The 115343-nt window shown below is 70.3% G+C and carries 100 protein-coding genes, 3 tRNA genes and 1 pseudogene (2 of these 104 only partly in view); 56 read left to right on the top strand and 48 right to left on the bottom strand.

What is annotated here, in order from left to right; translation table 11 throughout:
* The 5 genes from ACSU53_RS15770 to ACSU53_RS15750 all read left to right on the top strand — a co-directional run.
* Positions 1 to 830, top strand: partial view of an SDR family oxidoreductase gene (locus ACSU53_RS15770; RefSeq protein ID WP_437028300.1) — the end only. 928 nt of this gene lie to the left of the window's left edge; only the last 830 of its 1758 coding nucleotides appear in the window; its start codon lies beyond the left edge, outside the window; it ends in the stop codon at positions 828 to 830.
* A gap of 313 nt (positions 831 to 1143) precedes the next feature.
* The gene (locus ACSU53_RS15765) at positions 1144 to 1704 is read left to right on the top strand and encodes an RNA 2'-phosphotransferase (protein WP_437028298.1); all 561 of its coding nucleotides are present in this window, start codon (positions 1144 to 1146) and stop codon (positions 1702 to 1704) included.
* The gene (locus ACSU53_RS15760) at positions 1701 to 2159 is read left to right on the top strand and encodes a hypothetical protein (protein ID WP_437028296.1); all 459 of its coding nucleotides are present in this window, start codon (positions 1701 to 1703) and stop codon (positions 2157 to 2159) included. Before ACSU53_RS15765 ends, ACSU53_RS15760 begins: the two co-directional genes overlap by 4 nt.
* Before the next feature lie 119 nt (positions 2160 to 2278).
* On the top strand, positions 2279 to 3181 hold the full coding sequence (locus ACSU53_RS15755; protein ID WP_437028294.1) for an LLM class flavin-dependent oxidoreductase: 903 nt from the start codon (positions 2279 to 2281) through the stop codon (positions 3179 to 3181).
* A gap of 266 nt (positions 3182 to 3447) precedes the next feature.
* Complete coding sequence (locus ACSU53_RS15750) at positions 3448 to 4341, top strand: HAD-IIB family hydrolase (protein ID WP_437028292.1); 894 nt, start codon at positions 3448 to 3450, stop codon at positions 4339 to 4341.
* A 127-nt stretch (positions 4342 to 4468) separates the two neighbouring features.
* On the opposite strand, the gene ACSU53_RS15745 is transcribed toward ACSU53_RS15750, so the two are convergent.
* Positions 4469 to 5542, bottom strand: a complete 1074-nt coding sequence (locus ACSU53_RS15745) for a peptidoglycan DD-metalloendopeptidase family protein (RefSeq protein ID WP_437028290.1) — start codon at positions 5540 to 5542, stop codon at positions 4469 to 4471.
* A gap of 336 nt (positions 5543 to 5878) precedes the next feature.
* Here ACSU53_RS15745 and ACSU53_RS15740 point away from each other — a divergent pair, with 336 nt between their 5' ends.
* Positions 5879 to 6577: a hypothetical protein gene (locus ACSU53_RS15740; protein ID WP_437028289.1), complete on the top strand. Its 699-nt coding sequence runs from the start codon at positions 5879 to 5881 to the stop codon at positions 6575 to 6577.
* A 364-nt stretch (positions 6578 to 6941) separates the two neighbouring features.
* Here ACSU53_RS15740 and cydD read toward each other — a convergent pair whose 3' ends face one another.
* The 4 genes from cydD to hisC all read right to left on the bottom strand — a co-directional run bounded on the left by cydD (position 6942) and on the right by hisC (position 14407).
* Entirely contained in the window at positions 6942 to 10490 is a 3549-nt protein-coding gene (cydD, locus tag ACSU53_RS15735; protein ID WP_437028288.1) for a thiol reductant ABC exporter subunit CydD, read from the bottom strand.
* Between the two features lie 12 nt (positions 10491 to 10502).
* Positions 10503 to 11507 (bottom strand): cytochrome d ubiquinol oxidase subunit II, encoded by a 1005-nt coding sequence (gene cydB / locus ACSU53_RS15730; protein WP_437028286.1) that lies wholly within the window; start codon positions 11505 to 11507, stop codon positions 10503 to 10505.
* A gap of 21 nt (positions 11508 to 11528) precedes the next feature.
* Positions 11529 to 13034 (bottom strand): cytochrome ubiquinol oxidase subunit I, encoded by a 1506-nt coding sequence (locus tag ACSU53_RS15725; protein ID WP_437028284.1) that lies wholly within the window; start codon positions 13032 to 13034, stop codon positions 11529 to 11531.
* A gap of 293 nt (positions 13035 to 13327) precedes the next feature.
* Complete coding sequence (gene hisC / locus ACSU53_RS15720) at positions 13328 to 14407, bottom strand: histidinol-phosphate transaminase (RefSeq protein ID WP_437028282.1); 1080 nt, start codon at positions 14405 to 14407, stop codon at positions 13328 to 13330.
* A gap of 467 nt (positions 14408 to 14874) precedes the next feature.
* Between hisC and ACSU53_RS15715 the strand changes: the two genes are divergently transcribed.
* The 3 genes from ACSU53_RS15715 to ACSU53_RS15705 all read left to right on the top strand — a co-directional run bounded on the left by ACSU53_RS15715 (position 14875) and on the right by ACSU53_RS15705 (position 18493).
* Positions 14875 to 15987, top strand: coding sequence for a LacI family DNA-binding transcriptional regulator (locus ACSU53_RS15715; protein WP_437028280.1), 1113 nt, complete (start codon positions 14875 to 14877; stop codon positions 15985 to 15987).
* 367 nt (positions 15988 to 16354) lie between these two features.
* Positions 16355 to 17446 carry a metallophosphoesterase gene (locus ACSU53_RS15710; protein ID WP_437033222.1) on the top strand — a complete coding sequence of 364 codons (1092 nt, stop codon included), beginning with the start codon at positions 16355 to 16357 and terminating at the stop codon, positions 17444 to 17446.
* A gap of 183 nt (positions 17447 to 17629) precedes the next feature.
* Positions 17630 to 18493: a hypothetical protein gene (locus ACSU53_RS15705; RefSeq protein WP_437028278.1), complete on the top strand. Its 864-nt coding sequence runs from the start codon at positions 17630 to 17632 to the stop codon at positions 18491 to 18493.
* A 359-nt stretch (positions 18494 to 18852) separates the two neighbouring features.
* On the opposite strand, the gene ACSU53_RS15700 is transcribed toward ACSU53_RS15705, so the two are convergent.
* The gene (locus ACSU53_RS15700) at positions 18853 to 20379 is read right to left on the bottom strand and encodes a VWA domain-containing protein (RefSeq protein ID WP_437028276.1); all 1527 of its coding nucleotides are present in this window, start codon (positions 20377 to 20379) and stop codon (positions 18853 to 18855) included.
* Positions 20380 to 20747: 368 nt separating this feature from the next.
* A complete protein-coding gene (gene thiC / locus ACSU53_RS15695) occupies positions 20748 to 22568 on the bottom strand; it encodes a phosphomethylpyrimidine synthase ThiC (protein WP_437028274.1) in 1821 nt (606 codons plus the stop codon).
* A 253-nt stretch (positions 22569 to 22821) separates the two neighbouring features.
* On the opposite strand from thiC, the gene ACSU53_RS15690 reads away from it, so the two are divergent.
* Entirely contained in the window at positions 22822 to 24309 is a 1488-nt protein-coding gene (locus tag ACSU53_RS15690; RefSeq protein ID WP_437028272.1) for a YibE/F family protein, read from the top strand.
* A 293-nt stretch (positions 24310 to 24602) separates the two neighbouring features.
* Here ACSU53_RS15690 and ACSU53_RS15685 read toward each other — a convergent pair whose 3' ends face one another.
* From ACSU53_RS15685 to ACSU53_RS15670, 4 genes are all read right to left on the bottom strand, one after another.
* A complete protein-coding gene (locus ACSU53_RS15685) occupies positions 24603 to 25037 on the bottom strand; it encodes an SsgA family sporulation/cell division regulator (RefSeq protein ID WP_437028270.1) in 435 nt (144 codons plus the stop codon).
* A 101-nt stretch (positions 25038 to 25138) separates the two neighbouring features.
* Complete coding sequence (locus ACSU53_RS15680; protein WP_437033221.1) at positions 25139 to 25864, bottom strand: IclR family transcriptional regulator; 726 nt, start codon at positions 25862 to 25864, stop codon at positions 25139 to 25141.
* Between the two features lie 305 nt (positions 25865 to 26169).
* Positions 26170 to 26382, bottom strand: a complete 213-nt coding sequence (locus ACSU53_RS15675; RefSeq protein ID WP_437028268.1) for a DUF5326 family protein — start codon at positions 26380 to 26382, stop codon at positions 26170 to 26172.
* A gap of 147 nt (positions 26383 to 26529) precedes the next feature.
* The gene (locus ACSU53_RS15670; protein WP_437028266.1) at positions 26530 to 26847 is read right to left on the bottom strand and encodes a cupin domain-containing protein; all 318 of its coding nucleotides are present in this window, start codon (positions 26845 to 26847) and stop codon (positions 26530 to 26532) included.
* Positions 26848 to 26906: 59 nt separating this feature from the next.
* On the opposite strand from ACSU53_RS15670, the gene ACSU53_RS15665 reads away from it, so the two are divergent.
* From ACSU53_RS15665 to ACSU53_RS15645, 5 genes are all read left to right on the top strand, one after another.
* Entirely contained in the window at positions 26907 to 27284 is a 378-nt protein-coding gene (locus ACSU53_RS15665) for a phage holin family protein (RefSeq protein ID WP_437028264.1), read from the top strand.
* Positions 27285 to 27288: 4 nt separating this feature from the next.
* Entirely contained in the window at positions 27289 to 27780 is a 492-nt protein-coding gene (locus ACSU53_RS15660; protein ID WP_437028262.1) for a low molecular weight protein-tyrosine-phosphatase, read from the top strand.
* Positions 27777 to 28937, top strand: coding sequence for a cystathionine gamma-lyase (locus ACSU53_RS15655; protein ID WP_437028260.1), 1161 nt, complete (start codon positions 27777 to 27779; stop codon positions 28935 to 28937). The genes ACSU53_RS15660 and ACSU53_RS15655 overlap by 4 nt, the downstream gene beginning before the upstream one ends.
* A gap of 226 nt (positions 28938 to 29163) precedes the next feature.
* Positions 29164 to 30069 carry a LysR family transcriptional regulator gene (locus ACSU53_RS15650; protein WP_437028258.1) on the top strand — a complete coding sequence of 302 codons (906 nt, stop codon included), beginning with the start codon at positions 29164 to 29166 and terminating at the stop codon, positions 30067 to 30069.
* An 86-nt stretch (positions 30070 to 30155) separates the two neighbouring features.
* Positions 30156 to 30638 carry an NUDIX domain-containing protein gene (locus ACSU53_RS15645; RefSeq protein ID WP_437028256.1) on the top strand — a complete coding sequence of 161 codons (483 nt, stop codon included), beginning with the start codon at positions 30156 to 30158 and terminating at the stop codon, positions 30636 to 30638.
* Positions 30639 to 30647: 9 nt separating this feature from the next.
* Here the strand turns inward: ACSU53_RS15645 and ACSU53_RS15640 are convergent, their stop codons facing one another.
* The gene (locus ACSU53_RS15640) at positions 30648 to 31277 is read right to left on the bottom strand and encodes an HAD family hydrolase (RefSeq protein WP_437028254.1); all 630 of its coding nucleotides are present in this window, start codon (positions 31275 to 31277) and stop codon (positions 30648 to 30650) included.
* A gap of 140 nt (positions 31278 to 31417) precedes the next feature.
* Between ACSU53_RS15640 and ACSU53_RS15635 the strand changes: the two genes are divergently transcribed.
* Positions 31418 to 32284 carry a GNAT family N-acetyltransferase gene (locus tag ACSU53_RS15635; RefSeq protein ID WP_437028252.1) on the top strand — a complete coding sequence of 289 codons (867 nt, stop codon included), beginning with the start codon at positions 31418 to 31420 and terminating at the stop codon, positions 32282 to 32284.
* Between the two features lie 89 nt (positions 32285 to 32373).
* On the opposite strand, the gene ACSU53_RS15630 is transcribed toward ACSU53_RS15635, so the two are convergent.
* Together ACSU53_RS15630 and ACSU53_RS15625 are read right to left on the bottom strand one after the other, a co-directional pair.
* The gene (locus ACSU53_RS15630) at positions 32374 to 32796 is read right to left on the bottom strand and encodes a GlcG/HbpS family heme-binding protein (RefSeq protein ID WP_437028251.1); all 423 of its coding nucleotides are present in this window, start codon (positions 32794 to 32796) and stop codon (positions 32374 to 32376) included.
* Between the two features lie 115 nt (positions 32797 to 32911).
* Positions 32912 to 34120 carry an MFS transporter gene (locus ACSU53_RS15625; protein WP_437028249.1) on the bottom strand — a complete coding sequence of 403 codons (1209 nt, stop codon included), beginning with the start codon at positions 34118 to 34120 and terminating at the stop codon, positions 32912 to 32914.
* A gap of 139 nt (positions 34121 to 34259) precedes the next feature.
* Here ACSU53_RS15625 and ACSU53_RS15620 point away from each other — a divergent pair, with 139 nt between their 5' ends.
* Both ACSU53_RS15620 and ACSU53_RS15615 read left to right on the top strand, forming a co-directional pair.
* On the top strand, positions 34260 to 34724 hold the full coding sequence (locus tag ACSU53_RS15620; RefSeq protein WP_437028247.1) for a MarR family winged helix-turn-helix transcriptional regulator: 465 nt from the start codon (positions 34260 to 34262) through the stop codon (positions 34722 to 34724).
* 49 nt (positions 34725 to 34773) lie between these two features.
* Entirely contained in the window at positions 34774 to 35226 is a 453-nt protein-coding gene (locus ACSU53_RS15615; RefSeq protein ID WP_437028245.1) for an N-acetyltransferase family protein, read from the top strand.
* A gap of 78 nt (positions 35227 to 35304) precedes the next feature.
* Here ACSU53_RS15615 and ACSU53_RS15610 read toward each other — a convergent pair whose 3' ends face one another.
* The 4 genes from ACSU53_RS15610 to ACSU53_RS15595 form a co-directional block, all read right to left on the bottom strand.
* Positions 35305 to 36690 (bottom strand): serine hydrolase domain-containing protein, encoded by a 1386-nt coding sequence (locus ACSU53_RS15610; RefSeq protein WP_437028243.1) that lies wholly within the window; start codon positions 36688 to 36690, stop codon positions 35305 to 35307.
* A gap of 162 nt (positions 36691 to 36852) precedes the next feature.
* A complete protein-coding gene (locus tag ACSU53_RS15605; protein WP_437028241.1) occupies positions 36853 to 37449 on the bottom strand; it encodes a hypothetical protein in 597 nt (198 codons plus the stop codon).
* A gap of 198 nt (positions 37450 to 37647) precedes the next feature.
* The gene (locus tag ACSU53_RS15600) at positions 37648 to 37959 is read right to left on the bottom strand and encodes a hypothetical protein (RefSeq protein ID WP_437033219.1); all 312 of its coding nucleotides are present in this window, start codon (positions 37957 to 37959) and stop codon (positions 37648 to 37650) included.
* Between the two features lie 57 nt (positions 37960 to 38016).
* Positions 38017 to 38352 carry a hypothetical protein gene (locus ACSU53_RS15595; RefSeq protein ID WP_437028240.1) on the bottom strand — a complete coding sequence of 112 codons (336 nt, stop codon included), beginning with the start codon at positions 38350 to 38352 and terminating at the stop codon, positions 38017 to 38019.
* Between the two features lie 223 nt (positions 38353 to 38575).
* Here ACSU53_RS15595 and ACSU53_RS15590 point away from each other — a divergent pair.
* Positions 38576 to 39047 (top strand): annotated as a pseudogene (locus tag ACSU53_RS15590) (hypothetical protein); the annotation flags it as partial.
* Positions 39048 to 39109: 62 nt separating this feature from the next.
* Here the strand turns inward: ACSU53_RS15590 and dnaB are convergent.
* Positions 39110 to 40588 (bottom strand): replicative DNA helicase, encoded by a 1479-nt coding sequence (gene dnaB / locus ACSU53_RS15585; protein ID WP_437028238.1) that lies wholly within the window; start codon positions 40586 to 40588, stop codon positions 39110 to 39112.
* Between the two features lie 458 nt (positions 40589 to 41046).
* On the opposite strand from dnaB, the gene ACSU53_RS15580 reads away from it, so the two are divergent.
* On the top strand, positions 41047 to 42384 hold the full coding sequence (locus ACSU53_RS15580; protein WP_437028236.1) for an MATE family efflux transporter: 1338 nt from the start codon (positions 41047 to 41049) through the stop codon (positions 42382 to 42384).
* A 128-nt stretch (positions 42385 to 42512) separates the two neighbouring features.
* Here the strand turns inward: ACSU53_RS15580 and rplI are convergent, their stop codons facing one another.
* From rplI to rpsF, 4 genes are all read right to left on the bottom strand, one after another.
* Positions 42513 to 42959: a 50S ribosomal protein L9 gene (rplI, locus tag ACSU53_RS15575; protein ID WP_164334484.1), complete on the bottom strand. Its 447-nt coding sequence runs from the start codon at positions 42957 to 42959 to the stop codon at positions 42513 to 42515.
* A gap of 18 nt (positions 42960 to 42977) precedes the next feature.
* Entirely contained in the window at positions 42978 to 43214 is a 237-nt protein-coding gene (gene rpsR, locus ACSU53_RS15570; RefSeq protein WP_003949403.1) for a 30S ribosomal protein S18, read from the bottom strand.
* Between the two features lie 42 nt (positions 43215 to 43256).
* Complete coding sequence (locus ACSU53_RS15565; RefSeq protein ID WP_437028234.1) at positions 43257 to 43838, bottom strand: single-stranded DNA-binding protein; 582 nt, start codon at positions 43836 to 43838, stop codon at positions 43257 to 43259.
* Positions 43839 to 43912: 74 nt separating this feature from the next.
* Entirely contained in the window at positions 43913 to 44203 is a 291-nt protein-coding gene (rpsF, locus tag ACSU53_RS15560) for a 30S ribosomal protein S6 (protein WP_030420069.1), read from the bottom strand.
* Positions 44204 to 44517: 314 nt separating this feature from the next.
* Here rpsF and ACSU53_RS15555 point away from each other — a divergent pair, with 314 nt between their 5' ends.
* The 3 genes from ACSU53_RS15555 (at position 44518) to ACSU53_RS15545 (ending at position 47232) form a co-directional block, all read left to right on the top strand.
* Complete coding sequence (locus tag ACSU53_RS15555; RefSeq protein WP_437028232.1) at positions 44518 to 44832, top strand: hypothetical protein; 315 nt, start codon at positions 44518 to 44520, stop codon at positions 44830 to 44832.
* 164 nt (positions 44833 to 44996) lie between these two features.
* A complete protein-coding gene (locus tag ACSU53_RS15550) occupies positions 44997 to 46118 on the top strand; it encodes a lipid II:glycine glycyltransferase FemX (protein WP_362093968.1) in 1122 nt (373 codons plus the stop codon).
* Positions 46119 to 46200: 82 nt separating this feature from the next.
* Positions 46201 to 47232 (top strand): alanine racemase, encoded by a 1032-nt coding sequence (locus tag ACSU53_RS15545; RefSeq protein ID WP_437028229.1) that lies wholly within the window; start codon positions 46201 to 46203, stop codon positions 47230 to 47232.
* A gap of 160 nt (positions 47233 to 47392) precedes the next feature.
* On the opposite strand, the gene ACSU53_RS15540 is transcribed toward ACSU53_RS15545, so the two are convergent.
* On the bottom strand, positions 47393 to 48904 hold the full coding sequence (locus ACSU53_RS15540) for a glycosyltransferase family 87 protein (RefSeq protein WP_437028227.1): 1512 nt from the start codon (positions 48902 to 48904) through the stop codon (positions 47393 to 47395).
* A 96-nt stretch (positions 48905 to 49000) separates the two neighbouring features.
* Positions 49001 to 51685, bottom strand: a complete 2685-nt coding sequence (locus ACSU53_RS15535) for a transglycosylase domain-containing protein (protein ID WP_437028226.1) — start codon at positions 51683 to 51685, stop codon at positions 49001 to 49003.
* A gap of 394 nt (positions 51686 to 52079) precedes the next feature.
* On the opposite strand from ACSU53_RS15535, the gene ACSU53_RS15530 reads away from it, so the two are divergent.
* The 4 genes from ACSU53_RS15530 (at position 52080) to ACSU53_RS15515 (ending at position 55858) form a co-directional block, all read left to right on the top strand.
* Positions 52080 to 52763, top strand: a complete 684-nt coding sequence (locus tag ACSU53_RS15530) for a helix-turn-helix transcriptional regulator (RefSeq protein WP_437028224.1) — start codon at positions 52080 to 52082, stop codon at positions 52761 to 52763.
* Between the two features lie 44 nt (positions 52764 to 52807).
* Positions 52808 to 53890, top strand: a complete 1083-nt coding sequence (locus ACSU53_RS15525; protein ID WP_437028222.1) for an inositol-3-phosphate synthase — start codon at positions 52808 to 52810, stop codon at positions 53888 to 53890.
* 77 nt (positions 53891 to 53967) lie between these two features.
* Positions 53968 to 55230: an MFS transporter gene (locus ACSU53_RS15520; RefSeq protein ID WP_437028221.1), complete on the top strand. Its 1263-nt coding sequence runs from the start codon at positions 53968 to 53970 to the stop codon at positions 55228 to 55230.
* 130 nt (positions 55231 to 55360) lie between these two features.
* A complete protein-coding gene (locus tag ACSU53_RS15515) occupies positions 55361 to 55858 on the top strand; it encodes an LppU/SCO3897 family protein (protein ID WP_437028220.1) in 498 nt (165 codons plus the stop codon).
* A 114-nt stretch (positions 55859 to 55972) separates the two neighbouring features.
* On the opposite strand, the gene ACSU53_RS15510 is transcribed toward ACSU53_RS15515, so the two are convergent.
* Complete coding sequence (locus tag ACSU53_RS15510) at positions 55973 to 57415, bottom strand: CCA tRNA nucleotidyltransferase (protein ID WP_437028218.1); 1443 nt, start codon at positions 57413 to 57415, stop codon at positions 55973 to 55975.
* A gap of 257 nt (positions 57416 to 57672) precedes the next feature.
* Here ACSU53_RS15510 and ACSU53_RS15505 point away from each other — a divergent pair, with 257 nt between their 5' ends.
* The 7 genes from ACSU53_RS15505 (at position 57673) to trxA (ending at position 67508) form a co-directional block, all read left to right on the top strand.
* Entirely contained in the window at positions 57673 to 60057 is a 2385-nt protein-coding gene (locus ACSU53_RS15505; RefSeq protein WP_437028216.1) for a DUF6049 family protein, read from the top strand.
* Between the two features lie 44 nt (positions 60058 to 60101).
* On the top strand, positions 60102 to 62420 hold the full coding sequence (gene murJ, locus ACSU53_RS15500; RefSeq protein ID WP_437028214.1) for a murein biosynthesis integral membrane protein MurJ: 2319 nt from the start codon (positions 60102 to 60104) through the stop codon (positions 62418 to 62420).
* Between the two features lie 140 nt (positions 62421 to 62560).
* The gene (locus ACSU53_RS15495; protein WP_437028212.1) at positions 62561 to 64282 is read left to right on the top strand and encodes a protein kinase family protein; all 1722 of its coding nucleotides are present in this window, start codon (positions 62561 to 62563) and stop codon (positions 64280 to 64282) included.
* Between the two features lie 25 nt (positions 64283 to 64307).
* Positions 64308 to 65033: an RNA polymerase sigma factor SigM gene (sigM, locus tag ACSU53_RS15490; RefSeq protein ID WP_437028210.1), complete on the top strand. Its 726-nt coding sequence runs from the start codon at positions 64308 to 64310 to the stop codon at positions 65031 to 65033.
* Positions 65030 to 65965, top strand: coding sequence for an anti-sigma factor family protein (locus tag ACSU53_RS15485; protein ID WP_437028209.1), 936 nt, complete (start codon positions 65030 to 65032; stop codon positions 65963 to 65965). The genes sigM and ACSU53_RS15485 overlap by 4 nt, the downstream gene beginning before the upstream one ends.
* Positions 65966 to 66161: 196 nt before the next feature.
* On the top strand, positions 66162 to 67133 hold the full coding sequence (trxB, locus tag ACSU53_RS15480; RefSeq protein WP_437028207.1) for a thioredoxin-disulfide reductase: 972 nt from the start codon (positions 66162 to 66164) through the stop codon (positions 67131 to 67133).
* A 42-nt stretch (positions 67134 to 67175) separates the two neighbouring features.
* Positions 67176 to 67508 carry a thioredoxin gene (trxA, locus tag ACSU53_RS15475; protein WP_437028205.1) on the top strand — a complete coding sequence of 111 codons (333 nt, stop codon included), beginning with the start codon at positions 67176 to 67178 and terminating at the stop codon, positions 67506 to 67508.
* Positions 67509 to 67612: 104 nt separating this feature from the next.
* Here the strand turns inward: trxA and ACSU53_RS15470 are convergent, their stop codons facing one another.
* The 9 genes from ACSU53_RS15470 to rpmH form a co-directional block, all read right to left on the bottom strand.
* Positions 67613 to 68230, bottom strand: coding sequence for a GNAT family N-acetyltransferase (locus ACSU53_RS15470; RefSeq protein ID WP_437028203.1), 618 nt, complete (start codon positions 68228 to 68230; stop codon positions 67613 to 67615).
* A 313-nt stretch (positions 68231 to 68543) separates the two neighbouring features.
* A complete protein-coding gene (locus ACSU53_RS15465; RefSeq protein ID WP_437028201.1) occupies positions 68544 to 69644 on the bottom strand; it encodes a ParB/RepB/Spo0J family partition protein in 1101 nt (366 codons plus the stop codon).
* On the bottom strand, positions 69641 to 70717 hold the full coding sequence (locus ACSU53_RS15460) for a ParA family protein (RefSeq protein WP_437033217.1): 1077 nt from the start codon (positions 70715 to 70717) through the stop codon (positions 69641 to 69643). Before ACSU53_RS15460 ends, ACSU53_RS15465 begins: the two co-directional genes overlap by 4 nt.
* Before the next feature lie 312 nt (positions 70718 to 71029).
* Positions 71030 to 71749: a 16S rRNA (guanine(527)-N(7))-methyltransferase RsmG gene (gene rsmG, locus ACSU53_RS15455; RefSeq protein ID WP_437028200.1), complete on the bottom strand. Its 720-nt coding sequence runs from the start codon at positions 71747 to 71749 to the stop codon at positions 71030 to 71032.
* Between the two features lie 121 nt (positions 71750 to 71870).
* Positions 71871 to 72383 (bottom strand): protein jag, encoded by a 513-nt coding sequence (locus ACSU53_RS15450; RefSeq protein WP_437028198.1) that lies wholly within the window; start codon positions 72381 to 72383, stop codon positions 71871 to 71873.
* Between the two features lie 14 nt (positions 72384 to 72397).
* Positions 72398 to 73672, bottom strand: coding sequence for a membrane protein insertase YidC (gene yidC / locus ACSU53_RS15445; RefSeq protein ID WP_437028196.1), 1275 nt, complete (start codon positions 73670 to 73672; stop codon positions 72398 to 72400).
* A gap of 3 nt (positions 73673 to 73675) precedes the next feature.
* Positions 73676 to 74050, bottom strand: a complete 375-nt coding sequence (yidD, locus tag ACSU53_RS15440; protein WP_437028194.1) for a membrane protein insertion efficiency factor YidD — start codon at positions 74048 to 74050, stop codon at positions 73676 to 73678.
* Positions 74047 to 74418 (bottom strand): ribonuclease P protein component, encoded by a 372-nt coding sequence (rnpA, locus tag ACSU53_RS15435; protein ID WP_437028192.1) that lies wholly within the window; start codon positions 74416 to 74418, stop codon positions 74047 to 74049. The genes yidD and rnpA overlap by 4 nt, the downstream gene beginning before the upstream one ends.
* 21 nt (positions 74419 to 74439) lie before the next feature.
* The gene (gene rpmH, locus ACSU53_RS15430) at positions 74440 to 74577 is read right to left on the bottom strand and encodes a 50S ribosomal protein L34 (RefSeq protein WP_003956500.1); all 138 of its coding nucleotides are present in this window, start codon (positions 74575 to 74577) and stop codon (positions 74440 to 74442) included.
* Positions 74578 to 74952: 375 nt separating this feature from the next.
* Between rpmH and dnaA the strand changes: the two genes are divergently transcribed.
* From dnaA to ACSU53_RS15380, 10 genes are all read left to right on the top strand, one after another.
* The gene (dnaA, locus tag ACSU53_RS15425; protein ID WP_437028190.1) at positions 74953 to 76914 is read left to right on the top strand and encodes a chromosomal replication initiator protein DnaA; all 1962 of its coding nucleotides are present in this window, start codon (positions 74953 to 74955) and stop codon (positions 76912 to 76914) included.
* Between the two features lie 1305 nt (positions 76915 to 78219).
* Positions 78220 to 79350: a DNA polymerase III subunit beta gene (dnaN, locus tag ACSU53_RS15420; protein ID WP_437028189.1), complete on the top strand. Its 1131-nt coding sequence runs from the start codon at positions 78220 to 78222 to the stop codon at positions 79348 to 79350.
* Between the two features lie 239 nt (positions 79351 to 79589).
* Positions 79590 to 80465: a phosphogluconate dehydrogenase (NAD(+)-dependent, decarboxylating) gene (gene gnd, locus ACSU53_RS15415; RefSeq protein ID WP_437028187.1), complete on the top strand. Its 876-nt coding sequence runs from the start codon at positions 79590 to 79592 to the stop codon at positions 80463 to 80465.
* 99 nt (positions 80466 to 80564) lie between these two features.
* Positions 80565 to 81686 carry a DNA replication/repair protein RecF gene (gene recF / locus ACSU53_RS15410; protein ID WP_437028185.1) on the top strand — a complete coding sequence of 374 codons (1122 nt, stop codon included), beginning with the start codon at positions 80565 to 80567 and terminating at the stop codon, positions 81684 to 81686.
* Positions 81683 to 82228 (top strand): DUF721 domain-containing protein, encoded by a 546-nt coding sequence (locus tag ACSU53_RS15405; RefSeq protein WP_437028183.1) that lies wholly within the window; start codon positions 81683 to 81685, stop codon positions 82226 to 82228. Before recF ends, ACSU53_RS15405 begins: the two co-directional genes overlap by 4 nt.
* 449 nt (positions 82229 to 82677) lie before the next feature.
* A complete protein-coding gene (gene gyrB / locus ACSU53_RS15400) occupies positions 82678 to 84711 on the top strand; it encodes a DNA topoisomerase (ATP-hydrolyzing) subunit B (RefSeq protein WP_437033215.1) in 2034 nt (677 codons plus the stop codon).
* Between the two features lie 42 nt (positions 84712 to 84753).
* Positions 84754 to 87345 (top strand): DNA gyrase subunit A, encoded by a 2592-nt coding sequence (gene gyrA / locus ACSU53_RS15395; protein ID WP_437028181.1) that lies wholly within the window; start codon positions 84754 to 84756, stop codon positions 87343 to 87345.
* A gap of 18 nt (positions 87346 to 87363) precedes the next feature.
* The gene (locus ACSU53_RS15390; RefSeq protein ID WP_437028179.1) at positions 87364 to 88077 is read left to right on the top strand and encodes a DUF3566 domain-containing protein; all 714 of its coding nucleotides are present in this window, start codon (positions 87364 to 87366) and stop codon (positions 88075 to 88077) included.
* A gap of 120 nt (positions 88078 to 88197) precedes the next feature.
* A tRNA-Ile gene (locus tag ACSU53_RS15385) sits at positions 88198 to 88274 on the top strand.
* Between the two features lie 844 nt (positions 88275 to 89118).
* On the top strand, positions 89119 to 90363 hold the full coding sequence (locus ACSU53_RS15380) for a hypothetical protein (protein WP_437028178.1): 1245 nt from the start codon (positions 89119 to 89121) through the stop codon (positions 90361 to 90363).
* A gap of 471 nt (positions 90364 to 90834) precedes the next feature.
* On the opposite strand, the gene ACSU53_RS15375 is transcribed toward ACSU53_RS15380, so the two are convergent.
* Positions 90835 to 91221, bottom strand: coding sequence for a DUF6344 domain-containing protein (locus tag ACSU53_RS15375; protein WP_437028176.1), 387 nt, complete (start codon positions 91219 to 91221; stop codon positions 90835 to 90837).
* 339 nt (positions 91222 to 91560) lie between these two features.
* On the opposite strand from ACSU53_RS15375, the gene ACSU53_RS15370 reads away from it, so the two are divergent.
* The gene (locus ACSU53_RS15370) at positions 91561 to 91689 is read left to right on the top strand and encodes a DLW-39 family protein (RefSeq protein ID WP_003999697.1); all 129 of its coding nucleotides are present in this window, start codon (positions 91561 to 91563) and stop codon (positions 91687 to 91689) included.
* Between the two features lie 140 nt (positions 91690 to 91829).
* A complete protein-coding gene (locus ACSU53_RS15365; protein WP_437028174.1) occupies positions 91830 to 93167 on the top strand; it encodes a hypothetical protein in 1338 nt (445 codons plus the stop codon).
* Between the two features lie 198 nt (positions 93168 to 93365).
* Here ACSU53_RS15365 and ACSU53_RS15360 read toward each other — a convergent pair whose 3' ends face one another.
* On the bottom strand, positions 93366 to 95384 hold the full coding sequence (locus ACSU53_RS15360; protein WP_437028172.1) for a protein kinase domain-containing protein: 2019 nt from the start codon (positions 95382 to 95384) through the stop codon (positions 93366 to 93368).
* A 60-nt stretch (positions 95385 to 95444) separates the two neighbouring features.
* A complete protein-coding gene (locus tag ACSU53_RS15355) occupies positions 95445 to 95993 on the bottom strand; it encodes a helix-turn-helix domain-containing protein (RefSeq protein ID WP_437028170.1) in 549 nt (182 codons plus the stop codon).
* A gap of 181 nt (positions 95994 to 96174) precedes the next feature.
* Between ACSU53_RS15355 and ACSU53_RS15350 the strand changes: the two genes are divergently transcribed.
* Positions 96175 to 96247 (top strand) — tRNA-Ala (locus ACSU53_RS15350).
* A gap of 124 nt (positions 96248 to 96371) precedes the next feature.
* On the opposite strand, the gene ACSU53_RS15345 is transcribed toward ACSU53_RS15350, so the two are convergent.
* Positions 96372 to 97070, bottom strand: a complete 699-nt coding sequence (locus ACSU53_RS15345; RefSeq protein ID WP_437028168.1) for a DUF5324 family protein — start codon at positions 97068 to 97070, stop codon at positions 96372 to 96374.
* 327 nt (positions 97071 to 97397) lie between these two features.
* Here ACSU53_RS15345 and ACSU53_RS15340 point away from each other — a divergent pair, with 327 nt between their 5' ends.
* Positions 97398 to 97925 carry a peptidylprolyl isomerase gene (locus ACSU53_RS15340; protein ID WP_437028166.1) on the top strand — a complete coding sequence of 176 codons (528 nt, stop codon included), beginning with the start codon at positions 97398 to 97400 and terminating at the stop codon, positions 97923 to 97925.
* Between the two features lie 110 nt (positions 97926 to 98035).
* Positions 98036 to 98929, top strand: coding sequence for a rhomboid family intramembrane serine protease (locus tag ACSU53_RS15335; protein ID WP_437028164.1), 894 nt, complete (start codon positions 98036 to 98038; stop codon positions 98927 to 98929).
* A 497-nt stretch (positions 98930 to 99426) separates the two neighbouring features.
* Here ACSU53_RS15335 and crgA read toward each other — a convergent pair whose 3' ends face one another.
* Complete coding sequence (gene crgA / locus ACSU53_RS15330) at positions 99427 to 99681, bottom strand: cell division protein CrgA (RefSeq protein WP_437028162.1); 255 nt, start codon at positions 99679 to 99681, stop codon at positions 99427 to 99429.
* A gap of 141 nt (positions 99682 to 99822) precedes the next feature.
* Between crgA and ACSU53_RS15325 the strand changes: the two genes are divergently transcribed.
* The 5 genes from ACSU53_RS15325 (at position 99823) to ACSU53_RS15305 (ending at position 104514) form a co-directional block, all read left to right on the top strand.
* Complete coding sequence (locus tag ACSU53_RS15325; protein ID WP_437028160.1) at positions 99823 to 100602, top strand: DUF881 domain-containing protein; 780 nt, start codon at positions 99823 to 99825, stop codon at positions 100600 to 100602.
* Positions 100603 to 101317: 715 nt separating this feature from the next.
* A complete protein-coding gene (locus ACSU53_RS15320; protein ID WP_176726179.1) occupies positions 101318 to 101479 on the top strand; it encodes a hypothetical protein in 162 nt (53 codons plus the stop codon).
* Positions 101476 to 102117: an aminodeoxychorismate/anthranilate synthase component II gene (locus ACSU53_RS15315; RefSeq protein ID WP_437028158.1), complete on the top strand. Its 642-nt coding sequence runs from the start codon at positions 101476 to 101478 to the stop codon at positions 102115 to 102117. Before ACSU53_RS15320 ends, ACSU53_RS15315 begins: the two co-directional genes overlap by 4 nt.
* A 299-nt stretch (positions 102118 to 102416) precedes the next feature.
* Entirely contained in the window at positions 102417 to 103736 is a 1320-nt protein-coding gene (locus ACSU53_RS15310; protein ID WP_437033213.1) for a class E sortase, read from the top strand.
* A gap of 13 nt (positions 103737 to 103749) precedes the next feature.
* Complete coding sequence (locus tag ACSU53_RS15305) at positions 103750 to 104514, top strand: class E sortase (protein ID WP_437028156.1); 765 nt, start codon at positions 103750 to 103752, stop codon at positions 104512 to 104514.
* A 440-nt stretch (positions 104515 to 104954) separates the two neighbouring features.
* Here the strand turns inward: ACSU53_RS15305 and pknB are convergent, their stop codons facing one another.
* The 6 genes from pknB to ACSU53_RS15275 all read right to left on the bottom strand — a co-directional run bounded on the left by pknB (position 104955) and on the right by ACSU53_RS15275 (position 113142).
* A complete protein-coding gene (gene pknB, locus ACSU53_RS15300) occupies positions 104955 to 106970 on the bottom strand; it encodes a Stk1 family PASTA domain-containing Ser/Thr kinase (RefSeq protein WP_437028154.1) in 2016 nt (671 codons plus the stop codon).
* Between the two features lie 169 nt (positions 106971 to 107139).
* Entirely contained in the window at positions 107140 to 108618 is a 1479-nt protein-coding gene (locus ACSU53_RS15295) for a peptidoglycan D,D-transpeptidase FtsI family protein (RefSeq protein WP_437028152.1), read from the bottom strand.
* Positions 108615 to 110051 carry an FtsW/RodA/SpoVE family cell cycle protein gene (locus ACSU53_RS15290; RefSeq protein ID WP_437028151.1) on the bottom strand — a complete coding sequence of 479 codons (1437 nt, stop codon included), beginning with the start codon at positions 110049 to 110051 and terminating at the stop codon, positions 108615 to 108617. Before ACSU53_RS15290 ends, ACSU53_RS15295 begins: the two co-directional genes overlap by 4 nt.
* Positions 110052 to 110078: 27 nt before the next feature.
* Positions 110079 to 111620, bottom strand: a complete 1542-nt coding sequence (locus ACSU53_RS15285; protein WP_437028149.1) for a Stp1/IreP family PP2C-type Ser/Thr phosphatase — start codon at positions 111618 to 111620, stop codon at positions 110079 to 110081.
* A 141-nt stretch (positions 111621 to 111761) separates the two neighbouring features.
* A complete protein-coding gene (locus tag ACSU53_RS15280; RefSeq protein ID WP_192233207.1) occupies positions 111762 to 112277 on the bottom strand; it encodes an FHA domain-containing protein FhaB/FipA in 516 nt (171 codons plus the stop codon).
* 10 nt (positions 112278 to 112287) lie between these two features.
* Positions 112288 to 113142: an FhaA domain-containing protein gene (locus tag ACSU53_RS15275; RefSeq protein WP_437028147.1), complete on the bottom strand. Its 855-nt coding sequence runs from the start codon at positions 113140 to 113142 to the stop codon at positions 112288 to 112290.
* Positions 113143 to 113759: 617 nt separating this feature from the next.
* On the opposite strand from ACSU53_RS15275, the gene ACSU53_RS15270 reads away from it, so the two are divergent.
* Positions 113760 to 113846 (top strand) — tRNA-Leu (locus tag ACSU53_RS15270).
* A 228-nt stretch (positions 113847 to 114074) separates the two neighbouring features.
* Positions 114075 to 114479: a pyridoxamine 5'-phosphate oxidase family protein gene (locus ACSU53_RS15265; protein ID WP_437028146.1), complete on the top strand. Its 405-nt coding sequence runs from the start codon at positions 114075 to 114077 to the stop codon at positions 114477 to 114479.
* Between the two features lie 207 nt (positions 114480 to 114686).
* Here ACSU53_RS15265 and ACSU53_RS15260 read toward each other — a convergent pair whose 3' ends face one another.
* Both ACSU53_RS15260 and ACSU53_RS15255 read right to left on the bottom strand, forming a co-directional pair.
* Entirely contained in the window at positions 114687 to 114833 is a 147-nt protein-coding gene (locus ACSU53_RS15260; protein WP_437028145.1) for a hypothetical protein, read from the bottom strand.
* Positions 114834 to 114969: 136 nt separating this feature from the next.
* Positions 114970 to 115343 carry the end of a helix-turn-helix transcriptional regulator gene (locus tag ACSU53_RS15255; protein ID WP_437028143.1) on the bottom strand. It continues 601 nt past the right edge of the window, so only the last 374 of its 975 coding nucleotides appear in the window; the start codon falls outside the window, past its right edge; the stop codon is at positions 114970 to 114972.

The following is a 115343-nucleotide window of genomic DNA, read 5'->3' as shown; positions in this document are numbered from 1 at the left end:
CGTACGCCGACCGGTTCGGCGGACGGCTCGTGCTCGTCACCGGGGCCGGCAGCGGCATCGGCCGGGCGACCGCCCTCGCGTTCGCGGCGGCGGGCTCCCGGGTGATCGCGGCCGACCGGGACGCGGAGGCCGCGCAGCGCACCGCCCGGGACGCCCGGCGTGGCGGTGCGCCCCGGGCCTGGGCCGAGACGGTGGACGTCTCCGACGAAGGAGCCATGGAGAAGTTCGCCGAGCGGGTGCGGACCGAGTACGGCGTGGTGGACGTCCTGGTCAACAACGCCGGTGTCGGTCTCGGCGGCTCCTTCCTCGACACCACGCCGGAGGACTGGAGAAGGGTCCTCGACGTCAACCTGTGGGGCGTCATCCACGGCTGCCGCCTCTTCGGCCGGCAGATGGCGGACCGCGGTCAGGGGGGCCACATCGTCAACGTGGCCTCGGCGGCGGCGTTCGTGCCGTCCCGGTCGCTGCCCGCCTACAGCACCTCCAAGGCGGCCGTGCTGATGCTGAGCTCCTGTCTGCGTGCGGAGCTGGCGGAACGGGACATCGGCGTGACGGCGATCTGCCCGGGCTTCGTCAACACCGCCATCACCTCCACCGCGCGGTTCGCGGGCGTGACGGCTCAGGAGGAGCAACGGCTGCAACAGCGCGCGTCCACGCTCTACGGCCGGCGCAACTACCCGCCGGAGAAGGTCGCCCGGGCGATCCTGCGGGCGGTGGTGCGCGACGAGGCCGTGGTGCCGGTGACCCCCGAGGCCCGGGGCGGGTACGCGCTGTCGCGGTGGATGCCGGGCGCGCTGCGGCGGATCGCCCGGGTGAAGCCTCGGATGTGACGGGCGTGACGGACGGCGGCGGGGACCGGACCGGACCGGGCCGGGCTGCGCCGCGGGAGCACCCGGAGCCGCCCCCGGGCGTGTCACCCGGTCGGCGTCGCGGGAGCGCGGCTCGGCACGGCTCCGGGACACGGGCAAGCCCGGTTCCGGGATGCCTGCCCCTGGGAGGACGGGTCGTCCGTCCCGGTGACACCGACCGTGGCTGTCCACAGGATTTTCACTTTTCCTTGTGGATAACTGCCCCGAGCTGTGGATCAAACCTTGATTCCGCCATCCTTCGCGTGATCCTCGTTACGTCCGGCACTCTGGACCCATGCATCCTCAGCGGGCCGTGACGGTGTCGACATACCTCTCCCGGCATCTGTGCCATCGGCCGGAGCAGATCGGGCTCACCCTCGACGCGGGCGGCTGGGTCGAGATCGACACCCTGATCGCCGCAGCCGCCGCCCACGGTTTCACGCTCACCCACGACGAGCTCGCCCACGTCGTCGCCGCGAACGACAAGCGCCGCTTCGCCGTCGAGGGCACCCGGATCCGTGCCAGCCAGGGGCACAGCGTCGAGGTCGACCTGGGGCTGGCCCCGTCCGTCCCGCCGCGGTACCTCTACCACGGCACGGTCGCCCGCTTCCTGGACGCGATCCGCGCCGAGGGCCTGCGGCCCATGACCCGGCACGACGTCCACCTCTCCGCCGACCGGGAGACGGCGGCCCGGGTCGGAGCCCGCCGCGGCCGCCCGGTCGTGCTCACGGTGGACGCCCGCACCCTGCACGACGCCGGCCACGTCTTCCGGCTGAGCGCGAACGGTGTGTGGCTGACCGCCTCGGTCCCTCCCCGCCACCTGCGGCTTCCCCCGGACACCGGGGACAGGACATGATCGGTTCCATGGACCAGCTGCCCACGACAGAAGCCGCGGTGACCGCCCTGCGCGCGCTCGCGGAGACGTACGAGCGCGAGATCGAGGTCTCCCACGACATCGGCGCCGACCAGACCTCGCGTCGCAGCGCCGCAGGGGTCGGAGTCGTCACCGACCCGGACGGCTCCCTCCCGCACGAGGCCCACGTCGAGTTCGGGGGACACCCGCGGGTACGGGTGCGGCTGTACCCGGAGGACGACGCCCTGATCGACATCGACGGCGTCAAGTGCCCCGACGTGCCCCGGGAAGACGTTCCGGCCTTCCTGCGCTCCGTCTTCGAGGACCGGGCGTACGTCAAGGCGCGGCGTTTCCCGCCGGGCTACTTCCTGATCGTGCCGATGCCCGGGGACCGGACGCACAAGGAGTTCATCCCCCAACTCCTCCTGACTCCCTGGCTCAGTGCGCGGGTGCGCTGACGCCCGGCGGCGACAGCCATGCGGCACCCTCGCACCCATGGAACGGCGCCCGTACGGCTCGCTTTCACGGGCCGTGACGGTTTCACGTGAAACACCGGACGCCCCATAGGCTCGGCGGCATGAGTCTGCGTCTGAGTACCGTGATCCTCCCCCACCGCCGCTGGCACGAGGGGGGCCGCGCGGCCTGGGAGCGCGCCGAAGAGCTCGGCTTCCACACCGGGTACACCTATGACCACCTCTCCTGGCGCACCTTCCGGGACGGCCCCTGGTTCGGCGCCGTGCCGACGCTGACCGCCGCCGCGGCCGTCACCGGCCGGATGCGGCTGGGCACCCTGGTGACGTCACCGAACTTCCGGCACCCGGTCACCCTCGCCAAGGAGCTCATCTCCCTCGACGACATCTCCGGCGGGCGGGTCACGCTCGGTATCGGAGCGGGCGGAACCGGGTTCGACGCCACGGCGCTGGGCCAGGAACCGTGGACCCCTCGCGAGCGGGCCGACCGGTTCGCCGAGTTCGTCCTGCTGCTCGACCGGCTGCTGACCGAGGACTCCGTGTCCTACGAGGGCGACTTCTACGCGGCGCACGAGGCACGGAACATCCCTGGCTGTGTGCAGCGGCCCCGGCTGCCCTTCGCCGTGGCCGCCACCGGCCCGCGCGGGCTGCGCCTCGCCGCACGGCACGGGCAGGCGTGGGTGACCACGGGCGACCCGAGGCTGTTCGAGAACGGCACCCCCGAGCAGTCGGTCCAGGCCCTTCGCGATCAGACGGAGAGGCTGGCGGACGCCTGCGCCGAGCTGGGACGGAACCCGGAGGAGCTCGACAGGGTCCTGCTCACCGGGTTCACCCCCGACCGCGGCCGGCCCCTCCGGTCGCTCGACGCGTTCGTCGACTTCGCGGGCCGTCACGCGGAGCTGGGGTTCACCGAGATCGTGGTCCACTGGCCCATCCCGGACTCGGACTTCGCGGCCGACGAGAAGGTCTTCGAGCAGATCGCCATGGAGGCACCGGCACAACTGCGCTGACCCGTGAGGCCGGGTGGACCGGGCCCGCCCGCTGCCAAGGGGGCCAGGCGGACCGGGCCCGCCCGCTGGCACGGGGGGCCGGGCGCGACGGCGACGACAAGGAGTCGCAGGGCCCCGGGCCAGCTGTCCGCTTGCGCCTCCCCGGGCAGCGCGGTGGCGGTGACGACCTCCACATCCGGGCCGGACACAGGCGTCCCTCACGGCATCGGCGCAGGTGGGACGGCCGTCACTCAGATGTGCGGAGTGCCGCACGCCCGTGCGGGCATATGCGGGACAATGGACGCGTGACCTCAGCGACCCGCCGGCCCGAGACTCCGGCCTCCCCCCTCACCCCACCCCGGCTCATCGCCACCGACCTCGACGGCACTCTGCTGCGCGACGACAAGTCGGTGTCCCCCCGTACGGTTGCCGCGCTGGCCGCCGCCGAGGAGGCCGGTATCGAGGTCTTCTTCGTCACGGGCCGTCCCGCCCGCTGGATGGACGTGGTCAGTGACCACGTCCACGGCCACGGCCTCGCCATCTGCGGCAACGGCGCGGCGGTCGTCGACCTGCACGGCGGTCCGGGCGCCCACCGCTTCGTCAAGGTGCGCGAACTCGCGCGGGAGAACGCGCTGGACGCCGTGCGGCGGCTGCGCGATGCGGCTCCGGGCACGATGTACGCGGTCGAGCAGACCTACGGCTTCCACCAGGAGCCCGCGTACCCGAAGTTGCACATGGAGGTCCCGGACACCCTGGCTCCCGCGGAGGAGTTGCTGGCGCCGGACGCCCACACCGCCGACGAGCCGGTCCTCAAGATCCTCGCCCACCACCCCTCGCTCGACCCGGACGCCTTCCTCGCCCTGGCCCGGCTGGCGATCGCCGACCGCGCCAACGTCACACGCTCCAGCCCCAGCGCCCTGCTCGAGATCAGCGGCCCCGAGGTGTCCAAGGCCAGCACGCTGGCCCTGTGCTGCGCCGAGCGCGGCATCTCGCACGAGGAGGTCGTCGCCTTCGGCGACATGCCCAACGACGTGGAGATGCTCACCTGGGCCGGGCGTTCCTACGCGATGGGCAACGCCCACCCGGACGCCCTCGCCGCCGCGTCGGGACGCACCGTCGCCAACAACGACGACGGAGTGGCCGTGGTCATCGAGCGGATCCTGGAGGAGCACTACACGTAGGGCGGCTGGGCACCGGCGGGACGGGCGGGAGGAGCGGAACGCTCCACGGGACACCACGGCCGTCCTCCGGTTCCCGCCCGGCCCCCGGCCCATCCGGTGTCCGGCGTCCACCGGGGTCCGATCCGGCTCACAGCGGCACGTCCCGACGGGCCAGCCACGACACCGGGTCCACCGACGAGCCCATCTCGGGCGTGACCCGCACCTCGAAGTGCAGGTGCGGGCCGGTGGAGTTGCCACTCGTGCCCGACTGGCCGATCCACTGGCCGGTCCGCACCCGCTCGCCCTGGTCGACCGCGGCGGCGGCGAGGTGGGCGTACTGGGTGAAGTAGCCGCCCGCGTGCTCGACCACGACCTCGATGCCGAAGGCCCCGTGGCAGGACACCTTCACCACCTTGCCCTCGCCCACGGACCGCACCGGTGTGCCGATCGGCACCGCGAAGTCCTGACCGGTGTGCCGGTTCGCCCACCGCGCCCCGCCGGCGCCGTAGGAGGCGGACAGCTCGTACGCCTCCACCGGCGCCACCCAGGGACGGTCGAACCGCGTCTCCGGCTGGTCCAGCCGGACCGCACCGCGGCAGGCGCCCGCCGCGACCGAGGCATCGGCCTGTCCCTGGAGTCGCCGGCGAGCCGCCTCCAGCTTCCGCTCGATGCCGTTCCTCACCTCGGAGAGCTGCCTGTTCCGCCGCTCCAGCCGCTGCCACGCCGCCGCGGCCTCCGCCTCGTCCCGGGACAGCCGCTTCTCCGCCCGCCGGCTCTTCTCGATCGCGTTGTCGAGGGCCAGGTCGGCCTTCCACAGCGCCCGCTGACCCCGCATCACGTCCTCGGGGTCCTCGGCGAGGAGCATGTGCGCGGTGAGCGGCAGCCCGCCCCCGCTGCGGTACTGCGACCGCGCGATCCGGCCCAGGTCCTCGTTCAGCTCGTCGACCGTGCGCCGTTCCCGGTCGAGCAGCTTCTCCAGCCGTTGCGCCTCCGCCCGCTGCTTCTCCGCCGCGCGCCGCCCCTCCTCGTACGTCCGGGTCGCCGCGGCGGCCTCCTCGTACAGCCGCACCACCTCCGCGCCCAGACCGGACCCGGCGCCGTGACCGGGCGCATGCCCGCCGGCGTCGCCACCACCACCGCCGTCGGCGGGACGGGCGGCCAGCACGGCCAACGCGCACAACGACACGGCGGCGAACAGCGGGTGACGGCGGATGAGGCGCATGACAGCCACCCTGTGCCCGCCCCGCCACCCCGTCCTGTTCACCGCGTACGCCCGGGGGAACGGGGCGCCCCGGATGGCCCAGTGGGCGGCCCGCGACGGCGAGTTGACACGCCCTCACCGCATCACCGGAGGGGCCCGACGGTGCGGTGACCTGCTGGTGCCGCACTTCACGGCCGGCCTGGATCGGCTGTCGGTTACTGAAGACCTCGGACGGCCACTACGCAGCTCAGTCGGCCACTCGGCTCGCACCCTCAGGATGTCGAGCGTGAGACGGGGCAGGACTGATACTCTGCGATCTTCGCCGGTCGCCCGGACGGAGTCCCCCGGCAGGTCTTCATGTCGTGCTCCGAGCAGCTCATGACAGCTCTCGACGCCCTGGACCGCACCTTCGCCTCAGAACAGCCTTTCCTCGTCACAGGGTGCACCCACTGCTATGCCGAGCAGGACCTTGCCGAACTCTCCGGGCCGCTGCACCTCATACCCGACGACCTGGTGTCCTCGGTCGCCGCAGAGGTACCCAGTCATTGGGACGACTTCCCTCGTCTCTACCGCCGCCTCGTCCCGCGCATCATCCGCACCCTCGTCACCGGCCGGCTCCACGTCGATGAGGAGCTCATCGCCTCCCGTCTGGTCCAGGCGGGCTGGACCACCTGGGACGCGCCGTTGACCGAGGCTCTTCGCGACGTCTGGTCCGCCTGGTGGCGGAGCACTCTGCACACCCACCCCAGCGCGGTGCCCGCCAGGGAAGCCCTCAGCCTCATCACGGTCGCCACCAACAGCCTGCGTCCCTGGCTGGACGTATGGACCGCGGCCCCTACCCCGGCTGCCGATACGCACCTGGCAGACCTCGTTGACGACGTGATGTTCGAGTTCGAGATCACCGACCTGCGCATGGGCTTCTACGGTGAGTACCACGCCACTGCCGAGCTGCTGGGCTGGCTTCTCACCGATGTACGCGACCGCGTCACCGACGCCCGTCTCGACGACCCCTTCCTCCTGGAACACCTCCGGACATCTGCTCGGTCCCCCACCTGAACCGGGTCCGCCATCAGTACCTTTGAGGGGGTGCCGGTCGGAGTCGCGGCCGCGTGGGCGGGGTGTGACGAAGTCCTCCCGGCCCCCCGTGGCCACGAACGGTGCGTCCGCGCATGGAGTGCGTGGTCAGCGCCGTTGTGGAGACGCCTCTGGGCGCTCTGCCTGTCGCTGCCGGATCTCTGCGCCGACTGGAGGTGGCTGGGACGGTCGACCGGTTCTGCCCAGGCCGGGACATCGCCCACCTGACACATGGACAGGTCATCGAGACGCTGGCGGCCGGCCTACCCGCGAAGTACGGAGCTGGGTCCTGTCGTCACATTCCCGTCGTCCGCCCGCAGGGCGGACGGGAATGTGACGACAGGGCCTAGTGGGCACCGACCAGCAGGTCCGTCTCCTGCTCCCGGCGCACCATCGCCCGCAGCGGCCCGTCCGTCCCGGCCAGCTCCGCGTACGTCCCGCGTTGCGCCACGCGCCCCTCGTCCAGCACGATCACCTCGTCCACCGCCTCCAGTCCGGCCAGCCGGTGGGTGATGAGCAGGGTGGTGCGCCCCTCGGTCGCGGCCAGCAGATCGGCGGTGAGCGCGTCGGCGGTCGCCAGGTCGAGGTGCTCGGCCGGCTCGTCCAGCACCAGGACGGGGAAGTCGGCGAGCAACGCCCGGGCCAGAGCCAGACGCTGGCGCTGCCCGCCGGACAGCCGCGCACCGTGCTCGCCGACGAGGGTGTCGAGTCCGTCGGGCAGGCTCCGCGTCCACTCCAGCAGCCTGGCCCTCCGGAGGGCGTCGTACAGTTCCTCCTCGGTCGCGTCCCGCTTCGCCAGCAGCAGGTTCTCCCGCAGCGAGCTGTCGAAGAGGTGCGCGTCCTGCGCGCACAGCCCCACCAGGCGCCGTACGGCGTCCCCGTCCAGCGCGAAGGCGTCCACCCCGGCCAGCGTGTACCGGCCCGCCCGCGGGTCCAGGAACCGCAGCAGCACCTGGGCGAGGGTCGTCTTGCCGGAACCGGAAGCGCCGACGACGGCGATCCTGCGCCCCTGTTCCAGCGTCAGGTCGAGGCCGGTGAGGGCGTCCCGTTCCTGCTCCGTGTACCGGGCGGACAGCCCGCCGAGGACGAGCGGGAACGGTGAGGCGGGTGCCTGCCGCGGCCGCTCCGGCTCACGGACCGGCACCGGGGCGTCCAGCACGCCGAGAACGCGCTCGGCGCTCGTGCGCACCCGCTGCCGGTGCTGGACGGCGAGCGGCATCCCGAGGACGGCCTCGAACGCGGCGAGCGGCGTGAGCACGACGACGGCCAGGGCCACCCCCTCCAGCCGGCTGGCAGCCACCGCCTGGACGCCGACCACAGCGGCGGCGGCGACGGTCAGGCCCTGGATCAGCGCCGTGAGCCCGTCCCCCAGGGCGGTGGCCGTCGCGGCCCGTGAGGCGATCCGGGTGAGCGTGCCGTCGGCCCGCCGGGCGGCGGCGGTCCGCTCGGGCAGGGCACCGGCCACGGCGAGTTCCGCGGTCCCGGTGAGCAGATCGGTCACCCGGGTCGCGAGCACGCCCCGCGCGGGCGCCAGCCGCAGCTCGGCACGGCGGGCGACGGCCCCGGTGAGCAGGGGCACGCCGGCGCCCGCCGCCAGCAGGCCCGCTGCCAGGACGGCTCCGGCCTCGGGCAGCAGCCAGGCCGTGAAGCCGACGGACAGGGCGGACACCAGGACGGCCGCACCGGTCGGCAGCAGCCACCGCAGCCAGTAGTCCTGCAGCGCGTCCACATCGGCGACCAGCCGGGACAGGAGGTCCCCGCGCCGCACCCGGCGCAGCCCGGCCGGGGCCAGCCGTTCCAGCCGCCGGTACACGGCGACCCGGGTGTCGGCCAGCATGCGCAGCACGGCGTCGTGCGACACGAGCCGCTCGGCGTAGCGGAACACGGCCCGCCCGATGCCGAAGGCGCGGGTCGCCGTCACCGCCACCATCAGGTACAACACCGGCGGCTGCTCGGAGGCACGGGAGATGAGCCATCCGGACGTTGCCATGAGGCCGACCGCGCTGCCCAACGCCAGGCTGCCCAGCAGCAGTGCCAGGGCGAGGCGTCCGCGCCGGGCGCCGGACAGGTCACGGACCCTCCCGAGTACCCCGTCGGCAGGGGCTCCGGACGGGGCGGCCCGCTCCTCGGTCGTCTCCTCGGCCGGCGCCCCGGTGGCCGGCCCGGGCTCGACCGCGGCCGGGGTCGTGACGACGCCGGAGGGTTCCCGTGCGAGTACCCCGGGGCTCCGGTCCGCCGACGTGGGCCCGGCGGGCGCGGTCTCCGCGGGTTCCGCCAGCCGCACCACGCGGTCCGCGACGGAGAGCAGCGCCGGGCGGTGCACCACCAGCAGCACGGTCCGCCCGGCCGCCAACCGCCGTACCGCCGCCACCACCTCGGCCTCGGTGGCCCCGTCCAGGGCGGCCGTCGGCTCGTCCAGCAGCAGCACGGGCCGGTCCGCGAGGAACGCCCGCGCCAACGCCAACCGCTGCCGCTGTCCGGCGGACAGGCCGGCCCCGTCCTCGCCCAGCGGGGTGGCCGTGCCCTCGGGGAGGGCGTCCACGAACTCCAGGGCCCCGGCGTCCCGCAGGGCACGCCGCACGGCGTCGTCGTCCGCGTCCGGACGGGCCAGCCGGACGTTGTCGGCGACCGTCCCGGCGAACAGGTGCGGCCGTTGCGGCACCCAGGCGATCCGGCTGTGCCAGTCGGCACGGTCGAGCCCCACGAGGTCCGCTCCCCCGAGCAGGACGCGCCCCCCGCTGGGACGGACGAAGCCGAGCAGCACGTTCAGCAGCGTCGACTTGCCCGAGCCGCTGGGGCCGACCAGGGCGACGGTCTCCCCGGGACGGACGGTGAAGGACACGTCGGTGACGGCGGGCGCGGAACGCCCGGGGTAGTGGACCGACACGTTCTCGAAGGTGAGGTCACCGGCCGGGGCGGGCGTCGTCCCGGAGTCCGGAACGGCCGTTTCCAGCACCTCGAAGATCTCCTCCGCCGCGGCGAGCCCTTCGGCGGCGGCGTGGTACTGGGCCCCGACCTGCCGGAGCGGCAGGTACGCCTCCGGAGCGAGGATCAGGATGACCAGCCCGACGTACAGATCCCCCTCGCCGTGCACGAGCCGCATCCCGATGGTCACGGCGACCAGGGCCACCGAGAGCGTGGCGAGCAGTTCGAGCGCGAAGGAGGAGATGAAGGCGATCCGCAGCGTCCGCATGGTCGCCCGGCGGTAGTCGGCGGTGATCCGCCGGATCGACTCGGCCTGCGCCTTGGCCCGGCCGAACACCTTGAGCGTCGGGAGTCCCGCGACCACGTCGAGGAAGTGCCCGGACAGCCGTGACAGCAACTGCCACTGACGGTCCATCCGGGACTGCGTCGCCCAGCCGATCAGCACCATGAAGAGGGGGATGAGCGGCAGGGTGCCGACGATGATCGCCGCCGAGACCCAGTCCTCGGTGACGATCCGCGCCAGCACCGCCACCGGGACGACGACCGCGAGCCCCAGCTGCGGCAGGTAGCGGGAGAAGTAGTCGTCCAGGGCGTCGACGCCCCGGGTGGCCAGTGCCACCAGCGACCCGGTCCGCTGCCCGCCCAGCCAGGACGGGCCGAGGGCGGTCGCCCGCTCCAGCAGGCGTCCCCTCAGCTCCGACTTGACCGCGGCGCTCGCCCGGTGCGCGGCCAGTTCGGTGAGCCAGCCGACCAGCGCCCGGCCCACCCCGACCGCGGCCAGGAGCAGCAGGGGAGTGGCGAGGCCCGCCACGTCCAGACCGTCCTCGAAGGCGCCCACCACCACCTCGGCGATGAGCATGGCCTGGCCGATGACGAGCCCCGCGCCGACGGCCCCCAGGGCGACGACCGCCAGCAGGAAGAACCGGGTGGCGCGGGCGTACCGGAGCAGTCGCGGGTCGATCGGTTTCACGTGAAACACACCTCAGTGCACGGGATCGGCGATGTGCTGGGTGCCGATCCGCTTGCGGAACACCCAGTACGTCCAGCCCTGGTAGAGGACGACCACCGGCGTGGCGATGACCGCGAGCCAGGTCATGATCTTCAGGGTGTAGGGGCTGGACGAGGCGTTGGTGACGGTCAGGCTCCAGTCCGGGTCCAGGGTGGACGGCATGACGTTCGGGAAGAGCGTCAGGAAGAGCATCGCCACGGCCGCCACGATCGTGACGCCGGACAGCGTGAACGACCAGCCCTCGCGGCCGGCCCGGTTGGCCGCCAGGGCGGCGAGCAGCGAGGCGACCGCCACGACCAGGGCGACCAGGCTCGCGCCGTCCCCGCTGCGCACCTGGGTCCACAGCAGGAAGCCCAGCGCCAGGGCGGCCGTGACCAGTCCCACGCGCTCCGCCAGGCGGCGGGCCCGTTCCCGGATGTCGCCCAGGGTCTTCAGCGCCGCGAACACCGCGCCGTGGAAGGTGAACAGCGACAGGGTGACCAGCCCGCCCAGCAGGGCGTACGGGTTGAGCAGTTCCCAGACGTGCCCGACGTACTCGAACTCGGCGTCGATCCTCACGCCCCGCACGATGTTGCCGAACGCCACGCCCCACAGGAAGGCCGGGAGGAGCGAGGTCCAGAAGATCGCGGTCTCCCAGTTGCGCTGCCACGCCTCCTCCGGCCGCTTGGCCCGGTACTCGAAGGCGACGCCTCGGACGATGAGGCAGACGAGGATCATCAGCAGCGGCAGGTAGAAGCCGGAGAACAGCGTGGCGTACCACTCGGGGAAGGCGGCGAAGGTCGCGCCGCCGGCCGTGAGCAGCCACACCTCGTTACCGTCCCAGACCGGGCCGATGGTGTTGATCAGCACCCGCTTCTCGGCCCGGTCACGGGCGAGCAGCCGGGTGAGGATACCGATGCCGAAGTCGAAGCCCTCCAGGAAGAAGTAGCCGATCCACAGGACGGCGATGAGGACGAACCAGACGTTGTGCAGTTCCATGGCGGTGGTGCCTCCCTCGGCCTAGTACGAGAAGGCCATCGGCTTGTCGGCGTCCCGGAGGTCGCCGCCGAGCTTCTTGGGCGGATTGAGGTCGGACTCGGTGAGCTCCGGCGGTCCCGCCTTGACGTACTTGGCGAGCAGCCTGACCTCGATGACGGCCAGGGCGGCGTAGAGGGCGGTGAAGACCGACATCGAGATGATGACCTCGGTCTGCGACACCCCGGGGGAGACCGCGTGCCGGGTCTGCATCAGGCCGTAGACCACCCAGGGCTGACGGCCCATTTCCGTGAAGATCCATCCCCAGGCGTTGGCGATCAGCGGGAAGGCCATCGTCCACATGGCGAGGCGCCAGTAGAGCCGGGTCAGCCGGTCTCCGAGCGGCTTCTTGTAGAGCACCAGGTGCGGCACCTCGTCCTCCCCGGTGCGCAGGCCGGCCGGCAGCATGAACCGCTTCCGGGTGAGCCACAGACCCAGCAGGCCGAGCGAGAAGGACGCCATGCCGAAGCCGATCATCCAGCGGAAGCTCCAGTAGGCCACCGGGATGATGGGCCGGTAGTCGCCGGGGCCGAACTCCTCCTGGAGCGCCTCGTTGGTGTCGTTGATGCCCGGCACCTCGGAGTCGAAGTCGCCGTGCGCGAGGAAGGACAGCAGGCCGGGGATCTCCAACGCGACCTTGTTGTGGCCCTCGTCGACGTCCCCGTAGGCGAAGACGGAGAAGGGAGCGGGGCCCTCGGTCTCCCAGAGCGCCTCGGCCGCGGCCATCTTCATCGGCTGCTGCTCGTACATGACCTTGCCGAGGGTGTCGCCGCTGACCGCGGTGAGCAGGCCGCCGACGGCCATGGTGACGAGGCCGAGCCGGAGCGAGGTGCGCATCACCGTGATGTGCTTCTTGCGCATCAGGTGGAAGGCGGCAATGCCGACCACGAAGGCACCGCCCGTCAGGAACGCCGCCGCGAAGCTGTGGAAGACCTGGTTGAGCGTGGTGTTCTGGGTGAGCACCAGCCAGAAGTCGGTGAGCTCGGCGCGGCCCTTCTCCTCGTTGATCCGGTAGCCGACCGGGTGCTGCATCCAGGAGTTCGCCGCCAGGATGAACCAGGCGGAGAGCAGCGTGCCGATCGAGACCATCCAGATGCAGGCGAGGTGGATCTTCTTGGGCAGCTTGTCCCAGCCGAAGATCCACAGCCCGATGAAGGTGGACTCGAAGAAGAAGGCGATCAGCGCCTCGAAGGCGAGCGGGGCGCCGAAGACGTCACCGACGAACCGTGAGTAGTCGGACCAGTTCATGCCGAACTGGAACTCCTGCACGATGCCGGTGACCACGCCCATCGCGATGTTGATCAGGAAGAGCTTCCCCCAGAACTTGGTCGCCCTGAGGTACTTCTCCTTCTCCGTGCGCACCCAGGCGGTCTGCAGCCCGGCGGTGAGGGCGGCCAGCGAGATCGTCAGGGGGACGAAGAGGAAGTGGTAGACGGTGGTGATGCCGAACTGCCATCGCGCCAGGGTCTCCGGCGCCAGAGCCAGATCCACGTCGTGCTCCTTACTTCGCCGTGGTCATTACGGCCGCTTGCTCCCGTTCGTCCCGGAACATCTCAGGACAACAGGCATACGCTTGTGAACGCGTTCACATTCACAAGCAATTATGACGTACTGCTTTTCGCATCCGGAAGGGGGGTCCCCTGTGATGTCAACCCCTCCGCGTCACCGGGGGGCCGCGGGCCGCACCGAAGGCCGTCCGCGCGGGACCGGACCGGCTTCCCGCACACACGAGGGCGGCCGGCGGGATCACCCGCCGGCCGCCCGGACACCGTGTCGTCGTGGGGTCAGGCCTCCTTGCGGAAGGCCTCCGCCGTCTTGAGGAAGATGTCGTTCGCCTCGGCCTCCCCGACCGTCACGCGCACGCCCTCGCCCGGGAACGGCCGGATCACGACACCCGCCTGCTCGCACGCCTGCGCGAACGCGACCGTGCGCTCCCCCAGCCGCAGCCAGACGAAGTTGGCCTGCGTCTCGGGCACCGTCCAGCCCTGCTCGCGCAGCCCGTCGACCACGCGGGTGCGCTCGCACACCAGCGACCCGACCCGGCCGATGAGCTCGTCCTCGGCCTTCAGCGAGGCGATCGCCGCCTCCTGCGCGATCTGGCTCACCCCGAACGGCACCGCCGTCTTGCGCAGCGCCGCGGCCACCGGCTCGTGGGCGATCGCGAAGCCGACGCGCAGCCCGGCCAGCCCGTAGGCCTTGGAGAAGGTCCGCAGGACGCAGACGTTGGGCCGGTCACGGTAGATCTCGCAGCCGTCGGGCACCTCGGGATCGCGGATGAACTCGCGGTACGCCTCGTCCAGCACCACCAGGACGTCCTTCGGCACCCGGTCCAGGAAGCGCTCCAGCTCGGCCCGCCGCACCACGGTGCCGGTGGGGTTGTTGGGGTTGCAGACGAAGATCAGGCGGGTGCGGTCGGTGATCGCGTCGGCCATGGCGTCCAGGTCGTGCACGTCACCCGGCGTCAGCGGCACCTGGACGGACGTGGCCCCGCTGATCTGCGTGATGATCGGGTAGGCCTCGAAGGACCGCCAGGCGTAGATCACCTCGTCACCGGGGCCCGAGGTGGCCTGCAGCAGCTGCTGGGCGACACCCACCGAACCGGTCCCGGTGGCCAGGTGCGAGGCCGGCACCGCGAACCGCTCGGAGAGCTCCGCCATCAGGCCCGTGCACGCCATGTCCGGGTAGCGGTTGAAGGACGAGGCCGCGGCCGCCACCGTCTCCATCACACCCGGCAGCGGGGGGTAGGGGTTCTCGTTGGAGGACAGCTTGTACGCCGCGGGCCCGCCCTCGGCGGCCGGCCTGCCCGGCTTGTAGGTGGGGATCCCCTCCAGCTCGGCGCGCAGCTTGGGGCTCGTCTCGCTCACCGCAGTCCTCCTCGCGAAGACCGGCGGCCCATGACCGCCGCCGACATCCAATACTGCTCACCTTATGAGGATTCCCCTCCGCTGCGTAGAGCGGCGGCGAGGCGGATGACCGCGTCCCGTCCGGCGCCGCGACCGCCTTGGAGCCCCGGGCGCCGAGGGCCAACGGGGCAAGATCACCCGAAGGCAGACGAAGCGCGCGCGGACAGGGGGCGCGCCTCACATATATCTATGCGCCGGTGGTTCACGCCGTGGCGCGCATCCCTCGTGCAGGTGAGTTGAGACCTCTTCGCAACATCGCACCCTTGGCAGGTGCGTGCGCGCCGACACGTCAGTTCCGTGAATTGGACGCTTCAACTACCTTGTTTTCCCAGGAGGTTGCGCGTTGATGATCATGCAGAAACGTGCCTGTCAACGCGTGCATATGCGTCCGCCCTACCCCACCGCATGAGCCCTACTATCGGCTCGCCATGACAGCAGCAGGGAAGCACCAGGTGAGCCGCGCGGAAACCTCACGTCGAGGCAGCCGGCCGGGTCGAGCGGGCATCAGGGACGTGGCCGCCGCCGCCGGAGTCTCCATCACGACCGTCTCCGACGCCCTGAACGGAAAGGGCAGGCTCCCGGACGCCACCCGGCGTCATGTACGCGAGGTCGCCGACAGACTGGGCTACCGCCCCTCGGCCGCCGCCCGCACGCTCCGCACGGGCAAGTCGGGACTCATCGGCCTGACCGTGACCACGTACGGGGATGAACCTTTCACCTTCACGGAGTTCGCGTACTTCGCGGAGATGGCGCGCGCCGCCACCTCCGCCGCGCTCGACCGCGGGTACGCCCTCGTGATCCTCCCGGCCACCTCCCGGCACGACGTGTGGTCCAACGTCGCCCTGGACGGCACGGTGGTGATCGACCCGTCCGATCACGACCCGGTCGTCAGCGAACTCGTCCGGCAGGGCTTACCGGTGGTCTCCGACGGCCGCCCGGCCGGCTCCCTGCCGGTCACCGCCTGGGTCGACAACGACCACGAGGCCGCCGTCCTCGGCATCCTGGACCACCTCGCCGACGCCGGCGCCCGCCGCATCGGGCTGCTGACCGGGACCACCACCGACACCTACACCCACCTGTCCACCACCGCCTACCTGCGCTGGTGCGAGCGGGTGGGACAGGATCCGGTCTACGAGTCCTACCCGGCACACGATCCGTGCGCGGGCGCCGTCGCCGCCGACCGGCTCCTCGCCCGCCCCGACCGGCCGGACGCCGTCTACGGCCTGTTCGACCCCAACGGCACCGACCTGCTGGCCGCCGCCCGCCGCTACGGCCTGCGCGTCCCGGAGGACCTGCTCCTGGTCTGCTGCAGCGAGTCCGCCGTCTACGCCAACACCGAGCCGCCGATCACCACCCTCTCCCTCAAGCCGCGCCGGATCGGCACGGCCGTGGTGCAGCTGCTCATCGACGCGATCGAGGGCGTCGCCTCCGACCAGCCGGTGGAGCAGGTGATACCGACGGAACTGATCGTGCGCACCTCCTCGCAACGCCGGCCCCCGCGCACGACGGTCAGCCCGCCCAGGTCGCCCGAGGGGGCATGACGCCCCTGCCGCGCCACGGGGGCGGCAGGGACCGGGGGAAGCCAGGGGGCAGGGGCGGCGGGCGCGCCCCGGTGGCGGCCCCTCAGGAGGGTGAACGGCGGGTCGTTCCACGCCACCCCTCCGGGGGAACCGGGCCGCCCGCCCGAGGAACGGCGGGCCCTTCCCGCAGCCCGCTCTCCGGCGGTGAGCGGCCCCAGGGCAGCGGAATCGGGCGCAATCCGGACGAAAGCACCGGCGGGACGGAGCCTTGCCCTGATTCACCACCCCTGGGTCATCACATGGCGGGATTCGCATTCCTATGATGGGCCCACGACACCGCGGACCGCTGCGACCAGGCAGTCCGATGCGGTGCAGACGCGGCGCGATGGTGGTGGAGGGGTCGATGACTCAGGGGGCCGGTCAGGGACCCGAGGTGCAGCGCACGGCGACGTTGCGCGACTTCCGGGTGCCCGCGTACGTCCACGAGACCGGCCCGTACGTCCACAGCACGCATCCCGGCGACATCGCCCCGCCCGCCGCGGAACCCCATCCCGACGGATACACCCCCACCCAGCGGGACCTCCCCGTCATCAATCGGGGGGACACTGTCCAGGTGACCGTCGAACCCGAGTCCGTCCCCGCCCCGCAGTCCGTCACCGGCCCCGGACCGCTGTACGTGGTCGGGGACGTCCACGGCTACCTCGACGAGCTGGTGGCCGCCCTCCAGGAACAGGGCCTGATCGACGCCGCGGGCCAGTGGTGCGCCGGCACCGCCCGCCTGTGGTTCCTCGGCGACTTCACCGACCGCGGCCCGGACGGCATCGGCGTCATCGACCTCGTGATGCGGCTGTCCGCCGAGGCCGCGGCCGCCGGCGGCTACTGCAAGGCCTTGCTGGGCAACCACGAGCTGCTGCTGCTCGGCGCCAAGCGGTTCGGCGACACCCCCGTCAACTCCGGCGCCGGCACCGCCACCTTCCAGGCCGCCTGGCTCCTCAACGGCGGCCAGAAGACCGACATGGACCGCCTGCAGGACCACCACCTGCAGTGGATGTCCCGCCTGGACGCGGTCGAACAGGTCGACGGCCACCTGCTGCTGCACTCCGACACCACCGCCTACCTCGACTACGGCCGCTCCATCGAAGAGGTCAACGACACCGTCCGCGAGACGATCACCCGCAACGACGCGGACGAGGTCTGGGACCTGTTCCGCAAGTTCACCAAGCGCTTCTCCTTCCGGGACGAGGGCGGTGCCGACGCGGTGCGCTCCCTGCTGGATACGTACGGGGGCACCCGGGTGGTTCACGGGCACAGCCCGATTCCGTATCTCCTGGGCGAAGTCGGCTCCGAGGACGGCGAGGACGACCGCGGACCCGTCATCGAGGGACCGCACGTCTACGCCGACGGACTCGCCATCGCGATGGACGGCGGCGTGACGATGGCCGGAAAGCTGCTGGTCCGGCAACTGCCGCTGCACATCTGAGGCTTCACCGGCCCGCCCGGCGCCGGTGACGGCGCCCGGCGGACCCGTGCCAATTTCGGTAAACCCCCTGTCACCGCGCGCCGTCACCGCTCTACCATCGGCTTATCCGTAGCAGGCTCCCCTCCGTTTCTGCCCGACGGCTCGTCAGCATGCCGAGCCCCAAGCCCTACGGAGCATCGGGGGATGCACATGAACAGCGTTCCGCAGTACCTGATGAGCGAGGACCGCCAGGAGTACGAGCGGGTTCTCGATGAGGCGCTGCGCACCGCACCACACCGTCCCGAACTGAGCGCTGTCGGACAGCGGCTCAACACCGAACAGCTGCGCACCATGGCGCTGAACGCCACCGCGATCGTCGCGGCGGCCGCGGCGACCGAGTACCAGCACTACGTCAAGGTCCGTGAGGAACTGCGCCACCCGCCGGGCCGGTCCGCCCCGGCCGCCCGCGACGCTGGCTCCGAGGAGTCCGGCGGCGCGATGGGACTCGCCGCCACCATGGGCGAGGTCGCGGAGACCGCCGGTGCGGGCGTCGTCGCCGTGGTCGCGGTCCTGGCCCCCGTCCTGGCCGGCACCGCGGCCGTGATCTTCCTGCTCGTCGGTTACGTCCTTCGGGCCGTCGATCCGGACGCCGCCTTCGCCCGGACCATGCTCACCACCGGCTGGGTGTTCGGCGCGGTGACGGCGGTCGCCATCCTCGTCGCTGCGGCGGGTCTGCTGCTCACGGCGCTGCGCAACAAGCCCTCGGCACTCGGCGGTGCGTACGCGGAAGCCGACGACGAGCTGGCCCGGGCCAGGGAGGCATGGCGGGAAGCCCTGCTGGAACGGGGCATCGTGCCGTTCCTGCGCGACGCCCTGGCCGACCCGGGCACCGCCGCCCTGCACCATTCGGCCCCCGGCGCACCGGCCGGGCGCATGCCGCAGCTCGGCTACGACCGGCCGGGGTTCACCAGCCCCGGCGAGGGACCGGCCCGCCGGTCACGGCCGAGCTACTCGAGCCCGGACTACAGCAGCCCGGACTTCGGCGGCCCGGAGCACCAGCCGGAGTAGACCGGCCGGAGCAGACCCGCCGGAGTAGAGCGGCCGGAGCGGCCGTCGGCTCCGCTCGGTGAGCGGACCGAGTCCAGGCGGAGGCCGCCGAAGCGGCGACCGAGTGCGCGCCGGAACGCCCTCCGCGGCGCCGGCGGCGCGGCTCGACGTGCCCTGCCCACCTGCCGGGCGGGCGGACCCGGTGCGCCGGGCGGGCCCGGGCGCCTCGGCCCGTCCTACCGCGCCACGGGTGCACGCGCGGGTCGGTGCGCCGGTGCGCACCCTGCGGCGCCGTGCCGGGTACCGTGCGCGGCCGTCCGGTGGTGCGGGCGGGCGGCTTCGGGGGCCGCCGGGGTGGTGCCCGCGGCCGTCGGGGACGGTCACAGGATGCCCGCCCGGCCCGCGGCCGTGATCCACGACGGGAACTCGGACAGCAGACGGTCGTACAGCTCCGCGTCCGGCACCGTGCTGATGTCGTCGACGGCGAAGAACCCGACGTTGTCGACGCGTCGGCCGGGCAGGGTGTCGAACCGTTCCAGCACGCCGTAGTCGGCTCTGCCGAGCCCCACGAACTGCCAGAAGATCGGCTCCTCCACCGCCTCGCGGAGCTCCCGCTCGATCTCCGCGTTGCGGTAGACACCGCCGTCGGAGAAGAACAGCACCAGGGTGGGCGCCGACGCCGGATGGTCCCGGACGAAGGAGCGCACCTCGGCGATGACCTTCTGTTCCTCGTTCTGGATCCCGACCTCGCGCATGTCGACCTGGCTCGGGTCCAGTCCCTTCTTCCGGCTCCGCCTCCGGAAGAGGCTCATCTCCCCCACCCGCACGTGGAGCCGCAGCCACTCGGGCAGGTCACCCAGCCTCAGGTCGGGCAGCCGGGCCGGACGGGAGGCGAACGTCCAGGCCTGCATCTCGCCGTCGTCGTCCAGTTGCGCCGCCACCGCGGCCATGCGCTCCACGACGTCGGCCACGGTGCCCTTGGAGTACAGGAAGGACATCGACCCGGAGGCGTCCAGGACGAGCACCACGCGGGCGGTGACCCCGGCCGCCCCGTGCTTGCGCAGGCTGACCGCCACCTGCTCCTTGCGCAGCGACAGCCGCTTGCGCATGTCCACCGGCAGCCGCTCCTCCCCCTTGGTGAGCCGGGGAGCCGCCGCCGGGCCGGACGCAGCCGCCGGTGCGGGGGCCGGTGCCGGCGCGGGCGAGTGAGGGGCCGGTGCGGGCGCGGGCGCGTGGGGGGCCGGAGGGCGGGGCGGAGGCGGCGCGGTCGGCGGGACCGGAGCCGAGGGGGACGGCGCCTGCGCGGCCGGTGCCGGGGGAGCGGCGGGCGGCACCTGCGGGGGTGCCGCGGCGGGCGCGGGCGCGGCCGGAGGAGTGTCGTCCACCGAGATGCCGAAGTCGGTGGCGAGCCCGGCCAGTCCGGAGGCGTATCCCTGCCCCACGGCACGGAACTTCCAGGCCCCCTGCCGCCGGTACAGCTCACCGCCGATGAAGGCCGTCTCCGTCCCGGCCGTCATGTCGAAGCGGGCCAGTTCGGCTCCGGTCCCGGCGTCCAGCAGCCGCAGCACCAGCCCCGGCACCTGGCCGAAGGTGCCCCCGTCCGCCGACGCGCACAGCACGATGCGGTCGATGGCGGGTTCCAGCGAGCGGAGGTCGACCTCCAGCGTGTCGGTCGTGCCCGCGGTGGAGGGCTGCTTGCCGCGGTGCGTCACGGCGTTGGACGAGTGGCGCGGCTGGTTGTAGAAGACGAAGTCGCCGTCGTCCCGAACCCGCCCGGCCTCGGTGAGCAGCAGGGCCGAGGCGTCGACGTCGGGTACCCCGGAGCCGGCCCCCCAGGCCAGTTCGACGCGCACCACGGGGGCATCGACCGGGAGGTTGGAACCCTTGCTCATCGGTGTCGCAGTCATGCGGCCAGTCTGCCTCCCCACCTGGCCGAAACCCACCGGCCCGCTACCGCGAGCCCCCCCCCGGTCCTGCCGACCGGCCGGCCGGGGCCCGCCGGGTCCTCCCTGCGCGCGGCTCCGTCACCGGACGTGCGAGGTCGTTCTCCCCGAACGGAACGCCGGATCGATGAGCGCACGGGAACCGCTCTCCCGGACGACGGCGCCCGTACGTCACGGGTGGTTCTCACCGGAGTGACAGTCACCGACGGCACCTCCCGGTCGTTGATCGCCGCGGACGCCGTCGGCTGCCCCCGCCCGCTGCCCGGCCCCACGGCAGGTACGGGGTGGCGCACGGCGCTGCCCGCCTCGGAGGGCAGCGCCGTGCGCGGACGTCAGTCCGCGATCGGCAGGTACACCCGGTTACCGCCGGCCGCGAACTCCTTCGACTTCTGGAGCATGCCCTCGGCGATCTCCTCGGCGGAGGCACCGTCGGCCGGCGTGCCGCCGAACCGTTCGGTGATGTCGTGGCTGATCTTCATCGAGCAGAACTTCGGCCCGCACATCGAGCAGAAGTGCGCCGTCTTGGCCGGCTCCGCCGGGAGGGTCTCGTCGTGGAACTCCCGCGCGGTGTCCGGGTCGAGGGCCAGGTTGAACTGGTCCTCCCACCGGAACTCGAAGCGGGCGTCGGACAGGGCGTCGTCCCACTCCTGTGCTCCCGGGTGCCCCTTGGCGAGGTCGGCGGCATGCGCGGCGATCTTGTACGTGATGACGCCGGTCTTGACGTCGTCACGATTCGGCAGACCCAGGTGTTCCTTCGGGGTGACGTAGCAGAGCATCGCCGTGCCCCACCAGGCGATCATCGCGGCGCCGATGCCGGAGGTGATGTGGTCGTAGGCCGGTGCGACGTCCGTCGTCAGCGGGCCGAGCGTATAGAACGGAGCTTCATCGCAGATCTCCTGCTGCAGGTCGATGTTCTCCTTGATCTTGTGCATCGGGACGTGTCCCGGGCCCTCGATCATCGTCTGTACGTCGAAACGCTTCGCGATCCGGTTGAGTTCCCCGAGCGTGCGCAACTCCGCGAACTGGGCCTCGTCGTTGGCGTCCGCGATGGACCCGGGACGCAGGCCGTCACCCAGCGAGTAGGTGACGTCGTAGGCCGCGAGGATCTCGCAGAGCTCCTCGAAGTTCTCGTAGAGGAACGACTCCTTGTGGTGCGCCAGGCACCACGCGGCCATGATCGAACCGCCCCGCGAGACGATGCCGGTCTTGCGGCGGGCGGTCAGCGGCACGTACGCCAGCCGCACGCCCGCATGGACCGTCATGTAGTCCACGCCCTGTTCGGCCTGCTCGATGACCGTGTCCTTGTAGATGTCCCAGGTCAGCTCCTCGGCACGGCCGTCGACCTTCTCCAGGGCCTGGTAGAGCGGGACGGTCCCGATCGGCACGGGCGAGTTGCGCAGCACCCATTCCCGTGTGGTGTGGATGTTGCGGCCGGTGGAGAGGTCCATCACCGTGTCGGCGCCCCAGCGCGTCGCCCAGGTCATCTTCTCCACCTCCTCCTCGATGGAGGAGGTGACCGCCGAGTTGCCGATGTTGGCGTTCACCTTGACCAGGAACCGCTTGCCGATGATCATCGGCTCGGTCTCCGGGTGGTTGACGTTGGCGGGCAGCACGGCCCGGCCCGCCGCGATCTCCTCGCGCACCACCTCGGGCGCGACGTTCTCCCGGATCGCGACGAACTCCATCTCCGGCGTGATCTCACCACGCCGTGCGTGGGCGAGCTGCGTGACCGGCCGGCCCGGACGCCCCCTGCGCGGCTGGCGTGGCCTGCCGGGGAAGACCGCGTCGAGGTTGCGCAGGCCGCCCCGGGGCGAGGTGTGCCTGATGCCGTCGTCCTCGGGGCGCACCGGGCGCCCCGCGTACTCCTCGGTGTCGCCGCGGGCGACGATCCAGTGCTCCCGCAGCGGTGCCAGTCCCCTGCGCACATCCGTGACGACGTGCGGATCGGTGTACGGGCCCGAGGTGTCGTACAGGGTGACCGACTGCCCATGGGTGAGATGCACCTGCCGGACCGGCACCCGCAGATCGGGGCGGGTGCCTTCGACGTACGCCTTGTGCCAGCCGATGGACGGCGGCGTCTCCCCGTTCTCGTTCACCGACGCATCCGTCGGGTTCTGCGTGGAGGCAGGCGTGCGTGCGTCCTTGTTGGTCATGAGACCTACTCCCTACGCCGGCATTACCCGGTAACAGGTTCGGCGGTCGACGCAGCGGCTTCCGTCGGTCGGCGTTTCGTGTGCAACATCACTCGGACTCGGTGATGTTTCATGTGAAACGTCGCTGGAACGGAGGTCAGCGCCCTCTCAGCCCGGTGCTCCGAGCTCCCGCGTGTACAAAGTTGCCCCCACGCTAGCCTCCGTCCTGGCGCGGTGACCAGAGGGCCCTCCCCGTTCTTGCGATGATCGGGCGGTGACCTCGACGCACCATCCTCCGTACCCCCCGCCCGAACCACCCCGCGGATCCGGCGCCGGAAACGGCGGTGTCCCCGGCCAAGGGCCCGGAACCGGCAGCGAGCCGGGCCACGGGCATCCGGGGCGGGGCGGTGGCCACTCCCACGGACACGGCCATAGCCACAGTCACAGCCACGGTCCGGCGGCTCCCGTCTCGCGGCACCTGCGCAAGGTCATCGCGGCGATCCTCATCCCGTTCGCCGTCGCCGTGCTGGCCGGCCTGGTGGTGCTGTGGCCGGGCGGTGCCCCCGGCCACGAGCGCACCGGTGTCGGCTTCGACCGGCAGACCCAGCAGGCAACGGTCACCGAGGTGGTCGAGGTCAGCTGCAAGTCGGTCAACGCCTCCGGGGGCGTGCCCACCGGCGACACGTCCACGGCGGAAGGCTCGTCGGCCCAGCAACAGGCGGACGGCACCTGCAAGAAGGCCACGATCCGCGTCGACTCCGGCAAGGACAAGGGCCGTACATTCACCGAGATCGTGCAGCCCGACCAGTCCCGCCAGCTGAGCCGGGACCAGGAAGTCGTCGTCGCCTACGAGCCGTCCGCGCCGAAGGACCTGCAGTACTCGGTCACCGACGTGAACCGGCGCGTCCCCCTGGCACTGCTGGCCGGCATCTTCGCACTCGCCGTCGTGGCCGTGGGACGTCTGCGCGGGGTCATGGCGCTGGTCGCCCTGGCCATGAGCTTCGTGGTGCTCAACTTCTTCATCCTGCCCGCGGTCCTGCAGGGTTCGAACCCCCTGGCCGTCGCCGTGGTCGGGGCGAGCGCCATCATGCTGATCGCCCTGTACCTCTGCCACGGACTGTCCGCCCGCACCTCGGTCGCCGTGCTGGGCACTCTGATCTCCCTGCTCCTGATCGGCGTCCTCGGCTCGGCGTTCATCGGCTGGGCGGCGCTGACCGGGAACACGGACGACAACACCGGCCTGATCCACGGGCTGTACCCCGGGATCGACATGAGCGGCCTGCTGCTGGCCGGAGTGATCATCGGCTCGCTGGGCGTGCTGGACGACGTCACGGTCACGCAGACGTCCGCGGTGTGGGAGTTGCACGAGGCCAATCCGCTGATGAGCCGGCGCGCGCTGTACCGCGCGGGGATCAGGATCGGCCGTGACCACATCGCCTCGGTGGTCAACACGCTCGTCCTCGCCTACGCGGGTGCCGCGCTGCCGTTGCTGCTGCTGTTCTCCGTCGCGCAGAGCGGCGTCGGGACGGTCGCCAACAGCGAACTGGTGGCGGAGGAGATCGTGCGGACCCTCATCGGGTCGATCGGGCTGGTCGCCTCCGTGCCGGTCACCACGGCGCTGGCCGCCCTGGTCGTCTCGGCCGACCGCCCGACGGACGGGAGCCGGGCGAAGGCAGCCGCATCGGACCGGGACGGCGGAACGGTGCCGGAAGCCCGGTCGGCCTCCCCGCGCGGGGGCCGTGGCAGGCGGCGCAAGCGCTGACCCTCGCCGCCTCCGGGGCGGGACGGTCCGGCCGCCCGCAGCGGAACGCCCCGTGCCGGCGGGCTCGTCGGCGCGGGGGCGCCTCACTGCGTGATGAGCCCCCGCGTCGGGCCGGCTGTTCGGCGCTGGGGCCCTCGCGGTCCGCGGCTGCGCACCGGCGCTGCGTCGCGGAACCTCCGGTCCTCCGGTCCTGGTGGCACGAAGCGACCTCCGCGGGGTGCGGCGGAGCGTTTCTGCGCATCGTGGCGGAACGCTCCGGAGGTTCCGCCCACCCGGGACGGCACTCACGAACGTCAGCCGGCGCTCTGCTCCGCCAGGATCCGGTCCAGTGCGTCGTCCAGGTGGGCGTCGAAGTCTGCGAGCGCGCCTTCCTGGCCCAGCGGGACCAACTTGTCCGTACGGTCCAGAAAGGCCACCAGCGGTGCCGTGGACGAACGGAACAGCGCCTGGTCGCTGCCGACCTGGAGCCGGATCATCACCTCACCCAGGGCATCGGGGTCCACGGGAGCAACCCGTACGTCCCCCTCGCCGCACGGGCGCCCCACCCCGTCGACCAGCAGCTCCCGCCCGAACGCCCAGGTCACCGGGGCATCACCCGGAAGGTGGAACGTCAGCCGCACGGCATAGGGATCACAGGTGTCGTAACGGAGTTCCACCGGGATGCGGAAGGACAGCTCCTCCGACACGAGAAAGCTCATCATGACCTCTGCCTGCACGGATTCGCGCATCGCCTACCCCGTCACTTGCCGTCGACTGGCCGGGAATGGACCCACCTGACACCTGATGAAATCTTGCTGAACGTACACAGCAGATCACAAGGAGTAAGTTTTCAGATACTGATAGAGAGTGCGAGCGACCCGACGAGACGCGTGCCTTCGGCCTGCAGACGCTGCGCCACGGGAACCAGACGATCGGCCTGGTGTGCGGGGAGCGAGATGGCGATCGCCGCGGCCGTACTGCCGACGGCCACCGGGATCGCCGCACAGACCGTCCCCACGGCATACTCCTGGCGCTCCGTCACCACATCCGTGCGACAGGAACGTTCGAGGCGCCGGAGCAGACTGTGCCCGTCGCGCACCGTGTACGGCGTGACCGGCCGGACCGGATGGCGGGCGAGGTGGTCACGGCGGTCCTCCTCGCCGAGCTGGGAGAGCAGGCACTGCCCGATGGCGTGGGCGTGACCGGTCTCGCGGAACGCCGCCCACTCCTCGACCGCGGGGTTCCCCGGGGTGTCCGAGACGCACAGGACGTCGATCTCGCCCTCGCGGTACACCGCGTAGTACACGGGCGTGCCGAGGGCGTCCCGCCAGCGGGCGAGCGCGTCGATGAACGTGGTGCGACGTTTCTGCCGCGCCCCGCTGCTGCTCAGCCGCTCGGCCGCCTCCCCGAGGAAGAACAGCCCCTTGTCCCGGCGCAGATAGCCCTCGTGGACCAGGGTCCGCAGCAGGTGGTACGTCGTGGGCAGGGCGAGCCCGGCCTCCCGGGCCAGTTGCTTGGCCGGCGCCCCGTACGCATGGCCCGCCACACACTCCAGCAGACGCAGCGCACGCTGCACCGAGCCGATGAGTGTCGCGGTCGGCAGGGCCGTGGCGGACTCCGGCGCGCCGGGCTGCGAGGGGACGGAGGCCACGTGGGCAGGGGCGGTGTCGGCCGGGGCCAAGGATCACTCCCGAGGGCGAGGGGGGCGGCCCGTGCGGGGAACACGGGTGGGCGTGCGGGCCGCTCGCGGGGAAGCGCCGCCCCACGCCGCGTTGTCGGACTCTAACCGTCCGTCACCGTCCGTGCCCCGTCCGCCGGCGAAGTTCCCCCGCCCGAGGGAACCGGTGACGGGTGTGAACGCCGTCCCGGCTCCCCGTGCGCTCACCAGTCGCTGCGCGAGGAGGACCCGGCCATGAACTTCCGTACGAGGTAGATGAGTCCGCCGACAAGGGCGACGAACACCAGCAGCTTGAACAGGAGGCTGATCACGAAGCCGACCACACTCGCTATCAGGCCGCCGAACACGACCAGGGCGATGACCGGCACCGCGATCCACTTCACCCACCACGGCAGTCCCGTGAAGATCTCTCGCATGGCCCTCGTCCTTACCTCTCCGCCCGTCGGACACGGGTCGTGTCGATGATGTCCTGCACTCGATGCTAGGGCGGCCGGGGGTCCCACGGGGGCCGCGGATCCCTTGTCCTCCCCTGAGCGGTCCCCTAGGGAACCCCGAGACGCGGCTCAGCTCTCGGGCGGAGAGAAGACGACCAGAACCCGCAGGTCCTCGCTGATGTGGTGGAACTTGTGCGGTACGCCCGCCGGTACGTACACCACGCTGCCCCGCGCCACCTCTGTGGTCTCCGTGCCCACGGTGATCGACGCACGGCCACTGACGACGAAGTAGACCTCGTCCTGCCGGTGCGGCTGCTGCGGGTCCTGAACCCCGGCGTCGAGCGCGTAGAGGCCGACCGACATGTTCCGCTCCCGCAGGAACTGCAGGTACGCACCGTCGTTGGCGGCCCGCTCGGCCTCCAGTTCGTCCAGCCGGAATGCCTTCATGGCGATGCCCGCCCCCACCTCACTGCCCAGGTCCGATCGTGTCTGCCACGATCAGACACATGATGAATTTCCTAGTCAAGACGATCGCCAACGCGGGCGCCCTCGCCGTCGCGGTGTGGCTGGTCGGTGACATCACCCTCACCGGGGACAGCACGGGCAAGCAGGCCGGCACCCTGATCCTCGTCGCGTTGATCTTCGGTGTGGTGAACGTCCTGGTCAAGCCGGTCGTGCAACTCCTCAGCCTGCCCCTGCTCATTCTGACGCTCGGCCTGTTCACCCTCGTGGTGAACGCGCTGATGCTGCTGCTGACCTCCTGGCTCGCCGAGGTGTTCGACCTCAGCTTCCACGTCGAGGGATTCTGGACCGCCGTGCTCGGCGGACTGATCATCTCCGTCGTCTCGTGGGCGCTCAACCTCGTCCTGCCCGACGGGGACTGAACACATGACCTACCGCGTCTGCTTCGTCTGCACCGGCAACATCTGCCGTTCCCCGATGGCCGAGTCCGTCTTCCGCGCGCGCGTGACGGAGGCCGGGCTCGACGGCCTGGTCGAGGTCGACAGCGCCGGCACGGGCGGCTGGCACGAAGGGGACGGCGCCGACTCCCGGGCGGTGTCCGTCCTCCGGGAGAACGGTTACGACTGCGACCACACGGCCCGGCAGTTCGATCCGTCCTGGTTCCCCGCTCTCGATCTCGTCGTCGCGCTCGACACCGGCCACCTGCGGGCCCTGCGGCGGCTCGCCCCCACCGAGCGGGACGCGGCCAAGGTGCGTCTGCTGCGGTCGTACGATCCCGGCGCGGCGGACGATCCCGACGTGCCCGACCCCTACTACGGCGAGAGGGACGGGTTCGAGGAGTGTCTGACCATGGTGGAGGCGGCGAGCGACGGACTGCTCGCCGCGGTGCGCGCACAGGTGGAAGGGCGGGCGGCATGACCGGTCCCACGACGCACGGTCACCACTCGGCGCCCGGCCCCGGGGACGGCACCCGTGCGGTGCGGGCCGGACTCCCCGAACCGGTCAAGCACGAGCCGACGCTGCCCGGGCCGGTGTTCGCGGCCCACTTCCACCTGCCCGGGGACCCCACCGGCCCGTACACCTACGGCCGGGACGAAAACCCGACCTGGGCCCTGCTGGAACGGGCCATCGGCGAGCTGGAGGCGCCGGGGCAGGACGGCGTCGAGACGCTGGTGTTCGCCTCCGGCATGGCGGCGATCTCCGCGGTGCTCTTCTCCCAGCTCGGCTCCGGAGACGTGGCCGTGCTGCCGGACGACGGCTACCAGGCGCTGCCGCTGGCACGCGCCCAGCTAGAGGCCTACGGCATCGAGGTGCGCACCGCGCCGACGGGCGGCGACGCCCAGCTCGACGTCCTCGACGGGGCCAGGCTGCTGTGGATCGAGACACCGTCCAACCCCGGCCTCGACGTGTGCGACATCCGGCGGCTCGTCACGCAGGCCCATGCCCGCGGCGCGCTGGTCGCCGTCGACAACACACTGGCGACGCCCCTCGGTCAGCGCCCCCTGGAACTCGGCGCCGACTTCACGGTGGCCAGCGGCACCAAGCAGCTCACCGGACACGGTGACATCCTCCTCGGCTACGTCGCCGGGAGGGACGAGCGGGCCATGGCGGCCGTGCGGCGCTGGCGGAAGATCACCGGCGCGATCCCGGGCCCCATGGAGGCATGGCTGGCCCACCGTTCCCTCGCCACGCTGCACCTGCGCGTGGAACGGCAGAACGCGACCGCGCTCACCCTCGCCGGCGCGCTGCGGGAACGATCCGAGGTGACCGATCTGCGCTACCCCGGACTCGTCGACGATCCCGCGCACGCGGTCGCCTCACGGCAGATGCGCGGGTACGGGTGCGTGGTGTCCTTCACGCTGCCGACGCGGGCCCGCGCGGAACGCTTCCTGGACGCCCTGCGCCTGGTGGACGACGCGACCAGCTTCGGCGGCGTGCGCTCCACGGCCGAGCGACGGGGGCGGTGGGGCGGCGACGCCGTGCCGGAGGGCTTCATCCGCTTCTCCGTCGGCGCCGAGGACGCCGAGGACCTCGTGGCGGACGTCCTGCACGCCCTGGACGCGTCGGCGGGCTGATCCCGTGGGCCGGCGGCGCTTCCGCCGGCGCGGCGGCGGACGGTCCGAGCCTCCCCCCTCGTGGCTCGGACCGTCCTCGGTTCCGCGCGCGAAGAACCGCGCGACCAAGGCTAGTTGACTCACTGTCAGTGTCCAATCACAGGAACGACAGCGACCTATCGACATATTTATAGTTGGGACGCCGCCGGGGGCGTGAGCCGGTGACGACATGGGGAGAGTGCCTGCCGTGGATCTGGCCTTGCTGCGGACGTTCGTCACCGTGCACCGGGCCGGTTCCTTCACCCGCGCCGCCGCGCTGCTCGGTCTCTCCCAGCCGGCCGTCACCGCACAGATCCGGACCCTGGAGCGCCAGGTCGGACGCCCCCTGTTCCTGCGGCAGGCCCGTGGTGTGACACCCACGCCCATCGGTGACGAACTCGCCCACAAGGCCGCACCACACCTCGACGCCCTGGTGGAGATCACCGAGACCGGTCTGGAGGAGTCCTCCTCGTCGCGCACCCTGCACCTGGCCGGCCCCGCGGAGTTCGTCGCCGAGCGGGTTCTTCCCGCCCTCACCGGCCTGACCACGGAGGACGGCCGGAGCCTGCATCTGCGCGCCTCCTTCGGCACCGCGGAGGAAGCCCTGGAAGGTCTGGCCGCGGGCCATCACGATCTGGCCATCAGCACGGTGCGGCCCCGCGGGGCCCTGCTGTCCGCGACCGCGCTCTGCGACGAGGAACACGTCCTGGTCGCCGCGCCGCGCTGGGCCGAGCGCATCGGCGACGGCATGCTTCGCCGCACCGGAACCTCCGTCCTGGAGCGGGTACCGGTGATCGAGGTGCACGAGTCGCTGCCGTTCGTCGCCCGCTACTGGGCCTCCGTCTTCGACTCCCGTCCGCCCTCACCGGGTTCCATCGTCGTCCCCGATCTGCGCGCGGTTCTGGCCTGCACCGTCGCCGGCGCGGGGCTGGCGGTGCTCCCCCGCTATCTGTGCGCCGCGGCACTGGAGCGGGGTGCGGTGCGGGCCCTGTACGAGCCGGCGGTCCCGCCCCTGCGCACCTATTTCATGGTGGTTCGTACGGGAACCCTGGCCTTGCCGCATGTGGCGCGAGCACACGACTGGTTGCAGCAGGCCGCCACCGACTGGTGCTGACCGGCGCGAGCGGAGCGCGGACCGGGCGGCGCGCCTACGTCGACCGGCGATGTTTCACGTGGAACCAACCGGGCCACATTTCCACCATGACCGTCCGACCCGTGGTCAAGCGCACCGCGCGTGCCGTTCTGCTGGACGACGACCATCTGATCCTGATCAAGCGCACGAAGCCCGGCGTCGATCCGTACTGGGTGACGCCCGGCGGCGGGGTCGAGCCGGGCGATTCGACCGTGGTCGATGCTCTGCACCGGGAGGTCCACGAGGAACTCGGCGCGAAGATTTCGGACGTCGTGCCGTGCTTCGTGGACACCGTGGAGCACATCGGGGAGGACGGCGGCGCCACCGGCGTGAAGGTGCAGCACTTCTTCGTCTGCCGTCTGGAGTCCATGGATCCCTCCCTGCGGCACGGCCCGGAGGTGGAGGAGCCCGCCGGCGAGTACGAGATCGTCCGCGTGCCGTTCACGCGGGTCGGGATCGCCTCCGTCCACCTCGTGCCGCTCTCCCTGCGGCACTACCTGGACGGCAACATCGAAGGGGTGCGTGCCCTGCACGCGCCCGACCTCGGCTGACCGGGAGGATCAGGCGGCACGCACCAGCTCGTAGGCCTCCCACAGGTCCCGTCCGGTGTAGGAGTGGGTTGCCAGCCCGTCCACGTGGTGGTCCGCGTTCACCGCGACGGACACGGGCACCGCACCGAACAGGTCGAGGTCCGACCGCGAATCGCCGTAGGCCACACAGTCGGCCCGCGTCACACCGAACTCGGCGCACAGCCGGTCGGCGATCCTGACCTTGGCCGCGGCGCTGAGAACACCCGACGGGTCGACCGGCTCGGTGAACGGCACGGCCGGGAAGACCGAGCCGTGCGCGGCATGGGCTCCCCAGTCCCGGAGCCGCTCCACGAAGAAGGACGGTGACAGCGAGATCACCGCGCAGTAGTCGCCCCGCCGCGTGATCTCCGCCCAGACCTCACGGATGCGAGTCAGCCAGGGTGCCGCTTCGAAGGCCGCCGTCACATGCGCCTCGGTGAGTCCGGCCCAGAGCGCGTGCACCTGAGTCGCGTACTCCGGGGGCCCGATCCGGCCCAAGGAGATCGCACGGTCCAGCGCCACGGTCTCGGCCTCCAGACCGAGCTGGCGGGAGATCTCCACGGGCGCCGTGGTGCCGTGCAGCAGCGTGCCGTCCAGGTCGAACAGGTGCAGCCGAGTCATGGGGGACGAGGGTAGCGGGCTCGTTCCACGTGAAACGTCCCCGACCGACGGTGGAGATCTCAGCCGCGGCCTGTCCGAAAGCCCGCCGGTCCCGCTTAACGAGTGGACGGCTGCGGCCGAGGTCGGCCAGGGTGACCTCCGTGCCGACGTCTTCCTGTGCCTCACTGCCGATTCGCCGTCTGACGCCCCGCGATCTCACCGCATGCGCCGACCTGTCCGAGAACCGCGGCTGGCCGCGGGAGGAGCACAAGTGGGCACTCTTGCTCTCGGCCGGTCAGGGGTACGGCATCGACGACCCCGACGGCGGACTGGCCGCCGCCTGCGTCGTCACCGAGTACGGCCACGGGCCGCGCCCCGAGCTGGGGGCCATCGGCATGGTCCTGGTCGCCGTGCGGCACGCCCGCCAAGGGATCGGCCGCCGGTTGATGCGCCACGTCCTCTCCCTCATGGAGACCACTCCGCTGACCCTGCACGCGACCCCCCACGGCCGTCCGCTGTACGAGGAACTCGGCTTCAAACACGTCGGCAGGGCGGAGATGCTGCGCGGGCGGTTCCGTCCGGACGAGGACGAGTCCGGAATCGCCACCCGGCCCGCGACGGCCGACGCTCTGCCCGCCATTCTGCGACTGGACGAAGAGGTGTTCGGCGTGGACCGCACACCCCTCCTCACCCGCCTCCCCGCCTTCGCCGATCAGGTGCGCGTCGCCGAGGACGAGGGACAGCTCACGGGCTACGCGGCCGCGTGGCCCAACATGGACACCCATGTCGTGGGTCCGCTGATCGCCCGGGACACACCGACCGCGCAGGCGCTCGTCCAGTCCCTCGCCGAGGGGACCGACCGTCCGCTGCGCACGGACATCGATGTACGCCACACGACGTTCCTGGACTGGGCCAGGAAGCGCGGTCTGGCCTCGGTCGCCTTCAACGCCGTCATGACGTACGGCGTGACGGACCTGCCGGGCGACTGGAGCCGCCGGTTCGCTCCGCTGACGGTCGCTGCGGGCTGAGGACTGCCGGTCAGCGGCCCGCTGCTGCGGGCCCCGGCATGGTTCCGGGGCCCACAGAGGTCAGAGGTGCTGGAGCCACAACCTGGACGTCACCCGAGCGTGTCCACCGCGGCCGTCGCGAAGGCGTGGTCCTGCTCGGGGGCGCCGCCCCCGACACCGATCGCGCCGACCAGACGCCCGTCGCGGTGCACGGGCACGCCTCCGGCGATGAACAGGAGGGGTCGGTCGAGCGCGGTGGGCAGGGTGTGGAACGGGGCGCCGGGCTGCACGGCCGGGACGAGGTCGGCGGTGGGGGCGTTCAGTTGCAGGGCCGTGAACGCCTTGCGGGTGCTGGTTTCACCCGAGATCAGCACGGCGCGGTCGTCCCGGCGGAAGGCGAGCAGATGGCCTCCGGCGTCCAGCACGGTGATGCTCACCGGGACACCGTGGGTGTCGGCGGCACGGCGTGCGGCGGCGAGCAGGGCTTCGGCGTCGGACGTGGTCAGCGGGGCCACGGCAGTGGTGGTGCTCATGCGGGATGCTCCTCGAAGCAGGGTGGGTTCCGTGTCGGTGGGGTGGTGCCGGTGCCGGGTGGTGGGTCCGACCGGTCGGGGTAGGGCGGTCTCGCGCGGCCGTTCGTCCGGGACGTCAGCGGCGCGCGGTGACCGGCTGCTCGGTGGGCACCGCCGGACCGACGGCGGCGGGGACGGCCTGGTCACGGCGTTCCAGGGCGGCCGAGAGGACGGCCAGGACGAGGGCGCCGGCAGCGAGCAGGGCGCCGACCCAGTTGGGGGCGGTGTAGCCGAGACCGGCCGCGATCACCGCGCCGCCGAGCCAGGCCGCGAGGGCGTTGCCGAGGTTGAAGGCACCGATGTTCACGGCCGAGGCCAGGGTGGGAGCACCCTGAGCCTGGTCGAGCACCCGCTTCTGCAGGGGCGGCACCGTCGCGAAACCGAGGGCGCCGATCAGGGTGATCGCCACGGCGGACGCGACCTTGTGGTGGGCGGTCACGGCGAACAGGGCCAGCACGACGGCCAGGGCTCCCAGGGACACGTAGAGCATGGGCATCAGGGCACGGTCGGCGAACCTGCCGCCGATGAGGTTGCCGCCCACCATGCCGAGGCCGAAAAGAACCAGGAGCCAGGTGACGGAGCCGTCGGCGAAGCCCGCGACGTGGGTCATCATCGGCGCGACGTAGGTGACGGCCGCGAAGACACCGCCGAAGCCCAGCACGGTCATCGCCATCGCCAGCAGGACCTGGACGTTCTTGAACGCGGCCAGTTCGTGGCGCAAGCGGACGCCCTCGGGCTTGCTCACCTCGGGCACGAGCACGGCGACACCCGCCAGACCGATGACGCCCAGGGCCGCCACGATGCCGAACGTGACCCGCCAGCCGACGGACTGACCGACGAGGGTGCCCAGAGGGACGCCGACCACGTTGGCCACGGTCAGTCCGGTGAACATCAGGGCGATGGCGCCGGCCTTCCTGTCGGGGGCGACCAGGTCGGCCGCGACCACGGAGCCGATACCGAAGAAGGCACCGTGGGCCAGGGATGCGACGACCCGGCCGGCCAGCATGACGCCGAAGGCGGGAGCCAGGGCCGAGAGAAGGTTCCCGACGACGAACAGGCCCATCAGCAGCATCAGCATCCGCTTGCGGGACACCTTGGTGCCGAGCACGGTCATCAGCGGGGCACCGAGCACGACACCCAGTGCGTAACCGGTCACGAGCAGACCGGCTGTGGGGATCGGGACCCCGAAGTCACCGGCGACCTCGGGCAGCAGCCCCATGATCACGAACTCCGTCGTCCCGATCCCGAAAGCTCCGATCGCCAGAGCGAGCAGGGCGAGAGGCATGGAGGACCTTCCAAACGATTGCAGCAGCGCTTTACCGTCGAGGACAATACTTGCAGGCGCGGTTTAATTACAAGCGCGGGATATTGCGTCGGTGCTCTACGCTGGGAAGGAGCAGCTCCTGGACGGAGGACACCGCCCCATGACAGCCACGGACCCCAGCCTCACCGCTCTCGCCGAGGGCTGGTGGGCCCTCTCCCTGCTGCACGGGAGAATCGAGCCGCACGTCGAGCGAGCTCTCCAGGCGGGACACGGCCTCAGCGTGCGTGAGTACTCCCTGCTCAACGTGCTCAGCCGCCAGCACGACGGCGAGGGTGGACATCTGCAGATGAAGCAGGTGGCGGACGCCGTCGTGCTCAGCCAGAGCGCCACCACCCGCCTGGTGACCCGGCTGGAGGACCGCGGCCTGCTCGAGCGCTATCTGTGTCCCACCGACCGGCGCGGCATCTACACCAACGTCACGCAGGCCGGCCTGGCCCTCCTCGAAGAGGCGCGTCCGACCCATGACAAGGCCCTTCGCCAAGCTCTCGACGAGGCGGCGGAGAACCCGGACCTGGCACCCCTGGTCCGCGCGGTGGAGACGCTGAAGGCCCCCGTCCCGGCCTGACCGACCCCGGCAGGACCACGCCCGGTTACCGCCCGCATAGGGTGCGGGCATGGCAGATCTTGAGATACGCCCCGCGGTCGCCGACGACCTCCCCGCGATCGTCGGCATGCTCGCCGACGACCCGTTGGGCGCCCAACGCGAATCGCCGGACGACCTCGGGCCGTACCTGACCGCCCTCGAACGGCTCCGCTCCGATCCGCATCAGCACCTGGTGGTGGCGGTGCGCGGCGACCGGGTCGTCGGCACCCTTCAGCTCACCGTGATCCCGGGGCTCTCCCGACGCGGCGCCACTCGGTCCGTCATCGAGGGGGTCCGCGTCCATGCCGACGAACGCGGCAGCGGACTGGGCACCCAACTCATCGAGTGGGCGATCGACGAGTCCCGTCGGCAGGGGTGCCAACTGGTCCAGCTCACCTCGGACAACACACGCACCGACGCCCACCGTTTCTACGAGCGGCTGGGCTTCACGGCGTCCCACGTCGGCTTCAAGCTGTCGCTGTAACAGGAGGCACGTGACCGGGCGGGACGTGGGGACGTTTCACGTGAAACGCCCAGCCGCTGCGAGCACAGTCGTCGCGGGCTACTCGACCCCGCGCCACCCTTCGGGGTCCACCCCGCCGGGCACGGGTGCAGCGATGTCGTAGGGCCTGCGGGTGAACACGAAGGACCCCAGGTCCAGGTGGCCCACCGCCCCGTCGGACCGACGCACGGGCTTCAGAACCTCTCCGGCGTAGTAACCCTCCAGCCCCGTCCAGGTACCGTCGCCGTTCGGCCGGAAGCGCGAGCGCCGGCCGGTACCGGACAGGGGCTCCAGCGAGAGAAGCCCGTCGGCCGACAGGCGCAGGGCACAGGACTGTGTGCCCCAGTACCACGGGCCCACCAGCTCCAGCAGCTCCGGATCGGCCTGTCGCAGGGGCTTCCACGCCGCCGGGACACGGGGCGCCGCCTCGGCGATGATCCGCACCAGGTCGGCGGCGAGGGAGAACACCGGAAGGCCGGAGGTGCAGTTGGCCAGCACCACCACGGACACGTCGTCCTCCACACCGACCGAGAGACAGGCGAGGAAGCCCGGCAGCGAACCCGTGTGCCCGACCAGAGCACGGCCGTTGTCATGCCGCAGCTCCAGACCGAGGCCGTACGCGTACCCTCCGGCCACGTCGGCCGCCTCGGCCGGGGCCGCCGGGGCCCTCATCTCGCTCACGGACGCGGCACTCAGCACCCGCTCGTCCCCCTCGACGAGGAAGGCCGCGAAGCGCGCCAAGTCCCCTGACGTGGACCACAACTGACCCGCCGGTGCCATGCGTCCGAGATCCACGGCGGGTTCGGGGAGCAGCACGTCGGCCCAGGGGTGTACCGCCCAGCCGTGCGCATGCGGGGCTTGAGGCCGCACACCGGTCCGTTCCAGTCCCAGCGGCTCGAGCACCTCCTGTCGCAGCACCTCCTCCCACGGTGCGCCCCGCAACCGTTCCACCAGGGCGCCCAGCAGGGCGTATCCGGGGTTGGAGTAGTGGAACCGCCGCCCGGCCGGGTGCACGGCGGGACGCTCCCCCAGCACATCGGCCAGCTCCGGCCGCAAGGACCCGGGAGTCCGCTCCCACCAGGGCCCCGGCGTCTCGGCGGCCAGGCCCCCGGCGTGCGCGAGCAGCTCGGCCACGGTCACCTTTCCCACGCCGGTACCGGGCAGATGCTTCTCCAACGGGTCCTGCAGATCGAGCAGGCCCTCGTCCCGCAACCGGAGCGTCAGCACGGCGGTGAAGGTCTTGGTGATCGAGCCGATCCGGTACTGCGTGTCCGCCCCCGGCACCGTCTCCTCCGAGGAGGCCCGCGCCCCGGTCCACACGGTCCGGCCGCCCCGGACCGCTGTCGCCACCACCGACGGGGCCCGCCCCTCCGCCTGGGCGACGGCGATCCGGTGCAGCAGCGCCCTGCGGGTACCCGGCAGCAGTTCTTCCTGAGGTGTCGTCATGACCCCAGTTCAGCAGGTGCGCAGGTGTACCCGTACCGACCGGCAACCTCCTGACCCGGCGTCACGTCCTCAATGATCCGACAGGCCGCACCGTCCGGCCCCGTATCCCGGTGGAGTACGCCACTACGGACGAAGCCCCGCGCACCCGCAGCTGGTCATCCGTCATCCGGCGGACACGGTGGCCTCAGGAGGGCGCGCCTCCAGGACGACAGCGGTACCGGCCACGGTGCGGTCCTCGTGCATGTTGATCCGCCGGCCGGGCTGGACGTGCGTCCAGTGGGAGGGGGTGAGGGGCACCAGGCGAACCGTGGCCCGCCCGCCGGGCGGCAGCACGGGCAGGTGCTCGACCCAGAGCGCAGCGACGCTGACCGCGCGTCCGCCGCTGGGTGAGAGATGCCCGATGTCCCACATGGGCCGCAGAACGCCGGCGCCCGGAATGGGCGTCGTACGTCGCACCCCGCCCCCGGAGCGCAACGTCAGATCCGCCCTGATCACACCGTGACGAAACTCGGAGCATCGCCAATGGCACCAGGACGCACTCCGCTTCAGCAGGAGCCGATCAGCCGCTTCGGCCAGCGCCTCCCAGAAGCTCAGAGGCAGTGATCGAACGTCCCCGAGCTCCTGCAACAGGCCCAGGGCGATCTCCCACTCGTCGTGCACCAGGTGGTCCCAGACGTCCCGCACCGTGAGGTCGTTCGCCGTGGCGGCCTCTTCGGGAACCAGCAGGGAAGCCGACTCCAGCAACTCGATGACGTCCACACCCTCAGTGTCGCCCCACGGGAGTACTGCCCGGTCGGCGGTATCGGACCCTGCAGGTAGCGTGCGAAGCGGGTGGGGCCGGTTCCGAGGCCGCCAGCACCGCGGAACGGCACCTCCCTGGTCTGCTCGGGGGTGGTTTCGGCCCAACCGGCGTCCAGGCACCGTCGAGGGCCACGAGCGCAGCCTGCCAGCCCGGCCTCATCCCCCAGCGCCATGGACACCGTCGAGCTGGCGGCGGGCAGGACCCCAGACTTCCTCGAACTCCTCGAAGGTGAGTTGTTCGGGATCGGGACCTTCCCAGTCCGAGACGGGCAGCTCGGCGGTGATCCCGAATCTGCTGTCGTCATCACCGAGGCGACCTGCGTCGCGGGCCCGCTGCCACTCAGCGAGGGAAGCAGCTGCGATCGGGATCAGCTCAGGCCCTTCGAGTTCGACCTGCCGGATCACCCAACCTTCAGCATCGACCTCGAAGTAGAACCAGATTTCTTCCTCGTCCCAGTAGCAGCGCATCCATGTGGTCACCAGGCCATGGTGCCGGGCCAGCTGCGCCCTCTACTCCGCCCTACCTCATGGCTGGGCGATGAATCCCGCGGATCGGTCGAGCTGGAAAGGAGAACCGACCCGGGTTGGTTCCCATCCTTGATCCCGTGCCTCTCGAATGCTGGCAGCAACGTGAGCCGGACGAATGGGCTCCGTCTCGACGCCCACCCAGTTGCTGGGATGGGCCTGGCCGCTGGTGACGATCAAGGTCGTGCCCGGCTGACTGCCGCTGGCTGCTTCAACCGCATAGGTCAGTGGTGTCCAGCAGAGTCCCTGCATGTAGGAGGGCTTCCTGCGGATCCGCCAGCGGTACTCGATCCCGTCAACGGTTATGTGTCGGGAACCCTTCTTGTTCAGCGCCATCTTCGCCTCCTGCGCCGTTGGACTTTCATGTGCCGCCGCGGTCGCGAAAGCAAGTTGCACGTGAATGTACCGGCCGTTATCGCCTACAAGCAGCTTCGGGACTATGGATGGGTTGATCCGCCCATAAGTTGGTGTCAGTGCCGAGCGATCCGGCGCATCGCACCCACCCCGGGTGTACTCACCACGATCCGAGAGCACCGTGAAGAACAGCCCCTTGTGGCGAGTGGTGGACAACGAGAGCGGTACCCAGTCCATCGTCAGCACGCCCTGCGAGGCGGTCGCGTTCGTCAACAGCCGGTTCGACACCGATGACGACGACGCACCCTTCAGCATCACCGAGGTCGGCCCTCTTCTTCCGGAGCCACTCGAGATCATCACCGCATGGGCTGCCGAGAAGGACGGCGAGCGAACCGACGGGCGTACTGCCCCGATCACCATCAGGCCGGTTGTGACGGCCAACGCCAGCGAGTGCGACGACATCGTGCTCTGGGGCGACGTGTACGTCTCGTGGAATCACGACATGTACACCATCGAGGAGCCGGACAGCTACGAGTACAGCGAGGCTTACAGCGCAACCGAGTTGTGCGCGATCCCTCGACGAGTACGCCGACGACTAAGAGTACGCGCTTGAAGGGCCTGAAGGGCCGGACAGCCACAGGTGGCCGAAACCGGAAGAGTTGATCACCATAAGTGCCATTCATGCGCAGTCGAGTCAGAGACCATGAAGCGAATCCGAGACCCTACACACGGTCTGGCATCACGTCTGTGCCATGTCCACGAAGCGCGAGTAGTGGCCCTGGAAGGCGACCGTGATGGTGGCGGTGGGGCCGTTCCTGTGCTTGGCCACGATCAGGTCGGCCTCGCCGGCGCGGGGGGACTCCTTCTCGTAGGCGTCCTCGCGGTGCAGCAGGATGACCATGTCCGCGTCCTGCTCGATGGAGCCGGACTCACGCAGGTCGGAGACCATGGGCTTCTTGTCGGTGCGCTGTTCGGGACCACGGTTGAGCTGCGAGAGTGCGATGACCGGGATCTCCAGTTCCTTGGCGAGCAGCTTGAGGTTCCGGGACATGTCCGAGACCTCCTGCTGACGGCTCTCGGCGCGTTTGGAGCCGCCGGACTGCATCAGCTGGAGATAGTCGATCACGACCAGCTTCAGGTCATTGCGTTGTTTGAGCCGACGGCACTTGGCGCGGATCTCCATCATCGACAGGTTGGGGGAGTCATCGATGTAGAGCGGTGCCGCGGACACGTCCGGCATCCGGCGTGCCAGCCGGGTCCAGTCCTCGTCGGTCATCGTGCCGGACCGCATGTGGTGCAGGGCGACCCTGGCCTCGGCGGACAGCAGGCGCATCGCGATCTCGTTGCGCCCCATCTCGAGCGAGAAGACGACACTCGGCAGGTTGTGCTTGATCGATGCCGCGCGCGCGAAGTCCAGCGCGAGGGTGGACTTACCCATGGCGGGGCGGGCGGCGATGACGATCATCTGGCCGGGATGCAGGCCGTTGGTGAGCGAGTCGAAGTCCGTGAACCCGGTGGGGACACCCGTCATCTCCCCGCTGCGCGACCCGATGGCCTCGATCTCGTCGAGGGCACCCTCCATGATGTCGCCCAGGGGCAGGTAGTCCTCGCTGGTGCGCTGTTCGGTGACCGCGTAGATCTCGGCCTGGGCGCGGTTGACGATCTCGTCGACGTCGTCGTCGGCCGCGTATCCCATCTGGGTGATGCGCGTGCCGGCCTCGACCAGGCGGCGGAGCACCGCGCGCTCGTGCACGATCTCCGCGTAGTAGGCCGCGTTCGCGGCGGTCGGCACCGTCTGGACGAGCGTGTGCAGGTACGAGGCACCGCCGACCTTGTTGATCTCACCGCGCTTGGTCAGTTCGGCGGCGATGGTGATGGGGTCGGCCGGCTCTCCCTTGGCGTAGACGTCGAGGATCGCCGTGTAGATGGTCTCGTGCGCCGGCTTGTAGAAGTCGTGGCCCTTGAGGAGTTCCACCACGTCGGCAATGGCGTCCTTGGACAGCAGCATGCCGCCGAGCACCGACTGCTCGGCCTCGAGGTCCTGGGGCGGCACGCGCTCGAACGCCGGGCCGCCGGCGTCCCACCCCTCGGTGTCCCGGCCGCGGTCGTGGCGCTCGTCGCGGCTGCGGCCGACCTCGTCCCGGCGGCGGGAGGCGGGCAGACGATCGCTGGGGCCGCTGTCGGCCCACGGATCGTCCAAGGGCTCGGAAATGCTCACCGAGCCACCTCCTCCCGTCCGCGAGCGGACCTCGCCGTGCCCCTCTTTCTACGGCACGGCACTGACAAATAAGAGGCCCAACTCCGGTAGTCGCGCGCCGGATATGTGGTGATTGTGGAATCGGCGGAAGGAGCGGGACGCCGGACCACCGTAGGCCCGTAGGCACCGTCAGCCAATCTGGTTATCCACAGGCCATGTGGACGACGGGCCCAATGCTGTGGAGAACTCCACCAAACCTGTGCACGACACCGTGGACAGCGCTGTGAACAAGCTCGGACCGCACCTGGAGAAGGTGGCTTTACCTGCGGGTTTACCGTCCACCGGCTGTGCAGAAGAAAAACTTCCCCAGTCGGCCCAAGATCACGTCGGGCGGTGTACGCAACCACACACTCTGCGGGATCACGTAAGGGCTGCAAGGGCTTTGCATCTCTTACCTGTGGACGATTAGATTGGTGCACATGACACAGGCCCCCGCGAGCGCTCCCGCCAGTCGGCGTCGGCACGACCGAGAGATCGTCCTGCTGGCCGTGCCGGCGTTCGGTGCACTCGTCGCCGAGCCTCTCTTCGTCATGGCCGACAGTGCCATCGTCGGTCATCTGGGCACAGCGCAACTGGCGGGCCTGGGGGTCGCCTCGGCCCTGCTGATGACCGCCGTCAGCGTCTTCGTCTTCCTGGCCTACGCCACGACGGCCGCGGTGGCCCGCCGCGTCGGGGCAGGAGACCTTCCGGCAGCCATCCGGCAGGGCATGGACGGTATCTGGCTCGCCCTGCTGCTAGGTGCGGGCGTCATCGCCGTCGTCCTGCCCACGGCACCCGCCCTCATCGATGTGTTCGGTGCCTCCAGCACAGCAGCCCCCTATGCCGTCACGTATCTGCGGATCTCCGCCCTCGGTATTCCGGCCATGCTGGTGGTCCTGGCGGCCACCGGTGTCCTGCGTGGTCTCCAGGACACCAAAACCCCTCTCTACGTGGCCACGGGGGGCTTCCTCGCCAACGGCGTCCTGAACGTCGTCCTCGTCTACGGAGCCGGCTTCGGCATCGCGGGCTCCGCCTGGGGCACCGTCATCGCCCAATGCGGCATGGCGGCGGTGTATCTCCTCGTCGTCCTGCGGGGAGCCCGTCAGCACGGCGCCTCCCTGCGTCCGGATCCGGCCGGCATCAAGGCCTCGGCACAAGCCGGTGCGCCCTTGCTGGTGCGTACGCTCTCCCTGCGGGCCATTCTCATGATCACCACGGCCATCGCCGCCCGGCTCGGGGATGCCGACATGGCGGCTCACCAGATCATCCTCTCGCTGTGGAGCCTGCTCGCCTTCGCTCTCGACGCCATCGCCATCGCAGGGCAGGCCATCATCGGCCGCTACCTCGGCGCCGGCGACGCCCAGGGAGCCCGGGAGGCGTGCCGCCGCATGGTCGAGTGGGGCGTCGCCGTCGGTGTGGTTCTCGGCGCGCTCGTCGTGATCTCGCGGCCCCTCTTCCTGCCGCTGTTCACCAGCGATTCCACGGTCACGGACGCCGCACTGCCCGCCCTGGTGATCGTGGCCGTGTCACAGCCGATCTCGGGGATCGTCTTCGTCCTGGACGGAATCCTGATGGGAGCGGGCGACGGCCCGTACCTGGCCTGGGCCATGCTGGCAACGCTTGCGGTGTTCACCCCCGCGGCCCTTCTGGTGCCCGTGGTCGGCGGAGGACTGACCGCGCTGTGGGCCACGATGACGCTGATGATGAGCGTGCGTCTGCTCACCCTCGCCGTCCGCACCCGTTCCGGCCGTTGGATCGTCACCGGAGCAACCCGCTGACCGGCGCCTGTTTCACGTGAAACGGGCCGGCTCTGCAAGGGGGACGACCCGGTGCGTTCACCATGCACAGGAGAAGGGCCGCACCCCGGAGGGTGCGGCCCCTGCTCACTGCTTCAGCAAGCGCGTCGTTACGCCGCGACGACCTCGATGTTGACCTTGGCGTCAACCTCGGGGTGCAGACGCACGGACGTCTCGTGAGCGCCCAGCGTCTTGATCGGCGCGCCCAGCTCGATGCGGCGCTTGTCCACCTCGGGACCACCGGCGGCCTTGATCGCGGAGGCGATGTCGGCCGGGGTGACGGAACCGAAGAGGCGGCCGGCGTCGCCGGAGCGGACAGCCAGACGGACCTTGACGCCTTCGAGCTGGGCCTTCACCTGGTTGGCCTGCTCGATGGTCTGGATCTCGTGGATCTTGCGAGCACGACGGATCTGCTCGACGTCCTTCTCGCCACCCTTGGTCCAGCGGATCGCGAGCTTCCGCGGCACCAGGTAGTTGCGAGCGTAGCCGTCCTTGACGTCGACGACGTCGCCCGCGGCACCGAGGCCGGAGACCTCGTGGGTGAGGATGATCTTCATGAGTCGGTCACCCTTCCCTTATCGCGCGGTGGAGGTGTAGGGCAGCAGCGCCATCTCACGGCTGTTCTTGACGGCCGTGGCGACGTCACGCTGGTGCTGCGTGCAGTTGCCGGTCACGCGGCGGGCACGGATCTTGCCGCGGTCGGAAATGAACTTCCGCAGCATGTTCGTGTCCTTGTAGTCCACGTACGTGACCTTGTCCTTGCAGAACGCGCAGACCTTCTTCTTAGGCTTGCGCACAGGCGGCTTCGCCATGGTGTTTCTCCTGTGTGATCAAGAAGTGTGGTGCGGCCCCGCCTAGAAGGGGGGCTCGTCCGAGTAGCCGCCACCGCCGCCGGAGCCACCGCCCCAGCCGCCGCCACCGCCGCCGCCCTGCTGGCCACCGGCGGGAGCACCGGTCGCCCACGGGTCGTCGGCGGGAGCACCGCCGCCCTGCTGGCCGCCGCCGGGGCCACCGCCCCAGCCGCCGCCACCCTGGCCGCCACCGCCGCCGTATCCGCCCTGACCGCCTCGGCCGGTGGTCTTGGTGACCTTGGCCGTGGCATTGCGCAGGCTGGCGCCGACCTCGTCGACGTCCAGTTCGTAGACCGTGCGCTTGACGCCCTCACGGTCCTCGTAGGACCGCTGCTTCAGCCGGCCCTGCACGATCACGCGCATGCCTCGCTGAAGCGACTCGGCGACGTTCTCCGCCGCCTGACGCCAGACCGAGCAGGTCAGGAACAGGCTCTCGCCGTCCTTCCACTCATTGGTCTGACGGTCGAAGGTGCGGGGGGTCGACGCGACACGGAACTTCGCGACGGCCGCACCGGACGGGGTGAAGCGCAGCTCGGGGTCATCGACAAGGTTGCCGACGACCGTGATGACGGTCTCGCCTGCCATGGGGGAACCTCTCGGCGGGTGTGCTGCTGGCTGCTTGTGCTGCTACTCGAATCCCGGAACAGCTGAGCGGAAGCTCAGTGGTTCTCGGGACGGAGGACCTTGGTCCGGAGGACCGACTCGTTCAGGTTCATCTGGCGGTCGAGCTCCTTGACGACCGCAGGCTCGGCCTGCAGGTCGATGACCGAGTAGATGCCCTCGGGCTTCTTCTTGATCTCGTACGAGAGACGACGACGGCCCCAGGTGTCGACCTTCTCGACCTTTCCGCCGCCGTCACGGACGACAGAAAGGAAGTTCTCGATCAGCGGGGAGACAGAGCGCTCCTCGAGATCGGGGTCGAGGATGACCATCACCTCGTAGTGACGCATGTGGAACCCACCTCCTTTGGACTCAGCGGCCACGGTCGTTCCGTGGCAGGAGGGTCGTGATGCGTTGCGCAACGATGCCTGTCAGTAAAACAGCCGCCACTGACAACGGACGTCGGGCGGCGGCCCCGGGCCGGCGGCGGAGGACCGTGGTCCGTTCCGCGCCGTCCTGCTTCTGTCCGGACAGACACCGGTGCAGACGCTACAGGGTACCCGGACAGTGGCTTCCGGTTGAAATCAGGCCGGGACCCCCGTCAGTCTGTACACATCGGGTGTGTATGGCGCTACGATGCGCCGCCTTTCGCAGGAGGTGCCCCATGGCACAGGCAATGCGACCCAACACCGCCGGAGGGCTTTTCGCCACGGACGGAAAACCCCACCCAGTCCAGGACACCCTGCTCGTGGTGACCCTGGTGCTGGGTATCACGTCCTTCGTCACGGCGATGTTCCACCATCTGCACCTGCTCAGCTCCTGGACCGGCCTGGTGGGCATCCTCACCGGCGCGTACGGCCAGTGGATCTCCGAGACGACGCGACAGCGCTTCGGTCTCATCCTCGGGCTCGGCGCCTCGGCGCTCGGCTTCTTCCTGGGCATGGCACACGGTGGCCTGTTCGGCGGCGTCTTCGACTGACGCCCGGCACCCCCATCCCCATACGGCGGTCCGCCCCGGTCGGTCATCGGCGGGGGCGGTCCGCCCGTGCGCCCCACCGGGCCGCTCCCCGGGCGCAGTAGGCTTCGCGCGAGAGCCGGAGCCCCTGACCCCATGGGGACACACCAGCCCGAGGAGCGCCCCGAATGAGCCTGACCCTGAGGACCATCAGTCGAGAGCAGCATCTGGCATACATCCAGAGCCTGCCGTCGGCGAGTCACATGCAGGTCCCGGCCTGGGCGGACGTCAAGGCGGAATGGCGCGCGGAGAACCTCGGCTGGTTCGACGAACGGACCGGGGAGATGGTCGGGGCCGGCCTGGTCCTGTACCGCCAGCTGCCGAAGATCAAGCGCTACCTCGCCTACCTGCCCGAGGGACCGGTCATCAACTGGTTCTCGCCGAATCTGCAGGAATGGATCGAGCCGATGCTGGCGCATCTGAAGCAGCAGGGCGCCTTCTCGGTGAAGATGGGTCCGCCGGTGGTCATCCGGCGCTGGGAGGCGCCGACGATCAAGAAGGGCATCCAGGACCCGGACGTGAAGCGTCTGCGCGACCTGGAGGCCGACTTCATCGAGCCCCGTGCCTTCGAGGTCGCCGACAAGCTGCGCCGCATGGGCTGGCAGCAGGGCGAGGACGGGGGCGCCGGCTTCGGTGACGTCCAGCCCCGCTACGTCTACCAGGTGCCCCTGGCGAACCGGTCGCTCGAAGAGGTCCACAAGAACTTCAACCAGCTGTGGCGCCGCAACATCAAGAAGGCCGAGAAGGCGGGTGTCGAGGTCGTCCAGGGCGGTTACGAGGACCTGGCCGAGTGGCAGCGCCTGTACGAGATCACGGCCGTGCGCGACCACTTCCGGCCCCGCCCGCTGTCGTACTTCCAGCGCATGTGGACGGCCCTCAACTCCGAGGACCCCAACCGCATGCGGCTGTACTTCGCCCGCCACAACGGCGTGAACCTGTCCGCCGCCACCATGCTCATCGTCGGCGGGCACGTCTGGTACTCCTACGGGGCCTCCGACAACATCGGGCGCGAGGTCCGGCCCTCGAACGCGATGCAGTGGCGGATGCTGCGCGATGCCTACGCCCTCGGCGCCACGGTCTACGACCTGCGCGGCATCTCCGACTCGCTGGACGAGACGGACCACCTCTTCGGGCTGATCCAGTTCAAGGTCGGCACCGGCGGCCAGGCCGCCGAGTACCTCGGCGAATGGGACTTCCCCCTCAACAAGCTGCTCCACAAGGCGCTCGACATGTACATGTCGCGCCGCTGACGTCTCGGCCGTCCCTCCGACGGCATCGCTTCCTTCCACACCTCTGATACACCGCAGCCACGAGAAAGGTTCCGGTCCGGCCATGGCGCTCACCCTCTACGTCGACACCGCGCGCTGGCGGGCGCACCACAAGCACGTGCAGGAGCAGTTCCCCGGGCTCGTCCCGGTCTGCAAGGGCAACGGCTACGGCTTCGGCCACGAGCGGCTGGCCGAGGAGGCCACCCGGCTGGGCTCCGACGTCCTCGCCGTCGGCACCACGTACGAGGCCGCCCGGATCAAGGACTGGTTCGGCGGCGACCTGCTGGTGCTGACCCCGTACCGGCGGGGCGAGGAGCCGGTTCCGCTCCCCGACCGCGTCATCCGCTCGGTGTCGTCGGTCGACGGCGTCTACGGCCTGGTCGGCGCCCGCGTGGTCATCGAGGTGATGTCCTCGATGAAGCGGCACGGCGTCAGCGAGCAGGACCTGCCCCAGCTGCACTCCGCCATAGAGAACGTCCGCCTGGAGGGCTTCGCCATCCACCTGCCGCTCGACCGCACCGACGGCTCGGACGCCGTCGAGGAGGTCATCGGCTGGATGGACCGGCTGCGCGCCGCGCGCCTGCCCCTGCACACGATGTTCGTCAGCCACCTCAAGGCCGACGAACTGGTCCGGCTGCAGCAGCAGTTCCCGCAGACCCGGTTCCGCGCCCGGATCGGCACGCGGCTGTGGCTCGGGGACCACGAGGCCACCGAGTACCGCGGAGCGGTCCTGGACGTCACGCGCGTGACCAAGGGGGAGCGGTTCGGTTACCGCCAGCAGAAGGCGGCCTCCGACGGCTTCCTGGTCGTCGTGGCGGGCGGAACGTCGCACGGGGTGGGACTCGAGGCCCCCAAGGCCCTGCACGGCGTCATGCCGCGGGCCAAGGGCGTCGCCCGCGCGGGTCTCGCCACGGTCAACCGGAACCTCTCCCCCTTCGTCTGGGGCGGCAAGCAGCGGTGGTTCGCCGAGCCTCCGCACATGCAGGTGTCGATCCTCTTCGTGCCCGCGGACGCACCGGAGCCGAAGGTCGGCGAGGAACTGGTGGCCCATCTGCGCCACACCACCACGCAGTTCGACCGTCTCCTCGACCGCTGAGCGGTCCACCGGAGCCGAGCGGCCTGCTGTGCCGTCCGACCAGGTTCACATCGCCGCACAGCGCTTCCGGGGCCGTACACGGGACTTTCTCCGTGTACGGCCTCGTCGTCCGTCCTGAGGCGCACAGGACGGCGGCCGGATCCGGACCGCAGGCGTTCGCTCAGAGCGAACGGCCGGCGGTCCCCGCCGTCCTTCCCCACTCGACCGTCACCCTCCCGACGGCCGCTACGTGCCGCGCGGGGCGGGCGGCAGGCCCGAAGACCACGACGTCCTCGGCTCCGTCCAGCACACCGCCCGACGGATCGTCCCCACCCGATCTGCGAACCGGGTCGCGCTCCGGCTGGAGGATGTCGCGCACGACCATGACACACAGGTAGAGGGTCCCGAGCAGGTGGAGCGCGATGGCCCAGTGGTACCCGTCGGCGGGGAGCCCCTTGTGCGCGTCCCCACTGGTCGTGTACGCGAGGTACATCCAGATGCCCAGGAAGTACGTCACCTCGCACGCCTGCCAGATGAGGAAGTCCCGCCACCTCGGCCTGGCCAGTGCGGCCAACGGCACCAGCCACAGGACGTATTGGGGCGAGTAGACCTTGTTGGTGAGGATGAACGCCGCGACGATCAGGAACGCGAGCTGAGCGAAACGCGGCCGTCGGGGCGCCATGAGAGCAAGCGCTGCCACCCCCAGGCAGCACAACAGCATCAGTACGGTGGCCAGTGTGTTGACGGTCTCCGTGCTGAGCGGGTCGGACGAGTTCTGCGCCAGGATCAGCCAGAAGGAGCCGAAGTCGACACCTCGCTCCTGGCTGAACGTGTAGAACTTCGACCAGCCGTCGAACGCGAACAGCATCACGGGCAGGTTCACCACCGCCCAGGCCACGGCTGCCCCGCCCAGAGCCTTTCCGTACTCCCGCCACCGTCCCGCGCGCCAGCACAGCACCAGCAGCGGGCCGAGGAGCAGGAACGGGTACAGCTTGGCGGCCGTGGCGAGCCCCAGGAGGACGCCGAAGGCCAGGGCCCGCCCTCTCGACCACATGAGCATCGCCGCGGCCGTCAGGGCGACAGCCAGCAGGTCCCAGTTGATCGTCGCGGTCAGGGCGAAGGCCGGCGCCAGCGCGACCAGCAGGCCGTCCCAGGGCCGACGGGCATGGGTGCGCGTCACGCACACGGCGATGACCGCGGCGCAGGCCATGAGCATCCCGGCATTGACCATCCAGTACCACTGTTCCTGGTGCTGGATGCTGCCGCCGTCCGTGGTGAGCCAGGCCGCGACCTGCATGAACACACCAGTGAGCACCGGGTACTCGAGGTACTGCATGTCACCGGGCAACTGGTCGAAGTACGGCACGAGCCCGTCGGCGAAGCCCCGCCCTTGGTAGAGGTGCGGGATGTCGGAGTAGCACGCGTGCGTGTACTGGGCGCTGGCACCGAAGAACCAGGCCCCGTTGTAGCACGGCGCCTTCTGGACCAGGCCGAGGGCGAACATGCCGATCGCGACCAGCACGATCACCCGGACCGGGGTCCACCAGGACGTTCCCGGCAGGACACGGCGTCCGAGCGGACCACCGATCAGCTCACTGCCGGCGGCAGCGACCTCGTCCTCCCTCGTCGGCCCCACCGCGTCCGGCTCGTGAACGCTCGCGCGCGTCGATTCTCCACTGGGCATGGCGCACATCCTGCCGTACGCCGCCGGGAATGACGGAGGGCCGCCGCACCCGGGGGTGCGGCGGCCCATGTTTCACGTGAAACGCCCGGACCGGCAGGACTCGGACTAACCGGCGGGGCCTCCGAAGAACCCAGGACCGCCGTTGTTCCCGTTGCCTCTGCTGTTCCCGCCGCCGTCGGACTGTGTCGGTGTGGGCGAGGTGGGCACTCCACCGTCCGTTCCGCCGTCGTCCGCGCCGCCCGGGCCGTTGCCGCCCGAGTCGTCCTCGTCGTCACAGGTGAAGTCGAACGGCCGGCAGGTGTTGCTCGGCTGCGGGGGCGTCGGGGTGGTCTGGGACGGCGTGGGGTCGGGCGTCGCGGAGGGCGTCTCCGACTCCGTCTCGGAAGGCGTGGGTGTCGGGCTCGGCTCGGGATCGTCGTTCACGATCTCGCCGATCGGCTGGGGAGTCGGGAACGGCTGCGGTGCCTTCCCCTTGAGCGCGTCCTCCATGTAGTCCGCCCAGATCTGCGACGGGAAGGACGCGCCGTGGATCTTCTTCTCGCCACCCGTACCGAACATCTCCAGGAACTGGCGGTTCTTGATGGTCTCGTCGTCGGGGTACCGGAACATGCTGATCGCGGTCGACAGCTGCGGGGTGTACCCGACGAACCAGGCGGACTTGTTGCCGTCGGTCGTACCCGTCTTGCCGGCCACCTGACGGCCAGGGAGCTGCGCGTTGGTCCCGGTGCCCTCTTCCACCACGGTCTTCAGGATGTCCGTGACGTTGTCCGCGACCTGGGCGGTGAACGCCTGCTTCGTCTCGGTCTTGTGGGTGAAGACCGTGCCGTCCTTGCTCGTCACCTTTTTCACGGAGAACGGATCGCGCTGCTTGCCGCTGGCGGCGAAGGTGGCGTAGGAGCCCGCCATGCGGATCGCACTGGGGTTGGAGGTCCCGATGGAGAACGACGGGTAGTCAGTGCCCGCGAGACTGGACTCCAGGATGCCGGAGTCGATCGCCGCCTCCTTCACCTTGTCCAGGCCGACGTCCATGCCGAGTTGGACGAAGGAGGAGTTGATGGACTCGCGCATGGCCTCGCGGAGGTCGACCTTGTAGTCGGGCGGAGTGCCGTAGGACTGGTCACCGTCGTTGACCTGCAGCCACTCCTCCCCCTTCTCGTTCCGCCAGATCGACCCGTCGTAGTTCTTGATCTTGAGCTTGTTCTTGCCGTTGTACAGGCTCTTCGGCGAGACGATGGTGCGCTCGTCCTGAGCCTGGACCTCGTCGGACTCCGGGTCGCGCACACCCCACTTCATGGCCGCCGCCATCACGTAGGGCTTGAAGGTCGAGCCGACCTGGGCGCCGGTCGCGTCGGCATTGTTGGTGAAGTGCTTGGTCGCGTCCTCACCACCGTAGATGGCCTCGATCGCGCCGGTGGCCGGGTTCACCGAGGCACCACCGAACTGCACGTGGGTGTCCGTCTCCGGGCGTTCCTTGGGCCTGATCTTCGCCTTGTAGACCTTCTGGACCGACTTCTCGAGCTCCTTGACCTTCTTCTTGTCGAAGGTCGTGTAGATCGAGTAACCGCCCTGCTCCAGCTTGTTGGCGGTGATCCCGGTCTCCTCGCTGTTGTTGACGATGTACGCCTTCGCGAGGTCCACCAGGTAGCCGATCTGGCCGCTCAGCGCGGTGTTCGACCGGGGGTTCTGCACCTTGGGCAGCTTCGGGAACTTGGCCCTGGTCTCCGGGTCGAGCAGGTCGTACTCGACCATCTTGTCCAGCGTGTCCTGCATCTGGGCCAGGGCACGCTTCTTGTTCGCCGCGGCGGTGGCGTTGACCGGGTCGATGGACGGGGAGCCGTTCGGGTCGTAGTAGGTGGCTCCCTTGAGCACGGCGGCGAGGAGGGCGCACTCGCCCTCGTCCAGGTCGATGGCTTCCTTGTTGAAGTAGGCGCGGGCGGCCGCCTGGATGCCGTACGCCCCCCGCCCGTAGTAGGCGGAGTTCAGGTAGCCCTCGAGGATGGTGTCCTTGTCCTCGGTCGTGCCCACCTTGACGGCGACGAAGATCTCCTTGAACTTGCGGGAGAGCGTCTGCGACTGGTCGTCCAGCATCGCGTTCTTGACGTACTGCTGGGTGATGGTGGACCCGCCCTGCGTCTCGCCCCCGCGCGCCATGTTGAACACAGCGCGGGCGATGCCCTTCGGGTCGATGCCACTGTCGTCGCGGAACGTCTTGTTCTCCTGGGCGATGACCGCGTTCTGCATCGCCTTGGGGATCTGCGAGAGATTGACGATCTGGCGGTTGCGTTCACCACCCGTGGCGACCATCTGCGAGCCGTCGGACCAGTAGTAGACGTTGTTCTGGGCCTTGGCCGTCAGCGCGATGTTGGGCACGTCGACCAGGGCGTATCCGACTCCGGCGACGGCCACCAGACCACCGAAGAAGGCGATGCACAGACCGGTCACCAGCCGCCACGACGGCATCCACCGGCGCCAGCCGTACTTGTCGTGCCGGGGATAGTCGATGATCCGCTTCTTGGCGGGCGGTGCCGCGCGTCCCCTGCCCCGGCCGGGCCCGGCCGGGGCGGCCCGGCGGCGGCTGCCTCCACCTCGTTGTGCCGCACGCCGCGCCTCGGCGCGGCTGCCGTACGTACGCTCCTCACCCCGTCCACCCGACCCATGGGAATCGGACGGAGACCCGGTGGCGCCTCGCGGAGCCGCGCGGCGGCCGGAGGACGAGCCGGACTGGCCGCGTCGGGCCGCGGCACGTCCGCCTCCCTGCGGCTGCGGCGGTTTGCGACGGTGCTCGCTCATCGAACGACTACTCCTCGGGCAGGCGCACCTGTGCGCCTGGAAACGGCGGCTGGTTTCCGGTCCCCCCGAAGTACGGATGTGACGCGCAGCGCATTCACCCGTACTGCACCGGGGACGACGACGCTCACGGACGTCACTCGGTTCCCGGTGGTGTGCATGGCGCACAGACTACGCATCGCCAAACCGTGCCGAGGACAGAAGTTCACCTCAAACCAGGCAACTTGCTCTCCCCGAAGCGCTGATGTGATCCCGTTCACCCCACCCCCTCTTGTCGCGACCCGGAGGCCGTTCTATCGTCGTGATGTATCGAGTCGATACATCAGCTCGGCATAAGGTGTCGCTGAGCCGGACCCCGTTCCGGCACGAGGCGACCGTGGAGGGGGAGGAGGCGACCATGAGCCGGCGTTCCGGGATCCTCGAGTTCGCTGTCCTCGGTCTGCTCCGTGAATCGCCCATGCACGGCTATGAGCTGCGCAAACGACTGAATACGTCACTGGGTGTGTTCCGTGCGTTCAGTTACGGGACGCTCTACCCGTGCCTCAAGACGCTGGTCGCGAACGGCTGGTTGATCGAGGAACCGGGACACACCACCGAGGACGCCCTCGCCGCTCCGCTCACGGGCCGTCGCGCCAAGATCGTCTACCGGTTGACGGCGGAGGGGAAGGAGCACTTCGAGCAGCTCCTCTCCCAGACGGGACCCGACGCGTACGAGGACGAGACCTTCGCCGCGCGCTTCGCGTTCTTCGGGCAGACCTCGCGTGACGTGCGCATGCGGGTGCTCGAGGGCCGCCGCAGCCGGCTGGAGGAGCGCCTGGAGAAGATGCGCGCCTCTCTGGCGCGGACCCGGGAGCGCCTCGACGACTACACCCTCGAGCTCCAGCGCCACGGGATGGAGTCCGTGGAGCGCGAAGTGCGCTGGCTGAACGAGCTCATCGAGAGCGAGCGTGCCGGGCGGGACCTCAAGGGTTCCGCCTCCGGGGGGACCGCTCAGCAGGACACCACATCTGGAGCGACGGGCGGCCTGCCCCGGCCGGAGGACGACCTCCGGCCGGATTCGCCCGACGACACCGCCACGTGAGTCCCAGTCAGGGCCTCACTCGTACTACACAGGGAGCAACCGGAATGGGTTCGGTTCGCGTAGCCATCGTTGGCGTGGGCAACTGCGCCGCATCGCTGGTGCAGGGAGTCGAGTACTACAAGGACGCCGACCCGGCGTCCAAGGTGCCGGGCCTGATGCACGTCCAGTTCGGCGACTACCACGTCCGCGACGTCGAGTTCGTCGCCGCCTTCGACGTGGACGCCAAGAAGGTCGGCCTCGACCTCGCGGACGCCATCGGCGCATCCGAGAACAACACCATCAAGATCTGCGACGTCCCCCGCACCGGTGTGACGGTCCAGCGCGGCCACACCCTGGACGGGCTCGGCAAGTACTACCGCGAGACCATCGAGGAGTCCGCCGAGGAGCCCGTCGACGTCGTGCAGGTCCTCAAGGACCAGCAGGTCGACGTCCTCGTCTGCTACCTGCCGGTCGGCTCCGAGGACGCCGCGAAGTTCTACGCGCAGTGCGCCATCGACGCCAAGGTCGCCTTCGTCAACGCGCTGCCGGTCTTCATCGCCGGTACCAAGGAGTGGGCGGACAAGTTCACCGAGGCGGGCGTCCCGATCGTCGGTGACGACATCAAGTCGCAGGTCGGCGCGACGATCACGCACCGCGTGATGGCGAAGCTGTTCGAGGACCGGGGCGTCATCCTGGACCGCACGATGCAGCTGAACGTCGGCGGCAACATGGACTTCAAGAACATGCTCGAGCGCGACCGCCTCGAGTCCAAGAAGATCTCCAAGACGCAGGCCGTCACCTCGCAGATCCCCGACCGGGAGCTCGGCGAGAAGAACGTCCACATCGGCCCGTCCGACTACGTCGCCTGGCTGGACGACCGCAAGTGGGCCTACGTCCGCCTCGAGGGCCGCGCCTTCGGTGACGTTCCGCTGAGCCTCGAGTACAAGCTGGAGGTCTGGGACTCCCCGAACTCCGCGGGTGTCATCATCGACGCCCTGCGTGCCGCGAAGATCGCCAAGGACCGGGGCGTCGGCGGCCCGATCCTCTCTGCGTCCTCGTACTTCATGAAGTCGCCGCCCGTGCAGTACTTCGACGACGAGGCCCGTGAGAACGTCGAGAAGTTCATCCAGGGCGAGGTCGAGCGCTGACCGTCCTCGTCCAGGACAGGTGAGGGTCTCCGGGTCGCACGACCCGGAGACCTTTCGTCTGTGTGAGGCTGTCCCCCATGGCCGTCGTCCGTGACCTGCGCGTACTCCTGCGTTTCCAGGGTTTCCGACGCCTTCTCGCCGTCCGGCTGCTCTCCCAGGGCGCCGACGGCGTCTTCCAGGTGGCGCTCGCCGCCTACGTCGTGTTCTCCCCGGAGCGGCAGACGTCGGCCGCGGCGATCGCCTCGGCGATGGCGGTGCTGTTGCTGCCGTACTCCCTGGTGGGGCCGTTCGCCGGTGCGTTTCTGGACCGTTGGCGCCGGCGGCAGGTCTTCCTGCACGGCAATCTCCTGCGTGCCCTGATGGCCTGTGTCACCGCTCTGCTCATCCTCGGCCGGGTACCTGACGGGTTCCTCTTCGCCGCCGCGCTCTGCGTCACGGCCGTGAACCGGTTCGTCCTGGCCGGGCTGTCGGCCGCACTGCCACGGGTGGTCGACGCCGAGCGGCTGGTCGTCGCCAACTCCCTCTCCCCGACCGCGGGAACCCTGGCCGCGACCGCCGGCGGTGGGCTGGCCTTCCTGGTCCGCCTGCTCGTCGCCGACTCGGACGCCGCGGTGGTTCTGGTGGGCGCCGCGCTCTATCTCTGTGCCGCGCTGGCCTCACTGCGGATCGCCAAGGACCTGCTCGGACCGGATCGCGCCGGCGCTGCCTCGCACCTGGCCACCGCCCTCCGGGAGTGCGCCCGCGACCTGGTGGCGGGCGCCCGCCACCTGGCCGCTCCCGAGCGCAGGGAGGCGGCCTGGGCCCTGACGGCGATGGCACTCATGCGGTTCTGCTACGGCGCCATGCTCGTCATGGTGCTGATGCTCTGCCGGTACGCGCTGACCTCGTCCACGGACGAAGGGCTCGCCCTGCTCGGGACGGCCCTGGGGGTCTCGGGCGCCGGATTCTTCGCGGCGGCGGTGCTGACGCCGTGGGCCGCGGGACGTCTGGGACCGGGGCGATGGATCCTGGTGTGCTCGGCGGCGGCCGCGGTCCTGGTTCCCGTCCTCGGCCTTCCCTTCGCCACCGGCCCCCTGCTGGCGGGAGCGTTCGTCCTGGGACTGACCACCCAGGGAGCGAAAATCGCCACGGACACCATCGTGCAGTCGACGGTCGAGGACGCGTTCCGTGGCCGGATCTTCTCGGTCTACGACGTGCTCTTCAACGTCGCGTTCGTCGGCGCCGCCGGTGTGGCCGCCCTGATGCTGCCACCGGACGGCAGGTCGGTCCCGCTGGTGGTAACGATCGCCGTTATCTACGGAGCGGTTGCTGCGGCTATCGCCCGTTTTGAACGTCAGTAAGTGTCACATCAGTGCCACAGAGCCCCGCAGGACTCCTGGGATGTCGGTGGGTCCAGGTAGCTTACGGGCGTCTTAACTCGCGTGCCTTTCTGGCCGTGCGAGGCTTTTCGAGTTCTAGGGGGACCCCCAAGTGACCACTCCACCGCCCCAGGGCAACCCGTTCGCCCAGGGTCAGCCGCCGCAGGGTCAGGCTCCGCAGCCGCCCCAGGGTGGAATTCCGCAGCAGGCCGGTCAGCCGGGGTTCCCTCAGGCCGGGCAGCCCGGATTCCCGCCGCCGGGAGCGCCCGTTCCGCCGCCGCCCGCGGGTGGCCGCTTCAACAAGAAGCTGCTGCGCGTTGTCGCCGTCATAGCCATCGCCATCGTCATCGGCGTGGTCAAGTGGCAGTGGAACAAGTCCGACGCCGAGACGACCTCGGTGGGCAGCTGCATGCAGAACGAGGGCACGCAGTTCAAGCCGGACATGAAGTCCGTCGACTGCTCCTCCGGTGACGCCGAGTACAAGGTCGTCGAGAAGTTCGACGGCACCAGCGACAGCGACAAGTGCAAGGCCGTTCCCGACGCGCCCATCGCCTACTACCAGACCGGTGGCGGCCACGAAGTGGTCCTCTGCCTCAAGAGCGTCAAGTAGGCGTTCACTTCCCTCCACGGCGGGCGACGTTTCACGTGAAACATCGCCCGCCGTGGACGCGGGAGGCAGCTGAAGGTGGTCGTGTTTCACGTGAAACACGACCACCTTTCGCGTTCAGTCCTGCTGAGCGGCCCACCATTCCTTGAGTGCCGCGACGGCGGCCTCGTGCTCCATGGGCCCGTGCTCCAGACGCAGCTCCAGCAGGTGCTTGTACGCCTGCCCCACCGCGGGCCCCGGCTTGAGGTCCAGAATCTGCATGATCTGGTTCCCGTCGAGGTCCGGCCGGATCGCGTCCAGCTCCTCCTGCTCCTGCAGCTGGGCGATCCGCTCCTCCAGACCGTCATAGGCCCGCGACAGCGCGGCGGCCTTGCGCCGGTTGCGCGTGGTGCAGTCGGAGCGCGTCAGCTTGTGCAGCCGGTCCAGCAGCGGCCCGGCGTCACGGACATACCGACGGACGGCGGAATCGGTCCACTCTCCCGTGCCGTAGCCGTGGAACCGAAGGTGGAGCTCCACCAGCCGCGACACGTCCTTGACGAGCTCGTTGGAGTACTTGAGCGCCGTCATGCGCTTCTTGGTCATCTTCGCTCCGACCACCTCGTGGTGGTGGAACGAGACCCTGCCGTCCTTCTCGAAACGGCGCGTGCGGGGCTTGCCGATGTCGTGCAGGAGGGCCGCCAGGCGGAGCGTCAGGTCGGGGCCGTCGTCCTCCAGGGCCATCGCCTGTTCCAGCACGATCAGGGTGTGCTCGTAGACGTCCTTGTGCCGGTGGTGCTCGTCGCTCTCCAGACGCAGAGCCGGCAGCTCGGGAAGGACGTGGCCGGCCAGACCCGTGTCGACGAGCAGGGTCAGCCCCTTGCGGGGATGAGGGGAGAGGATCAGCTTGTTCAGCTCGTCCCGCACCCGCTCGGCGGAGACGATCCCGATACGGTCGGCCATCGCCGTCATGGCCTCGACGACCTCGGGGGCCACGTCGAAGTCGAGCTGGGCGGCGAACCGGGCGGCCCGCATCATCCGCAGGGGATCGTCCGAGAAGCTCTCCTCAGGGGTGCCAGGCGTCCTCAGCAGCCGCTGGGCGAGGTCGCCTCGGCCGTCGTGCGGGTCGATGAAGGTCCGCGCCGGCAGAGCGAGTGCCATCGCGTTGACGGTGAAGTCCCGACGGACGAGATCGTCCTCGATGGAGTCGCCGTAGGACACCTCCGGCTTGCGCGAGGTCCGGTCGTAGGCCTCGGACCGGTAGGTGGTGACCTCGATCTGGTAGCCGTCCTTCTGCGCACCGACCGTGCCGAAGGCGATCCCCACCTCCCAGACCGCGTCCGCCCAGGGCCGGACGATCTTCAGCACGTCCTCCGGGCGGGCATCGGTCGTGAAGTCCAGGTCGTTGCCGAGCCGTCCCAGCAAGGCGTCCCGGACCGAGCCGCCGACCAGAGCGAGGGAGAATCCGGCCTTCTGGAAGCGGCGGGCGAGGTCGTCGGCGACAGGGGCGACCTGCAACGGCTCATCCGTCTCGGGGCGCTGCACCTGACTCAGGACACTGGTTTCTTCATTGGCGTTCGGCACAACAGAAAAGAGTACGTGGCCAGGACTGCCGAGAGCGTCCCCATCGTGTCCGGCCCCGGACACCTCGTCCCGAACCCGCACAAGCAGCGCTCCGGCGACTCGGGGCCTCACTCCGGCCATAGGCGGCACAGCGGACGGCAGGGTACCGCCCGCGATCTTGGATGCCGATCCGCGGCACCTCCACTCAGCGCGCATCGTTACCATGCGGGGACGCACATTCCGACGACCACTGACGACGACGAGGGACGGGCGAGCGCGTGGCCGAGGCGGCAGACTTCCAGGGGACCCGTCCCTCACCTGCCCGCCACCGGCGGCGCACCGGGGTCCTTCTCGCCACCCTGTTCATGCTGGCCGGGCTCCTGCAGTGGGTTTCGCTGCCTGCCGCGGAAGCCGCCGGCCGGGACGCCCCGCGGGCTGCCATGGACACCGGCTCGGTCGCGGTCGCGGTGGATGCGCTCACCCCCAGCGTGCCGACGGAGGGCGACACCGTCACCGTGACGGGCACCGTGACCAACAACGGGCGTCAAGCCGTCACCGACGCCCACGTGGGGCTGCGGGTCGGCCCGAAGCTCGACACCCGCTCGGGCATCGAGACGGTCGCCAGGAACAGCAGGGACATCCTGAGTCCGGCCGGGCAGGAGCTCGGCGGCAAGTACACGGAGCAGTTCTCCAGGCTCACGCCCGGCGTCTCGCAGCCGTTCAGCATCTCCGTCCCGGTCGACAAGCTGGACCTCGGGCGGGACGGCGTCTACCAGCTGGCGGTGTCGCTCACCGGAGAGACGTCCGCGCAGCCCTGGCAGCGGATCCTCGGCATGCAGCGGACCTTCCTGCCCTGGCAGCCCGAGGAGGCCGACCCCAGGACGAGGACGACCGTGCTGTGGCCGCTGATCTCGTCGACCCACATGACGGCGGAGACCGGATCGGACGAACAGCAGACGCCCGTCTTCCGCGACGACGATCTCGCCAAGGAGATCTCCCCCGGTGGTCGCCTCGACCGCATGGTGGCGCTGGGCAAGGACCTGGACGTCACCTGGGTCGTCGACCCCGATCTGTTGGCCTCGGTCGACGCCATGACGGAGAAGTACGACGTCAGGGGAGAGGGCGACACCACGGTGCCGGGCCGCAACCAGGCGGTCGCCAAGCGGTGGCTGGCCGAGGTTCAGAAGGCCGTGGCCGGCGACGAAGTGGTCGCCCTGCCCTTCGGCGACCCGGACCTGGCCTCGCTCGCCCACAACGGCACCTCGGTCGGCGGCTCGCTGAAGCACCTCAAGGAGGCCACCGACGTCGTCGTGAACACGGTGGAGCCGATCCTGCACGTGAAGCCGACCACGGATTTCGCCTGGCCCGTCGACGGAGCCGTCGACCCCTCCGTCATCCAGGTCGCCACGTCCGCGGGTGCCGACAAGATCATCACGCGCAGCGACAGCCTCAAGGAGTCCTCCGGACTGTCGTACACCCCGTCCGCGGCACGCCCCATCGGCGGTGGTACCACCGCGGTGGTCGCGGACGCCACGCTGTCCACGGCGTTCCGGGGCGACCTCACGAAGGCTTCCGCCTCGACCCTCGCCACGCAGCGCTTCCTGGCGCAGAGCCTCGCGCTCGGCCTCCAGACCGGCAAGGACCGCAGCATCGTGGTCGCACCGCAGCGCATGCCGTCGGCCAGCCAGGCGCAGACCATGGCCGAGGCGCTGAAGGCGCTGAAGGAAGGCACCTGGTCGCAGGCCCAGGACCTCACCGCCGCTGCCCGGGCCAAGCCGGACCCCGCCGCCTCCACCCGCGTCCCCCCGGCCGGCGCGTACCCCTCCTCGCTGCGCAAGCAGGAGCTGCCGCGAGCGGCCTACGAACAGATCGCGCGGACCCAGGGCAAGCTCGACAAGTTCAACGTGATCCTGTCCGACCGCTCCAGGGTGGTCACCCCGTTCGGGCGCGCACTGAACCGGGCCATGTCCGCGTCGTGGCGCGGCCGGGTCGCGGAAGCAGCGACGTACCGCAGCGGTGTCGAGGCGTACCTGGACGTCCTGATCGACCAGGTCAAACTGATCGACAAGTCGGAGACCAAGCTCTCCGGCCGCAGCGCCACCATCCCCGTGACGGTGCAGAACAACCTGGTGCAGGGCGTCGAGAACCTGGTGCTGCGGCTCAGCTCGACCAACCCGACACGGCTGGAGATCGGCGGGGACGCCTACCAGGAGCAGCCCGTCACGGTCTCCGGGGGCCACAGCCAGTCGGTGAAGTTCGCCACGTCCGCCAACGCCAACGGCCGGGCGACCGTGGTCGCCCAGCTGTACACCGAGGACGGCCGGCCGTACGGGCAGCCCGTCGTCTTCGACGTGAAGGTCACCGAGATCACCGCCACGGTGATGCTGGTCATCGGTGGTGGAGTGCTGCTCCTCGTCCTCGCCGGGTTCCGCATGTACACCCAGCGCAAGCGGGCCGCCGCCCGCGGCCCCGAGGGCGGGGACGGCGGGCCGGCCGGGAACGGGGACGACGCTCCGCAGAACCCGGAGGCACCCGACGCGCGTCTCACGGAGGAGTCGGATGCCGGCCCGCGGGCAGACGCCCCGCAGCCGAGTGACCCCGCCCCGGACACCGCATCGGAAAGCCAGGACCCGTCCGGCACGGGTGAGAGAGTGGACCGTTGAGGATGTCGTGGCCGGTGGGCCCGGGACGATGAGGTGGGGTAACCATGAACGCGCCGTACGACGGTGACCGCGGCGGTGCCGCGGGCAGCTCGGGACATCCCGAGCCGGACCGCCCCGAGGGTCCGCCGCCCGGGCACGACCAGGTGACGCAGCCACCCGCGGACACCTACCTCCAGGACGCCTACGACCAGGACCCCTACCGGGCGCGGGACATGGCCGCGCAGGACCCCGTCGACGAGGCGCTCTACGACCGCGCCGCGCACCCGCCGCCCCCTCCGGGCACCTATCCGCCGCCGCAGCCGCTGTACGGGCAGCCGCCGCAGTCGCCGCACGCGCCCGACCCCCGGGTGTGGGCGCCGACCCCGGCGCCCGAGCCGGACGGCCCGACCCAGTTCCTGCCGCACGGCGACGACCCGCGCACGACGCAGTACGTGGGCGTGGACGACCTGGTGGGCGGAAGCCGGGAACGGGAACAGGGACCCGACGCCTTCGCCCACCTCTTCCGCGACCAGCAGCACAGCGGCTCGGTCCCCGGGCAGTACGGCGCCGGGTACCCGCAAGAGGCCCACCACGGCCACGCCGCCCACCCCGCGGAGAGCAGCCACCGCGTCGAACAGCCCGCCGGGGCGGCTGCACCGGTCTCCACGCCGGGTCACTACGCCGGGGCCACCCCTCCTCCGGCCGCCGAGGCACCCCAGTCCTCCGAGACGCCCGCACCCGCCCCGAAGAAGGCGGGCAAGGCGGGCGGGCTGCTGAAGTCCAGCGCCGTGATGGCGGCGGGCACCATGGTGTCCCGGCTGACGGGCTTCGTCCGCTCGGCACTGATCGTCTCCGCGCTGGGACTCGGCCTCCTCGGTGACTCGTTCCAGGTCTCCTACCAGCTGCCGACGATGATCTACATCCTCACGGTCGGCGGTGGACTGAACTCCGTGTTCGTGCCGCAGCTCGTGCGGGCCATGAAGGACGACGACGACGGTGGCGAGGCCTATGCCAACCGTCTCCTGACCCTCGTGATGGTGGCTCTGGCCGCCCTGACCGCAATCGCCTGGTTCGCCGCACCCCTGCTGGTCCGCGCCCTGTCGAACCCGGTCGCGTCGGACCCGGCCGCCAACGAGGTCGCCGTCACCTTCACCCGCTACTTCCTGCCCTCGATCTTCTTCATGGGCGTCCACGTGGTGATGGGTCAGATCCTCAACGCCCGGGGCCGGTTCGGCGCCATGATGTGGACCCCGGTCCTCAACAACATCGTCATCATCGTGACGCTCGGCGTCTTCATCTACGTCTACGGCACCTCCGCCGACTCCCGGATGAACGTCTCCAACATCCCCTCGGAGGGACAGCGGCTCCTCGGCCTGGGCGTCCTGCTCGGCCTCGTCGTCCAGGCCCTGGCCATGATCCCGTACCTGCGGGAGACCGGTTTCCGCATCCGTCCCCGGTTCGACTGGAAGGGCCACGGCCTCGGCAAGGCGGCCATGCTCGCCAAGTGGACCATCCTGTTCGTCCTGGCCAACCAGGCCGGCGCCCTGGTCGTGACGCAGCTGTCCACCGCGTCCGGTCTGGACTCGGGGGTCGGGGGAACAGGGTTCGCCGCCTACGCCAACGCCCAGCTGATCTGGGGCCTGCCGCAGGCCATCATCACCGTCTCCCTGATGGCCGCCCTGCTGCCCCGGATCTCCCGCTCGGCCGCCGAGGAGGACGGCGGCGCCGTCCGTGACGACATCTCCCAGGGCCTGCGCACCACCGCGGTCGCCATCGTGCCGATCGCCTTCGGCTTCATCGCCCTCGGCGTCCCGATGTGCACCCTGATGTTCGGCTCGTCGGGCACCGCCGAGGCCACCAACATGGGCTACATGCTGATGGCCTTCGGCCTCGGCCTGATCCCCTACTCCGTGCAGTACGTCGTCCTGCGCGCCTTCTACGCCTACGAGGACACCCGAACCCCCTTCTACAACACCGTCATCGTGGCCGCCGTGAACGCGGCCGCCGCGGCGGTGTGCTTCATGGTGCTCCCGGCACGCTGGGCCGTGGTCGGCATGGCCGCCTCCTACGGCGCCGCCTACGCGGTCGGTGTGGGAGTCGCGTGGCGACGGCTGCGCTCGCGGCTGGGCGGGGACCTGGACGGTGCCCGTGTGCTGCGCACCTACGCGCGCCTGTGCATCGCCTCGGTCCCTGCCGCCCTGCTCAGCGGTGCCGCCTGTTACGGCATCAGCCAGGCGATCGGTCAGGGAGTCGCGGGTTCGTTCGCCGCCATCCTGGTCGGCGGGGCCGTGCTGCTGGGAGTCTTCTTCGTCGCGGCCCGCCGGATGCGTATCGAGGAACTCAACTCGTTGGTCGGAATGGTCCGCGGACGCCTGGGACGCTGAAGCGGGGGGTAGGCGCACAACCATCGCCGTCCGCCGTGTGTCGTGCATAGCGACGGACTGTGGGCACAATTGGTGTCGGCGTCGGATGCGCGCGACGGACGCCGACCGACGCGCAATGAATGGGGAGGCAGGGAACGACGGTGGCGGATCGGAGCACAGCTGCCGTCGACGTGGCAGACAACAGCGGCGAGGAGTCGCTGACCGCACAGGCGGACCAGTCCACGGCCGACGGGGTGGCCAAGAACCGGGAGCAGGACACGGACAGCGACGAGGCACAGGAGAACACCGGGACCGACGGTTCCGGGAAGACCTCGCCGCCCGAACTGCACAGCGGGCACAAGCTGGCCAGACGCTACCGCCTCGAGGAGTGCGTCACCCGTCTGGACGGATTCAGCAGTTGGCGTGCCGTGGACGAGAAGCTCCGCCGCGCCGTCGGCGTGCACATCCTGCCCGCCGATCACGCGCGGGCCCGCTCCGTCCTGGCCGCGGCCCGTTCCTCCGCCCTGCTCGGCGACCCCCGCTTCGTCCAGGTTCTGGACGCCGTCGAGGAGAACGACGTCGTCTACGTCGTCCACGAATGGCTCCCCGACGCCACCGAGCTGACCACCCTGCTGGCCGCCGGCCCGCTGGAGGTGTACGACGCCTACCAGATGGTCAGTCAGGTCTCCTCGGCCATGGCCGCCGCCCACCGCGAGGGCCTCTCCCACCTCCGCCTGAACCCCAACTCCGTACTGCGCACGTCCACCGGCCAGTGGCGCATCCGCGGCCTCGCGGTGAACGCGGCGCTGCGCGGCGTCTCCTCCGACACCCCGCAGCGCACCGACACCGAGTCGATCGGCGCCCTGCTCTACGCGTCGATCACCCAGCGTTGGCCGTACGAGAGCGACGCCTACGGCCTCACCGGACTTCCCAAGGACGTCGGTCTGCTCCCGCCCGACCAGGTGCGGGCCGGTGTGCATCGCGGATTGTCGGAACTGGCCATGCGCGCACTCGCCAACGACGGGGCCACCGCCTCCCGTCACGAGGCCGCCTGCACCACCCCCGAGGAGCTGGTGAAGGCGATCGGCGAGATGCCCCGCATCCGGCCCCCCGAGCCCGCGTTCACGACCCCTCCGGACTACCAGCGCACGACCTACCAGCAGGGCACCTACGGCCGCCCTGCTGCGCACCCCCACGCCCCACAGCCCGTCCCGACTCCTCCGCCCCCGCTGCAGAGCCGCACCGGCAAGGCACTGAAGTGGGCCGTGTCGGCCCTGCTCATCGCCGCACTCGGGCTGGGCAGCTGGCAGCTGGCGGACGCCCTGATGGACCAGGGCAGCGCGTCCGACGACACCAACAAGACCCAGACCACGGAGGGCGACGAGAAGGGCGCTGAACGGCCCCGGCCCGTCAAGCCGCTCGCCATCCAGGGAGCCCAGGAGTACGTCGCCCAGGGGGCGGCCCAGGCGCCCGGGGACGTCGGCAACACCTACGACGGCGACAAGTCGACCTACTGGCGCACCAAGACCTACCGGGAAGGGCCGGACATGAACCCGGCCTACAAGCCCGGCGTCGGAATCGTCTACGACCTCGGATCCGAGCAGTCGGTGACCTCGTCGTCGATCGACCTGCTGCACCAGGGCGCGCACACCACGATCACCCTCTATGCGACGGACTCCCCGGGCTCGTCGACCCCGATCAGCTCCATGCGGAAGCTGGGGACGGAGACCACGAACGGCGGCCAGGCCACGGTGAAGGTCGACAAGCCGGTCAAGACCCGCTACGTGCTGGTCTGGCTGACCGCCCTGCCGTCGGCGCCCGGAGACGCCTACAGTGAGCCCGGCTACAAGCAGGCCATCACCGATCTGAAGTTCACCGGCTGACGTCTCACCGAGGGGGAGGGGTCCGATGGCGGACGGCACCGCGTACCGCGAAACCAGCGACCAGGACCTGCTCTCCCGCCACGTCAACGGCGACCCCGACGCCTTCGGTGAGCTGGTACGCCGGCACCGCGACCGGTTGTGGGCCGTCGCACTGCGGACCCTGGGGGACCGTGAGGAAGCCGCCGATGCCGTCCAGGACGCCCTCGTCTCCGCCTATCGGGCCGCGCATTCCTTCCAGGGCCGGTCGGCGGTCACCACATGGCTGCACCGCATCACGGTGAACGCCTGCCTCGACCGCGCCCGCAAGGCCGCCTCCCGCAAGACGTCACCGGTCGACGACACCGAGCGGCTGGAGCAGCTGCTGGAGCCGCACGAGTCCGCCTCGGCTCCCGCGGAACGCAACGATCTGCACCGCCAGCTCATCGAGGCGATGACCACGCTCCCGCCGGACCAGCGGGCGGCGCTCGTCCTCGTGGACATGCAGGGGTATCCGGTCGCCGAAGCCGCCCGCATCCTCGACGTGCCCGCCGGCACGGTGAAGAGCCGGTGCGCTCGGGGCCGGGCCAGGCTGCTGCCGTTGCTCACCCACCTGCGGTCCGACACCACCGGAGAGGGCGGAAGCCGGACCGGCGGAGGGAACCGGACACGGGGTCCGTCCGTCCCATCCTCAGCGGAACCACGGCCAGCGGTTCCTCCGGAGAGCGGACCGAATGACCCGGCTGCAGTGAAGGGCGGAGGTGGGCGAGCGTGACGTCGACAGCAGACCGGACGGACCACCCGGACGTCGCGGAAATCTCCGACCTCACCGAAGGGCTGCTCCCCCCGGACCGCATCACAGCCGTGCGCCGGCACCTTGACGAGTGCGAGCTGTGCTCCGAGGTGCACGCCTCGCTCGAGGAGGTCCGGGGATTGCTCGGCGAGTTGCCGGCGCCGCCGCACATGCCGGACGACGTCGTCCGTCGCATCGACGCGGCGCTCGCCTCCGAGGCCCTGCTCGGCACCACAGGCCGTGAACCGGGGATGCCCGAGGAGACGGTCGGTGATGAGACAGCCTCGCCCGACGACCACCGCGCTCCTGTTTCACGTGAAACATCGGCCACCACAGCGCCCGGTCGGCCCGCCGGGACGGCACGGCCGTCGACGACCGGACCGGGCCGTGGAAGCCGTCGCCCCGGCACCGCCCGACGCGGACGGCGCCGGATGGCCATGCTGGGCACCGCGTTCACCGTCGCGGCTCTGGGCCTGAGCTCGCTCTTCCTGGCCTCGCTCGACGACACCGGGAACACTGACGGGGACGACCGGCGGGTCACCGCTGCCGACACCTTCGCCGCGGGCGAGCTGGAACAGCAGGTGACGGAGCTCCTCGGCCGGGCCGCTCCCGCCGAGACCGGGGCCCGCACCCCGAATACCTTCGGACTCGAGTCGGAAGCGAGCGGTACGAGTCCTCGAACCCTCAAGCAGCCGGCCGTCCCGGAGTGCGTCCGTGACGGTATCAGCAGCGACGACGACGCCCTCGCGACCGAGACCGGCGTCTTCCAGGGCAAGAAGGCACTGCTCGTGGTTCTTCCCGACGCCGCCGACGAGCGCAGGGTCACGGCCTACGTCATGGAAGCGACCTGTGTCGACCGCCCCTCGGCCGGGACGGCCCAGGTGCTGTTGAAGGAGTCCTACGCCCGGCCCTGAAGGTCGGCTGTGCCCTCGGCTACCGAGGGCGCTCCCATCCGTGCTCACTACCGGGGAGCCGCCTCGGGCCACGCTTCCGTGTGCCCTGACACGGCGGGAATGCATGCCCCGTAGGATCCGTTGGACGGGGTGAGAGTCCCGCGAGAAGCTCCCACCACCGGTCGACCGAAGCAGACCAGAGACGAGGAAACACGCCGTGAGCGACGTCCGTAACGTGATCATCATCGGCTCGGGGCCCGCCGGCTACACGGCAGCGCTCTACACCGCCCGTGCGTCGCTGAAGCCCCTGGTGTTCGAGGGAGCCGTCACCGCCGGTGGTGCCCTGATGAACACCACCGATGTCGAGAACTTCCCCGGCTTCCAGGACGGCATCCTGGGCCCGGAGCTCATGGACAACATGCGGGCCCAGGCCGAGCGTTTCGGCGCCGAGCTCATCCCGGACGACGTCGTGGCCGTCGACCTGACCGGTGACATCAAGACGGTCACCGACACGGCGGGCACCCTGCACCGGGCGAAGGCCGTCATCATCACCACCGGCTCCCAGCACCGGAAGCTGGGCCTGCCGAACGAGGACGCCCTCTCCGGCCGTGGTGTCTCCTGGTGTGCCACCTGTGACGGCTTCTTCTTCAAGGACCAGGACATCGCCGTGATCGGTGGCGGCGACACCGCGATGGAGGAAGCCACCTTCCTCTCGCGTTTCGCCAAGTCCGTGACGGTCGTCCACCGCAGGGACACCCTGCGCGCCTCCAAGGCGATGCAGGAACGCGCCTTCGCCGACCCGAAGATCTCGTTCGTCTGGGACAGCGAGGTCGCCGAGGTCCAGGGCGACCAGAAGCTCTCCGGGCTGAAGCTGCGCAACGTCAAGACGGGCGAGCTGTCGGACCTGGCGGTGACCGGCCTGTTCATCGCCATCGGCCACGACCCGCGCACCGAGCTGTTCAAGGGCCAGCTGGAGCTCGACGAAGAGGGCTACCTGAAGGTCGACTCTCCTTCCACGCACACGAGCCTCCGCGGCGTCTTCGGTGCCGGTGACGTGGTCGACCACACCTACCGCCAGGCGATCACGGCGGCCGGCACGGGCTGTGCCGCTGCCCTCGACGCCGAGCGCTACCTCGCCGCTCTCGCGGACGGCGAGAAGGCCGAGCCCGAGAAGACCGCCGCCGTCTGATCACCCACCCTCCCCACGCATCAACCAGTTAAGGAGCCCGCCGTGGCAGGCACCCTGAAGAACGTGACCGACGCCTCCTTCGAGCAGGACGTCCTCAAGAGCGACAAGCCCGTCCTGGTGGACTTCTGGGCCGCCTGGTGCGGCCCGTGCCGCCAGATCGCTCCGTCCCTCGAGGCCATCGCCTCCGAGTACGGGGACAAGATCGAGGTCGTCAAGCTGAACATCGACGAGAACCCGGGTACGGCCGCCAAGTACGGCGTGATGTCCATCCCGACCCTGAACGTCTACCAGCGAGGCGAGGTCGCCAAGACCATCGTCGGCGCCAAGCCGAAGGCCGCGATCGTCCGCGACCTGGAGGAGTTCATCGCCGAATGACGGTGAGCCGCCCCCGCGGCGGTATGTTTCACGTGAAACGCGAGAGGGCCGACCCGCTTCGGGTCGGCCCTCTCGCGTATGCCGATCGGACGGGACACTCCGCCTCAGAGCGGCCGGAGAGCGGGTTCCTTCTGCACGGCCCCCAGCAGGCGGTCGAGCGCCATCTCCACATCTTCCTTCCAGGAGAGTGCCGTCCTCAGTTCCAGCCTCAGCCGTGGATGGCGAGGATGCTGCCGCACCGTCTTGAACCCCACCGCCAGAAGATGGTCGGCGGGCAGGACACAGGCCGGTTCCTTCCAGCGGGCATCACCGAACGCCTCGATCGCCTTGAAGCCCCGACGCAGCAGATCCTTCGCCACCGTCTGCACCATCACCCGGCCCAAGCCCTGGCCCTGGTATCCCGGCACGATGATCGCGGTCATCAGCTGCACCGCGTCCGGTGACACAGGGCTCGTGGGAAACGCAGTCGAGCGGGGCACATACGCGGGCGGTGCGTAGAGCACGAAGCCCACGGGCACGTCGTCGACGTAGACGACCCTCCCGCAGGAGCCCCATTCCAGGAGAACGGCCGAGATCCACGCCTCCTTCTCGAGCGCGGATTTACCCGCCTTTACGGCTGCCTCACCGGTGACGGGATCGAGTTCCCAGAAGACACAGGAGCGACAGCGCTGGGGGAGGTCCTGAAGGTTGTCCAGCGTGAGCGGTACGACCCGACGCCCCATGAAGGCTGTTCCTCGCTTTTCTCGCCCGCTGCCTCACAGGCGGCTGCCAGAGCATTCCGTTCCCTGAGCAGGCTGCCGAGGAACCCGCCTACGGCGCCCACCCCCAGCCATGCGCTCACCATCCGGGTGCGGCTCGTCATTCGCATGGCCCCTGCCTTGGTCTCGGACGTGCTGCCGGATGAGTGCGCCATATACGAACGCATCGTATCCACGATGCGTTTCCGTCGATACCGGCGGAAAGCAAAGGGCGGACCCTGTTCCGGTCTGCACCGGACAGGTCCGCCCCGGTCGGCTGCTCATGGCAGCCGGCAGCTCAGGACTCCGGCTCCACGGAGTCGTCGTCGACGAGGCTCCTCTGCAGGACCGGCCCCTCGCCCGGCGCGAGCGTGCCGAGGATCCGTTCGAGGTCCTCCATGGAGGCGAACTCGACCGTGATCTTGCCCTTCTTCTGGCCCAGGTCGACCTTCACCCGTGTCTCGAAGCGATCCGAGAGCCGCGTTGCCAGATCGGTGAGCGCAGGCGAGACCCGTGCGCCGGCGCGCGGCCCCTTGGCCTTCGGAGTCTTCTGCGGCCGCGAACCCATGAGGTTCACGATCTCCTCGACCGCCCGCACCGACAGTCCCTCGGCCACGATGCGGTGAGCCAACCGGTCCTGCTCCTCGCTGTCCTCCACGGACAGCAGCGCTCGCGCGTGCCCTGCGGAGAGCACACCGGCGGCCACCCGGTTCTGCACCCTGGGGGAGAGTTTCAGCAACCGCAGGGTGTTGGAGACCTGCGGCCGGGAGCGGCCGATGCGATCCGCCAACTGGTCGTGGGTGCAGTTGAAGTCGCGCAGCAGCTGGTCGTACGCGGCCGCCTCTTCCAGCGGGTTCAGCTGGGCTCGGTGCAGGTTCTCCAGCAGTGCGTCCAGGAGGAGCTTTTCGTCCTCCGTCGCGCGGACGATCGCCGGAACCTTCTCCAGTCCGGCCTCCCGGCACGCCCGCCAGCGCCGCTCACCCATGATGAGCTCGTACTGGCCGGGACCGGTCTGCCGGACGACCACCGGCTGAAGGAGGCCGACTTCCTTGATGGAGGTGACGAGCTCCGCGAGGGCGTCGTGATCGAAGACCGTCCGCGGCTGGCGCGGGTTCGGCGTGATCGAATCCAGCGGGATCTCGGCGAAGTGCGCACCGACGGGCGCTCCCATCGCGTCCGCGGTCGAGTGGGCCGACGCCTCCTCCGTTTCACGTGAAACGGGCGGCAGTGTGGCCACCTTCGCCGCTGCGACGCCTCGCTCGTTGGGCAGCACTGACGCCGTGCCGCCTGTCGCACCCGATGCGCCGCCCACTGCGGGCGGAGGTACGGTCCGCTCCGTCGGGGCAGCAGGAATCAGTGCGCCGAGACCGCGGCCCAACCCCCTCCGTCGCTCGCTCACTGGACGCCCTCCACCATGTTCGGATCGTTCTGCTGTGCGCCGACGTGGGCGTGTGACGCGTCATAGCTGATGCCGACGCCCCTCAGCGCGATCTCGCGTGCCGCCTCGAGATACGAGAGGGCGCCGCTCGATCCAGGATCGTAGGTCAGCACCGTCTGCCCGTAACTCGGCGCCTCGGAGATACGGACCGAACGCGGAATGCTGGTCCGGAGCACCTCCTCGCCGAAGTGGCTGCGCACCTCGTCCGCGACCTGGGAGGCGAGCCGGGTCCGGCCGTCGTACATGGTGAGCAGGATCGTCGACACGTGCAGGGCGGGATTGAGATGTCCTCGCACCAGATCGACGTTGCGCAGCAGCTGGCCGAGTCCTTCGAGCGCGTAGTACTCGCACTGGATGGGGATCAGGACTTCCTGGCCGGCCACCAGCGCGTTGACCGTGAGCAGCCCCAGGGACGGCGGGCAGTCGATGAGGATGTAATCCAGCGGCTGTTCGTACGCCTGGATCGCCCGCTGCAGTCGGCTCTCCCGCGCGACCAGGGACACCAGCTCGATCTCTGCACCGGCGAGATCGATGGTGGCGGGGGCGCAGAAGAGCCCCTCGACGTCAGGGACGGGCTGAACGACGTCCGACAGGGGCTTGCTCTCCACCAGGACGTCGTAGATGGACGGAACCTCGGCATGGTGGTCGATACCGAGCGCGGTGGACGCATTGCCCTGGGGGTCGAGGTCGACTACCAGGACACGAGCACCATGCAGGGCGAGTGAGGCGGCCAGGTTGACGGTGGTCGTGGTCTTGCCCACACCACCCTTCTGGTTGGCCACCACCATGACGCGGGTCTGCTCGGGCCGTGGCAAGCCCTCACCGGCGCGACCCAGTGCCTCCACTGCCAGTTGAGCAGCACGACCGATGGGAGTGTCGTCCATAGGCGGCGGTGTTTCACGTGAAACATCCGCCCCCATCGACTCGGTACGGGGACCGGGGACCGGATCGGTCATCGGTCCCGCGATGTTGGCGTCGGACCGCAAGGATTCACTCTCCTCGACTTCAGGCTCGCAATGAACAGAGCCTCCCATGTCTTCGGGGTCGTGAACCAGTGAGGCCTGGCGTTCTGTGGAGAAATCCACCTCTGTGGACAAGTCCGCGCCCCTCACGGGGGACGGAACCTCGTCCGGAACAGGACCCTCTCCGAGTGAACCGAGAGGCTTACGGTCGCGGGGTTCGGCCGCAGCGCGGCCGCGACTGATGATGCCGTGCAGCAGTGAGCGACGTTTCACGTGAAACACGATGCACAGCGCCCAGAGCCGTATCGGCGCGACACTCCGGCAGACGCCGGTTCGGCAGCGTGGGTGGAGTCCTTCTGGCCCCGTGCGAACGGGGCGGTGTGTTTATCCGCGCCGACGACGGGTGCGGCCCGTCCGGGCGGCCTTGGCACGCTTCGCCGCGAACCGCACGCCCCCGGGGCTCTCCCCCACTTCCACCCGCACCACCGTCGACAGCGGGTCCACGACGCCGTCGCCCACGTGCACGATGGACGTCGTCACGGCTCCGAGCTTGCTCAGCGCACTGGCCGCGCTCTTCAGTTCCTCCTCCGCGGTGTCCCCCTTGAGCGCGAGCATTTCCCCGTACGGCCGCAACAGCGGGATGCCCCAGGTGGCCAGTCGGTCGAGGGGTGCCACGGCACGCGCGGTCACCACATGCACGGGAGGGATCTTGCCCATGACCTCCTCCGCCCGGCCGCGCACGACCGTCACATGATCCAGTCCGAGCAGTTCCACCACCTCGGTCAGAAAGGTGGTGCGCCTCAGCAGCGGCTCCAGCAGCGTGATCTTGAGGTCTTCCCGGACCAGGGCCAGGGGGATGCCGGGCAGGCCGGCGCCCGACCCGACGTCGCACACCGTCACTCCCTCGGGGACGACCTCGGAGAGCACGGCACAGTTCAGCAGGTGCCGCTCCCAGAGACGGGGCACCTCTCTCGGGCCGATCAGGCCACGCTGGACACCCGCCTCGGCGAGCAGCTCCGCGTACCGGACCGCGTCCGCGAAGCGGGCACCGAACACGTCACGTGCCTGCTCGGGCGCGGGGGGAAGCTCCGCTGCCTCGGTCACGGGGAACCGTCCTTCCGTACCGTGCCGACACCGAGCGCCGACACCAGAACCACGAACTATCAGGCTGACAACATCCGGCCCCGCCTGCGCAACAGACGGGGCCGGTGGAGCATGCATCCGATCAAGCGGGAAGCACAACGACGAAGCGCTGCGGCTCCTCGCCCTCGGACTCGCTGCGCAGTCCGGCGGCCTTGACCGCGTCGTGCACGACCTTGCGCTCGAACGGCGTCATCGGGTCCAGCCGCACGGGCTCGCCACTGCTCTTGGCGTCCGCCGCTGCCTTCGCACCGAGCTCGGACAGCTCGGCCCGCTTCCTGGCCCGGTACCCGGCGATGTCGAGCATCAGGCGGCTGCGGTCACCGGTCTCCCGGTGCACGGCCAGACGCGTCAGCTCCTGGAGCGCCTCCAGCACCTCACCGTCCCGGCCGACCAGCTTCTGCAGATCACGGCTGCCCGTGTCACTGATGATCGATACGGAGGCGCGGTCGGCCTCGACGTCCATGTCGATGTCACCGTCGAGATCGGCGATGTCGAGCAGACCCTCCAGGTAGTCCGCAGCGATCTCGCCCTCCTGCTCCAGGCGCGTCAGGGTGTCTGTGCCCTCGGCAGCGGTGGAGATGGTGCCTTCCGTCACGGATGGACTCCTTCTTACTTCTTGGACGGGGACTTGGGCCGCTGCGGACCCTTGCGCTGTCCGGACTGGGCCTTGCTGCGGGTACCGCTGCCGGGCTGCTTGCCCGTGCCCTTCTTGGCACCGGCGGTGGACTTGGCGGTGCTGCCACCCCGCGGTTGGTCGGACTTGGTCAGCGACGTGGGTTCGCCGGCGGCCTTGGCCGCACCGGACTGACGCTGCGACTTGCTCTGCCGCTTGGGCTGCTGCCGCCTGGGCGTCGCCGTCCCGCCCTGGGCGCCGTCCTCGGCGTGCTCCGTGGGCTCACCCTTGATCACGGCACCGTCGGACTGGGCGACGAGGCCGGACTTGCCCAGGCCGTTGATGAACTTGCGCTCGTACTCGTTGCGGTCCCGGCCCTTGGCGACGATGGCCTTGACGATGGCGCGCTGGCGGCGGTTGCGGGTGCCGCCGTGCTTCACGACGTGCTTGGCGAGGCGCTCCAGGTAGGCGGCCTGGGCCTTCGAACCCGGGGTCGGGTTGTTGTGGATGACGTACATCTGCTGGCCCATGGTCCACACGTTGGTGGTCAGCCAGTAGACGAGGACACCGACCGGGAAGTTGATGCCGAAGACGGCGAAGATGATGGGGAAGACGTACATCAGCATCTTCTGCTGCTGCATGAACGGGGTCTTCACCGTGGTGTCGACGTTCTTCGTCATCAGCTGGCGCTGCGTGTAGAACTGCGACAGCGACATCAGGACGATCATCAGCGCCGTGACGATCCGCACGTCGGTGAGCGAGGAGCTGAGCTCCTGGACCTTCTCCGCGCTGTCCGTGAACTTCGCGGCGAGCGGGGCACCGAAGATGTGGGCCTTCTGCGCACTCCGGAGCAGGCTCTCGTCGATCACACCGACGGTGTTGTTCGACGCGATGCTGTTGAGCACGTGGTACAGCGCGAAGAAGAACGGGGACTGCGCCAGGATGGGAAGACACGAGGACAGCGGGTTGGTGCCCGTGTCCTTGTAGAGCTTCATCATCTCTTCGGACTGGCGCTGCCGGTCGTTCTTGTAGCGCTCCTGGATCTTCTTCATCTCCGGCTGGAGCGTCTGCATCGCACGCGTCGCCTTGATCTGCTTCACGAAGAGCGGGATCAGGCAGATACGGATGAGGATCACCAGGGACACGATGGACAGGCCCCAGGCCCATCCGGTGTCAGGGCCGAAGATGGCGCCGTACACCGTGTGGAACTGGACGATGACCCAGGAGACGGGTGTCGTGATGAAGCTGAAGAAGCTGGCAATCGTGTCCACTAATCATGCTCCTTGGGCATGGGACGAGGTCTCAGCGGCCGGGCTCGAAGGACTCGTCGGACCTGTGGGGGAAGTCTGTCCTTCGGTGGCCGGTTCGGCGGCGGAGGGCCCGCCCTTGCGTGCACGCCAGGCGCTTCGCAGCATTTTGTGCCACCGCGGGCGCTTGCGCGGAGGGACATGGTCCACACCACCGAGCGACCACGGATTGCACCGCAGGATGCGCCAGGCCGTGAGTGCTGTGCCCTTGATGGCACCGTGCCGGTCGATGGCCGTGTAGCCGTAGTGGGAACACGACGGGTAGTACTTGCACACCGGGCCCAGCAGTGGACTGATCGTCCACTGGTAGAGCTTGATCAGGGCCAGCAGCGGGTACTTCATCGGGTGCCCCCTCCCAGGAGCCGCTGGAGGGCGGCATCCAGGTCTCGGGCCAGTTCTGCGTGGTCGGCGTCGCCCGCGCCGGGCAGCGCTCGTACGACTACCAGGCTACCGGGGGGCAGCCGGCCGATCCGTTCGCGCATCAGATGGCGAAGCCTGCGCTTCACCTTGTTGCGCACCACGGCACCGCCCACGGCCTTGCTCACGACGAAACCCGCACGCGTCGGGGGAGCGCTCTCCCCAGGCGCGTGCGGGTCCGTGGCACCGCTACGAAGGTGTACGACGAGGTGCTGGCGCCCGGCCCGGCGGCCTCGTCGAACGGCGTTCGCGAAGTCCTCGCGCCGCCTCAGCCGGTGGTCGGTGGGCAGCACGACGTCATGACCTGATCGGAATCAGGCGGACAGGCGGGCGCGACCCTTGCTGCGGCGGGACGCGAGAATCGCGCGGCCGGCACGGGTGCGCATACGCAGCCGGAAGCCGTGGGTCTTCGCGCGACGACGGTTGTTCGGCTGGAAGGTGCGCTTGCTCACTCGGGGGCTCCAGAAAAGATCGGGGTCTGCGGGATGCCGTCCTGGCTGTCACCGTGCGCCCACGAGTAGCTCGCGTTACGCCCGAGTGCACCGCTGACCGATCACCTTGTGCGATCTGTGCCCATCGGAGGCAGGCGGCAGCAGCCATCGACAACTCGACCTCGTCACGGTACGCGCGGCTGCGCCATTCGGTCAAACCACTGCTCGCCGGGAGACACTTGTCCACAGCCTGGGGACAACAACTTGAACCGTACCGGCCGCGCTGACTACCGTGACTGGACTTCGACTCGTTCCCTTGTGTCCCTTCACCACCCCTTGATCCACCGACCCGTCCCCGAATCACACGTTCGAGGGACCTGTGAGAGAGCGTGCCCTGTGGCTGACGTACCTGCCGATCTTGCCGCAGTGTGGCCACGCGTACTGGAACAGCTCCTCGGTGAGGGCCGTGGTCACGGGGTCGAGGGGAAGGACGAGCACTGGATCCGGCGGTGCCAGCCCCTGGCCCTCGTCGCCGACACCGCGCTGCTCGCCGTGCCGAACGAGTTCGCGAAGGGGGTGCTCGAGGGCCGCCTGGCGCCCGTCGTCAGCGAGACCCTGAGCCGCGAGTGCGGCCGCCCCATCCGGATCGCCATCACGGTCGACGAGTCCGCCGGCGAGCCCCCCGCCCCTCCGGCGCCCGCACCGCCGCGTGCCCAGCCCCGGTACGAGGAGCCCGAGCTCCCGACGGCCCGTCCGGACCGCCCGGAGCGGGAGCAGTACGAAGGGGGATACGACGGGTACGAGGGGTACGGCCGCCGCCGCCCCGAGCAGCAGCCCGGGCCCCCCGGTGACCAGCTCCCCACCGCCCGCCCCGCCTACCCGGCCGAGTACCAGCGCCCCGAGCCCGGTTCCTGGTCCCGGCCCACGCAGGACGAGTACGGCTGGCAGCAGCAGCGCCTCGGCTTCCCCGACCGGGACCCGTACGCCTCACCGTCGCAGGACGCCTACGGCGACCGGGACGCCTACGGCGGCCAGGAGGGCTACGGCGGTCCGCCTCCGCAGGACTACCGTCCGCAGTCGATGGAGCGCCCTTCCTACGACCAGCAGCGTTCCGACTACGACCCGCCACGCGGTGACTACGACCGTGGTGACTACGACCGCGGGGACTACGATCCGCGCGACTCCGGACGGCGCGAGCGGCCCGAGCCCCCGCCCGGGTCCGGCCACGTCCACCGCGGCGGCCCCGTCGGCCCGAACCTGCCCACCACCGGCGCGCCCGGTCCGCTGGCCGCACAGCCCGCGCCGGCCACCGGGCCCGGGGAACCGACCGCGCGGCTCAACCCCAAGTACCTCTTCGACACGTTCGTGATCGGCGCGTCCAACCGGTTCGCGCACGCGGCCGCCGTCGCCGTCGCCGAGGCGCCCGCCAAGGCGTACAACCCCCTCTTCATCTACGGCGAGTCGGGGCTCGGCAAGACCCACCTGCTGCACGCCATCGGGCACTACGCGCGCAGCCTCTACCCGGGCACCCGCGTGCGGTACGTCAGCTCGGAGGAGTTCACCAACGAGTTCATCAACTCCATCCGCGACGGCAAGGGCGACAGCTTCCGCAAGCGGTACCGCGAGATGGACATCCTGCTGGTCGACGACATCCAGTTCCTGGCGGACAAGGAGTCGACGCAGGAGGAGTTCTTCCACACCTTCAACACCCTGCACAACGCGAACAAGCAGATCGTGCTCTCCAGCGACCGGCCGCCCAAGCAGCTGGTGACGCTGGAGGACCGGCTGCGGAACCGTTTCGAGTGGGGCCTGATCACCGACGTCCAGCCGCCCGAGCTGGAGACGCGCATCGCGATTCTGCGCAAGAAGGCGGTGCAGGAGCAGCTCAACGCCCCGCCGGAGGTCCTGGAGTTCATCGCCTCGCGGATCTCCCGGAACATCCGTGAGCTGGAGGGCGCGCTGATCCGGGTGACGGCGTTCGCGTCGCTCAACCGGCAGCCGGTGGACCTGGGGCTGACGGAGATCGTCCTGAAGGACCTGATCCCCGGTGGTGACGACTCGGCGCCGGAGATCACCTCGACGGCCATCATGAGCGCCACGGCCGACTACTTCGGGCTGACGGTCGAGGACCTGTGCGGCACGTCCCGCGGACGGGCGCTGGTCACCGCGCGGCAGATCGCGATGTACCTGTGCCGGGAGCTCACGGATCTGTCGCTGCCGAAGATCGGTGCGCTGTTCGGCGGCCGGGACCACACCACGGTGATGCACGCGGACCGCAAGATCCGCAATCTGATGGCCGAGCGGCGCTCGATCTACAACCAGGTCACCGAACTCACCAACCGCATCAAGGCGGGCTGACAGACCGCCGTATCTGTCGAGGGCGCCCCCGGAGCCGGCCGGGAAGCGCCCTTCGCCGTGCCCGGGCGGGCTCAGCGGAGGCGCCCTTCGCACCGTGCTCGGGCGGGCCCGGCCAGCACAATCGGAGGGCCAGGACGGCCGATCCGCGGCCCGGTCCCGCTCTCCCCGCCGTCTGCCTCGCTCCGCCGCCGCGGCTCCGTTGCCCCGCCCCCGGCTGCTGGGCTCGGCCGGTACCGCTCGCACGGCACGATCCGCCCCTGGGCGGACGATGCCTGCCGCACCCCTTCCCCCTCCGTCCGCCTCGTCCCGGCCCTCGCGCCCACACCCCCGCCCCCTCGTGGACCGTCCCATGACCGCCCACGCACCGCCCTCGTCCCTCCCGTGGGCGGCCCGGGGCCGACCAGGGCCGCCCACGGACCGCCCCGGCACGGTCCACGGAGCATCGCCCGGCATCCCGCCGGCCCCCTCCGGGCACACCGCCCCGCCGTCACGCGGCCGATGGCCGTCGACGCCGCCGCATCTCCCTGTTCGATTAATGGCCTGGTTACGGCCGCGCTCCACAGATTCGACGACTTTTTCGCGTCCACATCCTGGGGACCGGGAAGTTGTCCCGATCCCGTCCACAGGTCACCCTGGTGATGAGCGAACGAGCCTGGTCAGCTGGTTGGGGATTCGTGGACGAACGATCTCCACAAGCTGTGGACAACTCGATGATCCCCAGCCTGTGCACAAAGTTGTCCACGGCCAACCCACAGGCTGGAGCCCTTTGTCCCCAGGGAACACCGTTTTCTCCACATGGCTGTCCACTGTTCGGCAACGTGACGCCCGCCCTCACCGGGTCGAGTGAAAGGCGTCACATCAAGGTGCCGCGAGGCCCTGTGGGAAAGACGCCGAAAGCTGGGGACGGTACTGGGGAGAACTCGCCCCGCCCTGTGCACGGGATGTGCAGAACTTTCTGTTCTCCACAGAAGCGGCTGGTTGTCCACGACCGCCGCCCACAGGGGCCGTGGACAAAATCTCGGCTCTGACCTGCGCAAACGGGGTTATCCACGGTATCCACAGGCCCTACTACTACTCCCGACTAGAGAGAGCGAGGAAATCGTTTCGAAGAGGGTCCTGTGCACAACTCGATGCCTCGACCCCGGCTGCCCCTCGTCACGACTTGACCCCGACGGGCACCTACTGTCAGTGCGGTGCGTCAGACTGGTCCTCGGTGTCCTTCCCCGCACCGGGAGCGATGACACCGAGTCAGACGACGAAGCCAGGCAGGGCGAGAAGCGCCGGCAACAGCAGGAGGCGGCAACAGTGAAGATCCGGGTGGAACGCGACGTACTCGCGGAGGCAGTGGCCTGGGCGGCCCGCAGCCTCCCGGCCCGTCCGCCGGCGCCTGTCCTCGCCGGCCTGCTGCTGAAGGCCGAGGACGGTCAGCTCAGCCTGTCCGGCTTCGACTATGAGGTCTCGGCGCGGGTCTCGGTGGAGGCGGAGACCGAGGAGGAGGGCACGGTGCTCGTCTCCGGCCGCCTGCTCGCCGACATCTGCCGCGCCCTCCCCAACCGGCCGGTGGAGATCTCCACGGACGGTGTCCGGGCGACGGTGGTGTGCGGCTCCTCGCGGTTCACCCTCCACACCCTTCCCGTGGAGGAGTACCCCGCCCTTCCGCAGATGCCGAACGCGACCGGCACGGTCCCCGGCGAGGTCTTCGCCTCCGCCGTGCAGCAGGTCGCCATCGCCGCGGGCCGCGACGACACACTGCCCGTCCTCACGGGTGTGCGCATCGAGATCGAGGGCGACACCGTGACGCTGGCCTCCACCGACCGGTACCGCTTCGCGGTCCGCGAGTTCCTGTGGAAGCCGGAGAACCCGGAGGCGTCGGCGGTCGCCCTCGTGCCCGCCAAGACGCTGCTGGACACCGCCAAGGCCCTGACCAGCGGTGACCAGGTGATCCTGGCACTGTCCGGCGCGGGCGCGGGTGAGGGCCTGATCGGCTTCGAGGGTGCCGGCCGCCGGACCACCACGCGGCTGCTGGAGGGCGACCTCCCGAAGTACCGCACGCTGTTCCCGACCGAGTTCAACAGCATCGCCGTGATCGAGACCGCGCCCTTCGTGGAGGCCGTGAAGCGCGTCGCGCTGGTCGCCGAGCGCAACACCCCGGTGCGCCTCAGCTTCGAGCAGGGCGTGCTGATCCTGGAGGCCGGTTCCAGCGACGACGCACAGGCTGTGGAAAGGGTCGACGCCCAGCTGGAGGGCGACGACATCTCCATCGCCTTCAACCCGACGTTCCTGCTGGACGGCCTGAGCGCGATCGACTCCCCGGTGGCGCAGCTGTCCTTCACCACGTCCACCAAGCCGGCCCTGCTCAGCGGGCGCCCGGCGGTCGACGCGGAGGCGGACGAGGCCTACAAGTACCTGATCATGCCGGTGCGGCTGAGCGGCTGAGCGGCCGCATCGTCCACAGCTGTGCACAGTGCTTCCGGGGTCCGGTGGGCCAACGGCTCCGCCGGACCGGCCGGGCCCCGGAAGCCCCTGTGGACGGACCCGCAGGTGAGGGCGTGCGCATGAGCGCTTACGCCCACAAATGTGCGTGAGCGTCCGGGTTTAGGCTCAGGGCGGTACTCGGTACCCGGCACAGCCGTGCCGCCACGCCACGTCACGTCGCAACCTAAGGAACACAACTGATGGAGCTCGGTCTCGTCGGCCTCGGCAAGATGGGCGGCAACATGCGCGAGCGGATACGCCGCGCGGGCCACACCGTCGTCGGATACGACCGCAATCCGGACCTCGCCGACGTCCACAGCCTTGACGAGCTGGTGGGCAAGCTGGACGGCCCGCGCGTGGTGTGGGTGATGGTCCCGGCCGGTGAGGCCACCCAGGCCACCATCGACGCCCTCGCCGAACTGCTCGAGCCCGGCGACGTCGTGGTGGACGGCGGCAACTCCCGCTGGACGGACGACGAGAAGCACGCCGAGCAGCTGGCCGCCAAGGGCATCGGCTTCGTCGACTGCGGGGTCTCCGGCGGCGTCTGGGGCCTGGAGAACGGCTACGCGCTGATGTACGGAGGCGACAAGGAGAACGTCGCCAAGGTGCAGCCGGTCTTCGACGCGCTCAAGCCGGAGGGGGACTTCGGCTCGGTGCACGCCGGCAAGGTCGGCGCGGGCCACTTCGCGAAGATGGTCCACAACGGCATCGAGTACGCGATGATGCAGGCGTACGCCGAGGGCTGGGAGCTGCTGGAGAAGGCCGACTCCGTCACGGACGTCCGGGAGGTGTTCCGCTCCTGGCAGGAGGGCACGGTGATCCGTTCCTGGCTCCTCGATCTGGCGGTGAACGCCCTGGACGAGGACGAGCACCTGGACGCGCTCCGGGGTTATGCACAGGACTCGGGTGAGGGACGCTGGACGGTGGAGGCGGCGATCGACCACGCGGTGCCGCTTCCCGCGATCACCGCGTCGCTGTTCGCGCGGTTCTCCTCGCGTCAGGAGGACTCGCCGCAGATGAAGATGATCGCGGCGCTGCGCAACCAGTTCGGCGGGCACGCGGTCGAGAAGAAGTAATCCACAGGGATCCACAGCATCACGGGGATCCACAGAACAGGCAGTCATCCACAGGGCCGTGCGGCGGCCCGCGGCGCCGGGGGAGGTCGGCGAAGGACCATGCACGTCACGCACCTGTCGCTGGCCGATTTCCGGTCCTACCCCCGGGTCGAGGTCCCGCTCGACCCGGGGGTGACGGCCTTCGTCGGCCCCAACGGCCAGGGCAAGACGAACCTGGTCGAGGCCGTCGGCTACCTGGCCACCCTCGGCAGCCACCGGGTCTCCTCCGACGCCCCGCTGGTCCGGATGGGGGCCGACCGCGCCGTCGTCCGGGCCCAGGTCCGCCAGGGGGAGCGGCAGCAGCTCATCGAGCTGGAGCTGAACCCGGGGCGGGCCAACCGGGCCCGCATCAACCGCTCCTCGCAGGTCAGGCCGCGGGACGTGCTGGGCATCGTCCGCACGGTGCTGTTCGCGCCCGAGGACCTGGCGCTGATCAAGGGCGACCCGGGCGAGCGGCGCCGGTTCCTCGACGAGCTGATCACCGCCCGTTCCCCGCGCATGGCGGGGGTCCGCTCCGACTACGACCGGGTGCTCAAGCAGCGCAACACGCTGCTGAAGTCGGCCGCGCTGGCCCGTCGGCACGGCGGCCGCACGCTGGACCTGTCGACGCTGGACGTGTGGGACCAGCACCTCGCCCGCGCCGGGGCCGAACTGCTCGCGCAGCGACTGGACCTGATCGCGGCGCTCCAGCCGCTGGCGGACAAGGCGTACGAGCAGCTCGCGCCGGGGGGCGGGCCGGTCACGCTGGAGTACAAGCCGTCCGCGCCCGGCGAGGCGCACACCCGCGAGGACCTGTTCGAGCAGCTCATGGCCGCGCTGTCGGAGGCGCGCAAGCAGGAGATCGAGCGGGGCGTCACCCTGGTCGGTCCGCACCGGGACGACCTGCTGCTGCGACTCGGCGAGCTGCCCGCGAAGGGGTACGCCTCCCACGGCGAGTCCTGGTCCTACGCGCTCGCGCTGCGGCTGGCGTCGTACGACCTGCTCCGGGCCGAGGGCAACGAGCCGGTGCTGGTCCTCGACGACGTCTTCGCGGAGCTGGACACGCGTCGCCGGGAACGGCTCGCCGAACTCGTCGCCCCCGGTGAGCAGGTCCTGGTGACCGCGGCCGTGGACGACGACGTCCCGCACGTCCTGACCGGGACCCGGTTCCGGGTGGCGGAGGGGACGGTGGAGCGCGTATGAGCGAGCCCGGTACGCCGCCCGGGGACACCCCGCCGGGCGCGCCGCAGCCGTCCGGCGTCGATCTCGCGCGGGTGGCGCTGCGGGCGGCCCGGGAGGCGGCCCGTGCGCGGGGTGACGTGGCGCAGCAGAAGAAGCAGGCGCGGCGCGGGGGCCTGCGCTCCGGGGCGCGCGCCGACCGGCGGGATCCGATGGCGCTCGGGGCCGCGATCAACCGGCTGCTGACCGAGCGGGGCTGGGAGGCACCGGCCGCCGTCGGCGGGGTGATGGGGCGCTGGCCGGAGATCGTCGGTGAGGACGTGGCCAAGCACTGCGCGCCCGAGCGGTACGACGAGGACGAACGGGTCCTGGTCGTCCGCTGCGACTCCACGGCCTGGGCGACGAATCTGCGGCTGCTCGCGCCGGCCCTGGTGGCCCGGCTGAACCAGGACCTCGGGCACGGCACCGTGCAGCAGATCAAGGTCCAGGGCCCCGGCGGTCCGGCACGCCGCTACGGCCCTCTGCGCGCGCCGGGAAGCACCGGTCCTGGTGACACGTACGGCTGACGGAACGTCGTTTTCCGGCCCTGCCGCAGCACGTGATCGACATCACATCAGGCGTTCTCAACCCCCTGATCGGGGCGGTCTCGGCCCCCTCGTCCGCGCATCGCACACGGTGGCGAATCGGCACCTGACTCCTAAGTAGCCAAGGGTTGACGCTCAGAAGCGCTGAGTGCCCTCGTGGACCGCCTGGGGCCCCCATCCGCATATCGGGAGTCGCGAGAGGCCGGTTGAGGGCGGCACATGCGGATCCAGGTACCGGCAAACCCCCATCGATGTCAGCGCTACCGGTAGACTGGAGGCAATCCCGCCCCGATCGTGGGGACCGCCCGGGAAAAGCTGAGCAACGCTGATCAAGGCTTACCAACGCAACATGCCGCAGCCGCTCCGGCGACCCTCCCCCAAAGGGGGTACCCCCAGGAGTTCGGCTCGTGCTGTGCCAGAAAGGGCGCTTCGTGGCCGATTCCGGCAACCCCAACGAGATCATCCCGTCCACCGACGCCGGCGCCGAGGCCACCGCCTCGTACGACGCCAGCGCCATCACCGTCCTCGAGGGCCTGGACGCGGTCCGCAAGCGACCCGGTATGTACATCGGTTCGACCGGTGAGCGCGGCCTGCACCACCTGGTGCAGGAGGTCGTCGACAACTCCGTCGACGAGGCGCTGGCCGGCCACGCGGACACCATCGACGTCACGATCCTCGCCGACGGCGGCGTGCGCGTCGTCGACAACGGGCGCGGCATCCCGGTCGGCATCGTCCCCTCCGAGGGCAAGCCGGCCGTCGAGGTCGTGCTGACGGTGCTGCACGCGGGCGGAAAGTTCGGCGGCGGCGGCTACGCGGTCTCCGGCGGTCTGCACGGCGTGGGCGTGTCCGTCGTGAACGCCCTGTCGACCAAGGTGTCCGTCGAAATCAAGACCGATGGCTACCGCTGGACGCAGGACTACAAGCTCGGCGTCCCGACGGCCCCGCTGGCCAAGCACGAGGCCACGGACGAGCACGGCACCACGGTCACCTTCTGGGCCGACCCCGACATCTTCGAAACCACCGACTACTCCTTCGAGACGCTGTCGCGGCGTTTCCAGGAGATGGCGTTCCTCAACAAGGGCCTGCGCATCAACCTCACCGACGAGCGGGAGTCGGCGAAGGCGACGGCCGGTGCGGACGAGGCGGGCGAGGACGAGAAGCACGAGGTCAAGCACGTCTCGTACCACTACGAGGGCGGCATCGTCGACTTCGTGAAGTACCTCAACTCCCGCAAGGGCGACGTGGTGCACCCCACCGTGATCGACCTGGAGGCCGAGGACAAGGACAAGAGCCTGTCCCTCGAGATCGCCATGCAGTGGAACGGCGGCTACACCGAGGGTGTCTACTCCTTCGCCAACATCATCCACACCCATGAGGGCGGTACGCACGAAGAGGGCTTCCGCGCCGCGCTGACCTCGCTGATCAACAAGTACGCGCGCGACCGCAAGCTGCTGCGCGAGAAGGACGACAACCTCACGGGCGACGACATCCGCGAGGGCCTGACGGCGATCATCTCGGTCAAGCTGAGCGAGCCCCAGTTCGAGGGCCAGACGAAGACCAAGCTGGGCAACACCGAGGTGAAGACCTTCGTCCAGAAGATCGTCTACGAACACCTCGCGGACTGGCTGGACCGCAACCCGAACGAGGCGGCGGACATCGTCCGCAAGGGCATCCAGGCCGCCACCGCGCGTGTGGCCGCCCGCAAGGCCCGTGACCTCACGCGGCGCAAGGGCCTGCTGGAGACGGCGTCCCTGCCGGGCAAGCTCTCCGACTGCCAGTCGAACGACCCCACCAAGTGCGAGATCTTCATCGTCGAGGGCGACTCCGCCGGCGGCTCGGCCAAGTCCGGCCGCAATCCGGAGTACCAGGCGATCCTCCCGATCCGCGGCAAGATCCTCAACGTCGAGAAGGCGCGGATCGACAAGATCCTGCAGAACCAGGAGATCCAGGCGCTGATCTCCGCCTTCGGCACGGGCGTGCACGAGGACTTCGACATCGAGAAGCTCCGCTATCACAAGATCATTCTCATGGCGGACGCCGACGTCGACGGCCAGCACATCAACACCCTGCTGCTGACCTTCCTGTTCCGCTTCATGCGTCCGCTGGTCGAGGCCGGGCACGTGTTCCTGTCCCGGCCCCCGCTGTACAAGATCAAGTGGGGCCGCGACGAGGTGGAGTACGCCTACTCCGACCGCGAGCGCGACGCGCTGATCGAGATCGGCCGCCAGCGGGGCAAGCGCATCCGTGAGGACTCCATCCAGCGCTTCAAGGGCCTCGGCGAGATGAACGCCGAGGAGCTGCGCGTCACGACCATGGACCAGGAGCACCGCGTCCTCGGCCAGGTCACGCTCGACGACGCCGCGCAGGCCGACGACCTGTTCTCCGTCCTCATGGGCGAGGACGTGGAGGCCCGCCGCCAGTTCATCCAGCGCAACGCCAAGGACGTCCGCTTCCTCGACATCTGAGTCGGTCTCAGCTGACCGCACCAGGAAGGATCTTCACCAGCAATGACCGACGAGAACACTCCCGTCACGCCCGAAGAGGACGGCCTCGCGCTGCGCGTCGAGCCGGTCGGGCTCGAGACGGAGATGCAGCGCTCCTACCTCGACTACGCGATGTCCGTCATCGTCTCGCGTGCGCTGCCGGACGTCCGTGACGGCCTCAAGCCCGTCCACCGCCGGGTGCTGTACGCCATGTACGACGGCGGCTACCGCCCCGAGCGCGGCTTCTACAAGTGCGCGCGCGTGGTCGGCGACGTCATGGGCAACTACCACCCGCACGGCGACTCCTCGATCTACGACGCGCTGGTCCGCCTCGCGCAGCCGTGGTCGATGCGCATGCCGCTGGTGGACTCCAACGGCAACTTCGGCTCCCCGGGCAACGACCCGGCGGCGGCCATGCGGTACACCGAGTGCAAGATGGCACCGCTGTCGATGGAGATGGTCCGCGACATCGACGAGGAGACCGTCGACTTCACGGACAACTACGACGGCCGCTCCCAGGAGCCGACCGTCCTGCCCGCCCGCTTCCCGAACCTGCTGATCAACGGCTCGGCGGGCATCGCGGTCGGCATGGCGACCAACATCCCGCCGCACAACCTGCGCGAGGTCGCCGCCGGCGCCCAGTGGTACCTGGAGAACCCGGAGGCCTCCCAGGAGGACCTGCTCGACGCGCTGATGGAGCGCATCAAGGGCCCCGACTTCCCGACCGGCGCCCTGGTGGTGGGCCGCAAGGGCATCGAGGAGGCCTACCGCACCGGCCGCGGCTCCATCACCATGCGCGCGGTGGTCGAGGTCGAGGAGATCCAGAACCGCCAGTGCCTGGTGGTCACCGAGCTGCCCTACCAGGTCAACCCGGACAACCTCGCGCAGAAGATCGCCGACCTGGTGAAGGACGGCAAGATCGGCGGCATCGCCGACGTGCGCGACGAGACCTCCTCGCGCACCGGCCAGCGCCTGGTCATCGTGCTCAAGCGGGACGCGGTCGCCAAGGTCGTCCTGAACAACCTGTACAAGCACACCGACCTGCAGACGAACTTCGGCGCCAACATGCTGGCGCTGGTCGACGGCGTGCCGCGCACGCTGTCCCTCGACGCGTTCATCCGCCACTGGGTGACGCACCAGATCGAGGTCATCGTCCGCCGGACGCGCTTCCGGCTGCGCAAGGCCGAGGAGCGCGCCCACATCCTGCGCGGCCTGCTGAAGGCCCTGGACGCCATCGACGAGGTCATCGCGCTGATCCGGCGCAGCGACACCGTCGAGATCGCGCGCGGGGGCCTGATGGACCTGCTGGAGATCGACGAGATCCAGGCCAACGCCATCCTGGAGATGCAGCTGCGCCGGCTGGCCGCCCTGGAGCGCCGGAAGATCGTCCAGGAGCACGACGAACTCCAGGCGAAGATCGACGAGTACAACCAGATCCTCGCCTCCCCGGTGCGCCAGCGCGGCATCGTCAGCGAGGAGCTGGCCGCGATCGTCGAGAAGTACGGCGACGACCGCAAGACGAAGCTGATCCCCTACGAGGGCGACATGTCCATCGAGGACCTGATCGCCGAGGAGGACATCGTCGTCACGGTCACCCGCGGCGGCTACATCAAGCGCACCAAGACGCACGACTACCGGGCCCAGAAGCGCGGCGGCAAGGGCGTGCGCGGCACGAAGCTCAAGGAAGACGACATCGTCAACCACTTCTTCGTGTCCACGACGCACCACTGGCTGCTGTTCTTCACCAACAAGGGCCGGGTCTACCGCGCGAAGGCGTACGAACTGCCGGACGCCGGGCGGGAGGCGCGCGGTCAGCACGTGGCCAACCTGCTGGCCTTCCAGCCGGACGAGGTGATCGCCGAGATCCTCGCGATCCGCGACTACGAGGCCGCGCCGTACCTGGTGCTCGCCACCAAGGCAGGTCTGGTCAAGAAGACCGCGCTGAAGGACTACGATTCTCCGCGTTCGGGTGGTGTGATCGCGATCAACCTGCGCGAGCAGGAGGACGGTTCCGACGACGAACTGATCGGTGCCGAACTCGTGTCGTCCGACGACGACCTCCTGCTGATCAGCAAGAAGGCGCAGTCGATCAGGTTCACCGCCACGGACGACACGTTGCGTCCCATGGGCCGTGCGACCTCGGGCGTCAAGGGCATGAGTTTCCGCGAAGGGGACGAGCTGCTCTCGATGAATGTTGTTCGACCCGGTACGTTCGTGTTCACTGCCACCGACGGCGGGTACGCGAAGCGGACCGCTGTCGACGAGTACCGCGTCCAGGGTCGCGGCGGCCTCGGCATCAAGGCCGCCAAGATCGTCGAGGACCGCGGCACCCTCGTCGGCGCGCTGGTGGTCGAGGAGACCGACGAGATCCTCGCCATCACGCTGTCCGGCGGCGTGATTCGTACGCGAGTCAACGAGGTCAGGGAGACGGGCCGTGACACCATGGGCGTCCAACTGATCAATCTGGGCAAGCGCGATGCCGTGGTCGGCATCGCCCGTAACGCCGAGGCGGGACGCGAGGCGGAGGAAGTCGACGGCGACGTGGCCGTGGACGAGACCGACGAGAGTGCCGCGACCACCGGTGCGGCCGAGGGTGAGGCGCCCTCGGCCGAGTAGGACGAGGAGTGAGTCAGCGTGAGCGGAGCCACGGGCGCCGGACCGGCCGGTACCAGTACGGGGACGGACGGCGGTGCCCGTGGCTCAGCCGCGCCGGCGACCGATCCGCACACGACCAACCTCAAGCCGGTGAAGGCCGATGACACGCGCGCGTCCGGCCCGCAGGGGTCCCCGGGGGGAGGCGTGACGGACGGTCGCGGCCAGCAGGCCGCATCGGCCTCGCCGCTGCCCGGGGAGCGGCCGTCGCAGCAGCAGTCGGGCCCCTACCACCCGCCGCAGGCCTATCCGGCGCAGGCCGGTGCGGCCGCCGGGCAGACCGGTGCGGTCCGGCGCCCACGCACCGGGGCGCGCACCACGCCGCGCGTGCGCAAGGCCCGGCTGCGGGTGGCCAAGATGGACCCCTGGTCGGTGATGAAGGTCAGCTTCCTGCTCTCCATCGCCCTCGGGGTCTGCACGATCGTCGCCTCGGCCGTGCTGTGGATGGTCATGGACGCCATGGGCGTGTTCTCGACGGTGGGCGGCACGATCTCCGAGGCGACCGGCTCCAACGAGTCCAACGGCTTCGACCTGCAGTCCTTCCTGTCGCTGCCGAACGTCCTGCTCTTCACCACGATCATCGCGGTCATCGACGTCGTCCTGGCGACGGCCCTCGCGACCCTCGGCGCCTTCATCTACAACCTGTCCGCGGGTTTCGTGGGCGGCGTCGAACTGACGCTGGCCGAGGACGAGTGACCGGCACCCGGGCCCGTCCCGGCCTGCTCGACGGTTCCCCGACAACCGATTTTGGGACTGCCCCGGTCGTGCGCTAATCTTCAGGAGTCAGCGCGCGGGACATACACCGCAGAGCGCGGCGGGGCTATAGCTCAGTTGGTTAGAGCGCATCCCTGATAAGGATGAGGCCACTGGTTCAAATCCAGTTAGCCCCACCAGCACGAAGACCCCCAGTCGAGACCGGCTGGGGGTCTTCGGCATCTACGGCTGACACCAACGGCGGCGGTCCAGCCGATGAGCGGATCTTCCAGCAGCTCGGCGAGCATGGCCACCGGTTCGCTCTCGCTGTCGCCGGCGCATCATGATCCGCCGGCTTCGCCCATGACGGTTGCCTCATGACGGTTTGGCCGAAGCCGAAGCCGAAGCCGAAGCCGCTACGTGGGCCTGGTCGCAGCACCGGTGGTTCGCTTCGCGCAAAGGCGCTGGAAACCCAAGGCGGTCCGGACCGGCACGGAGATGCCGGCGCACCCGATGAAGACGAACGAGCCGTCTCCCTCCGGGCGATGGACGAGCCACACAGCGGCTCCTGCCGCCCACCACGCAGCAACCACGAATGCCGCCGTGGGGCTGCGGTGTGCCCAGGTCAGGAACCTGCGCTTCTCCACGATGTCCCCCTCCGTGCCGAACGGCTTCTACCCGCTGCTTCCCCGCGCACGGGCAGGGGAACGGGTTGCCGGCCATCGCTGAAGGGCCAAGGGGGGAGAACGGCCCCGGCCCTGACGGGAGCCCCGGGCCGCCCCTGGACTGTCCGAGGCGAACCGGCGTTGACGGACGACGCCGCCCCGCCGAGACCGGCGGGGACCTTCGGCATCCCGGGCGCAGGACCGGCCGCACGCCCTCGTCGAGCCCGGTCGGCCTCCGCAGGGGCGGCCGCCCTGCTGTGCTGTGCCGATCCGGGCCCTCTGACGATCCGGGCCCTCTCACTGGCCGCACCGCCCGCTGGCAGACTCTCTGCCGACCGCACCGGCGCGAGGGGCGTCCGGGGCGAGGAGGGGGGGGCGTGTGCGCGGCCGGGTGCATGACGTGGTGTGGGGCACGGTGCGGGTGGTGCTGGCCGCCGTGCTGCTGGGGACGGCGTGGCACCTGGCCGGGAGCGCCGGAACGGAGCGCTCGGCCGCCCTCGACTTCCCGCGCCTGGAGATACCCCACACCGAGGGACCCGACCCGGGCGGTCTGAAGGTGTGCGGGGAGCGACACCAGGGGCCGTTCTGCCTGCGGGCGGAGCACGTGACCGTGGACGACGTGCAGCTGAAGCTGAACAAGAAGAGCGGCGCCCGCTACCGGCTGGTGTTCGGCCGGTCCGGCGGACGCACGCTGGCCCTCAGCCTGGACATCCGCCACAGGGACCAGGACGTGGTCGAGGCTGCTGCCGGGCGCGGAGAGGCAACCCTGTACTGGTGGCGCGATTCGGTGCGCCTGCTGGACGTGACGTCGGCGGGCGGTGAGCAGCGGACGCTGCGCACAGCGCACTACCCGAGCCGGGAGTTCGTCGCGCCCGCCGCCTTCGGGGCGGTCCTCGCCGGGCTGGGCGTGGGACTTCTGTGGTCGGGGCTGTGGCGGATCGCGCGTGGGGGTGCCTCCCGGATGGACTGGCCGTGGCAGACGACGGTGCCGGGGGTGGCCCTCACCCTGGCAGGGCTGGGCGGGGCCGCCGGCGCGCTGTTCGCGGTCCGTTCGCCGTGGACGATGGCATGGACGGCGGGTGTGGCGGGAGTGGTGGGCGCGGTCGGCATGGCCCGCTGGGCGTACCGGCTGGTGCGGCGCCGGCTGCCGGCCCTGGAGCGGATGGAGCCCGTCACCCCGGAGGCCGAGCGCTACGTCCCGGGGACCGTGTGGGGGCCGGGCCCGTGGGCGTTGCTGTCGATGGGGTGGCTGCGGGCCGGCCCGCAGGGACTCGCTGCCGTACCCGGACCCGCCACGGGGACCGGTGGGTTCGGCGTGCGGCCCTTCCCGGCGGCTCTGCGCCTGGTCCGGGTGCGGCCGCCGTACCGGGACGACCCGATGAGGCTGAGGTTCGGCCGCTACCCCCGTACGGACGGGGCGGAGGTCCCGCAGAAGGCGCTCGTCGCCGAGTGCGAGGCCGTCGGCGGGCCGGTTCCGGGCGCGCGGGTACTGATCGGTGCGGGCAGCGAGGACCTGCCCCACGTGCTCGGCGCGCTGACTCCTGCCCGTTCGGCCCGGACGTCCGCGACCTCGGCCGCCCCGGGCCCGGACGGTCCGGACGCTCCGGTCGGCCGGGCCGAATAGGACGGCGCAGGCGGCACCAGGGACCCCGGAGGCGGCTCCAGCCCGGGAGCAGAGGTACCGGGGGACGGCTTCGCCCCGGATCCCAGTCGGGCCCGAGCGGCTGGTGGCGGCGCGGAGCTTTGCAGGTCCGCGCGCGACCGATGGCGCGACCGATGGCGCGACCGATGGCGCGACCGATGGCCAGCCGGCCCTGGCGGGCCCGGTCGGAGTGGTGTCCGCCGGCGGTTGCTCCTGGCCCGTGGGCAGGATGCGGCCGCGACGGAAGGGTGTCCGGCGTGTGTTGCTGGTCGGCGCCGAGCGTCCGCCGTGGTGGATGGCGGAAGCCGGCGGAGGGAGGCGTGCGGGAGGGGCATGGGGAAGGCCCGGCTGCTCGCGGGGAGCTGCCGGGCCTGTGGCGTGCCGTGCGTGCTGTACGCAAGTTCGCCAGGACTCGGGGGAGCGGAACGGCACGGGTCGGGTGGTCCCCGGAGGTCAGCGTTGCAGCGGGACGCGGTGGCCGGTGAGGGGGCCCGTCGGTGCCGTGGCGTCCTCCGCGACGGCGGCGGAGTCGGAGCAGTCCGTACCCGGCGCAGCGGCCGCGGAGTCGGCGAACGGGTGCCGGCGGCAGCCGGGCGAGGTGCCGTGGGCCTCGGCGCGGATGCGCTGCTTCATCGTGGGGGGCAGGGACCTGGTCTTCGGCCAGGCCCTGAGGGACGTCGCCGGGGCCGTGGTGTCAGGAGCGCTCTCGCTGTTGCGCGTCGTCTCGCTCTGCTGTACCGCGGCGGAGGCCGTCGTGGTGATCAGGCCGAGCGCCGTGCACAGCGCGAGGAAGGCGGTGACGATGACGGTCCAGAGCTTCATGACCTTGTTCCTGGCCACGGGTCCCTCACTTTCGGGTTGGGCGATTTGCGTACTTTCCTCATGATGTGTAAGAGCGCCGCGAAGTGGTGGACCGACGCCCGTGGCGCGTCGATGTTCAGATGAACACCACCCGGATGGACGCAAGAGGGGAAAAAATGACGGGAGCCGGGCGAGAAGGGGTCAAAATCACCGTCCGTGCGGGTGTCGTCACCCTCCGGTGAGACGGGCGGATTCCGCTCCTAATCGGCACACTGCAGCGCGAGTTGAGAGGCCCGGGCAGGTCACCGATTGATATCGGCCGGTGTGTATAGTCGGGCGCCAGAGGTCCCCTACGTCAAGGAAAGACGAGGTAGCGCGGTGAAGAAGCTTCTCCTGGTCGCACTGGCCGCCATCGGCGGGCTCCTCGTGTACCGCCAGATCCAGGCGGATCGCGCCGAGCAGGATCTGTGGACGGAGGCGACTGACTCCGTGCCCACGGGTTCCTGAGTACCGACAGCCGACGCTGAACAGGCCCCGACCGCCCCGGCGGTCGGGGTTTTGTGTGTCACGGGGCCTTGTCGGCGGACCCGGTCCGCGCGGCAGGATGGGCGCCTGATCGACGTCCGGGATACGACGAGGGGTGGCGCGTGAGGGGACGGCGGTGTAAGTCGGGGGAGCGCACACGCGCCGGGCGGGACGGTGCGTCCACGGCCCGGCGGACGGGCGTACTGGTGCTCGCCTCCGCGGTGGCCCTCGGCGCACTGGGCGCACGGCCGGCGCAGGCGGCGCCCGGGGCCCCGGGGGATTACGCCTTCGCCGAGGGCGCCGCGCGCGTGGCGGGGGCGTCGAGCACCGCGGACGCACAGCCGTTGGAGGCGGGACGGGCCTACCGCAGCACCCTTCCGGCCCGCGGCACCGTCCACTACAGCCTGCAGCTCGACGCCGCTTCCACCGCGTACGTCTCCGCCACCGCCGTTCCGCCGGCCCAACTGCGCTCCTCCTCGGCCGCCGACGGGATCAAGGTGTCCCTCCAGGACTCCCGGGGGCGTTCGTGCGACGTCGACACCGCGGACTTCGGTGCCGCGGGCAGCCCGCATCCGGTCGCGGCGTCGGCCGTGCGCGACACCTCCCGTCGTACCTCGCTGTGCAAGGAGGCCGGTACCTACTACGTGACAGTCGAGCGCACCGACCCCGACGGTGAGGGAGTCTCCCCCCGTGACTGGGAGCTGGAACTCGCCGTGGTGACGGAGCCGCCGCTGGAGCAGGAGGGAGCGACGCGGGCGCCCCGGGAATGGGACTCGGCGTCCCCCGAGCCCGTCGGCGGCACGGCCGAACGGCGGGCGGGCGGCGCCGGGTTCGCGCGGGCGACCCCGCTCGGTGAGGGGGTGTGGCGGGACGATCTGCACCCCGGCAGCACGCTCTTCTACACGGTGCCCGTGGACTGGGGCCAGCAGGTGTCCGTCACGGCCGAACTGGGCAGCACGAACGGCGACGCCAAGGGCTTCGTCGCCGGCGCCCTGGACCTCGACCTCTACAACCCCGCCCGCGGTCACGTCGCCGACCTGCGGGTGGCCTACGACGGCGGGCAGAAGGCGGGCAGCCTCCCCGCGTTGCCTCCCGTCGCGCACGCCAACCGCCATGCGACGACCGGCAGGGTCGGGGCGGTGCGGGCCGCCGGCACGTACTACCTCGTGGCCCACCTGGCGACGGGGGTCGCCGACGACTTCGGCACCGGCCCGGTACCGCTGACGCTCCGGGTGCGGGTGGAGGGGACGGCGCAGTACGGGCCCGACTACGCGGGGCAGGCCGTCCCCCCGGGCGTCTTCGCGGTGACCGAGGCCGACCGACGTGCGGCGGACGAGGGCGCCGAGGGGGGTGGCGCCGCGATGCTGGCCCTGGCGGTCGGCGGTCTCGGTGCCGGCAGCGCAGTGCTGGCGGGGCTCGCCGTGTGGACGGTCGTGGCCCGCCGTCGAGCAGCCCCGTAGCGGGAAGCAGAGGGCCGGGCCGGCGCCGGGAGGAGCCCTCCTTTCCTCACCGCGCGTGCCTGTGTGCCTGTGCGCCTGTGCGCCCTGTGCACCTGGGCGCCTGTGTGCCCTGTGCACCTGTGTGCTCGCGTGCCGGTGTGGCGGGGGCAGAGGGCCGAGCCGAGTGGGCGACGGGCCGGAGCCTGCGGTGCGGTGCGCTCAGATGCGGCTGAGGGCCCAGAAGCCCACGGCGTAGCAGAGGAGGGCCAGGAGCAGCAGTGGTACGGCCACCTTCGCGGGCGGGCCGGGGCGTCGGGGGCGGCGGTGGCCGGGGGGCGCCCCGGTCGACGCTGCTGAAATCGCCTCACCCGAAGACGGAACCTGCGGGTCTTGGGCGGTGTATTCAGCAGTGTAGGCATCGGCATGCGGAGGTCCGGCCGGTGCGGAGTACGCGGGAGGACGAGGCAGGAAGGGGGTGCGCAGAGCGTGGGTGGGGTCGTGCGGGGAGGCGCCCTGGGGGGCGAAGTGCGCCGGTTGGCGGTCAGGGGTGTGCGGGCCGGCCTGCCCCTGTTCCTGGTGGTGCTGCTTCCGTGGTGCGTACGCGCGGTCTGGCTCCGGGGTGTGCCCGTGCGGCGGCCGGTGCGACTGGGGCGACGCCTGCGGTGGTGGTTGCTGCGGTCCCGGAACCGGCCGGGGCGGATGAGGAGGGGCGGGGGGAGAGAGGGACGGACTCGGGGTAGGAGCCGCTCCGGGGGGCGGGAGGTGGAAGCTCCCGGTGTCCGACATGCTCTGCTGTTGCTGTTGCTGTTGCTGTTGCTGTTGCTGTTGCTGCGGCTGCGGCTGCGGCCGGTGGTGGGGTGGGGGTGGGGGTGGGGTCTCGGCCCGGGGCGTGGTGGCCGGGACACCGGGGGCAGGGGTGATGGAGGTCCGGCGGGGATCGTCGGGTGGGGACTCCGTCCCGCTGTCGTGGCCGTGTGTCCCCTGCGGCGCCGGGGACGGTGCCGGGGGCTCGGACGGGACCGGTCCGGGAGGTGTGCCTGGTCCTCCAGAAGCGCCGGAGGGGTGCGCGGTTACCGGAGTGGACGGGCTCGTGCCGACCGGGGTGTCGCCGGTGCCGCCGCGCTCGCCGACGGCTCCGGTGCCGGGGGCGTCCGGGACGCCGGTGACCGGCCGGGGCGGGGGGACGTCGCTGCGCTCGTCGCCTGCCGGGTCCGGGACGGTGCCCTGCCGCGCTCCGGTCGGCGGGCCGGGCGGCGCGCCCTCGTCCCCCGGCCCGAGGGCCTCCGCCGGGGGCCGGTGCGTCTCCGTGGTGGCCGTGGCCCCGCCGTTCCCGCCGAGCCGTACCCCGGACGCGCGCTTCAACGGCCCGTCGGGTCCGAACCCCGGTGGAAGAGGCCCGAGTTGGTCGAAGATCTCGATCTGCTCGTCGTCGGGTCCCGGCTCCGGGAGCAGCTCCGCGGCTGCGGCGAGCGCCTTGCGCGCCCCGGTGACCGTGCGGAAGCGGGCGTCGGGGTTCGGCTGCAGCAAGGTCGCCACGACCTGCCACAAGGGTTCGGGGATGCCCTGCGGCGCGCCGGGCGTCCCGTGGTCGGCGAAGTGCTGGACGAGGGCCTTGCTGTCCGGCTTGGCGCCCTCCAGGAGATACAGGGCGACCAGGCCCACGGCGAAGAGGTCGGAGGGGAAGTCCGGTTCGGCGCCCATCATCTGCTCGGGTGCGAGGTAACCCGGCGTTCCCACCACCAGGTTGGTCTCCGTCAGCCGGGGTTCGCCCAGCCGCATCGCGATGCCGAAGTCGGAGAGACGCAGGCGGGGGCGGCCGGTACCGGTCGCCTCCAGGAGCACGTTGGCCGGCTTGATGTCGCGGTGCACGACTCCCTCCGCGTGCACCGCGGCCAGCCCGGCGAGCAACTGGTCCAGCACCGTGCAGACGAAGCGGGGCGGCAGGGGGCCGTAGTCGCCGACCAGGTGGACCAGGGAGCCGCCGGCGACCAGGTCCATGGTGAACAGGACCTTGTCGTCGTCGGCGGCCCAACTGGTGGGCGCGAGCACATGGGGATGGTCGATGCGCAGCGCCTGTTCGCGGACGAAGCGCAGGAGGGAGTGGGCATCGCTCTGCAGCAGCACCTTGGCGGCCACATAGCGGCGTCGCCGGTGGTCCCAGGCGCGCCAGACGGCGCCCACACCTCCGCGTCCGATCGGATCGGCCAACTCGTAGCGGCCGGCGAACACCTCACCCATGGCCGTGCTCCGCCCCTCCCCCTGCGCCGTCGCCCTCCGTGTCCCGCGCCCGGGCGGGGGTCAGTTCTGGTGGGACTGGTAGTGCGCCACCGCGTCGGAGGTGCGGCCCGCTCCGTAGACGCGGAGGAATTCCGCCAGTTCCGGATGGGTGGGGGCGAGGGAGTCTGCCGCCTCGATGATGTCGCCGGCCGCCGCCACCGAACGCAGCAGGGACTGGATCTCACGGACGACCCGCTTGACCGTGGGGGCGCCCGAAGTGCTGGTCGTCTGCGTGGTGTTGCTCAGCACCGAACCCCCCTGCGACTTCTTGATCTCCTCCATGCGCTCGGTGGCCTCGGCCGCGCTGACGCTTCCGTCGGCGACCTGTCCCGCGAGCTCCTGCAGCAGTTGGACCCGCTGGACGACCGCGGGATTGCCGATCTTGGCCCGCTGGCCGCTCATGAGCTGTGACAGCATCGGCGCGGACAGTCCGAGCACTCCCGCAAGACGGGCCTGATTGAGGCCGAGGTCGTCTATGAGCCTACGGAAGAGCGCCCCCAGTGGCTCCCCGTACCAGTTCCGCTGCAGTTCCCGCGCTCTGGCGGTGGCTTCCTGCTGTGCGGCGTCCATTGCGTCTCCCCATCGCTTCCCCAGGAACCGCGGTTCGCTGTAGCGAACCACGTCCGAGCATCTTACGGAGAGTGGTTGGTCACGGGGACCCCCAATCCTTTTGCGGAATCCCGGGGGTGACCCGGTACTCTGGTGTGCGACGCCCGCCGGGATGCTGTTTCCGGGCGGACGCTTCGTTTCTGGGGCCTTAGCTCAGTTGGTAGAGCGCTGTCTTTGCATGGCAGATGTCAGGGGTTCGACTCCCCTAGGCTCCACAACCGGACCCCTTCGATCTGCGGAAAAGCAGCGAAGGGGTCTTACGTTTCACGTGAAACAGCGCGGTGGGCCGGGAGATCGACGTGATCTCCCGGCCCACCGCGCTGTTGGCGCCGCCGCGCGTCAGGCCTGATCGTCGCGCTTGGCGGCCTCCTCCTCGGCCTCCTTGGCCTGGACCTCCGGGTCCAGGGTGGCGCCGCTGCCGTCCACGGAGGTCAGCGTGGTGCCCTCGGGAACATCCGTCGCGGCCGGCGGTTCCACCAGCCAGTCCGGGTTGGCCTGCTTGTCCCACCACTTCCAGGCGGCGTAGGCGCCACCGGCGATGGCCCCGGCGATCACGATCACCTTGGCGACCCGGCCGGCCTTGGCCCGGCGCTGCTGCTTGCGGACCAGCTTCTGGATCTGCCGCGCGGTGACCTGACCACGGAGCGCGGCGAGCGCGGCCGCACTGCGGGCAGCCGCTTCCTCCGTGACCGGACCCGCGACGGCGATCGCCTGCTCGATCCGGGGTCGGGAGTAGTCGGCCGCCTGCCGCGCCGCCTTGCGCGTGCGGAGGGCGGCCTCCTGGGCAGCGTGATCGACCTTCGGCGGCACGTGCGTCCGGGCCTGCTCCAGGTATGGCTGGATGTGAGCGCCGTACTGGACACGGGCCTGGCCTGCGGCCTGGGTCACCTTGGGCGCCAGCCGTACGCGCGCCTCCTGTGCGTAGTGCGCGGCCCTTACCTTGGCCGTGTCGGCGTAGGGCGCCACCACTTCCGCGGCGTGCAGCACGCTGTCCTTCGCCGAACCGGTCGCGGCGCGCACGCTGTCGATGCGGGTCACGGGTTCCTCCTCCTCGGTGGCGTACGGTATTTCGACTTTCCACCCTTTTACGGATCATGCATCGCGCGCGGCCGTCGGGCATGCGCGGACGGGCATACGGGTGCCGGTGCAGTTGATCGGTTGCGATAGCGGATGAAGCGGTCATTCAGGGGCTTGTGGTCGACAATGCCACGGATCGCCGCCCTGTGCCCCCGTCGGGGCGAACACTCCCCGGTCTTTTCCGCAACCCGGTCGGCACAGTCGTGTCCTGTGAGCGGGCGCCGGACGACTGACGGTCCGGTCCGTGCGAGGATCGGACCGTCACCGAAAGACAACGGAAGGCACATCGTGGCTGAGCAGCTCAACGCCACCCTGAAGACCAACCACGGCAACATCGAGGTGCGGCTCTTCCCGAACCAGGCGCCGAAGACGGTCAAGAACTTCGTCGAGCTCGCCAAGGGCGAGCGGGAGTGGACGCACCCGGAGACCGGTGCCAAGTCGACGGACAAGCTCTACGACGGCACGGTTTTCCACCGGGTGATCAGCGGTTTCATGATTCAGGGCGGTGACCCGCTGGGCAACGGCACCGGCGGCCCCGGCTACCAGTTCGAGGACGAGTTCCACCCGGACCTCCGCTTCGACAAGCCCTACCTGCTGGCCATGGCCAACGCGGGGCCGGGCACGAACGGCTCGCAGTTCTTCATCACCGTCGCCCCGACGGCGTGGCTGACCCGCAAGCACACCATCTTCGGCGAGGTCGCCGACGCGGCGAGCCAGAAGGTCGTGGACACCATCGCCTCCGTGCAGACCAATCCCCGCACGGATCGTCCGATGAGCGACGTGGTCATCGAGTCGGTCGAGATCCGCGAGGGCTGAGCCCTCCACAGCCGAAACTCCTGCGAGGCGGATCGCCCGCGGGGAACCAATCGCCCCGCTCGTTCGTAAGGATGGGCGGGGCGGGGGTTTTCGACGACCGAGGGGATTACATGGACGACCAGGCTGCCGGCAGCCCGCGGGACGCCCACAGCGTCCCCTCCTGCTACCGCCACCCGGGCCGCGAGACCGGCATCCGCTGCACCCGCTGCGACCGGCCGATCTGTCCCGAGTGCATGGTCGACGCGGCGGTCGGTTTCCAGTGCCCCGACTGCGTCCGCGGAGGATCGGGCACCGGGCACGCCCCGAGTGCCTCCGTGCCGAGGACGATCGCCGGGGGCACCGTCACCGAGGATCCCCGGCTGGTCACCAAGATCCTCATCGGGATCTGCCTCGCCGCCTTCCTGGTCCAGATGTCGGCCGGGGACGCGTTCACCGACCGTTTCGACCTCATCGGCCGGGCCTTCGTGCCCCACCTCGGCACGCTCGAGGGCGTGGCGGAGGGGCAGTACTACCGGCTGTTGACGTCGATGTTCCTGCACGGCAGCTACATCCACATCATCTTCAACATGCTGAGCCTGTGGTGGATCGGCGGTCCCCTGGAAGCGGCGCTCGGCAGAGCCCGCTACCTGACCCTCTACCTGGTGTCCGGCCTCGCGGGCAGCGCGCTGAGCTACCTGATCGCCGCCCCGAACCAGCCCTCGCTCGGTGCCTCCGGGGCCGTTTTCGGCCTGTTCGGTGCCACCGCCGTACTGATGCGCCGGCTGAACTACGACATGCGGCCGATCATCGCCCTGCTGGTGATCAACCTGATCATCACTTTCAGCCCGGGCTTCAACATCGCCTGGCAGGCCCACCTCGGCGGGCTCGTCGCCGGTGTGGTGATGGGGTACGCCATGATCCACGCCCCGCGCCAGAAGCGGACGTTGATCCAGTACGGAACCTGTGCGCTGGTACTCGCCGCCGTCGTGATCATGACCCTGCTGAGAACGTCGCAACTCATCTGACGGTGTGCGGCGGTGCCCGCCCGGACCGGGCCGGTTCGCCGGACAGGCTCTGCGCGTAGCCAGGTCCCCGGCATCGACTCCGGCCGACGGCAGGGCGGGTCCGGCACCGGCACTGGTCCGGCACCAGGGCGAGTCCGGCGGTGCAGGGCCGGTCGATTCCGGCGGTGAAGGCGGAGAGGGTCCCGGACTGTGTGCTGAGGCGGGCAGCTGTGACCGGGAGGCGATGTTGTCCACAGTATGTGGCGGATCTTGTGCACAGGGTGCGGGAACATCTGTGCCTGCTGTCACCGGGCTGAGTTTCCGCAGGTCAGCGCCAGGGTGAACAGGTTTTCGATTGCCGGTGGTTCTGTCACACCGGCGTCAACGTCCGATGGGTTATCCACAGATCGTCGTTCTTTTCCCCACGCTGTGGAAAGGGCTGTGGATAACTCAGTGGATAGCCCTGCCCAGAGCTGCCGCGCGGCCTGGGCAGGGGCCCACTCACACTACGGTGCGTGCTACTTCCACTGGGTGGAGACGCCGAATCCGGCGGCGATGAAGCCGAAGCCCACGACGATGTTGAAGTTGCCCAGGGCTTCGATCGGGAGCCTGCTGTCCGTGACGTAGAAGACGACGATCCAGGCCAGGCCGATGGCGAACAGACTCAGCATCACGGGCGCGACCCAGCCGCGGCTGTTCATCTTCAGCGCGGTCGCCTGCTTCGCGGGCGGCGGCGTGTAGTCGGCCTTCTTGCGGATACGTGACTTCGGCACGAGGGTCTCTCCTGTCGATGCGCTGCGTGGCCGCGCAGGGAACTGGGTCGGGCTCAAAGCAGCGTACAAGGGGACTCTGAGCGCTCCCCCGGGCGTCCGTTAGCGTAGTGCTTCCGCGGCGCCGAAGGAGATAAGGGTACGTTGAGCAATTCTGCCTACTCCCGGGGTTCGGAATCCAGTCCTGTCCGCCGACGCCGTTTCCGGCCCGTGCGGGTGCTCACCGCGGGTGTCTTCGCCCTTGCCGGGCTCATCTTCTTCACCAGCTTCAACACGGCCAAGGGCACCAACATCCGCACCGACGCGTCCCTGCTGAAGCTCTCCGACCTCGTGCACGAGCGCAGCCGCAAGAACGGCGAGCTGGAGGAGTCCAACGGGGCGCTGCGCAACGAGGTGGAAGCCCTCGCCGAGCGGGACGACGGCAGCACCAAGGCCGACGACGACCGCCTCACCGCGCTGGAGCAGCGGGCGGGCACACGGAAGCTGAAGGGCGAGGCGGTCACCGTCACGCTGAACGACGCCCCGCCGGACGCCACCGCCAAGCTCCCCGGCTACCCGGAGCCGCAGCCGGACTACCTGGTCATCCACCAGCAGGACCTTCAGGCCGTGGTGAACGCGATGTGGCAGGGCGGCGCCGAGGGCATCCAGGTCATGGACCAGCGGCTGATCTCCACCAGCGCCGTGCGCTGCGTGGGCAACACCCTCATCCTGCAGGGCCGGGTCTACTCGCCCCCGTACACGATCACCGCGGTCGGCGACCCGGAGAAACTCCGGGATGCCCTCACCGCCTCTCCGGCGATCCAGAACTACATGGTGTACGTCAATGTCTACGGGCTCGGCTGGAAGGTCGAGAACAGGGGCACGGTCACCCTTCCCGGCTACTCGGGAACGGTGGACCTGCACTACGCGAAGCCCGTGGAGTGACCGCCGCGTGCGGTGACGAACCGCGCGATCCTTCGGTCACCGCTTACCGCTCACCGCTCACCGCTCACCGGGAGCCGCCGGTGCGCGTGACCGTCAGGGCCGTCGGCGTGCGGTGCGCATCACCGGCGCAGCCGTGTCCGGCCACCTCGTCCACCTGTTCACGCCGTGGTTTCACGTGGAACAAGCCCGGTGCCATGCAGGGGCCGGGGCACGCGTGGTTTCACGTGGAACAAGCACCTGTCGCCGTGCATCGGCGAGGGCACGGCCACCGGCAGGCCGGCTGAGGAAGAAGGGCCCCGGCCGCGGCGCGGTCACCTCCCGGCCGATCGAGCCGGGGAACTTCTCGATGGCCTGCCACCGCCGCACCCTTGGTGATCCGTAACGGACTTTCCCCAGCTCGGACCGGGTGACGCGACGATGCTCACCGGCGCAACGACGTGCTGCGTGCACCGGATCGACAGGGGCCCCGAAAATCCGTGCCCCCGGACATCGAGGCAATCGCCCCCGTGCCACGTATGTCCGGGTACAAGCAGCCGGGCCGCCACCGAGGCCGGCGACGTGCGAACCGGAACGGAGGGGGACGGCCACCGCCCGACCGCCCGGGCGCACTTGGACCCCCCTCTGCCGCCGGAGGCCGGGAAACCGGAGGGGTCGCGCCGTTAGTCTGGTGGCGTACGGCGTAAGTCGGGTGCCGTGGTACGACGGAAGGGACGGCATGTACAGCTGGATCTGGCGGCATCTGCCGGGGAACGGGTGGGTGCGCGCACTCATCTCGCTCGTGCTGATCATCGCCGTGGTCTACGTCCTCTTCCAGTACGTCTTCCCCTGGGCCGAGCCGCTGCTGCCCTTCAACGATGTGACGGTGGACAACCAGTGAGCGCGCGCATTCTCGTCGTCGACAACTACGACAGCTTCGTCTTCAACCTGGTCCAGTACCTGTACCAACTGGGCGCCGAGTGCGAGGTCCTGCGCAACGACGAGGTGTCGACCGCGCACGCGCGCGGGGGAGGCTTCGACGGGGTGCTGCTCTCCCCCGGCCCCGGCACTCCCGAGCGGGCCGGTGTCTGCGTGGAGATGGTGCGCCACTGCGCGGCGACCGGCGTGCCGGTGTTCGGCGTCTGCCTCGGCATGCAGTCGATGCAGGTGGCCTACGGGGGTGTCGTGAACCGCGCCCCGGAGCTGCTGCACGGCAAGACCTCCCCCGTCACGCACGAGGGCAAGGGCGTCTTCGCGGGACTGCCCTCCCCGTTCACGGCGACCCGTTACCACTCGCTGGCCGCGGAGCCGACCACGGTCCCGGCGGAGCTGGAGGTGACGGCGCGGACGCCCGACGGCATCGTGATGGGGCTGCGCCACCGTGAACTGCCGGTCGAGGGCGTGCAGTTCCACCCCGAGTCGGTGCTCACCGAGCACGGCCACCGGATGCTCGCCAACTGGCTGACGGAATGCGGCGACCGGGACGCGGTGGCGAGGTCGGCGGGGCTCGCCCCCGTCGTGGGCAGGTCCACGGCGTGACCGCGCTGCGCCCCGAGCGCGAGTCCGGTGCCGAGTACGGGGAGTCGTTCACCGACGGCTCCTCCCACGGCTCCGGCGGCGGGCAGGGGACCCCGTACGGACAGCAGCCGTACGGGGCGCCCGGCACACTCGGGGACGGCGGCTGGTACGGGGACGCCCCGCCGAACGCCCACGGCGGCACGTCCTACGGCGAGGGCACCTACACCGGCCCGGCCGCCCAGCACACCGGCTCCGCTCCCCCCTACCACGCCTCCGCTCTCCCGCCCGGGGACGCCTACAGCGGGGGTGCGTACCGCGACCTGTACGGCGGGGGCGCGTACCCGGGGCAGGGCCCCGGTGGGGGCGCCTACGGCGCGGACCCGCTCGAGAACACCTCCTACGGCCAGGCCCCGACCGGCGCCACCGCCCACGCCGCTCCCCCCGCCGCCCCGTCGTACGGCGGAGCACCCCACGACACGGCCCATCACGACCGGGCCCAGCACGACCCGGCCCACCACGACCCGGCGGCCTACGACACGGCCCCCTACGGCGGAGCCGCCTACGACGGGACGGCACCCTACGGGGGTGCCGCGTACGCCGGCGGCCCGGCCGGTAGCGCCTCCTACACCGAGGCGCCCCAGGACGGTCACACCCATGGTGGTGCGCCGGCCGCCGGGCCCGCCGGGGAGACGGCGTACCTGCCGCCCGTCGACGACGAGACGGTCGCCCTGCGCGTCCTGGACCCGCCGGAGCCCCGCACGCGCGAGGACGGCCGGACCGCCGCGGAGTCCGACGGGGAGGCGGGCGGCGGCCGTGCGGCGCGCAGGAAGGCCGCCAGACGGGGTCAGGGACGCCGCGGCGGGCCGTCCGGCGAGGACGAGGAGACGGACGAGTCCCCCCGGGGCGCCGGGGGGCGGCAGGCGCCCCTGTCGCGCGTCGAGGCGCGCCGACGGGCGCGGGCGAGCAGGCCCGGCCCGGCGGTGGTCGCGAGCCGGGCGATCGGCGAGGTGTTCATCACCTTCGGCGTGCTCATGCTGCTGTTCGTCACCTACCAGCTGTGGTGGACGAACGTGCGGGCGCAGGCCCAGGCGGGCAAGGAGGCCAGCGACCTCCAGAGCGACTGGGCGAACGGCAAGCGGAACCCGGGGACCTTCGAGCCGGGCCAGGGCTTCGCGCTGCTGCACATGCCGAAGCTGGACGTGGTGGTCCCCATCGCCGAGGGCATCAACAGCAAGAAGGTGCTGGACCGGGGCATGGTCGGCCACTACGCCGAGGGCGCGCTGAAGACCGCGATGCCCGAGGACAAGACCGGCAACTTCGGGCTCGCCGGCCACCGGAACACGCACGGGGAGCCCTTCCGGTACATCAACCGGCTGGAGCCCGGCGACCCCATCGTCGTGGAGACGCAGGACACGTACTTCGTCTACAAGATGCAGTCGATCCTGCCGGTGACCTCGCCGAGCAACATCAGCGTCCTGGAACCCGTCCCGAAGGGTTCCGGCTTCACCGAACCCGGCCGTTACATCACGCTGACCACCTGCACGCCCGAGTTCACCAGCAAGTACCGCATGATCGTCTGGGGCAAGATGGCCGAGGAACGGCCGCGCAGCAAGGGCAAGCCGGATGCGCTCGTCAACTAGGGGCAGAGGAAACGTGGCAGCGACCACCGACGACACCGAACAGCAGACCGCCGCCGTGTCCCGGTCACGGCAGCGCCCGGCACGCCGCCGCATGGGCCCCTTCGCGACGGCGGTCAGCGTCTTCGGGGAACTCCTCATCACCGTCGGACTGCTGCTCGGCCTGTTCGTCGTCTACTCGCTGTGGTGGACGAACGTCGTCGCCGACCGTGCGGCGGGCGCGCAGGCCGACAAGGTGCGCGACACCTGGGCCCGCGAGGCGGAGGAAGGTGCCGGGGGCCCCGTCTCCTTCGACAGCAAGGCCGGCATCGGCTTCCTGCACGTGCCCGCGATGAGCGACGACGAGATCCTCGTCGAGAAGGGCACGTCGATGAAGGTCCTCAACGACGGCGTGGCCGGCTACTACACCGACCCGGTCAAGGCGACCCTGCCGACGTCCGGCAAGAAGGGCAACTTCTCGCTCGCCGCGCACCGGGACGGCCACGGGGCGAAGTTCCACGGCATCCACCGGATCGGCAAGGGTGACGCGATCGTCTTCGAGACCAAGGACACCTGGTACGTCTACAAGACGTACGCGGTGCTCCCCGAGACCTCGAAGTACAACGTCGAGGTCCTCGCCCCGGTGCCGAAGGAGTCCGGTGCCAAGAAGCCCGGGCACTACATCACCCTGACGACCTGCACCCCGGTGTACACGAGCAAGTACCGCTACGTCGTCTGGGGCGAGCTGGTCCGCACTGAGAAGGTCGACGACCGGCGGACCCCGCCGGCGGAGCTGCGCTGACGCCGCACCGACCCGGGCGGGCGGGGACACGCGTGCCCTGACCGGCCCCCGGTGCGGTGCCACGGCGAGACCGGGCCCGGCGGCCGTTGCCGGGCCTCGGTCCCGGCCGACGTGCCGCACTCCTCCGCCCCGGCCGCCGTTGCGGGCCCCCGCGCCGGGCGCCCGGACACCCCTCGTCCCGGGCCGTGCCGCCACCCGCGCAACGGCCCCGGAACCCCAGCCGCCCCCGGCCGTCCCCAGCCGCCCCCGGCCGTCCCCGAGCGACACCCCCGTCGGCCGTCCCGCGGAGTCCCGGGACCGGCCCGCCGCGGAGGCCCGGCCGCCCCGGAGGCCCTGCCCGTAGCTGACGGAGCACCCCTCCCCGCACGACGGAGCCCCGGCCCTCCTCGCGGAGGAAGCCGGGGCTCCGTCATACCGTTCGGGCCGGGGGCGGCGCGGTCTCAGTCGTCGCGGGGGCCGCCCGTGAGGCCGCCGAAGATGCCTCCGTTGTTGCCGCCGTTGTTCCCGCCCTGCTGGCCGCCGATGGCGATCAGCACGACCTTGTCGCCCTGCTTGACCTCCTGGCCCTCCTGCGGGTTGCTGCCGACGACCACGGCGTTGTCGTCGTCCGTGCCCTGGACCCGTTCCAGCTGGAGGCCGGCCTGGGCGAGGACCTGCTTGGCCTGGCCGACCGTCATCTGCGTGACGCGCGGCATGGCGAACTTGTTCTCCTCCTGCTTCGCCTTGCCGATGACGATCGTGACCTGGGAGCCCTTGTCGGCGGAGGAATTGGGGCCGGGAGTGGTCGAGATGACCTTGCCCACCTGGTTCGGGTCGTCGGTCTCCTGCTCGGTGCAGTTGCCCACCAGGTCGTTGCCCGTCATCTGGGCCTTCGCCTCGTCACAGGACTTCCCGGTGACGTCCGGAACGGTCGACTTCTCCTGCTCCTTGGCGATCACCAGGGTGATCTTCGAGCCCTTCTCCACCTCCTTGCCGGAGGTCGGGTCCTGCTCCAGGACGCTGTTCGGCTCCTCCGTGGACACCCGCGACTTGGTCTCGATCTTGAACTGGTAGTCGTCGTCCTCCAGCTTGGAGGTGGCGTCCTCCAGGCTCAGGCCGATCACGCTCGGCACCGCCACCTTCGGCGCGCCGGTCGAGACGACCAGGTTGACGGTGGAGCCCTTCTCGACCTTGGTGCCCTGCTCCGGGTCCTGGTCGCAGATGTTGCCCTTGCTCTCGCTCTCGCAGGGCTTCGAGGTGAAGGCGAGTTTCAGCTCGCCGTTCTCGGCCAGCCGCTCCGCGTTCTTCTTCGTCTCACCTATGAAGTTCGGGACCTCGACGTTGTCGTTGCCCACCCCGCCGTCGCCGCCGAAGGCCAGGCGGCCGATCAGGATGGCACCGACCAGGACCAGGACACCCGCCGCGACCAGCAGGATCGTGGAGGTGTTGTTCTTCTTCGGCTGGCGGCGGCGTCCCTGGCGGTCGTCGTAGCCGTAGCCGCCGTCGTCCGGGTTCATGGGCGGCAGCATCGAGGTGGCCGCGGCGTTGCCGGCGTCCTGGCGCAGGGCCGTCGTCGGCTGGTCGTCCGGGTAGCCGCCGTAGCCCGCGGAGCCGAGGGCCGCGGCGGCCGCGACCGGCTGGCCGTCCAGGCAGGCCTCGATGTCGGCGCGCATCTCGTCGGCCGACTGGTAGCGGTAGTCCGGGTCCTTGACCAGGGCCTTCAGGACGATGGCGTCCATCTCGGGCGTGATCTCGGGGTCGAAGACGCTGGGCGCCTGCGGTTCCTCACGGACGTGCTGGTAGGCCACCGCGACCGGGGAGTCGCCCACGAACGGCGGGCGGACGGTCAGCAGCTCGTACAGCAGGCAGCCGGTGGAGTAGAGGTCGGAGCGGGCGTCGACCTGTTCGCCTTTGGCCTGTTCCGGGGAGAGGTACTGGGCGGTGCCGATCACGGCGGACGTCTGGGTCATCGTCATGCCGGAGTCGCCCATGGCGCGGGCGATGCCGAAGTCCATGACCTTGACCTGGCCGTTCCGCGTCAGCATGACGTTGGCCGGCTTGATGTCACGGTGCACGATGCCCGCGCGGTGCGAGTACTCCAGGGCCTGGAGGATGCCGATCGTCATCTCCAGCGTCCGCTCCGGCAGCAGCTTGCGGCCACTGTGGAGGAGCTCACGCAGGGTGGAACCGTCGACGTACTCCATGACGATGTACGGGATGGAGACCCCGTCGATGTAGTCCTCACCCGTGTCGTAGACCGCGACGATCGCGGGATGGTTGAGCGAGGCGGCCGACTGGGCCTCCCGGCGGAACCGGGCCTGGAAGGACGGGTCGCGCGCGAGGTCCGCGCGCAGCGTCTTCACCGCCACGGTGCGGCCGAGGCGGGTGTCATGCGCGAGGTAGACCTCCGCCATGCCACCGCGGCCGAGCACCTGGCCCAGTTCGTACCGGCCGCCGAGGCGACGCGGCTCTTCCATAGCTACCTACCAGCCCTCTCCGTGGGTCCCGACCGGCACGTGGGTGCCGCCGGAGGCTGCGTTCCGGGCCTACCGTACCCGGCTCGTTTTGTGTGACCTGGCCAAGTGCGTCAGCCGATACAGGACCGGTACCGCAACGTGCACCGATGTGAAGCGGACGTGACCGGTGTCACTGCTTGCCCTTGATGACCGCCTCCATCACGTCCTTGGCGATCGGGGCCGCGAGCCCGCCACCGGAGATGTCGCCGCGCACGGCGTCGTCGTCCTCGATGACGACGGCCACCGCGACCGGGGAGCCGCCGTCACCGGTCTTGGCGTAGGAGATGAACCACGCGTAGGGGTTCTTGCTGTTGGCGACACCGTGCTGGGCGGTGCCGGTCTTGCCGCCGACGGTGACGTTCGGGATGCGGGCGTTGCCGCCGGTGCCGTTCTCGACGACCGTCTCCATCATCGACTGGAGGATCTGCGCGTTCTTCGCCGACATCGGCCGGCTCAGCTCCTCCGGCTTGGTCTTCTCGACCGTGTCCAGGCTCGGTGCCTGCAGCGCGTCGACCATGTAGGGCTGCATCATCGAGCCGTTGTTGGCGATGGCCGCGGTGACCATGGCCATCTGCAGCGGGGTCGTCGCGGTGTTGAACTGGCCGATGGAGGACAGCGCGACCTGCGAGGGCTCCATGTCGTCGGAGAAGACGGAGGCGTTGGCGCGGACCGGGGTGAACTGCTCCTCGTTGAAGCCGAACTTCTCGGCCGTCTCCAGCATCTTGTCGTTGCCGAGGTCGGCGCCGATCTTGCCGAAGACCGTGTTGCAGGACACCCGCAGCGCCTCGCGCAGGCTGGCGTCCTTGCAGGGCAGGTTGCCGTCGTTCTTCAGCTCGGTACGGGTGCCGGTCATGACCCACGGGAGAGGGGTGTCCGTCTTGGCGTCGGCATCCGTGTACAGGCCGTGCTCCAGCGCCGCGGCGGCGGTGACGACCTTGAAGGTGGATCCGGGCGGGTAGACCTCGCGCAGCGCCCGGTTGAGCATCGGGTCGTCGGGGTTGTTCTTCTTCTGCAGCTTCTGCCAGGCCTCGGTGTCCGTCGTGGTGGAGTTGCCGGCGAAGGACGACGGGTCGTACGACGGGTAGGAGGCGAGGGCGAGGATCTTGCCGGTGGACGGTTCGATGGCGGCGACGGCGCCCTTGCCGCCCTGCCGCTTCAGCCCCTCGTAGGCGGCCTTCTGCGCGGCGGAGTTGAGCGTGGTGACGACGTTGCCGCCCTGCTTCTTCTTGCCGGTCAGCATGTCGAGGGTGTTGCGGAAGAACAGCTGGTCGGCGTTGCCGGTGAGGATGCCGTCTTCGATGCTCTCCAGCTGGGTCGCGCCGAAGGCCTGCGAGGCGTAGCCGGTGACCGGCGCCCACATCGGGCCGTTCTTGTAGGTGCGCTTGTACTCGAAGTCGCTGCCCGAGGTCCGCTTCGAGCCGGTGATCGGCTTGCCGTCGACGATGATGTCGCCGCGCGGCTGCGCGTACCGCTCGATGGCGATGCGGCGGTTCTTCTCGTTCTTCTGCAGGGCGTCGGCCTGCACGTACTGGAGCCAGTTGTCCCGGATCATCAGGGCGAGCATGAGCAGGCCACAGAAGATCGCGATGCGGCGCAGGGGCTTGTTCACGGTCGGACCACCTGGGTCATCTCGGCGTCTGGGTTGGTGGCGGGTGCGGGCGCCGGGCGTCGGGCGGTGTCGCTGATGCGCAGCAGGATGCCGATCAGCGCCCAGTTGGCGATGACGGAGGAACCGCCGTAGGCGAGGAACGGCATGGTCATACCGGTCAGCGGGATGAGACCCATGACACCGCCGGCGACCACGAAGACCTGGAGGGCGAAGGCACCGGACAGGCCGATCGCGAACAGCTTGCCGAACGGGTCGCGCGCGGCCAGCGAGGTCCGCACACCGCGCTCGATGATCAGCGCGTACAGCAGCAGCATCGCCATGACGCCGGCCAGGCCCAGTTCCTCGCCGAAGGTGGCGAAGATGAAGTCGGAGTTGGCGGCGAAGCCGATCAGGTCGGAGTTGCCCTGGCCGAGGCCGGTGCCCATGACACCGCCCGACCCGAACGACATGATCGACTGGCCGATCTGCTCGCAGGCGCCGGAGGTCGCGTAGCAGCCGAACGGGTCCAGCCAGGCGTCCACGCGCTGCTGGACGTGGCCGGCGAACGAGGCCACGCCCACGGCGCCCGCGGCGGACATCAGCAGACCGATGACGATCCAGCTGGTCCGCTCGGTGGCGACGTACAGCATGACGATGAACAGCCCGAAGAACAGCAGCGAGGTGCCGAGGTCGTTCTCGAAGACCAGGACGAGGAGGCTGACCGCCCAGATGGTGATGATCGGACCGAGGTCACGGCCGCGCGGCAGGTACAGGCCCATGAACCGGCGGCTGGCCAGGGCGAGGGCGTCCCGCTTCACCATGAGGTAGCCGGAGAAGAAGATCGCGATGACGATCTTCGCGAACTCGCCGGGCTGGATGGAGAATCCGGCGACCCGGATCCAGATCTTGGCGCCGAACACGTCGGCGCCGAGGCCCGGCACCAGCGGCAGCAGCAGCAGGACCAGGGCGGCCACCATGGAGATGTAGGTGTACCGCTGCAGGATGCGGTGGTCCTTGAGGAAGATGAGCACGGCCACGAACAGGGCGACCCCGATGGCCGAGTACAGCAGCTGGTTCGGGGCGGACGGACTGAACGCGCCGTAGGCCCGCTTGGCGAGCTGCTGCAGCCGCTCCGACTGGTCCAGCCGCCAGATGGCGACCAGGCCCAGGCCGTTCAGCAGGGTGGCCAGCGGCAGGAGCAGGGGGTCGGCGTACGCGGCGAACTTGCGCACCACGAGGTGGCCGACGCCCGCCAGCAGCCCGAGCCCCAGCCCGTAGGCGAGCAGCCCGGACGGCACGGAGCCGTCGATGGCCAGGCCCACGTTGGCGTAGGCGAAGACCGGGATGACGACGGCGAACACCAGCAGGGCCAGCTCGGTGTTGCGCCGGCTCGGGGCGCCGATCGCGCCGATCGTGGACGTGTGCTGCGCCGACGGGTTGGTAGTACTGCTCATCGTGTGACAGGGCCTCTCACGGCTTGCCTACTGCTTACCGCACAGCGAGACGACCTTCTGCTCCTCCTCCGAGAGGCTGGGGCCGGGGCTGGGAGTAGGTGCGGTCGTGGACGGGGGCGTGGACTTCTCCGGTGCCTTCGTCGACCCCGAGGGGTCGGGCGTCGGCGTGACCTTGGACGGGAAGGAGGCGGGAGTGGTTCCCGTGGTGCCTCCGGCCTCGCCCTCGCCGGTCTTCGCGTTCTTCTCGCTCTCGGCGGCGCGCCGCTCGGCCGCCTTCCTGCAGGCGGAGGCCTGCACCGACAGCTCCTCGATCTTCGCCCGGGCGTCCGCCAGGTCGCTCTCCGGGATGGTGCCCTCGACCAGCTTCTGCTGGTAGGGCGGCAGGTACTTGAGTTCGATCTCGGGGTGGTCCTGCTGGACCTTCGAGAGCGACACCCACGCCAGGTCCTGGCTGATGCCCCGGTACAGCGCCACGTGGTCCTCGTTGGTGCCGACGTAGTACTGCGTCTGCGTCCAGCGCCAGCCGCCGTACAGGCCGCCGCCGACGACGGCGAGGGCGAGCAGGCCGAAGAAGGACCGCTTGAGCCACTTGCGGCCCTTGCGCGGCTTGGTGAAGTCGTCGTCGCCGTAGCCGAAGCCGTCGGTGGGGATGAAGCCGGTCACGTCCCCGCTGCCGGGCGGGCCGAACTCGCCGCCCCCGCCCTGGGAACGGCGGCGGCCGAGCCCGGAGGCGCGGCCGGCCGGGGTCTGCATGATGCCGTTGTCGTGCAGCTGGCTCTGGTTCTCGGCGACGGCGCCCACCACGACCGGGGTGTCGGACAGCTGCCCGGCCAGGGTGTCCCCGGTGTCGAGGTCGAGGACGTCGGCCACGATCACCGTGATGTTGTCGGGGCCACCGCCGCGCAGCGCCAGTTCGATCAGGTTCTGGACGGTCTCCTCGGGGCCCTGGTAGCTGGCCAGGGCGTCCTCGAGGGTCTGGTGGGAGACCACGCCGGACAGGCCGTCGGAGCAGATCAGGTACCGGTCGCCGGCCCGCACCTCGCGGATCGACAGGTCGGGTTCGACGTGCTCACCGCTGCCGAGGGCCCGCATCAGCAGGGACCGCTGCGGGTGGGTGGTCGCCTCCTCCTCGGTGATCCGGCCCTCGTCGACCAGCCGCTGCACCCAGGTGTGGTCCTGGGTGATCTGGGTGAGGACGCCGTCGCGCAGCAGGTAGGCGCGGGAGTCGCCGACGTGCACCATGCCGAGCCGCTGGCCGGTCCACAGCAGGGCGGTCAGGGTGGTGCCCATGCCCTCGAGCTGCGGGTCCTCTTCGACCATCATGCGCAGCTGGTCGTTGGCCCGCTGCACGGCCGTGCCGAGCGAGGTGAGCAGGTCGGAGCCGGGGACGTCGTCGTCGAGCGCGACGATGGTGGAGATCGCCTCGGAGGAGGCGACCTCACCGGCCGCGGCGCCGCCCATGCCGTCGGCGATGGCGAGCAGGCGCGGACCGGCGTAACCGGAGTCCTCGTTGCCCTCCCGGATCATCCCCTTGTGCGATCCGGCGGCGAAGCGCAGTGACAGGCTCATGCGCACCTCGCCAGTCGGCTCCGGGTACAGCCGGTCGTGTCGAGCCACACTGCCCACCCTCCGGTCGGGAGCGCGCCGCGGCCCTGGGTGGGGGCCGACGATGCGTGCTCGCTCCGCTCGCGCTCATTCATTGGTGTAGCACTACTTCCGCAGCTCGATGACGGTCTTGCCGATGCGGATCGGCGCGCCCAGCGAAATCGGCGTGGGGGTCGTCAGCCGGTTCCGGTCCAGGTAGGTGCCGTTCGTGGAGCCGAGGTCCTCGACGATCCACTGGCCGTCGCGGTCCGGGTAGATCCTGGCATGACGGCTGGAGGCGTAGTCGTCGTCCAGCACGATCGTGCTGTCGTGCGCGCGGCCCAGGGTGATGGTCTGGCCCTGCAGCGCGACGGTGGTGCCGGTGAGGGTGCCTTCGGTCACCACCAGCTTGGTGGGGGCGTTCCGGCCGCCGCCCCGGCGGCCGCCGCCGGACTGCTGGCGCTGTTGCGGCGGCGCCTGGCGGCCGGCCTGCTGCGCGCGCCCGGCCTCCCGCCGCGCCCCGCGCTGGGTGACCCGCGTACCGAACAGGTCGCTCCGGATGACCTGCACGGCCACGATCACGAACAGCCACAGTACGGCCAGGAACCCCAGCCGCATGACCGTGAGGGTCAGCTCTGACATTGCCCCCGCTTCACCCTTCGGCTTGCCTATAGATAACGGTGGTGCTGCCCACGACGATCCGCGAGCCGTCGCGGAGCGTAGCGCGGGTGGTGTGCTGCCCGTCCACCACGATGCCGTTGGTGGAGCCGAGATCCTGGATCGTCGAGGGCGTTCCGGTCCGGATCTCGCAGTGCCGGCGGGAGACGCCGGGGTCGTCGATCCGCACGTCGGCCTCGGTGCTGCGGCCCAGGACGAGCGTGGCGCGGGAGATCTGGTGGCGGGTGCCGTTGATCTCGATCCAGTAGCGGGTGCGTCCGGCGGACGCGGGTGCGGCGGGGGGCCGCTGGCCGCCCGCGGGCTGCGGGTAGCCGTAACCGCCGCCCCGGCCGCCGGGCGGCGGAGCGGCGGGCATGGGCGGGGCGCCCGCGGGCGCGGCCGGCGGGTAGCCGTAGCCGCCGGGGCGTCCGCCCGGGGCCGGCCCGGCGCCGGGAGCGCCGGGGGCCTGGCTGGCGGAGGAGGCGAGGGTGCGGCTGCGCACCCGGTACAGGCCGGTGTCGAGGTCGTCGGCCTTCTCCAGGTGGACCTTGATCGGGCCCATGAAGGTGTAGCGCTGCTGCTTGGCGTAGTCGCGCACCATGCCGGCGAGCTCGTCGCCGAGCTGGCCCGAGTACGGGCTGAGCCGCTCGAAGTCGGGGGTGCTCAGTTCGACGATGAAGTCGTTGGGGACGACGGTGCGGTCCCGGTTCCAGATGGTGGCGTTGTTGTCGCACTCCCGCTGGAGCGCTCCCGCGATCTCCACGGGCTGCACCTCGGACTTGAACACCTTGGCGAAGGTGCCGTTGACCAGACCTTCGAGACGCTGCTCGAACTTCTTCAGGACTCCCATGGGGCACCTCCTCCGTCGCTGCCGTCCTGTGTACTGCCCCGTGCACCGTGTCGTGCACTGCTTACCTGGTACTGCTTACTGATCGTATCCACGCGCCGCCCGATCGGCTGGTTCCCCCTGGTACCCCCCGTCGACGGGTGTCGACGCCTGACGACGTTCCCTCCGGGACACCCCTTCGAACTCCTGAAGCCCTGCCGTCGCCCTCGTGCGCGCCGTTTCTGCCATGGATCGTAGAGGGGGCCGAAGACCAGTGTCCCGCACCGGGCTGTGGACTCCGCCCGGCTCCTGGGCAGACGAGGAGGACCGGTACGAGGTTGATACGTGAAGCAGCCGCTCCCGGAACGCGGCCGGAGCGCACGGTGGTCCGACGTTCCGCGAGGGCGACGTCGGAGACGGACGGCGGCGGACGGCGGCGGGCGGCGTGCGGCCCCGGCCGGACGGTGCCCTCCGGAAGGCCCGGGGACGGACCCCGGGCACGGTGGTGCTGCTCAGCGGCGGCCGGCGCCGGGGCTGCGGAAAGGGATGTGAATCCACCCCGGCCAGCGTGCTAATGTTCTCGTGTCGGAAGGCGCCGCACCCCCCAGGGGGAGGCGGAAGGCCCGAAGACAACACCCAATGCGCGGGTGGCGGAATAGGCAGACGCGCTGGATTCAGGTTCCAGTGCCCGCAAGGGCGTGGGGGTTCAACTCCCCCCTCGCGCACCACGAGAAACCGTTGAGACGGGTCTCGGCCGGAGACGGAAGTCCCGGGCGGGGCCCGTTTCGCATTGTCCCGGCCGCCGGGACGGAGCAGCATGCGTGAGCAATATCACGGGGGGCGCGCCCCCCATCGCCTTGGCGGAATCCGCCCGCCGGGGCCGGGACCGGGCGCACCGGCCGGCGCCCGCTGCCGGTGCCGGCGGGGTGTCCGCCCGGAACGGCTAGCCTCCCGGAATGGCTATCGACCTGAGTGATCCCGGTCCGGAATTCCTCTCGTTCTGGCGGGAGCGGCTGTTCCCCACCCTCACCACCCTGCGGCCCGACGGCAGCCCCCATGTCGTCCCCGTCGGGGTGACGTACGACCCGGAGCACCGGCTCGCCCGGATCATCACCCGGCGGACGAGCCGGAAGGCGGCCCATGTCGGGGCGGCGCGGCCGGACGGCGCGCGGGTCGCGGTCTGTCAGGTGGACGTGGGCCGCTGGGCGACCCTCGAGGGGGTGGCGCGGCTGCGCACCGAGCCGGAGGCGGTCGCCGAGGCGGTCGAACGGTACGCGGAGCGCTACGGCCGCATGCCGAGCCCCAACCCCGAGCGCGTCGCCATCGAGATCACGGTGACGCGCGCGATGGGACGCGTCTGACGCCGGGCACCCGGGCCTGCGGTCCGGAGCACGCCGGGCTCGCGGGCCCCGGAGCGCGTCGGGCTCGCGGGCCCCGGAGCGCGTCGGGCTCGCGGGCCCCGGAGCGCGTCGGGCTCGCGGGCCCCGGAGCGCGCTTCCGGTGAGCGGTGCGTCAGGCGCTCGGGGCCGCGCACCCGGTGCCCGGTGCGGAGGACGGTGGTGTGGGGATCACCACAGAGGGCGGAGCGGAGGGACCGTGTCTCCCGTCAACGCCCTGATCATGGTGGCGAGTTCCGCCCGGGGCACCTTCAGGTTCGCCGCGTGGAGCCGCTCCGACAGCTGGGCCTCCAGATCGTGCAGGGTGCGTCCCGCCACGGTCAGGTGGGTCCGCGCGCGCTCGGAGGCCGTGCCGTGCTGCCGGACGGGCAGGAGAGGATTGCGCTGCCCTGGGCCGAGTGAGGTGCCCCCGGGGCGTCGGAGCGTCACCCGCCTCCCGTTGCGCTGACGCCCCTCAGAACCAGCCGCGTTCGCGGGCCAGCAGGGCGGCCTGGAAGCGGTTGGTGGCGTGCAGGCGGGTCATCAGACTGGCCACGTGCTTGCGGTACGTCCGCACCGAGATGCCCAGGTCACGGGCGCCGCTCTCGTCCTTGTCGGCGCTGTAGAGGGTCTTGAGGATGCGGCGCTCGATCTCGGTGGGCGGCTCGTCGTCGGGGGTGGGCAGTTCCTGGGCCATGGCCCACATCCGGTCGAAGAGGGTGACCAGGGTGGCCACCAGGCCCGGTTCGCGCGTGAGCAGGGCCCCCTTGGCGGTGTCCGACGGGTCGAGGGGGGTGAGCGCCGCCGAGCGGTCGCAGATGATCATGCGTTCCAGCGGGGCGTGGGAGA

The organism is Streptomyces sp. enrichment culture, from assembly GCF_964273255.1.
Classification (GTDB): domain Bacteria; phylum Actinomycetota; class Actinomycetes; order Streptomycetales; family Streptomycetaceae; genus Streptomyces.
This window is presented reverse-complemented; position numbering and strand designations above follow the sequence as displayed.

Coding starts and splice junctions, on each gene's coding strand:
- ACSU53_RS15320 (WP_176726179.1), top strand. CDS start 101,318: ATGTACAGCTGGATCTGGCGGCATCTGCCGGGGAACGGGTGGGTGCGC.
- ACSU53_RS15750 (WP_437028292.1), top strand. CDS start 3,448: ATGCGGGACAATGGACGCGTGACCTCAGCGACCCGCCGGCCCGAGACT.
- ACSU53_RS15645 (WP_437028256.1), top strand. CDS start 30,156: ATGACCGTCCGACCCGTGGTCAAGCGCACCGCGCGTGCCGTTCTGCTG.
- ACSU53_RS15335 (WP_437028164.1), top strand. CDS start 98,036: ATGGACGACCAGGCTGCCGGCAGCCCGCGGGACGCCCACAGCGTCCCC.
- ACSU53_RS15595 (WP_437028240.1), bottom strand. CDS start 38,352: ATGGCGCTGAACAAGAAGGGTTCCCGACACATAACCGTTGACGGGATC.
- ACSU53_RS15355 (WP_437028170.1), bottom strand. CDS start 95,993: ATGGACGCCGCACAGCAGGAAGCCACCGCCAGAGCGCGGGAACTGCAG.
- ACSU53_RS15765 (WP_437028298.1), top strand. CDS start 1,144: ATGCATCCTCAGCGGGCCGTGACGGTGTCGACATACCTCTCCCGGCAT.
- thiC (WP_437028274.1), bottom strand. CDS start 22,568: ATGACCAACAAGGACGCACGCACGCCTGCCTCCACGCAGAACCCGACG.
- ACSU53_RS15555 (WP_437028232.1), top strand. CDS start 44,518: ATGGCACAGGCAATGCGACCCAACACCGCCGGAGGGCTTTTCGCCACG.
- ACSU53_RS15290 (WP_437028151.1), bottom strand. CDS start 110,051: ATGAGCAGTACTACCAACCCGTCGGCGCAGCACACGTCCACGATCGGC.
- ACSU53_RS15660 (WP_437028262.1), top strand. CDS start 27,289: ATGACCTACCGCGTCTGCTTCGTCTGCACCGGCAACATCTGCCGTTCC.
- ACSU53_RS15640 (WP_437028254.1), bottom strand. CDS start 31,277: ATGACTCGGCTGCACCTGTTCGACCTGGACGGCACGCTGCTGCACGGC.
- ACSU53_RS15620 (WP_437028247.1), top strand. CDS start 34,260: ATGACAGCCACGGACCCCAGCCTCACCGCTCTCGCCGAGGGCTGGTGG.
- ACSU53_RS15630 (WP_437028251.1), bottom strand. CDS start 32,796: ATGAGCACCACCACTGCCGTGGCCCCGCTGACCACGTCCGACGCCGAA.
- ACSU53_RS15565 (WP_437028234.1), bottom strand. CDS start 43,838: ATGGCAGGCGAGACCGTCATCACGGTCGTCGGCAACCTTGTCGATGAC.
- rpsR (WP_003949403.1), bottom strand. CDS start 43,214: ATGGCGAAGCCGCCTGTGCGCAAGCCTAAGAAGAAGGTCTGCGCGTTC.
- rplI (WP_164334484.1), bottom strand. CDS start 42,959: ATGAAGATCATCCTCACCCACGAGGTCTCCGGCCTCGGTGCCGCGGGC.
- ACSU53_RS15405 (WP_437028183.1), top strand. CDS start 81,683: ATGAGCGAGCCCGGTACGCCGCCCGGGGACACCCCGCCGGGCGCGCCG.
- ACSU53_RS15530 (WP_437028224.1), top strand. CDS start 52,080: ATGAGCCGGCGTTCCGGGATCCTCGAGTTCGCTGTCCTCGGTCTGCTC.
- ACSU53_RS15460 (WP_437033217.1), bottom strand. CDS start 70,717: ATGGGAGGCTCTGTTCATTGCGAGCCTGAAGTCGAGGAGAGTGAATCC.
- ACSU53_RS15265 (WP_437028146.1), top strand. CDS start 114,075: ATGGCTATCGACCTGAGTGATCCCGGTCCGGAATTCCTCTCGTTCTGG.
- ACSU53_RS15360 (WP_437028172.1), bottom strand. CDS start 95,384: ATGGGTGAGGTGTTCGCCGGCCGCTACGAGTTGGCCGATCCGATCGGA.
- ACSU53_RS15700 (WP_437028276.1), bottom strand. CDS start 20,379: ATGACTGCGACACCGATGAGCAAGGGTTCCAACCTCCCGGTCGATGCC.
- ACSU53_RS15610 (WP_437028243.1), bottom strand. CDS start 36,690: ATGACGACACCTCAGGAAGAACTGCTGCCGGGTACCCGCAGGGCGCTG.
- ACSU53_RS15275 (WP_437028147.1), bottom strand. CDS start 113,142: ATGGGAGTCCTGAAGAAGTTCGAGCAGCGTCTCGAAGGTCTGGTCAAC.
- ACSU53_RS15745 (WP_437028290.1), bottom strand. CDS start 5,542: ATGCGCCTCATCCGCCGTCACCCGCTGTTCGCCGCCGTGTCGTTGTGC.
- ACSU53_RS15540 (WP_437028227.1), bottom strand. CDS start 48,904: ATGTGCGCCATGCCCAGTGGAGAATCGACGCGCGCGAGCGTTCACGAG.
- ACSU53_RS15670 (WP_437028266.1), bottom strand. CDS start 26,847: ATGAAGGCATTCCGGCTGGACGAACTGGAGGCCGAGCGGGCCGCCAAC.
- ACSU53_RS15655 (WP_437028260.1), top strand. CDS start 27,777: ATGACCGGTCCCACGACGCACGGTCACCACTCGGCGCCCGGCCCCGGG.
- ACSU53_RS15615 (WP_437028245.1), top strand. CDS start 34,774: ATGGCAGATCTTGAGATACGCCCCGCGGTCGCCGACGACCTCCCCGCG.
- ACSU53_RS15625 (WP_437028249.1), bottom strand. CDS start 34,120: ATGCCTCTCGCCCTGCTCGCTCTGGCGATCGGAGCTTTCGGGATCGGG.
- ACSU53_RS15580 (WP_437028236.1), top strand. CDS start 41,047: ATGACACAGGCCCCCGCGAGCGCTCCCGCCAGTCGGCGTCGGCACGAC.
- murJ (WP_437028214.1), top strand. CDS start 60,102: ATGAACGCGCCGTACGACGGTGACCGCGGCGGTGCCGCGGGCAGCTCG.
- ACSU53_RS15715 (WP_437028280.1), top strand. CDS start 14,875: ATGACAGCAGCAGGGAAGCACCAGGTGAGCCGCGCGGAAACCTCACGT.
- ACSU53_RS15675 (WP_437028268.1), bottom strand. CDS start 26,382: ATGCGAGAGATCTTCACGGGACTGCCGTGGTGGGTGAAGTGGATCGCG.
- sigM (WP_437028210.1), top strand. CDS start 64,308: ATGGCGGACGGCACCGCGTACCGCGAAACCAGCGACCAGGACCTGCTC.
- ACSU53_RS15685 (WP_437028270.1), bottom strand. CDS start 25,037: ATGCGCGAATCCGTGCAGGCAGAGGTCATGATGAGCTTTCTCGTGTCG.
- rpsF (WP_030420069.1), bottom strand. CDS start 44,203: ATGCGTCACTACGAGGTGATGGTCATCCTCGACCCCGATCTCGAGGAG.
- ACSU53_RS15755 (WP_437028294.1), top strand. CDS start 2,279: ATGAGTCTGCGTCTGAGTACCGTGATCCTCCCCCACCGCCGCTGGCAC.
- ACSU53_RS15760 (WP_437028296.1), top strand. CDS start 1,701: ATGATCGGTTCCATGGACCAGCTGCCCACGACAGAAGCCGCGGTGACC.
- ACSU53_RS15470 (WP_437028203.1), bottom strand. CDS start 68,230: ATGGGGCGTCGGGTCGTACCGCTCACGCTGGACAACCTTCAGGACCTC.
- gyrA (WP_437028181.1), top strand. CDS start 84,754: ATGACCGACGAGAACACTCCCGTCACGCCCGAAGAGGACGGCCTCGCG.
- ACSU53_RS15285 (WP_437028149.1), bottom strand. CDS start 111,620: ATGAGCCTGTCACTGCGCTTCGCCGCCGGATCGCACAAGGGGATGATC.
- ACSU53_RS15545 (WP_437028229.1), top strand. CDS start 46,201: ATGGCGCTCACCCTCTACGTCGACACCGCGCGCTGGCGGGCGCACCAC.
- ACSU53_RS15520 (WP_437028221.1), top strand. CDS start 53,968: ATGGCCGTCGTCCGTGACCTGCGCGTACTCCTGCGTTTCCAGGGTTTC.
- pknB (WP_437028154.1), bottom strand. CDS start 106,970: ATGGAAGAGCCGCGTCGCCTCGGCGGCCGGTACGAACTGGGCCAGGTG.
- ACSU53_RS15600 (WP_437033219.1), bottom strand. CDS start 37,959: ATGCGCTGCTACTGGGACGAGGAAGAAATCTGGTTCTACTTCGAGGTC.
- ACSU53_RS15280 (WP_192233207.1), bottom strand. CDS start 112,277: ATGTCAGAGCTGACCCTCACGGTCATGCGGCTGGGGTTCCTGGCCGTA.
- cydB (WP_437028286.1), bottom strand. CDS start 11,507: ATGGAACTGCACAACGTCTGGTTCGTCCTCATCGCCGTCCTGTGGATC.
- yidD (WP_437028194.1), bottom strand. CDS start 74,050: ATGAAGTACCCGCTGCTGGCCCTGATCAAGCTCTACCAGTGGACGATC.
- gnd (WP_437028187.1), top strand. CDS start 79,590: ATGGAGCTCGGTCTCGTCGGCCTCGGCAAGATGGGCGGCAACATGCGC.
- ACSU53_RS15665 (WP_437028264.1), top strand. CDS start 26,907: ATGATGAATTTCCTAGTCAAGACGATCGCCAACGCGGGCGCCCTCGCC.
- ACSU53_RS15525 (WP_437028222.1), top strand. CDS start 52,808: ATGGGTTCGGTTCGCGTAGCCATCGTTGGCGTGGGCAACTGCGCCGCA.
- ACSU53_RS15705 (WP_437028278.1), top strand. CDS start 17,630: ATGCACATGAACAGCGTTCCGCAGTACCTGATGAGCGAGGACCGCCAG.
- ACSU53_RS15550 (WP_362093968.1), top strand. CDS start 44,997: ATGAGCCTGACCCTGAGGACCATCAGTCGAGAGCAGCATCTGGCATAC.
- ACSU53_RS15740 (WP_437028289.1), top strand. CDS start 5,879: ATGTCGTGCTCCGAGCAGCTCATGACAGCTCTCGACGCCCTGGACCGC.
- recF (WP_437028185.1), top strand. CDS start 80,565: ATGCACGTCACGCACCTGTCGCTGGCCGATTTCCGGTCCTACCCCCGG.
- ACSU53_RS15535 (WP_437028226.1), bottom strand. CDS start 51,685: ATGAGCGAGCACCGTCGCAAACCGCCGCAGCCGCAGGGAGGCGGACGT.